This window comes from Modicisalibacter tunisiensis (assembly GCF_020148005.1).
GTDB classification, from domain to species: domain Bacteria; phylum Pseudomonadota; class Gammaproteobacteria; order Pseudomonadales; family Halomonadaceae; genus Modicisalibacter; species Modicisalibacter tunisiensis.
The window spans coordinates 322,526-437,868 of sequence record NZ_JAGXFD010000001.1; the positions used below are offsets into that span (position 1 = coordinate 322,526).

The window sequence follows — 115,343 nt, forward strand, 5'->3', positions numbered from 1 at the left end:
GCAATCCGCGTAGCGGTAGTAAGGCTTCCAGTGATCATGCACCAGCACCCCCTGGACATAGGGCAGGATGCCGATGGCATCCATGGCCTCCTGACCTCGCTTGGCGTGAGGCGCCAAGTAGGTCAGGGCGTCATTCGAGGCGCTGTGCAGCCAGTAGCGCTTGCCGCCGACCTGCATCCCGGTCTCGTCGGCATGCACGGTCGCGGCTTGCCTCAGCGCCGGGATCGCCCACTCGGCAAACGCCTCGGCGCGCTGATAGGCCTCTTGATTGAAGGCGAACAGCGTGCCGGTGCTCAGCGATAGATCGCACTGTGAGGCCAGCAGCGCCTGGATGCGGGCATAGGGCAGCAACTGATACTGCGAGAGATAGACGACATGCGCCTTGAGACGTGGGCCATACTGGATCGGGCGGGTCACGCCGTCGGGAAACGGCGCCACATGGCGCCGCCCGAGATCGTCCTCCAGCACCTCGGCGCGATACTCGGTGACGACGGCCTGGATCACGATGTCTTGCACCTGGCGCGTTTCGATGCCGACCGAGCGATAGGTGCGCCCTTTGGGCAAGGTGCGGCGATCGACGCGCAACGACACGATCTCGTCGGGATCGGTGACCGGCGCCAGCGTCTTGCCTTCGTGACCCGGTTGCCCGCCAGGGCGACGCTCGCCCTTGGCCCGGGAACGGCGTTGGCGGTTGGGGTCTTGTGACGGCGGCTTGCTGCTGTTGCGGCTGCTGGTGGCCAGTCGGTCGGCCATCAGCTTGACCAGCAGCATCAGCACGTCGATGGCAGCACGCAAGGAAGGCGAGACCGTGTGGTCTTCCTTGAGCTGCTGCCGGACCCGTTCCAGGGCCTCGTCGACGTTGATATCGCTGATGGTCATGTCACCGCATAGACGTGCCGAAGGATCAGGCACACTATGCCAAAAAAATCAGGTGGTTGGCGACATGCCATCCGCAGCCACCTGAATAGTTACGTTTTTCGTTTGTTGGTGAGGAAATTGGTAAGCTGCTTGAATTCATTCGGAATATTCAATCAGTTAATCTCGGTAGTTCGTCTCGGATAAATATTAAAGACGAAGAGCTGAATAGAATAGTCCTATCGAATAGCCAAGCAAAAAGTATTCTTCATGAGAATCAAGAGCTTTTTGCCGAAGTTCTTCGCTCCGAGGTTACAACTGAAGACATCGTCGCTGTTGGGTATCGAAAGAAACAGCTTGATGTGTATGAAAAGCTACTAAATGATTCTGAATACTTCAACGACCTTAAAGAGAGGAAGAGAACTACTAATGAGGGGCTTTGGCAGAAGTATTTCGAAAAGAACCCATGGGTCTTCGGATATGGTCTTGGCTACATATTTCTATCTAGCCTAGATGACAAGAAGTTAGAACAGATTGTTCAGGGACATAGTGTTAGCACGCATGGTAAGCGTGTTGATGCTCTCATGAAGACCAAAGGTATTGTATCTAATCTCTGCTTTGTCGAAATTAAAACTCACGCGACTGAGCTACTTGACTCCAAACCTTATAGGTCAGGATGCTGGGCACCATCAAAGGAGTTGGCCGGTGCAATATCTCAAGTGCAGGGAACAGTAGCGTCAGCCGTTGAAAACCTTTCAAGTAAGATCAGTTTAGACGATAAGTTCGGCAATCCTACCGGAGAGGAAATATATAATTACCAACCCAAATCCTATCTTGTGATCGGTAGTATGGCTGAATTCTCAACAGAGAATGGCGTCAACAAAGATAAGCTTAGGTCGTTCGAGCTGCTAAGAAAAAATATATCAAATCCAGAAATAATAACCTTTGATGAACTATATGAACGTGCAAGATTTATCGTGCTTCATAATCAAAGCTAACAAAGCGCTGTTGTCGGACAAGTTTATCGCTGCGCTCCAAATTTGCCGCAAAGCGCGGCGTTATATCTAATTTTGGCTGAACGTCCGCTTTTGGCCGTTAGCCGATCTACAGGCGGATAAACCCAAGGTGTCGTAACTCGTCACTGGTTTTGACAACGTACCAGCTTGTTGAGCTCTTTGCCGCGACGAAGGGTGCCAAGGGGCAGGGGAGTCGCGGGTATCCCTGTGCGGAGCCCTACTGTTATGTGAAGCGGGCGCCTCAAGGGCGCCCGCATTCGTCGTGACCTCTGCTTCAGAAACGATCGACGCGGAACGGGGCCATATCCACCGCGGGCGCTTCGCCATCCATCATCTGGGCGAGCAGTTCGCCGGTGGCCGGGCCCAAGGTAAAGCCCTGATGGCCGTGGCCGAAGGCGAGCCATAGCCCTGCCTTGTCGGGGGCCGGGCCGATCACCGGTTTCATGTCGGGCAGGCAGGGGCGGGCGCCTTTCCAGGGCTGGCTGTCGCGACGCTTGCCCAGCGGGAACAGCTTGCGTGCCACCTTCTCGGCGGCGGCCAGCTGCTTGTACTGGGGCGGCGAGTTCAGGTCGGCCAGCTCGGCGCCGGTGGTCAGGCGAATCCCGGCACGCATCGGTTCGAGCAGAAATCCCTTCTCGGCGTCCATCACCCAGTGGTTGAGCTTGGCCTCGTTTTCGGCGGAGTAGTGCATGTGATAGCCGCGTTTCACGAACAGCGGCACTTTCATGCCCAGCCTCGCCAGCAGTTCGCCGGTCCAGGGGCCCATGGCCACCACGACTTCCTCCGCCTCCAGATCCCCCTCGCTGGTCTTGACCTGCCAGCCGCCCTCCACCTGGAGCACGTCCTCGACGCTGGCCTGCTTCACCTGGCCGCCCTGTTCGGCAAAACTGCGGGCGTAGGCCTGCACCAGGCCGCCGGGGTCCGAGACCATCCAGGGCTGTGTCCAGTGGATCGCCCCGATCAGCCCCTTGCCCAGATGCGGCTCCTTGGCGTAGAGCGCCTCGGCATCCAGCACCTCGTACTCGACCCCGAAGCGCTCGTGATTCTCCTGGGCGACTTGCTGGCGTTCCTCGAACTCCTTGCGGGTGCGGTAAAGCTCCAGCCAGCCGCCCTTGCGCACCAGTGCCTCGGCGCCGGCGGCTTCGATCATCGGGGCGTGGGCCTCCTGGCAGCGCATGATCAGCGAGGCCCACTCGCGCACGATGCGCGCGTAGCGCTCACCGCTCGAGTTCAGCCAGTAGTCCAGCAGCGGGCCTGCCGCGCTCATCATGCCGGTGGGGCGATAGCGGATGTCCACCTGGCGGTTGGGCAGCACCCGCAGCAGGGTGCCGATATCCTTGGGGAAGGCGTAGGGGCGCACGGCCTCGCGCTGGATGATGCCGGCATTGCCGAAGGAGGTCTCGAGCCCCGGCTCGCGGCGGTCCACCAGCGTGACGTCATGGCCGCGACGCACCAGGTGCCAGGCCACGGATACGCCGACCATGCCGGCACCCAGAACGATGATATTGCGAGCCATGAAAGTCTCCCTGCCGATAGTTGTAGATAGCTTCGCCGCGGGGCGGAGCCTGTCAAACCAGCGAGTTTATCAACACTTTCCAAAAAATCGGCTAGGTGCTGATAATTAAGATGTTAATCCTGTTTTATGGGGATAGTGCCGAGTATTTTTCCAGGATAATGGCGATGGAAAGGCGTTGTTTCCGTAACGGGTTCCTGGGCCTGCACGCGGCGGCATTACCGGGTCTGTGACGCCCTCCAGATGGCCTTGTGGCACCGGAAGTTGCCCCAAGGGGTAAACGTGCACACCGGCCGTGGCAGCCAGTACGGCTCGATCCTCTGCCTGCCGCGGCTAACCCGTCACGCTCTCACGTGCGGCATGCGTGGCAAGGGCAACTGCTACGACAACGCCGGTGCCGAGAGCTTCTTTCCTGGATTCATAGTCTCAAGGTAGCCCTGAGGCCTGCGAAGCTCGAATGATCGCTCGGAGCAGTGTCCACGATTGCTGGGCAAGATCAAATCGTTCGAGCGACCGTGCTATGGTCTGCTGGTGGTGAACACATTTTGACCAGGCCCACATGAGCGAACAACGACAGATCCTGATTTTTGAAGATGCCGAGAAGGCGGTCGAGGTGCGTCTGGACGAAGGGCGCGAGACGGTATGGCTGACTCAGCGGCAGATGGCCGAGCCTTTTTAGCAGGATGTTCGAACGATGAATTTTCGAAAAACTGACGTCGAGTCTTTTTGGGTTACGTAGGCGGCGAACACCCCATCGCCTCCATCATTAAGCGTATCGGGGCGTCCGCTCCAATTGGACCACTTCAGCATATCATCCAGCCATCCCCGTGGAGACATCTCGATGCTTCCCGGTTCTGGATGGGAGTGCCTTCAAGAGAGCGTATTCAGCCTCTCGAGAACGTCTCCTGTGCTGGCCACTTCAGCGATACAAAAGGATAAGCTGGTCAAGGTTGCTTTTTGAACTTCTTCGGCGCTCATGGCTCCTGCCCCAAGGTCCGGATGGTCCATTGTTCCTGTGGCATCGGATACAAAGATTACCTTGTAATCTCTGAACTGGGCATCGCGAGCCGTCGACTCGCAGCACATGTTTGTCACGGTCCCCGTAATGATAAGGGTATCAATGCCCCTGTTTCTCAATTGAATCTCGAGGTCCGTGTTGTAGAAGGCGCTATAGCGGTGCTTCTTGATGACGAGCTCACCATCCTGGGGTTCCAGGTCAGGATATATTTCAATTCCCGGTGTGTTGTCTACCAGTGCCTCCTGGTCATTGATGGGCGGCCAGAAGCTGGACATCAGCCCCATGTCTCCACGGCCTCTCCCGTGTACGTGAGTTGTGTAAATTACCGCTGCACCGCTTTCCCGGCATTTGTCGATTAACTTTCTGATGTTGGGTACGGCATCGGTGGCCATGGGCACACACATTGGAGCCTCTGGATGAACGAAGTCGTTCTCCATGTCGATAACAAGCAGGGCGGTTCTTTCAGGAGATTTTAATTGGAATTCCATGGTTTTCTCCATGTTGTGAAATTTTTCATTGGATGAAAGGTATGGCGCGTCAGGGGGCCAGCCCCGGCAGCCACAGCACCAGCGCCGGAAAGACCATGCACAGAATCAGCCCGGCGAGCTGCAGCAGTACGAAGGGAATGATCGAGCGGTAGATGGTGCCGATGCCGATCTGCCCCTCGGTGATGCCCTTGAGGTAGAACAGCGCATAGCCGAACGGCGGCGTCAGGAAGCTGGTCTGCAGGTTGATCGCCACCAGGATGGCGAACCACACCAGCAGGCCCTGGCCGGAGAGGCCATAGCCGAAGTCCAGCGACTCGATCACCGGCGCGACCAGCGGCAGCACCACGAAGCTGATCTCGATCCACTCGAGGAAGAAGCCGAGCACGAAGATCAGGCCCATGATCAGCAGCATCAGGCCATAGGGGCCGAGGCCGGTGCCGGTGATCAGGTCCTCGATCATGTAGGCGCCGCCCAGGCGCTTGAAGATCACCGAGAAGCAGGTCGCGCCGATCACCACGAACAGGATCATCGCCGAGGTCCGCGAGGTCTCGCGCACCGCCTCGCGCAGGGTCGCCCAGTCCAGGCTGCGCATGACCAGCGCCAGCAGCAGGCTGCCGCCCGCGCCGATCGCCGCCGCCTCGGTGGGCGTGGCGATGCCGGCCATGATCGAGCCGAGCACGGCGACGATCAGCGCCACCGGCCCCAGCAGGTCGCGCAACAGTGCCAAGGGCAGCGGCGTGGTGTCGGCGTCCGCGGAGTCCCGGTCGACCAGCGGCGCCCAGTCGGGCTTGAGCCGCGCGGTGATCAGCAGGTAGGCGATGTACAGCCCGCCCAGCAGCAGCCCGGGCAGCAGCGCGGCCTTGAACAGCGCCCCCACCGAGACCTGCAGGATCGAGCCCATCAGCACCAGCATGATCGACGGCGGGATCAGGATGCCCAGGGTGCCCGAGGCGGCGATCACCCCGCAGGCCATCTCGGCGCGGTAGCCCTGCTTGAGCATCACCGGCAGCGCCAGCAGGCCCAGCATCACCACCGAGGCACCGATGATCCCGGTGCTGGCGGCCATGACGATGCCCAGCATCGCCACCGAGACCGCCAGCCCGCCGTGGGTGCGCCCGAACAGCCGCTGCAGGGTCAGCAGCAGGCGCCGCGCGACCCCGGAACGCTCGAGCATCAGCCCCATGAACACGAACAGCGGAATGGCGATCATCAGCCAGTTCTCGACCACCCCGCCGAAGATCCGCGAGCTGACCGTGCCCAGGAAGGGCAGCGGCACCCCGCCGATGAACGAGAAGACGATGCCCAGCCCGCCGAGCAGGAAGGCGACGGGATAGCCGGTGAAGATCCCCGCCAGCAGGGTGACGATCATCGCCAGTGCCAGCGCGTATTCGCTCAAAAATTCAGCCATGCGGCGCCTCCTCGTCGTGGTGATCGGCGGCCAGATGGACCGGATCGAACAGCCCGGCGAGGTTGTGCAGCACCTGCCCCAGGGCCCCGAGGGCCAGGAACACCAGGCTGATGGGCAGGATCGCCTTGATCAGGTAGCGGTCGGTGAGCCCGCCGTAGTTGGAATGCTCGCCGGAGAGATACGCCATCGTCACGAAGTGCTTGGACAGCCAGGCCACCAGCAGGCAGAACGGAATCAGGAAGATCACGTGGCCGAGGATGTCGATGATCGCCCGGCCGCGCGGCGACAGCCGGTGGTAGACGAGGTCGACGCGCACATGGGTGTCGTGGTGCAGGGCGTAGGTGCCGCCGAACAGGGTGAGAATCCCGAACAGGTGCCACTGCAGCTCGGTGATGCTGTTGATGGTCAGGGCCTTGCCGAACAGCGGCACATCGGTCTGCCATGCGGCGATCTCGTTGATGCCCAGGGCGTTGAGGGTCACGGTGGTGAGCACGGCCAGCATCACCAGCAGCACCAGCCAGCTGGTGACGCGGCCCACCCACAGCCCCAGCCCGACCAGCGGTCGGGCCAGGGCCTCGCATGCCGTGCCGCCTCGACTGCGCCAGGGCGCAAGAGGGGCGTATGCCATGGTTATTGTCCTTGCTCCTTCGTGACGTCGCCCAATGCCTGCAGGTCATGCCATTGCTGCATCTTCTCGGCATGCTTCATCAAGGAGTTGTAGGCTTCGGCGAATGCTGGACTGCTGGCCATTTCCTCGTCGCGTACGTCGACCCACGCGCCATGCAGAGCTTGCAAGACGTCATCGGGGAAACGGCGGATCTCGACACCATTTTTCTTGAGCTCACGGATGGTATCGACCTGAGCCGGGATGACCTCATCGGCCTCCTTCTGGATGTTGGCCTGACATGCAGTGGTAATCTGTGCGCGCCTGGCATCGCTGTAACCATCCCACACGCTCTGGTTGATCAGCAGAGCCAGCCATCCAGCACCTTGCTGCCAGCCGGGGAAGTAATAGTATTTGGCGATCTCATCGAGTCCCATGGCATGGTCGACCTGCGGGATCGAGAATTCGGCAGCGTCGACACGCCCACGCTCCAGAGACAGATAGACTTCATTGCCGGGAATCAACTGGGTGGAAGCACCGAATTGGTTCAGAACCTTGGCACCCAGTCCGGAAATGCGCATCGATAACCCCTTCAAGTCATCGGTACTGTTAATTTCCTTGTTGAACCAGCCGCCGGGCTCCTGGGGCAGGTAGGAGCAGGCAAGAAATTTGACATTATAAGGATCGAGAGCCTTTTGAAGCAGCTTGCTACCCTCGCCAGCCGTTGTCCATGAGAACACGGCGTCGGCAGATGGGCTGAAGGGAAGCGCACCATAGAGGTTGGCGATCGGCAAGGTGCCAGAAAGGTAAGCGATACTGGTCCAGCCCGCCGGGATGGCTCCAGATGATACGGAACTGAAAATTTCGAAAGGGGGTACAAGGTCGCCGGGGTCATGTACTGTAAACTGGAAATCACCACCTGAAATGTCATCAAGGCGTTTTGATATGTTTTCGGCGCTTTGGCCAAAAATGTTCTGAGTTGAATAGGCGCTGGCGACATCCAGTTTTTCGCTGGCATGGGCCATGCTGAATGTCGCAATCAGCGTGGTGAATGCACAGGTTTTAATGGCGCGGGAGTTCGAGAAATTCTGGGTTTTGTTTGAAATCATTATCTGTCCCTTCAGTAAATTTTGTTGTCCGATAGACAAGATATTGCAAGAAACACCCTTGTCGAAAAATACCTTTAAGGTATTGTTTGGTTCCTTAAGGGTATTGATTTATTCAAAATATGAATATGGTTATTTGTTATCTGCTGGGTGCGGCATCAAATAGATTGGGTCCGGTAATCTCCAGCCCTGTGACGTAAGCGGATGTTAATTATCATTAGTTAATTGAACATAAGTATAATATCATAAAGTATGAGTCTTGAACGTCCCGGATATTTCAGGAGTGAAACGGCATGCGGGCTATGGAGGCTCGTCCTGGCAGTCAGCTGTTTCGTTCAGTGGCGCCCGGGCTGGCCTGATTGCCCAGGAACGTCATTTTGGTGCAGGGCATGCTTTACAAGAGGTGGAGCGATAGTCGGTAGTTACGTAGGCATTGTTTTGGGTATGGATTGAAACCTTTTGGGTATTGGTTGTTAGGTGGCTCTCTCGCGAAAATCAGCAGTTACCTCTTTGCTGCCGGGTGAATTTCATGTCGCAAGCTAGTGCCGTATCCGAAAAGCCGCCGTATACGGAGGCTGTCGATTTCAAACCTTTGTCACTGATTGCTGGCCTGATTGCCGGTCTGGTTGTTTTTTTCCTGCTGCCGGAATCTCTGGCAGCCAATGCACGTATCGTGGCGGGAATCGCCATGCTCATGGCTACCTGGTGGATTACCGAAGCAATTCCCATTCCGGCCACTTCGCTACTGCCCCTGGTGCTCTTTCCTTTCTTTGGCATCGCATCGGTAGGTGCCACGGCTTCACCCTATGCCCACAGTATCGTCTTTCTCGTTCTGGGCGGTGTCATGCTTGGCCTGGCAGCTCAGCGCTGGGATCTGCATCGTCGCTTTGCGTTGCTGACCATACTGGCGGTGGGTACCAGGCCGGCGCAGATCGTCTTCGGGCTGATGTTTGCCAGCTGGTTCATCACCATGTGGGTCAGCAACACCGCCACCGCGGTGATCATGGTTCCAATCGGCGGCTCAATCATTGCCTTGGTGAAGTCGCTGGATAATGGTGATGACACCCCGAAGTTCTCCGCCGCAGTGTTGCTCGGGATCGCCTACGCTATCACCATCGGCTCCATGGCCACCTTGATTGGTCAGCCACCGATGGCTCTCATGAATGCCTACATGGAGGATGCCCATGGCCTGTCCATCGGTTTCGGCCACTGGATGCTCATGGGGGTACCGTTCTCCACTGCCATGCTGATTCTGGCGTGGTTCGTGCTGAACAAGATTGTCTTTCGTGCGGAGGTTGATGATATTCCTGGGGGACGCGTCATGATAGAGCGGGAGCTGCAGGGCATGGGGCGGCTCTCAGTAGAAGAAAAACGGGTTCTGATGGTCTTTGCCAGTGCGGTGTTCTTCTGGGTATTCGTGCCACTGCTTGCCAAGATTGATGCTGTACACGCAGTCTTTCCCTGGCTCTCTCGGATCAATGACACCAGCATCGCTATCCTGGCGGCCATTCTGATGTTCGTGATCCCCGCCTCGAAGGGGCAGGGGACCTTGCTGGAATGGTCATCTACCCGCAATGTGCCATGGGGTGTGCTGATTCTTTTTGGCGGAGGGTTGACCCTTTCGGCTCAGTTTACCGCTACCGGGTTGAGCGCATGGATCGGTGAAAGCGTCTCGAGTCTGGCTGGACTTCCGCCAATTCTGGTGCTGGCGGTAACCGCTCTGGTGATTATTCTGCTCACCGAGCTGACCAGCAATACCGCCACGGCCGCGGCATTCTTTCCTATCATGGGTGCCATTGCAGAAGGCTTGGGCATCGATCCTTTCCTGATGACCATCGTGGTGACCTTCGCTGTCAGCTGCGCCTTCATGCTTCCGGTGGCGACGCCTTCCAACGCGGTTGCCTTCGCGACTGGAGACCTGCCTATACGCAATATGATTCGCGCAGGTATCTGGCTCAACGTCATTGGGCTACTGGTGATCATGATGGCTCTCTACACTATCGTGCCGCTGGTATTTGATGTGTCATTCTGAGCCTGTGCATATATTGAATTCACCGAAAGACCGGTGTCCCCGCCTCATTCACGAGGGCTCTGATCGGGCGGTCTGAAGCTGCTGGCCAGAGGCAGCTCTCATCATGATCGGTATCTCCGGCGTCAGAGCCCACTGATTTATGCCTGAAGGCTGTTTCTCTTCCCGCTTTATATAACAGCATAGAATCAATCGCCGCCGTCAAAGCAGCCGTGACCGCCGGCCGCTGCTGCGGTCGCTCGATTCCAGGTGCTGAAGTGGTCTCGCTGGGGCGTCAGCTCAGCACGGTCAGTCTCGGCAGCCCCTTCAGCAAGGTAGGCCACCATTTGTCGGCAGCGTCACCAAGGTGAACGGTGATGCGCCTGGCGTGCAGCGATAGTGTGGCGGCGACCTTGAGCACCTGCTCGCGCATCCGGCTCAGGCTCCACCCTTGGTGTGTCCGACTCTCCAGTAAGCGCCGCAGCCCATGCAGGACCTGGTAGGCGTAGAGATTCAGCAGCAGGCTCACCTCGTTGCGGGCCATCACGTCCTGGACGGTGGAAGCGCCCCGATCCGTCGATGAGAGGTGTACGTCGAGCGCGGACTTCACCTCGCCCATGTGGGCCTCGGCACTGCCGCGCTTGCGGTAGAGCGCCAGGACCTTCTCAGGCGGCCAGGCGAACTTGCCGAGGTTGGTGACCAGGAAGAAAGCATGCAGCAGCAGATCATCGGGGCGTTCCTGCACCACCAGCACCACGCGCCGTGGCGCCGGCCAGGAACCGGCTTGGTACTCCAGGTCGTGGCACCACTCCCGAGGCTGTTCGGGTGGCCGGCCTCGCGGCCGCTTCAGGTACGGCGCCGCCAGCTTCTGAAGCCCCGAGTGACTGCGCAGTCGGCCCAGATACTCGATGCCGCGATCTTCCAGGGCTTCCAGCGTGTCGTTGTCGGTGAAGCCCGCATCGATGCGCACCCGAACTCTGGCCCCGAGGCTCTCGTTGAGCCGGCGTACCAGGTGTGGAATCCAGGTATCGGCATTCTCGGCCGGGCCGGCGTTGCCCTCGCGCAACAGGCCGCCCACCATGTCGCCGGTCTCGGCCAACGAGGCGACCAGCGGCGAGTAGATCCGTGCACCGTAAAGACCATGAAACGCCGAGCCACCCTGATAGCCATGAACCTCGATCGGCAGGCCATCGATATCCAGGGTCAACTGTTCGGGCCGTTCACCATTCTTCAGTGAGGTCAGACGCCAGACCACCAGTCGCAGCAGGCCTTCGTGCACGGCATCAATGTTGTCGTTACGCCCGAGGCAGGTCAGCAGCCGTGACAATGTGGCTTGAGACGGCCGCTCCTGCGCCAAAGGCGTCATGCCGCGAGCATCGCTGCAGGCCAACTGCCAGAGCGGGTCACGGCGCAGTGTGTCGGTATCGCTGAGGTCGATCCATCCCATCGCGCGCTGCAGCACCAAGGTGCGCAGCTGGCTGGCCAGCGAATGGCGGATACGCAGCGGGTGGCGCCGATCGACCAGATTGTCTTCCAGCGCCTCGATCACGCCGCTGTTGTCGAGGGCTTCACGCAGCAACAGAGCGCCGCTGTCGCTGGTGGTGCGCTGGCCATCGAGCTCGACACGGACAGAGCCGTTGCACGAGGGCGACCAGGTCGTTAGGGTTTCACCCATGGCGAGTGGTCCTCTTGAATCGTGTTCTGCCAGGAACATCCTGATTCTACAAGAGAAAACCACTCGCCATCTTCGTTTTCAGGTCGGTCTCATGAATGAGCCGGGTTAAAGGCGATCGCTCTGGCACCTTCTGGCCGTTCTGGAAGCTCATGATGCGCCTGGAAGAAGAGGAACGTGCGCCTCATTTAATCGTTCTTGAAAACGTCTGCGGAGCGCTCAGCTCTCATGGCGGGAAGGATTTTGCCGCAATCTGCTCAGCTCTCTCTCGCGGCGGTTATCGCGTCGGCGCTCTGGTCATGAATGCAGTCCACTTCGTCCCCCAATCGCGTCCACGTCTATTTATCATCGGTGCGAGAAAGGCATCTGTTCCGTTGCCCTCTGAACTGCGCGCTGACGGGCCGGGAGACACATGGCATTCATCGGCATTAGTCGAAGCATTTGGCAAGCTGTCCCAAAGCTCGCAAAAGTCCTGGACATGGTGGAACCTTCCTTCACCTAATACACGCACATCGATCTTCGCTGACCTGGTTGAAGATAAGCCTTTAAGGGTCAAATGGCATACAGCCGCAGACACCAAGCGCCTGCTTGGCATGATGAGCCCCGTCAACTTAGCCAAAGTCGAAGCAGCCAAAAACGCCGGGCGGCGAATGGTCGGCACTATATACAGGCGCACCCGGTCCGACGGGCCGAACGGTGAAAAAATGCAACGCGCCGAAATTCGATTCGACGATGTAGCCGGATGTCTTCGCACGCCTAGCGGTGGTTCTAGCCGCCAAACTATTATGGTGGTGGATGGGAAACGCGTTCGCTCACGCCTACTATCTCCGCGTGAAGCCGCCCGCTTAATGGGGCTACCGGATACTTACCAACTGCCAAAGAACTACAATGAGGCATACCACCTCGCAGGTGACGGGGTAGCGGTCCCTGTAGTGCGTTTCCTTGCAGAGCACCTCCTGGAACCATTGCTTGCAGCCGTACGCGATGAAAAGAAAAAGGCGGCAGCATAATGGCTAGTGATTTACAAGAAGCGTTAATAGCATTTAACAAAGAACGCAAGTTCACCCGTAAAGGCCCACTCTGCGTTGCCCTTGTCGTTACCCAGCACGCCCGAAAAATGGGGCTGCCACTCGATCCCGACAAACTGCTGACTGAAAAGGGAGGCCAAGTACTTGGCCTAGGCAAAGGAGCAGTGCAAGCAGTTCTCAAACGGCATGATATTACCCGAGTGCTCGCAGCGGAAGGTGGTCGCACCAGTCGAGGAAGTATCGACAATATGCGCGAGTACGTCGCCTTCCTTAATGCACAGGCCGAAATGAAACAGGTTGATCTCGATGTAATCCTGGATTCATAGAATAACCGCAGCACTTTGGACCGCACGGTGGAGGGAGGAGGGCCAGCGCCGGTACCCTCCCTGCTTTACCGACCAAAGTGAAGCAGAGCATGGGATACCGACAGCTGACCCAGACCCAACGATACCAGATCCACGCCCGCTATGACTTGGGCATCAGCCAGCGCCAGATCGGCAGGGAACTGAGCATCCACAGCAGCACAATCAGCCGTGAGCTGCGCCGCAACGCCACTGCCAGCGGCTACGACCCCGAACAGGCCCAGGCCCGTAGTGATCACCGGCGGCGCACCGCCTGGAAGTGGACGAAGCGCTTGCCCAGCATGATCACCGCCGTTGCCGACCGGCTGCGTGAGGAGTGGAGCCCGGAGCAGATCAGCGGCTTCATGGCGCCCTTGGTCGGCATAGGCGTGAGTCACCAATGGATCTACTCCTTGATCTGGGATGACAAGGCCCGTGGTGGTGATCTCTGGCAATACCTCCGTCAGCCCAAGCGTCGCAGCAAGCACCGTGCCCAGGCCAAGAGCGCAGGGCTCGGCAAGATCCCCAACCGCGTGGGAATCGAACACCGTCCAACGGCGGTCAATGACCGGCGCTTCATCGGCCACTGGGAGGGCGACACCGTGATCCAGGGCCACAAACAATCGGGCTTAGTCACGCTGGTTGAGCGCCGCAGCGGCTATCTGCTGGCGGCGCGGCTGCCGAAAATTTCAGCGAAGCTGACGAAAGCCGCCATGATCCGCCTGCTGAAGCCTCGCCGGGGCGCTGTCCAGACCATCACGCTGGACAATGGCTCGGAATTCGCCGACCACGAAGCCGTGGCCAAGGCAGTGACAGCAGCGACGTACTTCTGTGATGCCTACTGCTCCGGTCAGCGGGGGACCAATGAGAACACGAATGGCCTGATACGGCAGTACTTCCCCAAGGGAACGGACTTCCGTCAGGTCACCGATGCCGAGCTGCGCAGGGTGGTCAGAAAACTGAATGACCGTCCACGAAAACGGCTCGGCTATCTGACACCGGCACAGGTGTTCCTGGGAGAATACTCAGGAGCCCTGGATACCGCAGGTGCTGCGCTTATTGATTGAATTCAGGATCGAAGCATTTTGGATTCAGCGTGTTCATGAGTTCTTTTCGGCCAAGCCATTTAAGATACGCCTTGATGCTTCGCGTAGCTTGCGTACTTTGGTTCGCGACATGATCGTTCAGGCTGAGGAACGCCAGCGCAATGCCCCAGGGATGCAGTACGCCGGAGCGGTGCTACAACACCTGGTGGGAGCCAAGCTTGATTGCGCTCTGGGAATAGGCAACTTTGAGCATAATAGCTTTTCCACTTCGGACGCACAGTCAGGGCGCGCCGGTGATTTCTTTATCGGAGATGTCGCATTGCACGTTACAACAGCTCCGGGTGAAGCCGTTATTGGTCGGTGCCGCGACAATATCGATGACGGTCACCGACCGATTATTGTCACTACATCACGAGGCGTTTCAGCCGCAGAAGTCTTGGCTGAGAATGCTGGGTTAGGTGATCGTATAGACGTGTTTGAGGTTGAACAGTTCGTAGCTCTCAACTTGTACGAGTTGGGCAGGTTCGCAGCCGAAGGGCGACGCACAGCGGTCGGGGACGTTGTAACTCGATATAATGAAATTGTCGAAAACTTCGAAACAGACCCGAGCTTGAAAATCGAATTTAAGCAATAAGGTCCAAATAGCATGAAGGAGACGCCGGAGCAACGCAGCCGCACAATGCGAGCTGTTCGCTCTCGCGACACAAAGCCAGAATTGACTGTGCGGCGCTTCCTTCATGCAGCAGGACTGCGTTACCTCCTGCATGACCGGCGCCTGCCTGGCTCGCCTGATTTGGTATTCCCGAAATACCGCACTGTGGTTTTCGTGCATGGCTGCTTTTGGCATCAGCACCCCAACTGCGCCGCTGCGTCTCGTCCTCAGACCAACACGGAGTATTGGTCACGGAAGCTAACTCGCAACGTCGAGCGTGACGAGCGCAATCGCGCCGAGCTGGAAGCGTCGGGATGGACTGTTCTTGTAATATGGGAATGCGAGATACGCAAACGGGATGCACTTGACCGACTGGCCAAGGCCATTCGGTCAAGTCGTGAGCGATAGGAAATCAGAGGATCAAATCTTCCTCGTTACTCGTTCTGTCTTAACGTTCATCATATCCTGTCGCCTGCCGGATAGTTGTAGGGTCCCGGATGATCGAATCGCCTATAGAAGTTATCCTCTGTTAGCCGCCAGGCTTCGTGAAAAAGGTAAAAGCTATCACATGCAATATTCATGTTGATTGATAAAACCCCACAACAATCACTAGGAAAAAAATGGCTGACAAAATACTTAAACTACGAGAAGTAATTACAGAAAACTTGCGAATCCAAAGGCACAGCGATTCTGTGACTTATGTAGACACCGACTCCCTAATTTTTGATCTACGGGCCAAGCAAAATCATGCAATATTTGCACGCAGGGGTTGTGGAAAAACTCTCCTGATGTTCAAGTCTGCTGAACAAGCTTCTGATGAAATACGTACAATATACCTGAATTGTGAGGATTTCAAAAGACACAGCTTCCCAGATGTCTTGCTAGAGATTTTAGAGTCTGTTTTCTTCGAGCTACAGCAAAACTGCACAGGTTGGTTTGGAAAGAAAAAACGACTTCGGCAGATACTTCAGGAAGTAATTTCTGATATAGACGATATCAAGGAGAGACCAGACGAAACAAACAAAACCATCAAAGTAGAGGAGAACAGAGAAAATGGCTCCACTATTTCAAGCTCAATGACCGCTAAGCACTCCGGGCTAAATCTAGGCATCAGAGCGGATAAATCGTCAGCCGCTTCAATTCGTGTAGAGCAGGCATTTCAAGAACATCAATCAAAACTTAAAGAGCTCGACAAAAACCTCCCTGGTTATAAGCGGAAAATAAGAGAGTTTTTTGAAATATCGAGCAAAGTGAAATTTGTTTTCATCCAAATCGATGACCTTTATCATCTAGATCGTGTACACCAAGCATTTGTTATAGATTATGTACATCGATTATGCAAAGATTTACCACTTTTCTTCAAAGTGGCTACTTTAAGACATGCAAGCACATTGTATGTAGATAGAGACGGACAGCCTTTTGGAGCTCAAGAGCGCCACGATTTTCAGCCTGTAAGTATTGACTACGACTTTGGTAACTTTGAAAAAACACGTCGCCGAAACCTTGCTATTCTTGAGGGATTTGGAAAGATAGCAAAAATGTCAACAAAGGAAATTTCAGAACTATTCAAAGGGCAAGGATTTTCAAGGCTTGTGATGGCTGGCGGCGGTGTTCCACGAGATGTTATGTCTCTCTTTTTAGAGATCCTGCCGTCTGTCAGTCAAGGAGACGGTAAAATCGGAAAAGATGACGTAAGAATAAGCAGCCGTTCCAACTTTGAAAGAAGGATAGAAGAATTAAAGCAAGATTCGCAAGATCAGGAACAAGAGGGTCTTTTAAAAGGAATCTATCTAATACGTGAATTTTGCCTTGAGCGAAAAACAAATATTTTTAACATTAGCGAAGAACTTCTCAAGAGAAATGATCAAATACGCGGACTAATCTATAGACTTCTTGATTATAGAATTATCCACAATTGCGGGTCAGCTTTAACTCATAAATCTCAAGCAGGGACTTTTCAAGCCTTCGCAATCGACATCGGTTGCTATGCTCATCTACGAAAACTTGAGGGTCGTTTCAATGAGATTGACGTCTCCACCTCTCAGGCAAAAGAACGCATGCGTTCCGCTCCCATACTTACTTTAGAATGGTTAACTGAAAACCAAGAGGCTGTACCAAATGAAAATTTAGAAGATCACCTTCTAGCCGATAATTAACTTTATATTTAGCGCCATAGTGAGAGGTGACTTCTAGGGCTTATACGAAAAGTCGGAGAACGAAGGCAAGGAAAATATCGTCGAAAAAGCGGAGCTTATGGGGTGTAAATGAGCACTTTGAGCCGACTTTTAATGCCGTATTACCAAGCGCAGGTAGTTTTCGTACAAAGCCTAACTCAGTCTGTCATAGAGGCTCTATGGTTTAACCGGTACCCACACAAATAGCTGCTTCTAATGACATTCTGCCACACAAGCCCCGCTACTGCGGGGCTTTGAAAATCGCTTCACTCCCACTCGATCGTCGCGGGCGGCTTGCTGCTCACATCGTAGGTCACGCGCGATACGCCGCTGATCTCGTTGATGATCCGGTTGGAGACCTTCTCCAGCAGCTCGTACGGCAGGTGGGCCCAGCGGGCGGTCATGAAGTCGATGGTTTCCACGGCGCGTAGGGCGATGACCCATTCGTAGCGGCGGCCGTCGCCAACCACACCAACGGACTTCACCGGCAGGAACACGGCGAAGGCCTGGCTGGTCTTGTGGTACCAGTCGGCGTTGTGCAGTTCCTCGATGAAGATGGCGTCGGCCTCGCGGAGGATGTCGGCGTATTCCTTCTTCACCTCGCCGAGGATGCGCACGCCCAGGCCCGGCCCCGGGAAGGGGTGGCGGTAGACCATGTCGTAGGGCAGGCCGAGTTCCAGGCCGAGCTTGCGCACTTCGTCCTTGAACAGCTCGCGCAGCGGCTCGACCAGCTTGAGCTTCATGGTCTCGGGCAGGCCGCCAACGTTGTGGTGCGACTTGATGACGTGGGCCTTGCCGGTCTTGCTGGCGGCGGATTCGATCACGTCCGGGTAGATGGTGCCCTGGGCGAGGAAGTCCACACCGTCGATTTTCGCCGCCTCGCGGTCGAACACGTCGATGAAGGTGTTGCCGATGATCTTGCGCTTGGCCTCGGGGTCGTGGACGTCCTTGAGTTTGCCGAGGAATTCGTCCTCGGCATCGACGCGAATCACCCGCACGCCCATGTGGCGGGCGAAGGTTTCCATCACGTGGTCGCCCTCGTCCCTGCGCAGCAGGCCGTTGTCGACGAACACGCAGGTCAGCTGGTCGCCGATCGCCTTGTGCAGCAGCGCCGCGACCACCGAGGAGTCCACGCCGCCAGAGAGGCCCAGCAGCACGTGGCGGTCGCCGACCTGCTCGCGCACGCGCTCGGACAGGTCCTCGATGATCTGCGCCGGGGTCCAAAGCCGCTCGGCCTGGCAGATCTCCAGCACGAAGCGCTCGAGGATGCGCTGGCCCTGCAGGGTGTGGGTCACCTCGGGGTGGAACTGCACGCCGTAGAAGCGCTTCTCGGGCCAGGTCATGGCGGCGATCGGGCAGCTCGGCGTGGAGGCGGTGACGTTGAACGCCTCGGGCGCCCGGGCAACCTTGTCGCCGTGGCTCATCCACACGTCGAGCAGCGCGCTGCCGTCGTGGTCGACGTGATCCTTGATGCCGCCGAGCAGGTCGTCATCGCCCGCCACCTTGATCTGCGCGTAGCCGAACTCGCGCTTGTTGGAGCCTTCGGTGGCGCCGCCCAGCTGTTCGGCCATGGTCTGCATGCCGTAGCAGATGCCCAGCACCGGCAGGCCCAGCTCGAACACGCACTCGGGCGCGCGCGGCGAGCCCAGCTCGGAGACCGACTCCGGCCCGCCGGAGAGGATGATGCCGTTGGGGTTGTACTCGCGGATCTCGTCTTCGGTGATGTCGAAGGCGCGAACCTCGGAGTAGACGCCGATCTCGCGCACGCGACGGGCGATCAGCTGGGTGTACTGGGAGCCGAAGTCGAGGATCAGGATCTTGTGGGCGTGAATGTCGGTCATCGGGTGCTCTCTAAAATAAGCAACGGCGCCTGGTCAGCGCCGCTGGACAACGGTGTCTTGCGAACGGGACGCCCCATTCGAGAATCTTTCGAGCGATGCTCAGGCGAGGCGAATCGCGGCGAGACAGCGGAGTTTACATGCCGGTAAATGAGCATGTTGAGCCGCGGTTCAACAAAGCCTGAGCGAGCGCAGATGATTCTTAGCCAGCCCGGTAGTTGGGGGCTTCTTTCGTGATCTGCACGTCATGCACGTGAGACTCGGCGAAGCCGGCGCCGGTGATCTGCACGAACTGCGGCTTGGTGCGCATCTCCTCGACGTCGTGGCAGCCGGTATAGCCCATCGAGGCACGCAGCCCGCCCATCAGCTGGTGGACGATGGCGCTCATCATGCCCTTGTAGGGCACGCGGCCTTCGATGCCTTCCGGTACCAGCTTCTCGGCGCCTTCGGACTTGTCCTGGAAGTAGCGGTCGGCACTGCCCTGGCTCTGGGACATGGCGCCCATCGAGCCCATGCCGCGGTAGGCCTTGTAGGTGCGGCCCTGGTAGAGCTCGACCTCGCCCGGGGCTTCCTCGGTGCCGGCCAGCAGGCCGCCGATCATCACCGTGCTGGCACCGGCGGCGATCGCCTTGGCCAGGTCGCCGGAGAAGCGGATGCCGCCATCGGCGATCAGCGGGATGTTGAAGGGCTTGAGCGCCTCGGCGACGTTGGAGACGGCGGTGATCTGCGGCACACCGACGCCGGCGACGATGCGCGTGGTGCAGATCGAGCCGGGGCCGATGCCGACCTTGACGGCGTCCGCGCCGGCCTCGGCGAGATCCCGGGCGGCTTCGGCAGTGGCGATGTTGCCGCCGATGACCTGCACCTCGGGGTAATGCTCCTTCACCCAGCGCACCCGCTCGATCACGCCGCGGGAGTGGCCGTGGGCGGTATCCACCACGATGGCGTCGACGCCGGCCTCGACCAGCGCCGTGACGCGCTCGGGAGTCTCCGGGCCGGTCCCCACGGCGGCGCCGACCAGCAGGCGGCCGTCGGCGTCCTTGGCGGCGTTGGGATAGGTGCGCGCCTTCTCGATGTCGCGCACGGTGACCAGGCCGCGCAGGCGGAAGGCGTCATCGACGATCAGGATCTTCTCGATGCGGTTTTCCTGCAGCTTGACCTTGATGGCATCGAGCGGGGTGCCCTCGGGCACGGTGACCAGCTTGTCGCGCGACGTCATGATCGCCGCCACGTCATCGCTGTGGTCGGGTTGGAAACGCATGTCGCGGCCGGTGACGATGCCCACCAGGGTCTCCCCTTCCACCACCGGGAAGCCGGAGTAGCCGTACTCGTCGGCCATCGCCAGCAGGTCCTTGAGCTTGGCTTCGGGGCTGACGGTGACCGGGTCCTTGACGATGACGCTCTCGTGCTTCTTGACCTTGCGCACCTCGGCGGCCTGCGCGGTGATGGTCATGTTCTTGTGGATGATGCCGATGCCGCCTTCCTGGGCCATGGCGATGGCCAGGCGGCCTTCGGTGACGGTGTCCATGGCGGAAGAGACGAGCGGGATGTTGAGCGTGAGGTTGCGGGTCAGGCGGGATTTGAGGCTGACGTCCTTGGGCAGGACATCCGAGTAGCCGGGTACGAGTAATACGTCGTCGAACGTAAGAGCTTCTTGCGCCATACGTAGCATATCGGAATCACCCAATGAGCAGATTGTGGGGAGGGGAGAGAAGTTAATCGACCATTATAACGCTGCCCCATTCTCCTCTCAATGTAGCCTTGACTTGGCACAGTGCTGTCGCCAGGGGCCGATCCGGGGACAAGTCTGCAAGGGGGCGCTGTGATGCGGCGAAGGTGACATGACGGACACTGCATTCTCCCGCGGCACGCTGCCCTCCCCCGGAATGCTAGACTGCCCTTCCCGTTTCATCGTCAGCGAGGCCGCCATGCCGGAGACCGCCCCCGAGACCCTGTCGGTCAGCGAACTCAACCGCCGCGCGCGGATGCTGCTGGAGCGCGGCTTCGGCGAATGCTGGGTGGAGGGCGAGGTCTCGAGCCTGGCGCGGCCGGCCTCGGGGCATGTTTACTTCACTCTGAAGGATGACCGCGCCCAGGTGAAGTGCGCGCTGTTCCGCAACCGCGCCCGCTTCACCCCAGCGCTGAACAACGGCGACCGCGTGCGCCTGCGCGGCAAGGTCTCGCTGTTCGAGCCGCGCGGCGACTACCAGCTCATCGTCGAGGCGGCGCAACCCGCCGGCCAGGGGGATCTGCTCGCCGCCTTCGAACGCCTCAAGCACCGGCTCGCCGCCGAGGGCGTGTTCGCCAACCAGCGCCCGCTGCCCTGCCCGCCGCGGCATCTGGTGGCGATCACCTCGCCCACCGGCGCGGCGATCCGCGACGTGCTGGCGGTGATGGCGGCACGCTGGCCACTGGCACGGATCAGCGTGCTGCCGGTGCCGGTGCAGGGCAAGGCGGCGGCGCCGGCGATCATCCGCGCCCTGGCCCTGGCCAATGCCGACCCGCGCTTCGATGCCATCCTGGTGACCCGCGGCGGCGGCAGCCTGGAAGACCTGTGGGCGTTCAACGACGAGCATCTGGCCCGGGCGATCTTTCACTCGCGCCTGCCGGTGATGGCCGCGGTGGGCCACGAGGTCGATGTCACCCTCGCGGACTTCGCCGCCGACATGCGCGCCCCCACCCCGTCGGCGGCGGCCGAGCAGCTGGTACCGGACCAGCACGATCTGCGCCGGCGGCTGGCCACCCTGGCCCGGCGCCTGACTCACGCCCAGCAGCGCCGCCTGGAGGCCGAGGCCCAGCGTCTCGATCATCTTCGCGCGCGACTGCGCCATCCCGGCGAACGACTGGCGGGCCAGCGTCAGCGCCTCGAGGCGCTCGACACCCGCCTGCAGCGTGCCCTGACCCGGCGCCTCGCCGAGGAGCGCCGGCGGCTGGCAATGCTGCACCGCCGGCTGGGCGCGGCCGACCCATCGCGCGATGTGGCCCAGGCACGGCAGCGGCTCGCCACGCTGGAGACGCGTCTGCATGCCGTGATGCCGCGGCAGCTGGAACGCCGCCGCGAGCAGCTGGCCGCACGGGTGCGCGAACTCCAGGCGGTCAGCCCGCTGGCGGTGCTGGGGCGCGGCTACGCGATTCTCGAGAACGCCGAGGGCGAGGTGGTCCGGCGCGCGCAGGACACCCGCCCCGGCGAGCGGCTCCGGGCTCGGCTCGGCGAGGGGCGGCTGAGTGTGGAGGTCAAGCGGCGCTATCGCTGAAGCGCCGAGACTCAGGCGCGGCTGGTGGACTCGGCGCCGGGCTTGAAGCTGCTGGGCTCCAGCGAGTGGCGGCCGAGCAGCTTGTAGAAGTCGGTGCGATTGCGTCCGGCGATGCGCGCCGCCTGGGTGACGTTGCCCTCGGTGATCTTGAGCACCTTGACCAGATAGCTGCGCTCGAAGCCGGCGCGCGCCTCGTTGAACGAGGGCAGCGCGTTCTCCTCGGCGGCCAGCGCCTGGGCGACCAGCGCCTCGGGGATGATCGGCGCGCTGGTCAGCGCCACGCACTGCTCGACGACGTTGACCAGCTGGCGCACGTTGCCCGGCCAGGCCGAGGACGCCAGCAGGTTGAGCGCCTCGGAGGAGAAGCCCTTGACGAACGGCTTGTGGCGCGCGGCGGCCTGGGTGACCAGGTGCTTGGCCAGCAGCGGCACGTCCTCGGCACGCTCCTTGAGCGGCGGCAGGCGCAGGTTGACGACGTTGAGGCGGTAGTAGAGGTCCTCGCGGAAGTCGCCGTCGGCCATCGCCCGGTCCAGATCGCGGTGGGTCGCCGAGATGATGCGCACGTCGATGGGCACCGAGGTGGTGGAGCCCAGCGGGCGGATCTGGCGCTCCTGCAGCGCGCGCAGCAGCTTGACCTGCAGCGGCAGCGGCATGTCGCCGATCTCGTCGAGAAACAGTGTGCCGCCGTCGGCCGACTGGAACAGCCCCTGGTGCTGGCTGACCGCGCCGGTGAAGGCGCCCTTGGCATGGCCGAACAGCTCGCTTTCCAGCAGCTGCTCGGGCAGCGCGCCACAGTTGATGGCGACGAAGGGCTTGTCGGCCCGGCTGCTGGCCTTGTGAATGGCGTTGGCCAGCAGCTCCTTGCCCGAGCCGCTGGGCCCGGTGACCAGCACGCTGACGTCGGAGCCGGCGACCATCCGCGCCTGCTCGAGCACCGTTTCCATCTGCGGGCTGCGGGTGATGATCGCCGAGCGCCAGGCATCGTCGCCCTCGGCCGCCGGGCCGGGGGTCTGGCTCAGAGCATCGTCGATCGCCTTGAACAGCTCGTCACGGTCCACCGGCTTGGTCAGGAAGCTGAATACGCCCTGACGGGTGGCGCTCACCGCGTCGGGAATCGAGCCGTGAGCGGTGAGGATGATCACCGGCAGCCCCGGCATGCGCTTCTGCAACTGCTGAAAGAGCGCCATGCCGTCCATCTCGTCCATGCGCAGGTCCGACAGCACCAGGTCGGGCCGAGCATGCTCAAGGCACTCCAGCGCCTGGCGGCCGCTTTCCGCGGTGGTGACCCGGTACCCCCGGCTTTCCAGGCGCATTCCCAGCAGCCTCAACAGGCTGGCGTCATCGTCGACCAGCAGAACATGAGCCGCATGCTTCACGTCGTCACTCCTCGGCATTCGCGGCGCCAGCCCGCCCCGCTATCGTCGCTTTTCGTGGTCGGGACGCGGTTCACTGCTGGCGCGAATTGATACTTTCCTCGATCTCGGTCAGGGCATCGAGCTTCTTGGCCAGCGAGTCCCGTTCCCTGGCCAGGGCCTGACGCTGATGCTCGCTGTCGTCGATCTCCTCGACCAGCGAGCGACGCGCCTCGAGCCCGTTGAGCCACTGGCGCAGCAGTGGCTGCAGGCGACTCGGCGCCATGGCCAGGTCGGCCTTGTAGAGCTCGGAGGCCGCCTTCCAGTCGCCCCGGCCGCTCCAGGAGAACACCACGGCACGCGCCAGTCGGTCCCGGGTCGTGTCGCCGTCGACCTTCTCGAGGGTCTGGCGGCGCCACTCGGGCCCGCCGCGCTGGGCGGCCAGGCCGAAGGCGACCCAGGCGTCCAGCAGGCAGGCCTGCTCCTCGAGCGTGGGGATGTCGGACAGGCACTGCGCGTCATCGCTGGCGAAGGCCGTGGTGCGCTGCGGCAGCCACTGACAGCCCGACGCAACGAGCGTGAAGGCCAGCAGGCCGGCCACGAGAACGGGATGCTTCATGTAGTCAGTTCCTTGCAGATTCGGCCGCAGCCGGCAGGGGCGGCGGCAACTCTTCTTTATCGTTATCGGCGAGCGCCTCGGCGCTCCAGGGCAGGGTCAGGCGAAAACACACGGCCAGCGGGTCAGTGTCGGCAAGTATCAGCTGGCCGTTCTGCGCCCGGGCGCAGTCCTGAGCCACCGACAGACCGATGCCGGACCCCTTGAGCGCGCCCTTGCGCCGCGCCCGCCCCTGATAGAAGGCATCGAACAGCCGCGCCCGATCGTCATCGGCGATCGGCTCGCCGCTGTTGGCCACCTCGAGAATCAGCGATCGCCCCTGGCGAAAGGCGCGCAGTTCCAACTCACCGCCGTTCTCGCCATAGGCAATGGCGTTGGAGACCAGATTATCAAGAATGCGCAGGGTCCGCTCGCGATCGGCGGACCAGTCCAGCGGTTCCTGGAAGGCACTGACCCGCATGCCCTTCTTCTCCAGCGCCAGCTGGTGCTTGGCGAGCACTTCCTTGATCACCGTGGCGACGTCGAAGCGCTCGTTGCTCGCCCCCTGATTGTGCTGCAGGAGGTTGTAGTCGAGCAGCTGCTCGATCAGGGTTTGCAGCTCCTCGCCGCTGGCGTCGATCAGCTCGACGATTTCCCGCTGGCGTGGCGTCAGCTCGCCGGCGATGTCGTCGCAGAGCAGCCCGGTGCCTTCGCGCACGCTGGCCAGCGGCGTCTTGAGCTCGTGGGACATGTGGCGCAGGAACTGCTGCTTCTGCGCTTCCAGTTCGTTGAGCCGCTGGGACAGCCAGTCGAGGCGGTCTCCCAGGCGCACCAGCTCGGCCGGCCCCTGAATCAGCTGGGCCGAGGGCGGCTCGAGGCCACTGCCCAGGCTGAGGATACGCCGTTCCAGCTGGCGGATGGGGCGAATGATCAGCCAGGTGAACAGCAGCATCAGCGCCAGACTGGCCGAAACCAGCGCCGCGGTCTGCAGCCACATACGCTGCTGAACCTCGTCGGCCTGGTCGCTGATGGCGTCGATGCGCGCGTCGATCTGGAGGTTGGTGGCCTCGCGAACCGCGTCGGTGCGATCGGCGAAGCTGGCGAACTCGTCGAGGCTGTCGCGGACCTCCTGCGGCGACTTGCCGGGCAGCTCGGACAGCGTCTGAATCTGCGCCTGCAGGGCGGTGATGTCGGGATTGTCGGGCAGCAGCCGTCGCTGCGCCTCGAGCAGACGGGCGTACTCCTCGGCCTTGTCGGCGAAGATCTCCATCAGGCCGGGCTGCTCGACCACGGCATACTGACGGGCGCTGCGCTCCATCTCCACGGCCAGATTGGACAGGGTGCGGGCGCGACGCGTCTGGTCGACCGCTTCGCGGGCGCTGACATTGGCCAGCTGCGACAGCTCCGACATCCCCTCGCCCGCCTGAAACATCAGTACGGCAATCGGCAGCATCACGACCACGAAGGCCAGCAATACCAGCTGTAGCAGGGATCTGGGACGCCAGCGGCGAGAGACCTGAGAGGTCATGGAAACCGTTCTATGCAGAAAGAGGGCAAAAGTCATTCATTCTCTCCGCACAGCATAACAGACTTGCGCTTCGATAAGCTGGTCCGGGCCTTCGACCTGCAAAAAAAGAGGGCCGGCAGAGCCGGCCCAAGGTACGCAGGGAACTGAAGGGTCAAGTGAGTCCTCACCAAGGGCCGCCTGGCCGGACCTTCGCGAACACTCCGATCGGACTCCCGAAGAGTCCCGAAACCGTGAAACCGCTCTTGCGTCTGCCAGGGACAGTGGTTTCACAGGGGCGGCGAACCGCCCGGTTTCGTCCGGTGGCGCGTCGCCGGAGCGGCGCGCCGTAATTGGGTCCCCCGTGACGGGGGAGCGGCTTCCTTGCCGTGGGGCGTCCTTGCCCTCTAGGTACCTATCCTTGCCAAATCGGCGGTACCGTCTCATCGCAACCTAAGTCACACATCGCGTGGAGCAGACGCTGCTGAGCTGACGGAGATAAGCTCTCGTTGGGCTCAGCCGGGAAGCGAATCGAGCCGTTTGAACCGCTTCCCGTTGCTCACCCTATAGATAGCGAAGGGCGTGCCACTTTTTCAACAAATTCAATAAAATCAAAAACTTAAATTCTGAAAAAAGCTGGCACGGCATGATTCACCCCAAAAACCGGCCTGTTGGCCCGCCACTGACATCGAAAAATGTTGCCACTTGGCGACAAGATTTCGAGCCCTTTAAAATATCTCAATTAATTCAATGATTTACAGTGTCGTCTTCTGGCAACATCCCAGGAAAGGCAGTCACTCTCAGGCGACACCGGGGCCGTGACCCCGGTCATGAGCCCCGGAGGCCGGGGCCGGCGAGAGCCGTCAATCAAGGGGCTTGAGCAGGATCTTGGACTTGCGCGCATGGTTGTAGGCCTCGCGGCGCAGCGGCGGCAGCGCGTCGATGTCGGCCAGGCGGAAGCCATGCTCGAAGAACCAGTGGGCGGTATGGGTGGTCAGGGCGAACAGCGCCCGGATGCCCCGCCGACGGGCACGCCGCTCGATCTCGGCGAGCAGCAGCGCGCCCCGTGCGCCGCCCCGGTAATCGCCGTGCACGGCGACGCAGGCCAGCTCGGCCATGGCCGCGTCGACGAACGGGTGCAGCGCCGCGCAGCCGATGATCATGCCGTCACGCTCGATCACCAGGTAGTCGTCGATCTCATGCTCCAGGCGTTCGCGGGAGCGCGCCACCAGCATGCCGCGTTCCTCCAGCGGGCGCAGCAGCTCGAGCAGCCCGGCGACGTCGCCGAGCTCGGCGGGGCGCAGCTGCTCATAGCGGTGCTGGGTGATCATGGTGCCCACCCCGTCGCGGGTGAACAGCTCGCCGATCAGGGCATCATGGTCATGCCAGGAGACCAGGTGCGTGCGGGCCACGCCGTGGCGGGCGGCCTCGCAGGCCGCGGCGAGGTGGCGGGCCATCTCGCTGCCCGGCGCCGCGGCACGCCGCAGCGAGGTGGCCTCGTCGGGCGTCAGCTGCCGCAGCAGGGCACCGCTTGCGTCGTGCAGGCCCTCGGCCTCGCCGAGCAGGATCAGCTTGTCGGCCTTCAGCGCCACGGCCGCCTGCTGGGCCACCTCCGCGGCGTCGAGATCGAAGACCTCGCCGGTGCTGGAAAACCCCAGCGGCGGCAGGATGACCAGCGAGCCGCGCTCGAGCAGCGCCTCGACGGCGGCGGAACGTACCCGACGCACCTCGCCGCTGTGGTCGAAGTCGATGCCCTCGCGCACGCCCAGCGGCTTGGCCATCACCAGATTGCCGGACACCGCGGTCAGCTCGACGCCGTGCATCGGCGTGTTGGGCAGCCCCAGCGACAGCCGCGCCTCGAGCCACAACCGCTGCTCGGCGGCCACGCGCTCGACACAGCGCATGATCGGGGCATCGGCGACCCAGCGCCCGTCGTGGCGCACCGGTTCGATCCCCGCCTCGGCCAGCGCCGCGCCGACCTGCGGGCGGATGCCGTAGACCACCACCAGCCGCACCCCCAGGGTATGCAGCAGCGCCAGATCCTGGATCAGTTGCTCACCGCGCCCGTTGGCTACCGCCTCACCCTCGATGAGGATGACGAAGGTTCGGCCGCGATGTGCGTTGATGTAGGGCGAGGAATTGCGGAACCAGTCGACGAAGGGAAAGCGCGTCTGCACGGCCAGGGGAGCTCCGACGGAAGATGAGTGGCAGGAAGAGTGGGCCGCCGGTAGTGGCACGGGCCCGGTCCCTGACTATATCAGAGCCCATGAAAAGGCGGGACTCCCCGGAGGGAGCCCCACAGGGCAATTGTCGTTGCCATGACGAGGTGCGCCGGGGACAGGTCGAAGAGGGGGTCCTACGCCATGGCCGGAAAATGTTCCTTTCCATTCCGGCATTTCCGCCATCCATGGCGGTCAGATGGCGTAGGTAGCGCCCAGGGAAGGGTCCACAGCGCCCCCTCGCAGACCTGGCGACGGATCAGCCCCGTGTGCTGCGCCTATCTGCGATCGTTCTGAGGGAGCTGTCTGCATTGCCAACTCGCTGAAAGCCGTCAGACGCCGAACATGCCCTTGAGCATGAAGAAGAACAGGATCGCCAGCAGCGCGCCGGCCGGCAGCGTGATCAGCCACGACAGCACGATGGTGCTCAGCACGCGCAGGTTGAGCGCCGCCATGCCGCGGGCCAGTCCCACGCCGAGTACCGCGCCGACCAGGGTATGGGTCGTGGAGATCGGCAGGCCGGTCCCCGAGGCCAGCACCACCGTGGTGGCGGCGGCCAGGGTGGCGGCGAAGCCGCGACTGGGCGTGAGCTCGGTGATGCCGGTGCCCACGGTGGCGATCACCTTGTGGCCGTAGGTCACCAGGCCGACGACGATGCCGCCACCGCCCAGCACCAGCACCCACCAGGGCAGGGCCGCGGCCCCGCCGATATCGCCATTGGAGCCGACCACGCTGATCACCGCGGCCAGCGGGCCGACGGCGTTGGCGACGTCGTTGGAACCGTGGGCGAAGGCCATGGCACAGGCGGTGAACATCATCAGCACGCCGAACACCCGCTCGACGCTGGAGTAGCCGAAGCTGTCGCCGGCACGCTTCTTCTCGCGGTTGACGCGATTCTCCAGCAGGATGCCCAGCACCATGATCACCACCCCGATGGCCGCGGCGATCAGCAGACTCTGGCCGAAGCTCAGGTCGAGCCCCACGTGGGAGAGCCCCTTGACCAGGGTGACCATGGAAATCACGAAGCCCACCAGGAAGATGTAGGCCGGCACGTAACGCTTGGCGGCGGCGAAAGGATCGCGATTCTCGAAGATCAGTACCTGCACCGAGCGGAACAGCACATAGGCGATGGACCCGGCCAGCAGCGGCGACACCACCCAGCTGGCGGCGATCTGCCCCACCTTGCCCCAGCCGACCGAGTCGACGCCGAGGCCGGCGACGGCGAAACCGACGATCGCCCCGACGATGGAATGGGTGGTGGACACCGGCCAGCCCCGGGCCGAGGCGATCAGCAGCCACAACCCGGCAGCCAGCAGCGAGGCCAGCATGCCGTAGACCAGCAACTCGGGGCTTCCGGTCAGCAGGGAGGGGTCGATGATCCCCTTGCGGATGGTTTCGGTGACCTGGCCGCCGGCCAGCCAGGCGCCCAGGAACTCGAAGACCACCGCGATGATGATCGCCTGTCGGATGGTGATGGCCTTGGAACCGACCGAGGTCCCCATGGCGTTGGCCACGTCGTTGGCACCGACGCCCCAGGCCATGAAGAAACCGAAGACACAGGCGAGAATGATGAATACGTCGCCGTATTGCGCAATGATGGACATAGGCAGGACTGTTCTTGAGTGACGTGTCAAAGCCCGGGGCGAACGCCCGGGCTCAGCGTGCGGTGAGAATCTGCAGACGACTGCCGACGCGTTCGGCGCGATCGGCCAGATCGCCGATCCAGTCGATGATCTTGTAGAGGAACATCACATCCACCGGCGGCAGCTGACTTTCGAGATCGAACAGCTGGCGGCGAATGGTGATTTCCTGATCGTCGGCCTGATGCTCGAGCTCGTGCAGCTCGCGGATCAGGTTCTGCATCAGATCCGACACATTGCGACCGAAACCGGACTCGAGCAGATCCTCGAGTTCCTCCAGCGCCTTGCGCGCCTGATTCACGGTGGCCACCGCCGTGACCAGATACTCGCGCATCGGCACGGCCAGCGACTCGGGTACCTGCATGCGGCGCCCCAGCATGATGCCGGTGATGTCGCGGGCCTTGTTGGCGATCTTGTCCTGTACGCTGATCAGCTCCAGCAGATCGGAGCGCGAGACGGGCAGAAAGAGCGTGTTCGGCAGGTTGAGGCGCAGCTGGGTCTTGAGTACATCGGCCTCGTGCTCGAGGTCGGTGACTGCCTCGCGACACCGGGCCGCCGTCTCCCAGTCGCCGGCCTGAGCGGCGTCGAAGAACGGCAGCAACTGATCGGCACACTCGCTGGTCTTGACGATGTGCGCCAGCAGCGGTTGAAAAGGCGATCGCCCGAACAACGCGGAAAACGGGTTGGATGTCACCATGAAGGCATCATTCGTCGATTGGGTAATGGCGCGCCCAGTATAGTGACTCGCCAACCCAGCGTCATGAAAAATTCATCTTTGACGAATCATGGAGATAGCACGATGCCGCAGGAAATCGAACTCAAGCTGGCCCTCGGTGCCGGTGCCGCCGAGGCACTGCCCGCGCACCCGCGGCTGGCCGGGATCGCCCCCGTCCGCGAGCACCTGGCCAACACCTACTACGACACCCCGGCAGGCGATCTGGAACGCGCCCGAGTGGCCCTGCGCATCCGGCGCACGCCCGACCGCTGGCTGCAGACCCTGAAGACCGCCGGCCAGGGCTCCGGCGGGCTGTCCACCCGCGGCGAGTGGGAGTGGGAGATTCCCGGCCCGGCCCTGGATCTCGAGGGGCTCGCGGCGCTGGAGCCGATGCAGGCGCTGGGCGAGCCGGTACTCGCTTCCCTCTCCCCCGGCTTCACGACCGACTTCGAGCGCCTGAGCTGGTGGCTGGAAGGCCCCGAGGCCACCATCGAGGTCGCGCTGGACAACGGCGAGGTCCGTGCCGGCGAGCGCCGCGCGCCCATCGAGGAGCTCGAGCTCGAGCTCGAGCTCAAGGGCGGCGATCCGGCGGCCGGCGCTCCGGCGGCGCTTTGGCGCCTCGCCGAGGACATCGCCGATACCCTGGCACTGCGCCCGGCCAACACCAGCAAGGCCGCCCGTGGCGCCGCCCTGCGCGACGGCCGCTGGCCGCTCGAGGACGCTCCCCTGCCCAGCGAGGCGGCGGCACGCTTCGACCGGGCCATCACCGCCCTCGATGCCCTGGCCGACAGCGGCGACGCGCGCTTTCTCGGGATGGCCCGCGCGGCACTGCAGAGCCTGGCCGACGATACCACCCTGCCCGCCGACCCACGCGACTCGGCCCGCGAGCTGGCCTCGGCACTCGATGCCACGCCCTGGCTGACCCCCGCCTTCGGCCGCCGCAGCCTGGCGCTGCTCGCCGCCCTGCACCGCCGCTGATTCGAGGAGACCCGCGTGCCTTCACTTCGCCCGGCCGGTGTCGGCCTGCGTACCCGGCTGTTCCAGATCATCTTCGAGTCCGACACGCGGCTCGCCAAGGGCTTCGACCTGCTGCTGATCGGCCTGATCCTGGTCAGCGTGGCGGTGGTGATGCTCGACAGCGTGGCCGTGCTGCGCGCGCGTTACGGCGAGGGGTTCCGCCTGCTCGAGTGGGGCTTCACCCTGGCCTTCACCGCGGAGCTGGGGCTGCGCCTGTACTGTCTCGAGCGCCCGCTGCGCTATCTCAGGAGCTTCTACGGGGTCATCGACCTGCTGTCGATCCTGCCCACCTGGCTGAGCCTGCTGATCCCCGGCGCGCAGTCGCTGCTGGTGGTGCGCATCCTGCGCGTCCTGCGTCTGCTGCGGGTGCTGCGGCTGATGGAGTTTATCGGCGAGGGCACGCTGCTGGTCCAGGCGCTTAGGCGCAGCAGCCGCAAGATCCTGCTGTTCTTCTCCACGGTGCTGATGCTGGTGACCATCTTCGGCTCGCTGATCTACCTGATCGAGCCCGCCGAGGCCGGCTTCACCAGCATTCCCAAGGCGTTGTACTGGGCGATCGTCACCCTGACCACGGTGGGCTACGGCGACATCACGCCGATCACGCCGATCGGCCAGTTCATCTCGGCGATGGTGATGGTGATGGGCTACGCGATCCTCGCCGTGCCCACCGGGGTGTTCTCGGCGGAGATGATCCGCTCGATCCGCGAACAGCATTACTCCGACGAGGCCTGCCCGGGCTGCGGCCACGAGGGGCACGAACGCGATGCACGCTACTGCCGGCGCTGCGGCACCTGGCTCGACGAGGAAACCGAGGACCCGCGCCACCACGAACGGGGCCGAGACCACTGAACGTCATTCAGGCCCCGGCATCTTCACCGCCGGGGCCGCCGTTGCGGCGGGCGGGGCTTATTCGGTGAAGGGCGTGGTGTCGCCGCGGCCTTCGCGGACGATGGTCGGCGGCAGCTCGCGCAGGTCGACCACCGTGGTCGGCTCCAGCGAACAGGCGCCGCCGTCGATGACCAGATCGAGATGGGCGCCGAAGCGTTCGCGGATCGCCTCGGGGTCGGTCATCGGCAGTGCCTCGTCGACCGGGATCAGGGTCACGCTCATCAGCGGCTCGCCCAGCGCCTCGAGCAGGGCGTGGGTGATGCGGTGGTCGGGCACGCGCACGCCGATCGAGCGCCGCTTGGGGTGCAGCAGCAGGCGCGGCACCTCGCTGGTGGCGTTGAGGATGAAGGTGTAGGGCCCGGGCGTGTGGCTCTTCAGCAGACGAAAGACGGCATTGTCGACCTTGGCGTAGGTGCCGATCTCGGAAAGGTCCGAGCACACCAGGGTGAAGTTGTGCTTGTCGTCCAGCGAACGCAGCCACTTGATCGTCTCGATCGCCTTCTTGTCCCCCAGATGACAGCCCAGGGCATAGCCGGAATCCGTCGGGTAGGCGACGACCCCGCCGTCGCGGATGATCTTCAGCGCCTGGTCGATCAGGCGTTTCTGCGGGTTTTCCGGATGGATCTGGAAGAATTGAGTCATGGCCCCTCCTTGCGGTGGTAGTCGGCGCCCCTCGGCACGGGGGCGCAGCGGCCGACGACGCTCATGCGTCAGTTCGGCGATGCCCGGCCGACTCGCCCGGCGAACGCCGCCAGCGATGGATGATGCCACAGCGGCGTGACCGGCGTACGCGGGGCGTCGCTCACCGTGCCCGGCGCGAGAGGACCGCCGGGGAAGTGGAAGTCGCTGCCCCGGGACGCCAGCAGGCCACGCTCGGCGAGCTGGCGGGCCAGGTCGCGGGTCTCGTCGGGATTCTGGAAGCCGCTGAGCAACTCCGCCCCCTCGCCGCCGGCCGCGGCGAAGTCGTCGAGCAGCAGGCCGCGCTTGCGTCGGGTCAGCTTGTAGCGTAGCGGATGTGCCAGCACCGCGACGCCGCGCGAGGCGCGTATCCAGCCCAGCGCCTCGCCGAGGTACGGCCAGTGCATCTTGACGTCGCCGCGCTTGCCGGCCCCCAGATAGCGCTTGAAGGCGGCGGCGATGTCCGGCACCACGCCGGCCTCGACCAGCGCCCGGGCGAAGTCCGGGCGTCCCAGCGGGCGTTCCTCCGTCACCCCGGCCCGAGCCCGCGCCAGGGCATCATCGAGCCCCACCGCCTCGAGCCGCCGGGCGATCTCGAGGTTGCGCGCCTCGCGGGCCTCGGCCTGGGCGGCCAGCCCCTCGCGCATGGGCGCCAGCGCCCCCTCGGGCAGGTAGCCCAGCACGTGCACGGTGAGCCCCCGCCACTGCACGGACAGCTCGGCGCCGGGCAGCAGCGTCAGCCCCAGGCGCTCGGCCGCGGCCGCGGCCGCGGCCACGCCGGCCACGCTGTCGTGGTCGGTCAGGGCCACATGGGTCAGCCCGCGCGACTGACACAGCGCCATCAACGCCGCCGGCGAGAGCGCGCCGTCGGAGGCGGTGGAATGCATGTGCAGGTCGACGCCGGGGGCGGCGAGAGTATCGGGAAGCGAGATCATCGGCATGACGCCGTCGGGCGTCTTTGTCAGAATGGAGTCTCATGTTGCGGCCCCGCACCCCGCGGGTCAACGCCGCGCCCGTCAGGACCCTGCCATGAAACTGCTCTTCGAATTCCTGCCCATCGCGCTGTTCTTCGCGGTCTACCAGTTCAGCGGCGACATCGTGCTGGCCACGCTGGTGCTGATCCCGGCGAGTCTCGCCCAGGTGGGCTTCCAGTGGTGGCGCACCCGCCGGCTCGAGACCATGCAGCTGGTCACCCTGGGGCTGATCGTGGTGCTCGGCGGCGCCACGGTGGTGTTCAAGAACGCCGCCTTCATCCAGTGGAAGCCGACCGTGGTCAACGCCCTGTTCGCGGTGGCCTTCCTGGTGTCACCGTATTTCGGCGGCCAGCCGCTGGTCCAGCGCATGATGGGGCGCGCCATCGCCCTGCCCGCGGCGATCTGGCAGCGCCTCAACCTGGCCTGGGTGGTATTCTTCATCGCCATGGCGGTACTCAACGTCGTGGTCTTCAAGACCTTCGACGAGGCCACCTGGGTCGACTTCAAGCTGTTCGGCATGCTCGGCCTGACCCTGGCGTTCATTCTCGCCCAGGGGGTGTACCTGAGCCGCCATGCCGAGGCCGCGCCCGGCGGTCAGGACCGCTGAGGCGCCCGTCATTCCCAAGGAGACAAGCCAATCATGCTCTACGCCATCCTCAGTGAAGACGTCAAGGACAGCCTGGAAAAGCGCAAGGCCGCCCGCCCCGACCACCTCGCGCGCCTCGAGAAGCTGCGCGACGAAGGCCGCCTGGTGCTGGCCGGCCCGCACCCGGCGGTCGACGCCGAGGACCCGGCCGACGCCGGCTTCACCGGCAGCCTGGTGGTCGCCGAGTTCGACAGCCTCGCCGACGCCCAGGCCTGGGCCGATGCCGATCCATACATGATCGCCGGCGTCTACACCCGGGTCACCGTCAAGCCGTTCAAGAAGGTCCTGCCCTGACCGAGCGACCCCGGCCGGCCGCCCCGGCCGGCCGCCCCGGCCGGCCGTGCCTGACCGGCCGTGCCTGACCGAGATCAGGCTTTGGCGATATCGCCCTTCCCGCCACTGGGCGCCCACCCGCTCCCGCCACTATGCTGACAGTCCCGCCCGCCACCCGCCGGAGACCGTCATGGCCGAAGCCCGTCCCGATGACACGCCCCCCGAAACGCTCGACCTCGGCGACAGCCACGCCGAGCCGCCCCGCCACCCGGTCGCCCCCTTCTCGCCTCTGGCCCTGCCGCCGCTGCCCGGGTACTACACGGCGCGGGCGCTGGACCGGGCCTTCAAGGCCAATCTGGCGCGGGTGACGCTGGGCATCAGCCCCGCGGGGCTGGCCAGCAGTTACGTCGAGTGGCTCAGCCATCTCGTGCTGTCGCCGGGCAAGCAGCTCGAGCTGCAGGAAAAGGCGATGCGCAAGTGGCTGCGCCTGGCGGTCCACACCGGCCAGCTGGCCTCGAAGGGCCCCACCGCGCCCTGCATCGAGCCGCTGTCCCAGGACCACCGCTTCGATGACCCGGCCTGGGGGCAGTGGCCCTACACGCTGATCTATCAGGGCTTCCTGCTCAACCAGCAGTTCTGGCACAACGCCACCACCGACATCGACGGCCTCTCGCCCCACACCGAGCGGGTGGTGTCGTTCATCGCCCGGCAGATGCTCGACCGCTGGTCGCCCTCCAACCTGCCGTGGATCAACCCCGAAATCACCCGTACCACCCTCGAGCAGGGCGGCATGAACCTGGTGCGTGGCTGGCAGAATGCCGTCGAGGATGCCGAGCGCCGCTTCAGCACCCGGCCCCCGGTGGGTGCCGAGGACTTCCGCGTCGGCGAGAACCTGGCGATCACCCCCGGCAAGGTGGTCTATCGCAACCACCTGATCGAGCTGATCCAGTACACCCCGACCACGAAAACCGTGAAGGCCGAACCCGTGCTGTTCGTGCCCGCCTGGATCATGAAGTACTACATCCTCGACCTGTCGTCGGACAACTCGCTGGTGCGCTACCTGGTCGACCAGGGACACACGGTGTTCATGATCTCCTGGCGCAATCCGACCTCGGCGGATCGCGACCTGAGCATGGAGGACTACCGGCGCCTGGGGCCGATGGCCGCGCTGGACGTGATCGGCGCCATCGTGCCCGAGCGGCGTGTGCATGCGGTGGGCTACTGCCTGGGCGGCACCCTGATGTCGATCGCCGCGGCGGCGATGGCCCGCGACGGCGACGAGCGGCTGGCCTCGCTGACCACCCTGGCCACCCAGGTCGACTTCACCGAGGCCGGCGAGCTGATGCTGTTCATCAGCGACAGCGAGGTCGCCTACCTCGAGAACATGATGTGGGACCAGGGCTACCTGGCCGGCGACCAGATGGCCGGCGCCTTCCAGCTGCTGCGCTCCAACGACCTGATCTGGTCGCGGGTGGTGCACGACTACCTGCTCGGCGAGCGCCAGCCGATGAGCGACCTGATGGCCTGGAACGCCGACCTCACCCGCATGCCCTACCGCATGCATTCGGAGTACCTGCGCCGGCTGTTCCTGGGCAACGAACTGGCCGCCGGGCGCTACACGGTGGGCGGCCGGCCGGTGGCGATCAGCGACATCCGTGTGCCGATCTTCGCCGTGGGCACCCGCAAGGACCACGTCGCCCCCTGGCACTCGGTGTACAAGATCCATCTGCTGGGCGATGCCAGCGAGGTCACCTTCCTGCTCACCAGCGGCGGGCACAACGCCGGCATCATCAGCGAACCGGGCCACCCGCATCGCACCTTCCAGTGCCGCACCCATCTCGACGACACGCCCTACATCGACCCCGACACCTGGCAGCAGATCGTGCCTCGCCAGACGGGCTCCTGGTGGCCGGCCTGGCAGGCCTGGCTGGTGGAACGCTCCTCGGGGGAAGTGGCGCCGCCGGCGATGGGCGCCGAGGCGTTCCCGCCGCTGATGGACGCGCCGGGGTGCTACGTGCTCCAGCCCTGAGCGATTGTTCCACAACCGGCTTTCATTCACAGACACTGTGGAAAACCCTGTTGAAACCCCGCGGACGGGTGTCGACAGCCCATGACGTTCGCCGCCTGGCTTCGATCGGGTAAAATTTGACCAATCGATTGCCACGTCACCGGAGTTTCCGCTTGTCTTCATCCCCGGATGCCACGTCCCTGCCGCCGCTGGCGGCACTGGACGCCCCCGCCCTGGAGTGGCGCCACGCCGCCGGCGAGGCGGCCGCGCCGCACTCGCTGGCCTTCGACGACGTCTACTTCTCGCGTCAGGACGGCCGCGCCGAGACCGAGCACGTCTTCATCCGCGCCAACCGGCTGCCCGAGCGCCTGGCCGCCTGGCAGGAACGCCGCCCCTTCGTGATCGGCGAGACCGGCTTCGGCACCGGCCTCAACATGCTCTGCGCCTGGGCCTGCTTCCGCGAGCACGCCGCCCCCGGCGCCCGGCTGCATCTCGTCTCCACCGAATGTTTCCCGCTCGCCCGCGACGACCTGGCCCGCGCCCTGGCTGCCTGGCCCGATCTCGCGCCGCTGGCCGCCCGGCTGATCGCCCAGTGGCCCGAGCCGTTGCCCGGCGTGCACCGGCTGTGGCTGGACGCGCGCGTCGTGCTCGACCTGCACTTCGGCGACAGTGCCGCGGCGCTTGCCCAGCTCGACGGGCGGGTGGACGCCTGGTTTCTGGATGGCTTCGCGCCCAGCAAGAACCCCGAAATGTGGCACCCGGCGCTGTTCACCGCCATGGCCGCGGCCAGCCGCCCGGGGGCGAGCGTAGCCACCTTCACCTGCGCGGGGGTGGTCAAGCGCGGCCTCGAGGCCGCGGGCTTCGCCTGGCGCAAGGTGCCCGGGTTCGGCCGCAAGCGCGAGATGCTCGTCGCCGAGCTGGCCGACCCGCCGGTGGATGACGCCCGTCGGGCCACACCCTGGTTCCAGCCTCCCGGCCCCCGGAAGGCCGAGCACGTGGCGGTGATCGGCGCGGGGTTGGCGGGCGCCGGTGTCGCCCACGCCCTGGCCCGGCGCGGCGTGGCGGTGACATTGATCGACCGCGAGGGGCCGGCCGCCGGCGCCTCCGGCAATCGCCAGGGCGCGCTCTACGTCAAGCTCGCCGCCGAGACCAATCGGCAGAGCCGCTTCTATCTCGCCGGGCTGCTGCACACCCGGCGCTGGCTCGCCGCCCTCGATCCCGACCGCACCCTGTGGCAGGACTGCGGCGTGCTGCAGCGCGCCACCGGCGAGCGCGAGACACGGCGTCAGCGGCGCTTTCTCGACAATCATCCGCTGCCCGTGGCGGTGGTCACGGGGCTCGATGCCGAAGCCGCCAGCCGGGCCATCGGCTGGCCGCTGGAGACGGGCGGGCTGGACTATCCACAGGCGGGCTGGGTGGACCCGGCGGCGCTGTGCCGGCGGCTGGCCGACACGCCGGGCATCGCCTTCCGTCACGGCGAGGTGGCGACGCTGAACGCCGCGGATGACGGCTGGTCGCTGGGGTTCGCCGACGGCACCACTCTCGCGGCCGATCAGGTGGTGATCGCCACCGCCGCCGAGGGCACACGCCTGGCCCAGACCGCCGACCTGCCGTTGCAGGCGATTCGCGGCCAGGTCACCCACCTGACGCTGCCCGCGTCGGCACCGCGACCGCGCCAGGTGGTGTGTGCCGGCGGCTACCTGCCGCCGCCCGTGGGCGACGCCCTGACCTTCGGTGCCACCTTTCACCCCAACGTGGCCGACACGGCCGTGCGCGAGGCCGACCACGCCGCCAACCTGGCCGAACTGGAGCGCACCCTGCCGGGCTATGTCGCGGCGCTGCGCGAGGCCGGGATCGATCTCGACCCGGCGCGGCTGGAAGGCCGCGCGGCGGTGCGCGCCGCCAGCCCCGACAAGACGCCCTATGCCGGGCCGGTGCCCGATGCCGCGGCCTGGCGCCGCGACTATGCCGCATTGAGCAAGGATGCCCGGCGCCGGGTGCCGGAGACGCCCGGGCGGCATCATCCGGGGCTGTGGATCAGCGCCGCCCACGGCTCGCGGGGGCTGGCCAGCACGCCGCTGTGCGCCGAGCTGATCGCCTCGCGGATCTGCGACGAGCCGCTGCCGCTGCCCCGGGTACTGGCCGATCACCTGCATCCCGGGCGGCGGCTGATCGCCGAGCTGATTCGTGGCGCGGCCCGCTGAGACGGGCCGCCGGGGCAGGCGTGATGCCTACTGCATGAACCAGCCGTGGCTGACCACGATCGACTGGCCGGTCAGTGCGCTGGAGGGGAAGGTCGCCAGGTAGAGCGCCGTCTCGGCGACGTCCTCGACGGTGGTGAACTGCTTGTCGACGGTGTCCTTGAGGAACACCTTCTCGACCACCTCGTCCTCGCTCATGCCGTGCTCGCGGGCCTGGTCGGGAATCTGCTTCTCCACCAGCGGGGTCTTCACGTAGCCCGGGCAGATGGTGTTGGCGCGGATGCCGTACTCGGCGCCCTCCTTGGCCATGGTCCGGCACAGGCCCAGCAGGCCATGCTTGGCGGTGACGTAGGGCGACTTCATCGCCGAGGCTTCATGGGAGTGCACCGAGCCCATGTAGATCAGGCAGCCGCCGCCATCCTGGGTCATCATCTGGCGGAAGGCCGCACGGGTCGACAGGAAGCTGCCGTCGAGCTGGATATTGGTGACCTTCTTCCAGTTGTCGTAGGACAGCTTGTGGATCGGCTCGACGTGCTGCGAGCCGGCGTTGGCGATCATCACGTCGAGCCGCCCGTAGGCGTCGATGGCCTCCTTGAAGGCGGCCTCGACCTGCTGCTCGTCGGTGACATCGGCGCCCACTCCCAGCGCCGTGCCGCCCTGTTCGGTCAGCTCGCGGGCCGTGGCCCGGGCCGCCTCGCGGTCGAGATCGAGGATCACCACCCGGGCGCCCTGCTCGGCGAACAGCGTGGCGATCTGCTTGCCGATGCCGCTGGCGGCGCCGGTGATCAAGGCGACCTGATTCTGGAGTCGATTCTGCGCGGGATGCGATGACATGCTGGCTTTTCTCCTCGGTTGATCCATCGGGACGCGGCCGGCCGCGTCACTCGAACGGCACATCGGTCAGGTCCTCGAGGTGGCCGTCCAGATTGCTGCGATAGCTGCAGACGTTGGCGCCGATCTCGTCGCTGACCGGATCGCGCCGACAGGGGCAGATCGCCAGCGCGCCCTTCATGTCATGATACCCGGCGCGCCAGCGCTCCATGATAGTCGAATAGGAGAAGTCGATATCCTTCTGCGCGGTCTCCGCCTCGCGGGCCGGCGCCAATAGCCGCACGATGTTGACCGGTGACTGGCGGGCGAGCTCCAGCAGCGCGGCGACGTCATCGTCATCGCGGACGGCGTCGGGCAGATGCTTGCCCAGCTTGCGCAACGCCTCCCGCAGGCGGTTGATCTCCTTGAGAAAGTGCAGGTTGTGGCCGGCCCGGGTGGCGTACTGGATGTCCTTCTCGCGATGCATGGCATCGCTGATGGTCTCGGGCACCGGGCCGCGCGGACTCCACAGGTCGATCACGTAGCAGTTGATCGGCATGTCACTGCCCGGCCGTTCACTCTCGAGCACGTAGTCGATCGGCGTGTTGGAACACAGGCCGCCGTCCCAGTAGGCCTCGCCGTCGATCCAGACCGGCGGGAAGGCCGGCGGCAACGCGCCGCTGGCCATCACGTGGCGTGCCGAGAGCGGCTCGTCGTGGCTGTCGAAGTAGCGCATCGCGCCGCGGCTGATGTTGACCGCACCGACGCTCAGCCGCTTGCCGTCCTGAAGGTTGCGGGTACCGAGCCGCTCGAAGTCGACCAGCGCCTCCAGGGTCCGCTCGAGCGGGGTGACGTCGTAGAAGCTCGGCGGCGTGCCCCACCAGTTGTGGGTCAGGGGAATCTCCCACGCGGGGCGCGGGCGAAAGAACCCCGGGACGCCGGTGGTCAGCGCCAGGAACTTGGCCAGCTCGGTCTCGTAGTGCTCGAGCGCCACGCCGCGGCTCGACGACGGCTGGGCGACACGGGTCCAGAAGGCCTCCAGCCGGGCGAGCACGTCGCGACGGCGGTTGCCGGCGATCAGTGCGCCGTTGATGGCACCGATCGAGGTGCCCACCACCCAGTCGGGCTCGATGTCGGCTTCGCTGAGCGCCTGATAGACACCCGCCTGATAGGCCCCCAGGGCACCACCGCCCTGGAGGACCAGGATGTTCATGGGTCGTGCCATTTCACCCCCTGCGGCCCTTGGCGAGAGACTCTCGGATCGCGAGTCACTTCCGAATCGACCCCGCGACTCGCGATGCGTTCCGTCATGGCGACGGTCTCTCCCTTCACTCTAGGGAGTCGCGTATTGCGCCGCAACATGCCAGCCCGGCAAAGGCGCCGTCCTTCCCGCGTGATTGGCGTCAAGACCGCGGGGGCGCGGCTGGGGTAGAGTCGCCCCATGCACACGCCCACTGCCCGTCGTTCCCGTCCGCTTTCCCGCCCCTGGCCGCATGCGAGCCGGAGCGTGTGGCGTCTCGTCCGGGTCGGCCTCAGCCTGCTTCTCCTTGCCGGCTGCGGCGAGGCGACACCGGGTCTGCCCGGCACCCTGGAATGGGATCGCATCACCCGGGTGGCGGAAGTCTCGGAGCCCGTGCAGCGCTGGCTGGTCGCCGAGGGCGAGCGGGTGACCGCCGGCCAGCCCCTGCTGACGCTGGACCCGCGGCGTCTGGACGCCCGCCTGGCGCAGGCCGAGGGCGAACTCGACGGGGCGCGTGCCGCCCTGGCGGAAGCCCGGCAGGGGCCACGACAAGAGACGATCGCCGCCGCCCGGGCGGATCTTGCCCGCGCCAGAGCCGCGCAGACGCTGGCCGACGCGGACTACCGGCGCAGCCTGCGGTTGTTCCAGCGCCAGGTGCTGGCCTCGGCCGAGCTGGATCAGGCGCTGGCGCTGCGCGACCAGCGCCGGGCCGAGGCCGACGCCCTCGCCGCCCGCCTCGAGGAGCTGCTCCGCGGCGAGCGACCGGAACGCATCGCCGCCGCCACCGCCGCGGTGGCCGCCGCCCGGGCCCATGTCGACGACCTGCGGGTCGATCGCGAGCGCCTGGTGGTCACCGCGCCCCGCGACGGCCGGGTCGACGACCTGCCCTTCCGCCCCGGTGACCAGCCGCCGGCGGGCGCCACCCTGGTCAGCCTGCTGGTGGGCGACGCCCCCTACGCGCGCTTCTACGTGCCCGTCGGGCGACGCGCCACGCTCGCCGTGGGCGACCCGGTCACGGTGCACGTCACGGGCCTCGACACGCCCTTCGCCGCCCGCGTGGAGAGCCTCGCCCGCGAGCCGGTCTTCACGCCCTACTACGCCCTGGCCGGCGACGATGCCAGCCGCCTGGTCTACCTTGCCCGGGCCCGCCTGACCGACGCGGCAGACGAGCGGCTGGCGGCGGGCCTGCCGGTACGCGTGGAGCTCGGCCGTGAGCCCTGAGACGGTGATCCGCACCCGCAACCTGAGCAAGCGCTTCGGCGCGACCCTGGCCGTCGACGACCTGACGCTGGAGGTGACGCGTGGCGAGGTCTACGGCTTCCTGGGGCCCAACGGCTCCGGCAAGTCGACCACGTTGCGCATGCTCTGCGGCCTGCTGACCCCCAGCGCCGGCGAGATCACGGTGCTGGGTCACGCTCTGCCCGGCGCCGCGGAGCGGCTCAAGCGAGAGCTGGGCTACATGACCCAGCGCTTTTCGCTGTATCGCGACCTGACGGTGCTCGAGAACCTGCGCTTTCTGGCGGCGCTGCACGACCTGCCGACGGCGGGCCTCGGGCGGCGCCTCGACGCCCTGATGGCACGCTACACGCTGGGCGAACTGCGCCATCGCCTGGCCGGCACCCTGAGCGGCGGCCAACAGCAGCGCCTGGCACTGGCCGCCACGGTCATGCACGCCCCGGCGCTGCTGCTGCTCGACGAACCCACCAGCGCCGTCGACCCGCAGTCGCGGCGCGACTTCTGGGAGGCGCTGTTCGAGCTGGCCGACGCCGGCACCACGCTGCTGGTCTCGACCCACTACATGGACGAGGCGGAACGCTGCACGCGGCTGGCGATTCTCGATCACGGCCGTCTGGTCGCCGACGGCAGCCCCCGGGCGCTGATGGAGGCCCTGCCGGAAAGCCCGCTGCGCGTGATCACCGACCGGCCACGCCAGGCCCAGCAACGGCTGCTGGCACTGCCCGAGGTGATCGCGGTGGCCCAGATCGGCACCGCCCTGCGCGTGCTGGTGGTGCCCGGCACCACCCCCGAGACCCTGACCCGGCCGCTTAAGCAGGCCGGGCTGAGCGCCACTGCCCGGGCCGACACGCCGAGCCTCGAGGACGTGTTCGTGGCCGCCACCCGCCGCACACCGGCCGCCGAGGCGTCGCCGTGAGCCTGCGCCGCCTGCTGGCCGTGATCGTCAAGGAACTGCGCCAGCTGCGGCGCGACCGGCTGACCTTCGCGATGATCGTGGGGATTCCGGTGATGCAGCTGATCCTGTTCGGCTACGCCATCAATCTCGATGTGCGCGGACTGGATGCGGCGGTCGTCGATCAGGCCGGCACGGCCCACTCCCGCGAGATCATCGACGCGATCGGCGCCAGCCAGGTACTCGACCTGCGCTACCGGGTCGCCACGCCCCAGGCCGCCGAGGCGCTGCTGCGCGCCGGGCGCGTCAGCACCGCCCTGGTGGTGCCCGCCGATCTGGAGGCGCGCCTGGCCCGCGACGACCGCCCGGCGCTGCAGCTGGTGGTCGACGGGGCCGATCAGGTGGTGCAGGCCACCGCCCGTCAGCTGGCCCGTTTCCCGGTGGCCGGCGACGCCGGCTGGACCCGGCGGATCAATCCCGTGGAAGTGGTCAACTACTACAACCCGGAGCGGCGGGCGCCGATCAACACCGTGCCCGGCCTGATCGGCGTCATCCTGACCATGACGCTGGTGATGTTCACCGCCATCGCCCTGGTCCGCGAGCGCGAGAACGGCAACCTGGAACTGCTGATCGCCACGCCCCTGTCGCGCTGGGAACTGACCCTGGGCAAGGTCGTGCCCTTCATCGCCATCGGCCTCGTGCAGGTCACCCTGGTGCTGCTGCTCGGCGGCGTGCTGTTCGCGGTGCCGATCCGCGGCTCGCTGGGCGATCTCTACCTGGCGGCGCTGGTGTTCATCGTCGCCAACCTGGCGCTGGGCATCTTCCTGTCGACGCTGGCGCGCAGCCAGTTCCAGGCCATGCAGCTGGCGGTGTTCACCTTCCTGCCGCAGATACTGCTCTCGGGCTTCATGTTCCCCTTCGCCGGCATGCCCCGGGCGGCTCGCTGGGTAGCCGAACTGCTGCCGCTGACCCACTTCCTGCGGCTGATTCGCGGCATCATGCTGCGCGGCGCCGGCCTCGCCGAACTGTGGCCGTCGCTGGCGGCGCTCGGCGTGTTCACCCTGCTGATGCTGGGGCTGACCGTGTCACGGCTGCGCAAGCGGCTGGATTGAACGGCAGCCGGCAAGGAGCGAGAGTCAGGCTGCCGGTGGAAGCGACGTCAGTCGCGATATAGCCCGCAGCCCGAGTCTAGGGTTCGTACGAAAAGTCGGCGAGCGAAGGCAAGACAAGGCAAAAATCGGCGAAAAAGCGGAGTTTACGGGGTGTAAATGAGTATTTTGAGCCGATTTTTAACGCCGTATTGTCGAGCGCAGGCAGTTTTCGTACAAAGCCTATCCCTCCTCGTCGTCGGCCAGGTCGCGGCCGAAGCGACGCCACTGGGCCAGCGTCATCACCTCGGTGGTCTCGGTGCGCAGGTCGTGGGCGATGACCAGCTCGCCGCGCTCCAGCTGGCGCCGGAGCTCGACCACCCAGCCGCGCATGCCCTCGCCGGTGTCGGTGGTGTCGTAGCCCTGCCGGGTGACGAACGCCTCGAGCAGGGCGTCCAGCGTCTCGCCCGGCAGCAGGCGATGGGGCACTTCGACGAAACGTCCGCTCATGGTTCCTCCCCGTTTTCCCAGGCGGCGAGACGCGTCAGGAAGGTCGCCTCATCGAGCACCTCGACGCCCAGTTCCTCGGCCTTCCTGAGCTTGCTGCCGGCGGCCTCGCCGGCCACCAGCGCCGCGGTCTTCTTCGACACGCTGCCGGCGACCCTGGCACCCAGCGCCTGCAGGCGCGCCTTGCCCTCGTCACGCGTCATGCTCTCCAGGGTGCCGGTGAGCACCCAGGTCTGCCCGGCCAGCGGCGTGGGCCGGGCCTCGACCTCGGCCTCCTCCCAATGCACGCCGGCGTCGATCAGCGCCTGGATCGTCTCGCGGTTGTGAGGCTGGCGGAAGAAGGTATGCACATGGGCAGCGACGATGGGGCCGACGTCCTCCACCGCCTCGAGCGCCTCGCGATCCGCCGCCATCAGCGCCTCGAGGGTGCCGAAGTGGCGGGCCAGGCCGGCGGCGGTGGCCTCGCCCACCTCGCGGATGCCCAGCGCGAAGATGAAGCGCGGCAGCGTCGTCGCCTTCGCCTTCTCCAGGGCGGCGACCAGGTTCTCCGAGGATTTCCGGCCCATGCGCGGCAGTTCCGCCAGCGCTTCGGCCTCGAGGGCGAACAGGCCCGCCGGGGTCTCGACCCAGTCGCGCTCGACCAGCTGATCGATCAGCTTCTCGCCCAGCCCCTCGATATCCAGCGCCCGGCGCGAGGCGAAGTGCTTGAGCGCCTCCTTGCGCTGGGCGGCGCAGTAGAGACCGCCCGAGCAGCGCGCCACCGCCTCGCCGTCGAACCGCTCGATCTGCGAGTCGCAGACCGGGCAGCGTTCGGGGAAGACGATCTCGCGGGCATCGGCGGGGCGCTCGCTCTCGATTACCCGCACCACCTGCGGGATCACGTCCCCGGCGCGACGGATGGCCACGGTGTCGCCGATCATCACCCCCAGGCGGGCGATCTCGTCGGCATTGTGCAACGTGGCGTTGGACACCGTGACCCCGGCCACGCTGACCGGCTCGAGGCGTGCCACCGGCGTGATGGCGCCGGTGCGACCGACCTGGAACTCGACATCGTTGAGCCGCGTGGTCTGCTCCTGGGCGGGGAACTTGAAGGCGATCGCCCAGCGCGGCGCCCGGGCGACGAAACCCAGCTCGCGCTGCAGGCGCAGGTCGTCGACCTTGATCACCGCGCCGTCGATATCGTAGCCGAGCCCGTCGCGCGTCTCGCCGAGCCGTCGGCAGTAGTCGATGACGCCCTCGGCGCCACGGACCACCTTGAGCTGATCGTTGACCCGGAAGCCCCAATCACGCAGCTGCGCCATCTGTTCGCTGTGGGCGGGAATATCGATATCGGCGAGGCTTTCCGCCTGCTGCACGAGCTGGTAGGCGGTGAACTCCAGCGGCCGGGTGGCGGTGACCCGGGGATCGAGCTGGCGCAGGCTGCCGGCGGCGGCGTTGCGCGGATTGGCGAACACCTTGTCGCCCGATTCCCGCGCCCGGTCGTTCATCGCCTCGAAGGCGGCGTGACGCATGGTGACTTCCCCACGCACCTCCAGCCGCTCGGGCCAGCCCTGGCCGCGCAGCTTCAGCGGGATCGACTTGAGCGTGCGCAGGTTGGAGGTGATGCCCTCGCCGGTGCGGCCGTCACCCCGGGTGACGCCGGTGGTCAGCTCGCCGTGTTCGTAGACCAGCGACACCGCCGCGCCGTCGAGCTTGGGCTCGCAGCAGAACGCCAGCACCTCGGGATCGGTCTCCAGGCGATCGGCAGCCCGCTTGACGAAGGCCGCCAGCTCCTCCTCGTCGAAGGCGTTGTCCAGCGACAGCATGGGCACCGCGTGGCGTACCTCGGGGAAGCCCTCGGCGGGCCTGGCCCCGACCCGCTGGGTGGGCGAATCGGGCGTCACCAGCTCGGGGTGGTCGGCCTCGATCGCCTGCAGGCGGCGCAGCCGGCGATCGTAGTCGGCATCGGTCAGCTCCGGCGCGTCGAGCACGTAGTAACGGTAGTTGGCATCGTCGAGTTCAGCGCGCAGACGGTTCACTTCGTCGCGCAGTGACGGGTCGGGCTGGGTCATGCGTGGTGATTCCCGGTCGATGGCGAAAGAACAGGGCCAAGGGGCCGCTGGCACGCCATTCTAGCAATCCGGCAACGAAAAACCCCGTGATCGCTCACGGGGTCGGGTTGCGGTGGCGCACGGCGTCAGGTGGCCTGGGAGCGGTGCAACCGGTGGCGGCGCTCGAACTCCTGCACCTGCTGGCGGGCGAACTCCACGGTCTGGGCGGTCATCACGCTGTGGTTCTCGTCCTTGAGCTCGCCGCCGAGGTTGCGCACCACCACCATCGCCGTCTCGACCATCGCCTCGAAGGCGGCGGCGGAATCCCGGGCCCCGGGCAGCGGCATCAGGAAGGTGATGCCGGGCGTGGCGTAGTCGTCCATCGTCTCGAGCTCGAAGGTACCGGGCTTGACCACATCGACCATGGCGAACTGCAGCGCGCTGTCGGCCTCTTCCGTCTCGTTGCGCAGGAAGATGCCCATATCGCTGTAACGCAGCCCACAGGCCAGCATCAGCCGCAGCAGGTCGGTACCCGCGAAGCCCTCCTCGTCGCGGGCCATCACGCTGATGACGATGACATCCTCGGCACGGCCCAGGGCCTCCCGGGCCCGCTGGGCGCTCACCGGGTGACGGCGCGCCTTCTCGACCACCGGGTGCGGCGTGACCACGTCATCGCGCAACGGGGCATCCTCGGCGGCTTCGCTGGCGGCCACCGGCGTCTCGGGCTCGGACGGCGCGACCTCGGGCTCGGGCGCCGACTCGCGTTCGGGCATCACCTCGGGCATCTCGAAGGCCGGCTCCGCAGCCGCGGCGTCGGCGGGCTCATGAACCTCCTCGTCCCGCTCGCGGCGCTGGAACACACGCTTCATGGAGCGTGTCAGACCGCCGGCCACGTCGCGGCCGGCCCGGGCCGAGGCCTCCTCGCCTGCCGGCTCGGCAGCCCGCTTCGGCGCGTCCTCGCGATGCGGGGCGTCATCCCGTTCGGCATGCAGCGGCATGGTCACCGAGGGCGCGTCGCCCGCCTCCGCGTCGGCCGCCTCGTCGCGCCGGGCACGCGGACTCTGGGCCGGCCGTTCGGCGCCGGGCTTGCGAGCGTCGGCGGTCTCGCGCTTCATGCGCGCGAACACCCGCGACGGCCCGGGGTGCTCCTGACGTTCGAGATCGGGCTTGGGCTCGACGGTCGTCTTCGATGCCGGACTGACGACCCTTGCCCCTCCATTGGGCAGCTCCCAGTTGACTTCGGCCCGGCGTGCAGCCTCTTCGGGATCCACGCTCTCCCGCTCGTCGTCCTCGACTTCGTCGAGCCGGGGCACCTTGCGCTGGCGCTGTAGGCGGCGCACGCCATCGACGACGATGATCGCCACCAGAACCAGCCCCAGGATGATCAACCACTCTCTTAGTTCCATGGGTCGTCTTGCCTGTTTGATAAGGCGCAATGCCTAGGTATTCACCTCGTCACTAGCATAGCGCGATTGACAAAAAAAAGGCCACTTGCACGGGAAAGTCAAGCTTTCCCCGGAGCCCTCTCAATCGCCCTTCTTTTCCCTGCCGGCGAAACACGATTGTCGAACGCCGGGCGCCGGACCATCGGATTCACGCCTCGGCCAACTCGGCGGCTTCCTCGACACCGACGGCCACCAGGCGCGACACCCCCGGCTCCTGCATGGTGACCCCCATCAGCCGATCGGCGGCCTCCATGGCGATCTTGTTGTGCGTTATATAGATGAACTGCACGCTCTCGGCCATGTCCCTGACCAGTTTGGCGTAGCGGCCGACATTGGCATCATCCAGTGGCGCATCGACCTCGTCGAGCATGCAGAACGGCGCCGGGTTCAGCTGGAAGATCGCGAACACCAGCGAGAGAGCCGTCAGCGCCTTTTCCCCACCGGAAAGCAGATGAATGGTGCTGTTTTTCTTGCCCGGCGGACGCGCCATGATCGCCACGCCCGTCTCCAGCAAATCCTCGCCGGTCAGCGTCAGCCACGCCGTTCCGCCGCCGAAAACCCGTGGAAAAAGCTCGCCGAAACCGGCGTTGACCCGCTCGAAAGTTTCCTTGAAACGGGTGCGGGTCTCCTGGTCGATCTTGCGAATCGCCCGCTCCAGGGTGTCCAGTGCTTCGCTGAGCTCGGCATGCTGGGCTTCGAGATAGTCGCGCCGCTCGGCCTGCTGGTCATACTCCTCGATGGCGGCGAGGTTGATGGCGCCCAGCCGGCGAATCCGCTCGCCCACCGTCTCGAGCCGGCTCTGCCAGGCCGATTCGGTGGCGTCGGGATCGAGCTCGGCCTCGAGATCGGCCGCCCGGTGCCCCAGCTCGCCGAGCGCCTCGTCCTGGGCGTCGGCCTTGAGCTTGAGCGCCTGCACCTGCATGCGCCCCTCTTCCAGCCGCTGGCGGATGCCCTCCAGGTTGCGCTCGTGCTGCTGGCGCGCCAGCTCGGTCTCGCGCAGCGTCTCGCCAAGCCGGGCCGCCTCGTCGCGACAGGCGTTGAGCGCGCGCTCCTCGCGGGTGCGGCGGTCGAGGAGTTCCTCGAGCTGCTCGCGCTCCTCGTCCCGCGGCTCGCGCAGCGTCTCGCGGCTGGCCTCCAGCTCGGCGCACTTGTCCTCGAGCCGGGTGCGGGTCTCGTCGCCCCGCCCGCGCTGCTCGAGCAACCCGGCGCGTTCGGTGCGCAGCCGCTGATCCTCGAGCGCCAGCTGCTGTGAGCGCTCCTGCAGGGGACGCAGCCGGGCGCGGCGCCCGGCCAGCGCCTCCTGGGCCTCGCGACGGCGCCGGTCGAGCGCCTCGCGCCGCTCGCTGCCGGCCTCGAGGGTTTCCATGGCCGCCTGCCAGCGCTCCCGGGCGCTCTCCAGCTCGAGCGCCTGCGTCTCGCGCTGCTCCTGAAGACCCGCGATCTCCTCGGCGAGTTCCCCATGCCGCCCCTCGATGTGGGACAGCTTGGTTCCCAGATTCGCCTCGGCCAGTGCCGCCTGCTGACGCTGCTCGGTCAGCTCGCGCTCGCCGACGCGCACCTGTTCCAGGGCCCGCTCGAGCTCGGCATCCCGGGCCTGCAGCGCCTCGACCCGCTGCGCGCAGGTCTCGAGCCGTGCGGCGGCCGCCTCGAGCTCTTCGCCCGCCGCCTCGCGCCGCTGCCGCTGGGCGATCACCCCGGTCTCGCCGTCCTCGAGGCCGAGACGCCGCGCCCAGCCGTCGCCCAGCCACAGGCCGTCGGCGGTGATCACGCTCTCGTCGGGGGCCAGCTCGGGCAGGCGGGCCCAGGCGGTCTCGAGGTCGTCGGCACAGTACACCCGCGCCAGCAGCGCACCGGCGGCCCCGGCACCTCCGGTCTTCTCGGCCAGGGTGCCCGACGGCGCGCTCCCGGCGTCGGCGGCCACCAGGCTGAGCTCGCCACTCTCCAGCCCCCGGGCCAGGGCCTGACGGGGCAGTTCGGGCAGCAAGCGCGCGTGCAGCCAGGCCCCCAGCACCCAGGCGACCAGCCGTTCCCAGCCCGGCGCCACCTGCAGGCGTTCGGCCAGGCGCGGTGCCTGATCGAGCCCTTCATTGGCCAGCCAGTCGTTCAGCGCCGCGTCCTGATCGTCGAGGCTCGCGGCGAGCAGGGCGTCCAGCGAGGCGATCTCGCCCTGCAGGCGACTGCGGCTCTCGCGCTGGGTCTCGCGCTCGGTCTCGGCCGCGCGCAGTGCCTCGCGGCCGGCATCACGCTCGGCCTGCAGGGCATCGCGTCGGGTTTCCAGCGTCTCGAGCTCGAGGTCGATGTCGGCGAGTTGCTCGGCGAGTTCCTCGCGGCGTTCGCGCAGTGCGGCGTCGTCGGGCAGCTCGGCCAGCTGCTGGCGCCGCCGCTCGATCTCCCGGCCCCGGGCCTCGAGCGACTGCTCGTGATGGCGCACGCTGTCCTGGGCGCGTTCGGCCTCGTGGGCGGCCTGGCTGTCGCGCTCCTGAAAATCCTGCCATTCCGCCTGGGCGGCCTCGTTGGCGGCCTCGGCCTCCTCCAGCGCGGCCTCCAGTTCGGCCAGCGACTCGGCCACGGTTTCCTGCTCGGGCCCCAGCGTCTCCAGGCGTTCGTCGAGCTGGGTCAGCCGCTCGCCGTCGGACTCCCCGAGGCGGTCCAGCTCGGCCAGCTCGCGCCGCGCCGAGTCGATCTCGCGGGCCAGCTGCTGCTCCTGGTGACGGGCATGTTCGAGGCGCTGCTCGAGGCGCGCGATGGCCGCGCCGGTCTCGTAGAAGCGCGCCTGATGGCCCTCGAGTTGCTCGGCCAGACGATCGTGCTCGAGACGCGCCTCCTCCAGGCGGGTCTCGCACTCGCGCTGGCCGAGGATCTCGCGCTCGACCTGGGTCTCGAGCTCGCGCACGCGGGATTCCTGCTCGGTCTGCTGGGCGCGCAGGGCGCGACCGCGCAGCAGTGCCAGCTCGCCCTTGAGGCGATGCTCCTCCTGCTTGAGGGTCTGGTAGCGGCGCGCCGCCTCGGCCTGGCGCTTCAAGCGCTCGAGCTGCTTGTCGAGCTCCTCGCGGATGTCGTCGAGGCGCTCGAGGTTCTCCTGGGTGCGGCGCATGCGATTCTCGGTCTCGCGGCGGCGCTCCTTGTACTTGGAGATGCCGGCGGCCTCCTCGAGCGTCGAGCGCAGCTCCTCGGGACGCGCCTCGATCAGCCGCGAGATCATGCCCTGGCCGATGATCGCGTAGGAGCGCGGCCCCAGCCCGGTGCCCAGGAACAGGTCGGCGATGTCGCGGCGACGGCACTTCTGGCCGTTGAAGAAGTAGGTGGACTGGCTGTCGCGGTTGACCTGGCGCTTGACGGCGATCTCGGCGTACTGGGCGTAGGGCCCGCCCATGCTGCCGTCGCGGTTGTCGAAGAGCAGTTCGATGGAGGCCTGGCCGACCGGCTTGCGCCCGGTGGAGCCGTTGAAGATGACGTCGGTCATCGACTCGCCGCGCAGGGTCTTGGCCGAGGACTCGCCCATCACCCAGCGCACCGCATCGATGACGTTGGACTTGCCGCAGCCGTTGGGGCCGACGATCGCCGTCATGTTGCCGTCGAAGGGCACGGTCACGGGGTCGACGAACGACTTGAAGCCGGCCAGCTTGATCGATTTGAGACGCATGCGCTGCGGGAGGCCCTCGTTGCCAACGGTCGAAGTGGCCAGAGTCTACCCAACCGACCGGCACGGCCCAAGCGCTGATCGTGCGCGAGCGCTCACTCGACGACGTGGTCGATGCGCAGGGCCTGCACGGGCGTGTCATCCGCCAGCGTCACCGGCCCCAGCCGGCCGACCAGGTCGCCGGGCCGAGGGGCGGCCTGCCCCTGCCGCGAGACCCGCCCCACCAGGCGTACCCGGTCGACCGCGGAGAGACGCGCGCGGGGCGTCATGGCGTCCGCATCGTCGAGGGTGACGGTACGCGGCAGGTCCGCCACCCGCAGCCGTTCGACGGCCAGCGGCGGCAGCTTGCCGTCGACATCGCGCGCGACCACGAACACGCTGGCGTCGGGCGCGACACGCTCGCGTAGATTGTCGGCCAGGCTGACACGGACCCGCAGGCTCGCGGTGCTGCCGCTGCCCTCGCCTGCCCGGCCCGACTCCCCCTGACGCTGCCGGGCGATGGCGATGCCGCGCTGGAGCGCCGCCACCGCGGCCTCGTCGTCATAGCCGGCGCTGGCCCGTCGCCAGTAGTCGATGGCCTGGTCGTAGTGCTGCCGGTCGAAGGCCGCCACGCCGAGCAGGCCCAGCACGATCGGCTGGCGCGGGTCCCGGGACAGGGTCTCGTCGATCAGCGACTGGACCTCGTCGGTCAGGGTGCGCCCGGCGGCGAAGAACTCGAGCTGTGCCAGCCGGGCCAGCAGCTCGGGACGCCGCGACGTCAGCGCGATGGCCCGGCGCAGGCTGGCGATCGCCTTGTCGAGCCGCCCGGCATCGCGATAGAGCGGCGCCAGCGTCAGCCACACCTTGGGGTTGCCGGGCTGGCGCTCGGCCTGGGTCTCCAGGCGCGCGACGAGCTCGGCGGGCGTGGCGCCGGGCGCATGGCGCACCGACTGGATGGCCGTGTACAGCGCCAGGTCGCCCACCGCGCCCTCCTCGCGATAGAGTCCCAAGCTGCCCGCCACCAGCCCCGCGGCCAGGACGAACACCAGCCACCGTCCGCTGCGTGGCGAACGCCGAGGCGAACGCCAGCGCGGCGATGCGCTCTCGCCGGTGTCGTCGAGCAGGCCGCGCTCGAGCGCCAGACGCTCCTCGGCGTAGCGCTCGGCATCCAGTTCGTCGCGCTGTCGGGCCGCATCGAGCCGCGCCAGGCGCCGGCGATAGGCCGCCACGTTCTCGGCCGTGTGGGCGGGGTCGTCGACAGGCGCCCGCTCGAAGCGGGCCCGCCACAGCGGCCGGCACACCAGCCACACCGCCGGCAGCAGCATCAGGCTCAGCAGCAGCCACAGCACGATCATGAGCGGTCCTCGCGGTCGAGCAGCGCATCCAGCCGCCGGCGCTCCGCGGCATCGAGCGCTCGGGGCGCCGTCCGGCGCCGCACCCGCCAGGCCAGGATTACGCCGCCCAGCCCCACCAGCAGGAAGGGCCCGCCCCACAGCAGCCAGGTCCGCGGCGACAGGCGCGGGCGGTAGAGCACATATTCACCGAAGCGCTGCACGAGAAAATCCTGGATCTCGCGATCGCTGCGCCCGGCCTCGAGCATCGCGGCGACGCGTTCGCGCATGTCCGCGGCGATCGGCGAGGCGGAGGCGGCGATGGTCTCGTTCTGGCACTTGGGGCAGCGCAGCTGGTGGGTCAGCGTCGTGTAGCGCCGGGCGAGCTGCGGATCGTCGAAGTCGCGCACCTCGATGGTCGCCGCCGCGGCCACGCCCAGCAACGCCGTCAGCAGCCCCGCCAGCAACACCGTCCGGATCAGTCGTCGCGCCATCGTTGCACCCGGGGCAGGATTTCCTGCTCGACATTCTCGGGCCGGATAGCACCCGTGTGGTGATAGCGAATGATGCCGTCGCGGTCGACCAGGAAGCTCTCCGGCGCGCCATAGACGCCGAGATCGAAGCCCAGGGTCCCGTCCGGGTCGAACAGGTTGACGGCAAAGGGATCGCCCAGCGTGTCCAGGAACTCCGTGGCCGCTTCCCGGGTGTCCTTGTAGTCGACCCCCACCAGCCTCACGCCCTGCTCGGCGAGCGCCATCAGCTGCGGCATCTCCTCGCGGCAGGTCGGGCACCAGGCGCCCCAGACGTTGACCAGGGTCACCTTGCCCGCCAGCAGCGAGGCATCATGGCGAACGTCCGGGTCGGCGACGGTCGCCAGCGAGAAGGCCGGAAATTCACGACCGATCAGCGCCGACTCGCGGCCGACAGGATCGTGGTTCAGCCCACGGTAGAGAAAGACCGCCAGCCCCGCGAACAGCACCAGCGGAACCAGCAGCAGCAGACGTCGCGTCATGATGTCACCACCTCGTCGTTGCACCGTTGCGCCCCGCGGCCGCGACGATAGCGGCGATCGGCCACCGCCAGCACGCCCCCGGCGGCCATCAGCGCCGCGCCCAGCCACAGCCAGCGCACGAACGGCTTGTACTGAATACGTAGAGCCCAGGCCCCATCCCCCAGGTCCTCGCCCATCGCCACGTACAGATCCCGCAGCAGGCCCGGGCGCAGGGCGACGTCGGTCATCGGCATGCGCCGCGCCAGGTAGAGACGCTTCTCGGGATGCAGGGTGAACCGCCTCTCGCCGTCGCGACTGACGTCGAGGGTCGCGACATCGGCGACGAAGTTGGGCCCGCGCCGCTTGTCCAGCGAGCGCAGGGCGAACGTGTAACCGGCGAGCTGGACCCGGTCGCCGACCGCCATTCGCACGTTGCGTTCCACGTTGTAGTTCGAGACCACCGTCACCCCGACGATGGTCACCGCCAGCCCCAGGTGGCCGAGCTGCATGCCCCAGTAGGCCGGTGCCAGCCGCCGCAGTCCGGCACCCGGCGAGCGGGCGTGGCGCAGCTTGTCGAACAGGTCGCGGGCCAGCGACAGCACCAGCCACAGGGCCAGCAGCAGCCCCAGCGACACCCCGGGATTCCAGCGGCCGTGATAGACGAGCGGCGCCAGCGCGGCGAGCACCACCGCACCCAGCGCCGCCCCGGCCAGCCGCCGCCACAGCTCGCGAGCCGGCATGCGCTTCCAGCGCGCCACCGGCCCCAGCCCCATGAACAGGCACAGCAGTGCCGTCAGCGGCACGAACAGGGCGTTGAAGTACGGCGGACCGACGCTGACCTTGCCCAGCCCCAGGGCGTCGAGAATCAGCGGGTAGAGCGTGCCCAGCAGCACCGTGACGGTCATCACCACCAGCAGGATGTTGTTGACCAGCAGCAGCGCATCGCGGGACAGCCAGCCGAAGGTGACGGCCTGGGAGACCCGCGGCGCACGCAGGGCGAACAGGGTCAGCGCGCCGCCCACGGTCAGCCCCAGCAGGATCAGGATGAAGGCGCCGCGTGTCGGGTCGTTGGCGAAGGCGTGCACCGAGGTCAGCACCCCGGAGCGCACCAGGAAGGTGCCCAGCAGCGACAGCGAGAAGGTGAAGATCGCCAGCAGCACCGTCCAGCTCTTGAAGCTGCCGCGCTTCTCGGTCACCGCCAGCGAATGCAGCAGCGCGGTACCCGCCAGCCAGGGCAGCAGCGAGGCGTTCTCCACCGGGTCCCAGAACCACCAGCCGCCCCAGCCCAGCTCGTAGTAGGCCCACCAGCTGCCCAGCGCGATGCCCACGGTGAGAAACGCCCAGGCGACGTTGGTCCAGGGGCGCGCCCAGCGGGTCCAGGCAGCATCGATGCGGCCCTCGAGCAGTGCGGCAATGGCGAAGGCGAAGACCACCGAGAAGCCCACGTAGCCCATGTAGAGCATCGGCGGGTGGATGATCAGGCCGACATCCTGGAGCAGCGGGTTGAGGTCGGCGCCCTCGCCGGGGACGTTGGGCAACAGCCGCGTGAAGGGATTGGAGGTGAGCAGCACGAACAGCAAAAAGCCGCTGCCGACCAGCCCCATCACGCCCAGAACGCGCGCCATCAGGGCCGCGGGCAGGCGCCGGGACAGTCCCGCCACGGCGCATCCCCAGCCGGCCAGCATCAGGCACCACAGCAGCATCGAGCCCTCGTGGCTACCCCATACCGCGGTGGCCTTGTAGTACCAGGGCAACTGCGAGTTGGCGTTGTTGGCGACATAGGCGACGCTGAAGTCGTCGAACAGGAAGCTCGCCATGAGGCTGGCGAATGCCACCAGCAGGAAGGCGAACTGGCCGAGCGCCATCGGCCGGGCGTAGGCCATCCACAGCGGACGCCGGGTCGCCGCCCCGGCCAGCGGCACCACGGCCTGGATCAGCGCCATCATCAGTGCCAGGATCAGGGCGAAATGGCCGACTTCCGGGATGAACGGGAGAAGCATGCGACGGCTCCGGGCTACTCGGTGCGCCGATAGTCGGCGGGTGACTTGCCGGCCGCCGCGAGCGCGTCGGCGACTTCCGGCGGCATGTAGTTCTCGTCGTGCTTGGCCAGCACCTGATCGGCCTGCAGGACGCCGTCGTCGGCCAGCCTGCCGACCACCACCACGCCCTGCCCCTCGCGGAACAGGTCGGGCAGGATGCCCTGATAGGCGACCTCGAGCGAGGCCTGGAAGTCGGTCACCGTGAAGGTCACGGCCAGGCTGTCGGCATCGCGCGCCACGCTGCCCGTCTCGACCATGCCCCCGGCGCGGATCTGGCGGCCGACCGGCGCCTCGCCAGCGGCGACCTGCGACGGGCTGAAGAAGAGATTGATGTTGCTGCGCAGGGCGTAGCCCAGCAGGCCGGCGGCCACGGCCGCCAGCACCACCAGCGCCAGCAGCACGCCCAGGCGGCGCCTACGCGCGGGCGTCATGGGAACCTCGTGGGACGGCCTTCCGTGGGGCGGCCTCCCGTGGGGCGGCGTCCGCCGCCGCGCGCCGCTGCCGACGGCGCAGCTCCCGCAGCCGGCGACGATGCTCGGCCACGGCCTGCAGGCCGCCGCCGACCAGCACCGCCAGGGTCACGCCCCAGGCGGGCCAGACGTAGGGGGCATAACCGCCCATGTTCAGGAATGCGTTCAGCGACTCGAAGGCCATGGTTGTCTCGCGGTGCGACCGCGCGGGTCAGGGGTGACGGCTACCGAATACCACAAGTGTATACATTTATCGGCTTTAAAGTGTATACAACCATTGTCGCCATTTTTGTCAAGCCCAGGCCGACTCGGGGCTATTGCCGATAGATGAACCATGACTCGGGCTGGGCCGACGGCGTCCTCGTCAAAGCCAACGGCGATGCCCTGCCGGCCGACCGCGGCTGGCAGCGACCGCCCCGATCAGCTCCCCAGCTCGAGCACCCAGCGCTTGCGTCCCTCGCGGCGCAGGATCTCGCTGCGCGTGCGGGTCAGCGTCAGCGCGACGAAGTAGGCGTAGAAGCCGAGCACCATCACCGCCAGCGGCAGCCACATCTCGGCGGGCATCGCCGGGCGCTGGGTCAGGGTGAAGGTGGCCGGCTGGTGCAGGGTGTTCCACCAGTCCACCGAGTACTTGATGATGGGGATGTTGATCACGCCGACCAGGGTCAGCAGCGATGCCGCCCGGGCGCCGCCGTCACGGCTGGCGAAGGCGCCGCGCAGCGCGATGACCCCCAGGTAGAGAAACAGCTGGATCAGCATCGAGGTCAGCCGCGCATCCCACACCCACCAGGTGCCCCAGGTGGGCACGCCCCACACCGAGCCGGAGAACAGCGCCACGCCGGTCATCGCCGCGCCGAACGGCGCGATCACCGTGGCCACCATGTCGGCGAGCTTGATGCGCCAGACCAGGAAGATCGCCCCGGCCACGGCCATCAGCACGAAGCATGACTGGGCGAGGATCGCCGCCGGCACGTGCACGTAGAGGATGCGAAAGCTGTCGCCCTGCTGGTAGTCGGCGGGCGCGAAGAGCAGCGCCCAGACACTGCCCGTGCCCAGCAGCAGGGCCGCCAGCGCCCACAGCCACGGCTGCCAGCGTCCGGCGATGGTGTAGAAGGTTCTGGGCGAGCCCAGACGATGAACGACGTCCCACATGAGCGTGTTACCTCACCCGTGAATACTGATTCGCAGGGCGCCGGCGATCGCCCACGGCGCCAGCATCAGCGCCAGGGCCAGCTGGGCGCCCAGCATGGCCAGTGCCGGTGCGACGTCCCCGCCCATCGCCGCGGCCTGGACGGCGCCGGACCCGAAGATCAGCACCGGAATAGTCAGCGGCAGCACCAGCAGCGACAGTAGCACGCTGCCTCGCGCCAGGCCCACGGTCAGCGCCGCCCCGATCGCCCCGATCAGGCCGAGCGTGGCACTGCCCAGCGCCAGCGAGGCCGCCAGCACGCCGTAACTGCCCGACGGCAGCGACAGCAGCAGCCCCAGCAGCGGCGCCATCAGCGCCAGGGGCAGCCCCGTCAGCAGCCAGTGCACCGCCACCTTGGCCAGCACCAGCGCCGCCAGCGGCTGGGGCGCGAGCAGCAGCTGCTCGAGGCTGCCGTCCTCGTGGTCGCTGCGGAACAGGGCGTCCAGGGAGAGCTGGGTGGCCAGCAGCGCCGCCACCCACAGCAGCCCGGGGGCGATGGCGGCGAGCTGCTCGGGCACCGGCGAGATGCCCAGCGGAAACAGCGTGATGACCAGGGCGAAGAAGGCCGGCGGATTGACCAGGTCACCGCGGCGCCGCAGCGCCACGGTCAGGTCCCGGCGCAGTGTCGCCAGCAGGGCCGGCCCCAGGCCGGCGACGGAGGTTCGGGGTTGCATCAGTCGCCCGCCTTGCTCAGGTCCACTCGGGTCAGCGCCCCGCGTGCGTGCAGTTCATGATGGGTGGTCAGCAGCACCGCGCCGCCGGCCGCCGCATGGTTCCAGAGGGCGTCCTCGAGCGCCGCCACGCCCTGACGATCGATGGCCGTGAACGGTTCGTCGAGAATCCACAGCAGGCGCGGCGAGAGCGTCAGCCGCGCCAGGGCGATGCGCCGCTGCTGCCCGGCGGAGAGCTGGGCCGCCGGCACCTCCTCGAAGCCGGCCAGCCCCAGGACCTCGAGCGCGGCCAGGCGCGCCCGGTGACTGCCGGATTCGCCGTGCAGGGCCTGATACCAGGCGAGGTTCTCGAGCGCATTCAACGCCGGCTTGATGCCCGGGGCATGGCCCAGATAGAGCAGGTTGGCGAGAAAGGCCGGACGGGCCCGGCGCAGCGACACGCCGTTCCAGTGCAGCTCGCCGGCCTGCAGCGGCAGCTGGCCGGCGAGCAGCTTGAGCAGCGAGGTCTTGCCGCTGCCGTTGGGTCCCTCGATTCGGACCACATCCCCGGGGCCGACGCCGAGATCGAGATCGCGAAACAGCCAGCGATCGTCGCGTTCGCAGGCCAGCCCCCGGGCCTCGAGACGAAATGTCACGGCGTCCTCCCGCACGAATTCGCCGGGCACTTTACCCCGAAAGCGCCGTTGGCAGCCAGCCGTGAAGCGGCGTTTGCCGCCCCTGCCGCGCTTGCTATGATGCTCTGGCCCCCGGGCATCCGCGCCAGTACCGGCGCTGGCCCGGCCCCACGTCGCAGCCGATGGAGACGGTCATGCAGTCCGCCCAGCCGCACTACCTGCAACGCCTGCCCAACCTGCCCCTCAACGACGGCGCCTGGGAGGCGGTCGACGCCACCGACCTGGTCGAGGTGCCGCTGCTCGGCCAGGTCGCCGCCGGGCTGCCGATCGAGGCCTGCCCCGATCGCGACAGCGTGTCGATTCCCGCCCGCATGGTGCGCCGCAACACCTACGCCCTGCGGGTGCGCGGCAACTCGATGATCGACTGCAACATCCACGACGGCGACATCATCATCATCGAGCGCCAGGAGAGCGCCGAGAACGGCGAGACCGCCGTGGTGCTGATCAACGATCAGGAGGTCACCCTCAAGAAGCTCTACATCGAGAAACGCGGGGTGCGCCTGCAGCCGGCCAACGCCGCCATGCCGCCGATCTACCTGAAGAACGACGACATCCAGGTCCTGGGGCTGGTGATGGGCGTGATGCGCCGCTCGGAGGTCGCCGCCTGATGGCGTATCCGATTCCCGACCTCGCACCCGATGCGGTGCATCGCCACGAGATCGAGATCGAGCGCAGCCGCTTCATCGCCTGGCTGTGCCATGCCCCGGACAGCGCGGCCTTCGAGCGGCTGCTGAACGCGGCCCGCGCGCACTACCCGGACGCCAGCCACCACTGCAGCGCCTTCATCGCCGGTCCGCCCGGCGAGCAGACGGCGATCGGCTTTTCCGACGACGGCGAGCCCGGCGGCACCGCGGGCCGCCCGATGTTCCAGGTGCTCGACGGCAGCGGCATCGGCCAGATCGGCTGCGTGGTCACCCGCTATTTCGGCGGTACCAAGCTCGGCACCGGCGGGTTGGTGCGGGCCTATTCCCGGGCGGTGCAGCAGGCGCTGGCGGACCTGCCGCTGGCGAGCTTCACGGCGCGCCGCCCGTTGCGCCTGCGCGTCGATTTCGCCGGCGAGGCCGAGGCCCGCGGCTGGTTCGACGAACGGGCCGTGCCCGTCGAGCAGGCGGACTACGCCGCCGATGGCGTGGTGCTCACCGTCGGCTGGCCCAGCGAGTCGCCCGTGGAGCTGGCCGAACTCGAATCCCGCCTCAAGGGGCGCCTGAGCCTGCTCGACGTCCCCTGAAAAGCCCGTTCGCCCCTCCCGCCAAGCGCGCGCCGCCTGCTAGACTAGCGCGCCCCGATGTTGCGGCAGGAGGCACTCGCCGGTGCAGGCTTTACGTTATCCGGGCCGGATCGGCCTGGCCCCCATGGAAGGCGTGATCGACGCCGTCACCCGCGACCTGCTCACCCGCGAGGAGGGGCTGGACTGGACGGTCACCGAATTCGTGCGCGTTGTCGACGCGCGCCTGCCGCCGCGGGTCTTCTACAAGCACTGCCCCGAACTGCGTCAGTCCTGCGTCGTCACCCCCGCCGGCGTCCCCGTTCACTTGCAGCTGCTGGGCTCCGACCCGCAGGCCCTGGCCGCCAATGCCCGCCAGGCGCTCGCGCTCGGCGCTACCAGTCTCGATCTGAACTTCGGCTGCCCGGCCAAGACCGTCAATCGCCATGACGGCGGGGCCAGCCTGCTACGCGATCCGCGCCGGGTCGAACAGGCCGTCGCCGCGGTGGCCGGCGCCGTGGAAGACACCATCCCGGTGACCGCCAAGATCCGCCTGGGCTTTGCCGACAAGCAGCTGGGCGTGGCCTGCGCGCGGGCGGCGGAAGCCGGTGGCGCCCATCATCTGGTCGTGCATGCACGCACCCGCAACGAGGGTTACCGGCCGCCCGCCCACTGGGAATGGATCGCCCGCATCCGGGCGCAGCTGACGATTCCGGTGATCGCCAACGGCGACATCTGGTGCCTGGCCGACTACTGGAAGGCTCGCAGCCTGTCCGGCTGCGAGGACGTGATGCTGGGCCGGGCCGTGCTGGCCGACCCGCTGCTGCCATACCGCATCCGCCACTGGCAGCGCACCGGCGAGTGCCTGCCCGACACGGTCTGGCAGATCCGCGCCGACGTGCTGTGCCGCTACGCCGACTACCAGCGCCGCAACCTGCCGGAAAAGGTGGTGGTGTCGCTGCTCAAGCAGTGGCTCAACATCATGCGCGGCCGCGATGCCGAGGCGGCCCGACGCTTTGCGACCCTGCGCCGCGAGACGCGGCTGGAGGCGTTTCTCGCCGGCTTGCAGGCTCCCTGCCGCGAATCGCCCCAGGCGCACCACGAAGCCGCCACGCTGGCCGTCTGAACCCCGCCCGGGCCCGGCCGGTGGCAAAAAAAGAGGCGCGCCGCAGAATGCGACGCGCCTCGAGACGACCGCTACAGGGTACCGGCTCGCGACGCCGGCAGACCATCAGCTGCCAAGGAAAAACGCGGTTACCAACGAAATCCGCCCTCCCGGGAGGGAGGGCGGATGCAATTCTGGCGCGCCCGGGAGGATTCGAACCTCCGACCACCTGATTCGTAGTCAGGTACTCTATCCAGCTGAGCTACGGGCGCTTTACAGATTGTCGACATCAAGTCAGCGATGTCGATGACGCAACTTCTGTGACGGCGTCATGGCGTCTTTGGTGAACGTTCCGCATCACGGATGCGTTCGACCGGAGAAGATGGCGCGCCCGGGAGGATTCGAACCTCCGACCACCTGATTCGTAGTCAGGTACTCTATCCAGCTGAGCTACGGGCGCTCACTACCGTCTTCACATGTTGAATGGCGGAGAGAGAGGGATTCGAACCCTCGATAGGGCTATAAACCCTATACTCCCTTAGCAGGGGAGCGCCTTCAGCCACTCGGCCATCTCTCCCTCATCAACACGGCGCGTAGATTACCGATTTTACTGGGCCTTGTCCACCCTTGTGGCAATTTTTCTGTCGGCGGTCCGGCGGTGGGGCCATGCGACAGGCTCCCTGCTGCTCCGAGAGATCGAAATTGCGGGGTAACGCCGATCATGCTGACTGACTCGCGATCCCCCGCCTCGATCAGGTTTCGACCTCTCCGCTGTCGCTTTCCGTCCGCTCGCGCTGAATACGCTGATAGATTTCCTCGCGATGCACGGAAACGTTCTTCGGTGCGTTGACGCCGATTCGGACCTGGTTCCCCTTGACCCCCAGCACGGTGACGGTAATTTCGTCACCGATCATGAGTGTCTCGCCGACTCGGCGGGTCAGGATGAGCATGGCTGATCTCCTTTCAGACTTCTTCCAACGGGGTGCGCAACAGCTATGGTCCATAGAAGAAGCGCGGCGCTGATTATGCGCCAAACGCTCCTTGCGGGCCAACAACGCGGCCAATGAGACCTCATCGTCACGTTGAATGAAAGCCCTGCTATGGACCGTGTGTATCCTTACACCCCTACAGCGTAGAACCACTTGCGGGTCCTATGCATGGCTCACTCGCTTTCCACGCGATCCTTGTCGAGTCCGAAGGCTTCATGCAGGGCACGAACCGCCAGCTCCATGTGCTTCTCGTCGATCACCACCGAGATCTTGATTTCCGAGGTGGACACCATGCGAATGTTGACGTTCTCCTCGGCCAGCACGCGGAACATCTTGGAGGCGACACCGGCGTGGGAGCGCATGCCGACCCCGACCAGGGAGACCTTGGCGATGTTGTCGTCGGCGCGCAGCTCCCCTTCGCCCAGCGCCGGAATCACCTCATTCTGGAGAATCCGCTGGGTCTGCTTGAAGTCACTCTTGGCGACGGTGAAGGTAAAGTCGGTGTAATTGCCGGTCGGCGCCACGTTCTGGACGATCATGTCCACTTCGATATTGGCATCGGCGATCGGGCCGAGAATCTTCGAGGCCACCCCCGGGATATCCGGCGTGTTGAGCAGGGTGAGCTTGGCTTCATTGGCCGTGAAGGCGATACCGGAGATCAGCGGTTCTTCCATGGAATCCTCTTCTTCATCTGAATCAGCGACGATCAGGGTGCCGGGGCCATCCTCGAAGCTGGACAGCACACGCAGCGGCACATTGTACTTGCCGGCGAACTCGACGGCGCGAATCTGCAGGACCTTGGAGCCCAGGCTGGCCAGCTCGAGCATCTCCTCGACGGTGATGCGCTCGAGGCGCCGGGCCCGGGAGCACACCCGCGGGTCGGTAGTGTAGACGCCGTCGACATCGGTGTAGATCTGGCACTCATCGGCCTGGAGCGCCGCGGCCAGCGCCACCCCGGTGGTGTCGGAGCCGCCGCGACCCAGCGTGGTGATGTTGCCCTCCTCGTCGACGCCCTGGAAGCCGGCGACCACGACCACCTTGCCGTCGTTCAGGTCCTCGCGCATCTCGTCGGTCTCGATGCGCTGGATTCGCGCCTTGGTGTGGGCGCTGTCGGTGAGGATGCCCACCTGCGAACCGGTGTACGAGGTCGCCGGCACGCCCAGCTTGTGCAGGGCCAGGGCCATCAACGAGATGGTGACCTGCTCGCCGGTGGAAACCAGCATGTCCATCTCGCGCGGCGTGGGCTCGTCGTTGATCTCGTTGGCCAGCCCGACCAGCCGGTTGGTCTCGCCGCTCATCGCCGAGACGACCACCACCACCTGATGGCCTTCGTCACGGAACCGCTTGACTTTCTCGGCCACGGCCTTGATGCGCTCGACCGAGCCCACCGAGGTACCGCCGAATTTCTGTACGTATAGCGCCATGAGTTGCCTATCCGTGTTGGAACATGAATGGAAAACCCTTCGCCGGCCGGAGCGCACGGCCCCGACCATGAGAAAGGGCCGGTGACATCCTGCCACGCGGCCCTTGCGAAACACTCAGCCCAGTTGCTGGGCGACCCAGTCGGGCACGCCGGCCAGGGCCGACGGCAACGCCTCGGGGCGACTGCCCCCGGCCTGGGCCATGTCGGCGCGTCCGCCGCCCTTGCCGCCGACCTGGCCGGCGACATGGTTGACCAGCGCCCCGGCCTTGACCCGCCCGGTCAGGTCATCGGTGACCCCGGCGATCAGGCTGACCTTGCCGGCATCCGCGTCGGCCACGCCGAGCACCAGGATGCCGGAGCCCAGCTTGTTCTTGAGCTGGTCCATGAGGGTGCGCAGCTCCTTGCCGGAGACCCCCTCGAGCTGCCTGGCAAGTACCTTGACGCCCGCCACCTCCTGGACCTCGGCAAGCACGTCGTTGCTCGCCGCGCTGGCCAGCTTGGCCTTGAGCCGCTCGAGCTCCTTCTCCATCGCCCGGTTGCGCTCGAGCAGGGCGTCGACCCGCGACTCGACCTGCTCGGGCTTGGCCCGCAGACGCTCGCCGATCCGCGCCAGGCGGGCTTCCTGCTCCCGGAAGTAGGCCAGCGCGCCCTCCCCGGTGACCGCCTCGATGCGCCGCACGCCGGCGGCGATGCCGGTCTCGGCGAGGATATGGAAGGCGCCGATGTCGCCGCTGCGGGCCACGTGGGTGCCGCCGCACAGCTCGACGGAGAAGCCGTCGCTGCCGATGGTCAGCACCCGCACGTCCTCGCCGTACTTGGCCTCGAACAGCGCTGCGGCACCGCGCGCCCTGGCCTCGTCGAGCGACATGTGCTCAATGCCCGTCGCGGCATTGGCGAGGATCTCGCGATTGACGATGGCCTCCACCTCGGTGAGCTGCTCGGCGCTCAGCGCCTCGAAATGGCTGAAGTCGAAGCGCAACCGCTCGGCGGTCACCAGCGAGCCCTTCTGCTGGACATGCTCGCCCAGCACCCGCTTGAGTGCCTCGTGGAGTAGGTGGGTGGCCGAGTGGTTGCGCATGGTCGCCGCTCGCAGCGAGGCGTCCACCCGCGGCGCGACATGACCGCCGACCTCGAGCACGCCCTCGACCATCACCCCATGGTGCAGGTGATGCCCGGCCTGCTTCTGGGTGTCGGTCACCTGGAAGCGCGCGCCGTCGGCCTCGAGATAGCCGGTGTCGCCGGCCTGCCCGCCCGACTCGCCGTAGAAGGGCGTGCGATCGAGCACCACCACGCCCGTCTGCCCGGCCTCCAGCGCCGCCAGCGCATTGCCCTCGCCATCGACCAGGGCGGTGATGCGGGCCTCGTCCTCGAGCCGGTCGTAGCCGGTGAAGGCGGTCTCGCCCTCCACCTCGATCGCCGCGCCGTAGTCGGCGCCGAACTGGCTGGCCGCCCGGGCCCGTTCGCGCTGGGCCTCGAGCTCGCGCTCGAAGCCGGCCTCGTCGAGGGTCACGCCGCGCTCGCGGCAGATGTCGGCGGTCAGGTCGAAGGGAAAGCCGTAGGTGTCGTAGAGCTTGAAGATGGTCTCGCCGGCCAGCACCTCGCCGTCGAGCTCCGCCAGCGCCGCCTCGAGCAGGCCCATGCCGTGATCGAGGGTGCGCGCGAACTGCTCCTCCTCCTTGAGCAGGACCTTCTCGATCTGCTCGCGGGCCTTGCTCAGCTCCGGGTAGGCCTCGCCCATCTCGGCGTCGAGCGCCGCCACCAGCCGGTGGAAGAACGGCTCGCGGGCACCCAGCTTGTGGCCGTGGCGCACCGCGCGACGGATGATCCGGCGCAGCACGTAGCCGCGCCCCTCGTTGGAGGGCAGCACGCCATCGACGATCAGGAAGGCACAGGAGCGGATATGGTCGGCGATCACCCGCAGCGAGGGCGTGGTGATGTCATGGTGGCCGATGACGTCCGCCGCCGCCTTGAGCAGGTTGGCGAACAGGTCGATCTGGTAGTTGGAGTGCACGCCCTGCATCACCGCGGCGATGCGCTCCAGGCCCATGCCGGTGTCGATCGACGGCTTGGGCAGCGGCGTCAGGGTACCCGCGGCATCGCGATCGTACTGCATGAACACCAGGTTCCAGATCTCGATGTAGCGATCGCCGTCCTCTTCCGGGCTGCCGGGAGGGCCGCCCCACACCTCGGGACCGTGATCGAAGAAGATCTCCGAGCTCGGGCCGCAGGGGCCGGTGTCGCCCATCTGCCAGAAGTTGTCCTCGTCGAGCTTCGAGAAGCGCTCGGGATCGACGCCGATCTCGTCCTTCCAGATGCGCTCGGCCTCGTCGTCGCTGACATGGACGGTGACCCACAGCTTGTCGGCCGGCAGGCCCAGACGCTCGGTGAGGAAGGTCCAGGCAAAGCGGATCGCCTCGCGCTTGAAGTAGTCGCCGAAGCTGAAGTTGCCCAGCATCTCGAAGAAGGTATGGTGGCGCGCGGTGTAGCCGACGTTGTCCAGGTCGTTGTGCTTGCCGCCGGCGCGCACGCAGCGCTGGGCCGAGGTCGCGCGGACGTAGGGGCGCGGATCGCGGCCAAGGAAGACATCCTTGAACGGCACCATGCCGGCATTGGTGAACAGCAGGGTCGGGTCGTTCTCCGGCACCAGCGAGCTCGACGGCACGATGGTGTGGCCCTGCTCCTCGAAGAAGGCCAGAAAGGCCTGTCTGATATCTGCGCTTTTCATAGCAAATCCGTGGCAATGTGCGTTAGGGCGCTGCGGCCATGGCAGTCACTCGACGCCTCGACACCGAACGTGCGCGAAGCGAGCCGGAAGATGACGGGAACAGGCCGCCCTGAGCCGTCGCAAGGCGCTCTAGTATAACGCGTTCAGCGGGGGACTAAAGACGCGGCCGTCAATGGCGGCGCAAGAGAGCACCGGTGCCGTCGCCGGGTCGGTGGGGAAAAGAGAGGAGACGGGAAAGGGGCAGGCAACCTCGGGAACCGGGTCTGCCCGCCATCGGGGGGATCAGGTCTCGCGCCAGGCATGAGCCAGGGCGTGATGGACCTGACCGGCATCGAAGCCGCGCCCGGCCAGGAAGCGCTGGCGTCGCGCCCGCTCGCGGGGCCCGTCGCCGGGCCCGTCGAAGCGCTTGGCCAGCACCTCGCAGGCCAGCGCCTGCCAGTCGCAGCCGGCCTCGTCCAGGGCCGCGCCGATCAGTTCGCCATCCACGCCGCGCCGGCCGAGTTCGGCGCGGATCTTGACCGGCCCCTGGCCGCGCTGGATGCGGCTGCGCACGAAGTGCTCGACGAAGCGCGCGTCCGACTGCAGCCCCTCCTCGGCCAGCCGGGCGAGGGCCGCCTCGACCGCCGCCGGCTCATGGCCCCTGGCGGTCAGGCGGGTGCGCAGCTCGGCGGCGGCGTACTCGCGACGCGCCAGCAGGCGGATGGCGTCGTCGCGCGGCGTGGCAAGCGAATCCGGGGTCATGACGGCCGCCTAGATGAGTTCGTCACGATCCTCGAGCGGTGTCTCGACCGCTTCGGCCTCGCCTTCCTTGGCCTTGGGTTCCGGCGTGTTGAGCAGCTGGGCGCGGATCTGGCTCTCGATCTCCTCCATCACCGCCGGGTTGTCCTCGAGGTACTGGGCGGCATTGGCCTTGCCCTGGCCGATCTTGCTGCCCTGGTAGCTGTACCAGGCGCCCGCCTTGTCGATCAGCTTGCACTGCACGCCCAGATCGACCACCTCGCCGGCATGGTAGATGCCCTTGCCGTAGAGGATCTGGAACTCGGCCTGGCGGAACGGCGGCGAGACCTTGTTCTTGACCACCTTGACGCGGGTCTCGTTGCCGGTCACCTCGTCGCCCTGCTTGACCGAGCCGGTACGGCGGATGTCCAGACGCACACTGGAGTAGAACTTCAGCGCGTTGCCGCCGGTGGTGGTCTCGGGGCTGCCGAACATCACGCCGATCTTCATGCGGATCTGGTTGATGAACACCACCATGCAGTTGGCGTTCTTGATGTTGCCGGTGATCTTGCGCAGCGCCTGGGACATCAGGCGGGCCTGCAGGCCGACGTGGGAGTCGCCCATCTCGCCCTCGATCTCGGCCCGCGGCGTCAGGGCCGCCACCGAGTCGACGATGATCACGTCGACCCCGCCGGAGCGCACCAGCATGTCGCAGATCTCGAGGGCCTGCTCGCCGGTGTCCGGCTGCGAGACCAGCAGGTCGTCGATGTTGACGCCGAGCTTCTCGGCATAGCTCGGGTCGAGAGCGTGCTCGGCGTCGATGAAGGCGCAGGTCTTGCCCTGCTTCTGCGCCTCGGCGATCACCGACAGGGTCAGGGTGGTCTTGCCCGAGGACTCCGGCCCGTAGATTTCCACCACGCGACCGTAGGGCAGCCCGCCGATACCCAGCGCGATGTCCAGCCCCAGCGAGCCGGTGGAAACGGCCGGCATGGCCACCCGGGGCGCGTCGCCCATGCGCATCACGGCACCCTTGCCGAACTGGCGCTCGATCTGGGACAGCGCCGCGTTGAGCGCCTTGGTGCGATTGTCGTCCTGTGCCATGAAAGGCCTCCTGAAAACGCGTGAAAGCAGCACCGGCGACACGGGCGGAAGGGCCGCGAACCGACGCCTGCCGGACACTGTATGATTGACCAGTATTATGACGAAAAAAACCGCCTCCGCCTATCCCTCCAGCGTCCACTTCGCACCGCTTTCGGCAGCGGTCAGCGCCTCGATCAGCCCGGCCAGCGCCCGGTGCACGGCCTGCTCGCGAACGGCCCGGCGGTCGCCCGCGAAGTGGCGGCATTCACTGCGACAGGCCCGGGCGTCACCCCAGGCGAACCACACCGTGCCGACCGGCTTGTCGGTGCTGCCGCCGCCGGGGCCGGCGACGCCGCTGATCGCCACCGCCAGGTCGGCACCGCTCTCATGGCAGGCCCCGGCGACCATCGCCTCGACGGTCTCGCGGCTGACCGCGCCCCGCTCGGCGAGGGTCGCTTCCGGCACGCCCAGCAGTCGCTGCTTGGCGGCGTTGGAATAGGTGACATAGCCGGTCTCGAAGTACCCCGAGCTGCCGGCGATATCGGTGATGGCGCTGGCCACCCCGCCGCCGGTACAGGACTCGGCGGTGGTGATCATCACGCCCCGCTCCAGGCAGAACCGCTGCAGGCGCTCGGCGAGCGCCCGGGTCGTCTGTTGCGACAGCATCCGTCCGTGATTCACCGTATCACGTCTCCCTGTGCATGAGCCGTCAGCTTAGCAGAAGCCGCCACGCCCGTGCCCCGCCCTGGCGGCCTGTGGACCCGCTCGTCGACTGCGCTAGAATGGCCGGCCACGATCGCCGTCTTCGACGGATGTGCCCACGCCACAGGGAAGCCTCCAACGCCATGCCAGACGCGGTTGCCAGCAAGTCGACCACCCACACGCCGATGATGGCCCAGTACCTGAAGATCAAGCGCGAGCACCCCGACGTGCTGCTCTTCTACCGCATGGGCGATTTCTACGAGCTGTTCTACGACGACGCCAGGCGCGCCGCGCAGCTGCTCGACATCACGCTCACCGCCCGCGGTCAGTCGGCGGGCGCGCCGATCCCCATGGCCGGCGTGCCCTATCACAGCGCCGAGGGGTATCTGGCGCGGCTGGTCAAGGCCGGCGAGTCGGTGGCCATCTGCGAGCAGATGGGCGACCCGGCGACCAGCAAGGGCCCGGTGGAGCGCCAGGTGGTGCGCATCGTCACGCCCGGCACCCTGCACGACGAGGCGCTGCTCGACGCCCGGCGCGACAACCTGCTGCTGGCCCTGCACCCGCAGGGCGAGCGCTGGGGGCTGGCCTGGCTGGAGCTTTCCAGCGGGCGTTTCAGCGTGCTGGAGGTCGACGGCGAGGCCGACCTGCTCGCCGAGATCCACCGCCTGGCCCCCGCCGAGCTGCTGGTGGCCGAAGGCCTCGAGCTGCCGCCGGCCCTCGCCGAGCGCCCGGGGCTGACGCGCCAGAGCGCCTGGCTGTTCGATCACGACTCGGCGACTCGCCTGCTGTGCGACCAGTTCGGCGTCGCCGACCTGCGCGGCTTCGGCTGCGCTCACCTGGAATGCGCGATCACCGCCGCCGGGGTGCTGGTCGACTACGCCCGCGACACCCAGCGCTCGCGCCTGCCCCACGTCACCGCGCTGGGCGTGGAGAGTCGCGACGAGTCGGTGGTCATCGACGCCGCCAGTCGCCGCAACCTGGAGATCGACACCAACCTCGGCGGCGGCAGCGAGAACACCCTGGCCAGCGTGCTCGACACCACCGCCACGGCGATGGGCTCGCGGCTGCTCAAGCGCTGGCTCAATCGTCCGCTGCGCGACCGCGACCAGGTCATCGCGCGTCAGGGCGCCGTGCAGCGCCTGCTCGACAGCGAGCGCCATCTCGACCTGCGCGAGACGCTCAAGCACATCGGCGACGTCGAGCGCATCCTCGCCCGCGTGGCGCTGCGCAGCGCTCGCCCGCGGGACCTGGCCCGCCTGCGCGATGCGCTCAACGCCCTGCCCGAGCTGCAGGCGAGCCTGACCACGCTCGAGGAGGGCTCCGCCCTGGACGGGCTCAAGCGCCACATCCGCCCCTATCCCGAGCTGGCCGAGACCCTGACGCGTGCCCTGGTCGAGAGCCCGCCGGTGGTGATCCGCGACGGTGGCGTGATCGCCGAGGGCTTCGACGCCGAACTCGACGAGCATCGCGGCCTGGCCGAGCACGCCGGCGACTACCTGGTGCGGCTGGAGACCCGCGAGCGCGAACGCACCGGGCTGGCCGGCCTCAAGGTCGGCTACAACCGGGTGCACGGCTACTACATCGAGATTCCCCGCGCCCAGGCCCGCGAGGCGCCGGCCGACTACATTCGCCGCCAGACGCTGAAGAATGCCGAGCGCTTCATCATCCCCGAGCTCAAGGAGTTCGAGGACAAGGCCCTGTCGGCCAAGTCCCGCGCCCTGGCCCGCGAGAAGCTGCTCTACGAGGGGCTGCTCGACACCCTGGGCGCCGAGCTGGACGCCCTGCAGGCCAGCGGCCGCGCCCTGGCCGCGCTCGACGTGCTGGCGGCATTCGCCGAGCGCGCCCTGGCGCTCGATCTGGCGTGTCCGCGGCTCGCCGAGACGCCCGGCCTGACCATCCGCGGCGGGCGCCACCCGGTGGTCGAGCACGTCAGCGATGCGCCCTTCGTGCCCAACGACCTGCAGCTCGATCGCGAGCGCCACATGCTGGTGATCACCGGCCCCAACATGGGCGGCAAGTCGACCTACATGCGCCAGGCGGCGCTGATCGCCCTGCTCGCCCACTGCGGCAGCTTCGTGCCGGCGGACAGCGCCGAGATCGGCCCGCTGGACCGCATCTTCACCCGCATCGGTTCCAGCGACGACCTGGCCGGCGGGCGCTCGACCTTCATGGTCGAGATGACCGAGACCGCCAGCATCCTGCACAACGCCAGCGCCGAGAGCCTGGTATTGATGGACGAGATCGGCCGCGGCACCAGCACCTTCGACGGCCTGTCGCTGGCCTGGGCCAGCGCCGAGCACCTGGCGGGCGTGCGCGCCCTGACCCTGTTCGCCACCCATTACTTCGAGATGACCGCCCTGGCCGAGCAGCTCGACGGCGTGGCCAACGTGCACCTGACCGCCGCCGAGCACGGTGACGGCATCGTCTTCATGCACCGCGTCGAGGAGGGACCGGCCAGCCAGAGCTACGGCCTCCAGGTGGCCCAGCTCGCCGGGGTGCCTGCCGCCGTGGTGGCCCGGGCCCGCGAGAAGCTCACCGGGCTGGAGCAGCAGGAGATCGACCAGGGCCAGCATCGTCCCGGTGTCGAGGCGTCGCCGGCGGACGCTCCACCCCAGCAGCCCGACCTCTTCGCCAGCCCCCGCCACCCGCTGGTCGACGAGCTCGGCGAACTGGCACTGGACGAGCTCACGCCGCGCCGGGCGCTCGAGCTGCTCTACCGCTGGCGAGACCGGCTCTAGGCGCGGGCGAGAATGGCTGCAGGAAGCCGCACGCGCGGGCATGATCTCATGCGCAATCGTTCGATCGCCCCGCTTGCCGCTCCCGCCGGGCCGCGACTAGAATGAGCCAACTTAGAATAGGGCCTTATAATAGCCCCATCATTTATAACCAGCCGTGACCGACTGTGCCGGACATGTCGGTCGACTCCGCCCCGCCATGATCCGAGGGAGACACCATGACATTCGTCGTCACCGAAAACTGCATCAAGTGCAAATACACCGACTGCGTCGAGGTCTGTCCGGTCGACTGCTTCTACGAAGGGCCGAACTTCCTGGTGATTCACCCCGACGAATGCATCGACTGTGCCCTGTGCGAGCCGGAGTGCCCGGCCGAGGCCATCTACTCCGAGGATGAACTGCCCGACGACCAGCAGGAGTTCATCGCGCTCAACGCCGAGCTCGCCGAGGAATGGCCCAATATCACCGAGAAGAAGGACCCGCCGGCCGACGCGGCCGAGTGGGACGGCAAGTCCGGCAAGAAGCCGCTGCTCGAACGCTGAATCGCGTCTCCGAGTCCGGCTCGCAAGGGGCCGGACCGGCAACGAAAAAAGGCGGCCGATGGCCGCCTTGTCCAGAAGCAATCCCTTTCGGACAGCTCCCTCTGCCCGCCTCCCTCGATCCGCTCCCTGTCCCGTATGGCGTCCTGCCAGTCGCGACGGACCGTCTTTCATCCCGTGGCATTTCGCCGTATCCCGCGGCGTCCTGCCGTAGCGAACCAGGTTCGCTTTCCCGTATCCCGCGTCCATTTTTGCCGCACTGCAGGATCGCCACAAGCGGGTGGTCGGACCACCACCGGTGGAATGACTCGCCATCCTCAAGGAATAAGCCTTTAAAACAGTAACTTATACCGAAAAAAGACGGCGCGTACGGCGCGTTGCCCGCCGTAGCGGACAGGCCATGTAGGAAATCTCTTACAAGAGCCGTCGGCAATGGCTGACAGGGGAGGGAGAGAGGGCGCGCCGCCGGCAGGCCGGCGACGCGCTGAGGCCTGATGGGGCCGTTCAGCCCTGCCCCTTGATGGCCTTGAGGCCGGGGTAGCGGGCCTTCTCGCCGAGCTGCTGCTCGATCACCAGCAGGCGGTTGTACTTGGCGACCCGATCCGAGCGGCACAGCGAGCCGGTCTTGATCTGGCCGGCGGAGGTGGCCACCGCCAGATCGGCGATGGTGGTGTCCTCGGTCTCGCCGCTGCGATGCGAGATCACCGCGGTGAAGCCGGCGTCCTGGGCCATGCGGATGGCGTCCAGGGTCTCGGACAGCGAGCCGATCTGGTTGAACTTGATCAGGATCGAGTTGCCGATCGACTCGTCGATGCCGCGCTTGAGGATGCGGGTGTTGGTGACGAACAGGTCGTCGCCGACCAGCTGCACCTTGTCGCCCAGCTTCTCGGTCAGCGCCTTCCAGCCGTCCCAGTCGGACTCGTCCATGCCGTCCTCGATGGAGACGATCGGGTAGTCGTCGCACAGCCCGGCCAGGTAGTCGGCGAAGCCGGCGGCATCGTAGGACTTGCCCTCGCCCGCCAGGTTGTACTGACCGTCCTGGTAGAACTCGGAGGAGGCGCAGTCGAGCGCCAGGGTGATGTCACGACCCAGGACATAGCCGGCCTGCTCGACGGCTTCCTTGATCACCGCCAGGGCCTCGGCGTTGGAGGCCAGGTTGGGCGCGAAGCCGCCCTCGTCGCCCACCGCGGTGGACAGGCCGCGCCCTGCGAGCACCTTCTTCAGGGCATGGAAGACCTCCGCGCCCATGCGCAGCGCCTCGCGGAAGTTCGGCGCGCCCACCGGCTGGATCATGAACTCCTGGATGTCGACGTTGTTGTCGGCATGCTCGCCGCCGTTGAGGATGTTCATCATCGGCACCGGCATCAGGTACTGCCCAGGCTGGCCGTAGAGCTCGGCGATGTGCGCGTACAGCGGCACGCCCTTGTCCACCGCCGCGGCGCGGGCCGCGGCCAGTGACACGGCGAGGATGGCATTGGCACCGAGGTTCGCCTTGTTGTCGGTGCCGTCGAGTTCGAGCATGGCGTTGTCCAGCGCCCGCTGGTCGCTCGCGTCCATGCCGACCAGCGCCTCGCGGATGCGGCCGTTGACCGCCTCGACCGCCTTGAGCACGCCCTTGCCCAGGTAGCGGGCCTTGTCACCGTCGCGCAGCTCCAGGGCCTCGCGGGAGCCGGTGGAGGCGCCGCTCGGGGCACAGGCCACGCCGTGGGCGCCGTCGTCGAGGGTCACCTCGGCCTGCACCGTGGGGTTGCCCCGCGAGTCGAGGACCTCGAGGGCCTGGATATCGACAATCTTGCTCATCGTGAATCGTCCTTTGTCAGCGTTGAGAGTAGCGGTTTCACGGCTCCGCGATGGTGACCTGTCGCGCGGCAGGCGGCTCAGGTGATCGACAGCGGCGCGAACCCCTTGACCAGCTCGTCGAGCGCCTTGAGCTGAGCGAGGAAGGGCTCGAGCCGGTCGAGCGGCAATGCACAGGGGCCGTCGCACCTGGCGTTGTCGGGGTCGGGATGCGCCTCGAGGAACAATCCGGCCAGCCCCACGGCGACCCCGGCGCGGGCCAGCTCGGCGACCTGGGCGCGACGTCCGTCGGCACTGTCGGCACGGCCGCCGGGGCGCTGCAGCGAGTGGGTGACGTCGAAGAACACCGGATGGCCGGTCTGCTTCATGTCACCGAAGCCCAGCATGTCGACCACCAGATTGTTGTAGCCGAAGCTCGAGCCGCGCTCGCAGAGAATCACCCGCTCGTTGCCGGCCTCGCGACACTTGGCGATGATGTGGCGCATCTCGTGCGGGGCCAGGAACTGCGGCTTCTTGATGTTGATCACCGCGCCGGTGCGCGCCATTGCCACCACCAGATCGGTCTGACGGGCCAGGAAGGCCGGCAGCTGGATGACGTCGGCGACCTCGGCCGCCGGCGCGGCCTGCCAGGGCTCGTGGACGTCGGTGATCACCGGCACGCCGTAGCGCGCCTTGATCTCGGCCAGCCACGCCAGGCCGGTTTCCAGCCCCGGGCCGCGGAAGGAATGGATCGAGCTGCGGTTGGCCTTGTCAAAGCTGGCCTTGAAGACATAGGGCATGCCCAGCCGGCGGGTCACGTCGACATAGGTCTCGGCGACCTCGAGGGCCAGCTCGCGGGATTCCAGCACGTTCATGCCGCCGAACAGCATCAGCGGCAATGAATTGCCGGCCCTGAGGCCGGCAAATTCGAGGGTCTTCGGCGTGATGTCGGACATCAGCGCTTCAATCCTGGGTCGGAGACTGGGCACGCTGGCGCCGGGTCTTGTGCTCCAGCGCGGCGTTGACGAAGCCGGTGAACAGCGGATGGCCGTCGCGCGGCGTGGAGGTGAACTCGGGGTGGAACTGACAGGCCACGAACCACGGATGATCGGGCAGCTCGACCATCTCCACCAGGGAATTGTCGACGCTCTTGCCGGACACCACCAGGCCGGCCTGCTCGAGCTGCTCGATGAACTGGTTGTTGACCTCGAAGCGATGGCGATGGCGCTCGGTGATCGCGTCCATGCCGTAGGCCTCGCGGGCCTTCGAGCCGGCCCGGAGATGGCAGACCTGACCGCCCAGGCGCATGGTGCCGCCGAGATCGGAGGCCTCGTCGCGCAGTTCGATCTTGCCCTCGGCGTTGACCCACTCGGTGATCAGGCCGACCACCGGGTGGCGGGTGTCATGGGTGAACTCGGTGGAGTTGGCGTCCTCCCAGCCGGCCACGTGGCGGGCGAACTCGATCACCGCCACCTGCATCCCCAGGCAGATGCCCAGATACGGAACACCGTGCTCGCGCGCGTAACGGGCGGTGGCGATCTTGCCCTCGACCCCGCGCTCGCCGAAGCCCCCGGGCACCAGGATCGCGTCCTTGCCGGCCAGGCGTTCGGTGCCGTGGCGCTCGATGTCCTCGGAATCGATGTAGTCGATGTTGACCTTGATCCGGGTCTGGATGCCGGCGTGGATCAGCGCCTCGTTGAGCGACTTGTAGGCGTCGAGCAGCTCCATGTACTTGCCGACCATGGCGATGTTGATCGACTTGAGCGGATTGAGCTTGGCATCGAGCACATGCACCCACTCGGCGAGATCGGCGGGCTGGGCCTCGAGGCGCAGCTTGTCACAGACGATCTCGTCGAGGCCGTGCTCGTGGAGCATCAGCGGGATGCGATAGATGGTGTCGGCATCCTGCAGCGGGACGACGGCGCGCTCCTCGACGTTGGTGAACAGCGCGATCTTGCGCCGCTCGCTCTCCTCGAGCTCGACCTCGCTGCGACAGATCAGGATGTCCGGCTGAATGCCGATCGAGCGCAGCTCCTTGACGCTGTGCTGGGTCGGCTTGGTCTTGGTCTCGCCGGCGGTCTTGATGTAGGGCACCAGCGTCAGGTGCATGAACAGCGCGCGGTTGGCACCGACTTCGCTGCGGATCTGGCGGATCGACTCGAGGAACGGCAGCGACTCGATGTCGCCCACCGTGCCGCCGATCTCCACCAGCGCCACGTCGAAGTCCTTGCCGCCCTCGTAGACCCGGCGCTTGATCTCGTCGGTGATGTGCGGGATCACCTGCACCGTGCCGCCCAGGTAGTCGCCGCGGCGCTCCTTGCGCAGCACGTGCTCGTAGACCCGGCCGGTGGTGAAGTTGTTGCCCTGGGTCATCTTGGTGCGGATGAAGCGCTCGTAGTGGCCCAGGTCGAGATCGGTCTCCGCGCCATCCTCGGTGACGAACACCTCGCCATGCTGGAACGGGCTCATGGTGCCCGGATCGACGTTAATGTACGGATCCAGCTTGAGCATGGTGACCTTGAGGCCACGCGCCTCGAGAATCGCCGCCAGCGAGGCCGACGCGATGCCCTTGCCGAGTGAGGACACAACGCCGCCGGTCACGAAGATATATCGTGTCATGGAGAACCTGTTGAAACGTGATCAGTATGGCCTGGAGGGACGAGGCCCGGATGGGACGCCAGAATAGCAGATTCGCCCGGCGCGCTCAATTTGCCCAGGCGGCCCGCCGAGCCCGTCCCGGCATCTCACTTCGGGGCAGGCCACCAGCGCGCCATCTCGCCGCCCAGCGGGTCACGGGCGGGTTGCGAGACCTCGGCGATGCGCGCCACCGCGGCGTCGTGCCGGGCCGGGTCGGCACCGATCAGGTCGAGCGTCGGCTGGTCCTCGGGATAGGCGGCCAGCAGCAGGAAGTCCTCGCTGGCGTCGCGCTGGCAGTGCCCGGTGCCGGCGGGCAGCACCAGCACGTCGCCGCGACGCACCTCGACGTCACGTCCCGCCTCGCCGCCCAGGCGCAGCAGTCCCCAGCCGGAGAGCACGCCGAACGCCTCGTGCGCGGTGGAATGGTAATGGTGATAGTCGAACACCTCGCCCCGCCAGCTGGCGGGCCAGCCGCTGGCGGCGAAGCGCGCACCGAAGAGGGCCGCCAGCCGCTCGCGATCGCCGCCCTCCGAGCGAGGGATGCGGTGGGCGCGAAACACCAGCGTGGCCAGGTGGCTGTTGGGAATCGCGCCGTCATCCGCGAACTGAAGGCAGTCGGGAATCTCCAGTCCCAGGGCTTCCAGTGTGTCGTCCATGTCGCCGGCCTCCTGTGATCGTCGCCCCGGTCAGTGTATGCCGGGGCGACGACCACCCCCAAGCCGGCGATTCCGGGCCCATGACGACGCCGCCCCCGTCGGGACGGGGGCGGCGTGGAGGGCGGGCGGCGCGCGCCGGCGTTACACGCCGAGGTAGTCGAGGATGCCCTCGGCGGCCTGACGCCCCTCGTGGATGGCGGTGACCACCAGGTCGGAGCCACGCACCATGTCGCCACCGGCGAAGACCTTCTCGTTGCTGGTCTGGAAGGCGAAGCGGCCGCGCTCGGGCGCGGTCACCCGGCCGCGCTCGTCGATCTCGATGCCCTGCTCGGCGAACCAGGGGATGTCGCTGGGCTGGAAGCCGAAGGCGATGATCACCGCGTCGCAGGCCAGCACCTCCTCGGAGCCGGGCACCACCTCGGGGCGCTGGCGGCCGTTCTCGTCGGGCTCGCCGAGGCGGGTGCGCACCAGCTTGACGCCCTCGACCCGCTCCTCGCCGACCACCGCCACCGGCTGGCGGTTGAACAGGAAGTCCACGCCCTCCTCGCGGGCGTTGGCCACCTCGCGCTTGGAACCGGGCATGTTCTCCTCGTCGCGACGGTAGGCGCAGGTCACGCCGGTGGCGCCCTGGCGGATCGCCGTGCGGTTGCAGTCCATGGCGGTGTCGCCGCCGCCCAGCACCACCACGCGGCGGCCCTCCATCGACACGTAGTCGGCGGGGTCCGTCTCGAAGCCCAGGCAGTGGTTGACGTTGGCCACCAGGTAGTCGAGCGCCTTGTAGACACCCGGCAGGTCCTCGCCGGGGAAGCCGCCCTGCATGTACTTGTAGGTGCCCATGCCCATGAACACCGCATCGTACTGCGCGAGCAGGTCGTCGATGGCGACGTCCCTGCCGATCTCGGTGTTCAGGCGGAACTCGACGCCCATCTCCTCGAACACCGCGCGGCGGCGCTCCATGACGTGCTTCTCGAGCTTGAACTCGGGAATGCCGAAGGTCAGCAGGCCGCCGATCTCCGGGTAGCGGTCGTAGACCACCGGCTTGACGCCGTTGCGCACCAGGATGTCGGCGCAGCCCAGCCCCGCCGGGCCGGCGCCGATCACCGCCACGCGCTTGTCGGTCCAGGCCACCTTGGACATGTCCGGGCGCCAGCCCATGGCGAAGGCGGTGTCGGTGATGTACTTCTCCACCGAGCCGATGGTCACCGCGCCGAAGCCGTCGTTGAGGGTGCAGTCGCCCTCGCACAGGCGATCCTGCGGGCACACCCGGCCACACACCTCGGGCAGGGTGTTGGTCCGGTGCGAGAGCTCGGCGGCCTCGAGGATGTTGCCCTCGTTGACCAGCTTCAGCCAGTTGGGAATGTAGTTGTGGACCGGGCACTTCCACTCGCAGTACGGGTTGCCGCAGTGCAGGCAGCGATGCGCCTGGCTGGCCGCCTCGCTGGGCTTGAACGGCTCGTAGATCTCGGCGAATTCCCGGGCCCGCTTGCGCGCATCCTTCTTCTGCGGATCCTGACGGCCGACATCGATGAACTGGAAGTCGTTGTTCAGACGGTTTGCCATGGTCGTCTCTCCTCTCCTATTCGATGGAGCAGCTCACGCTACTCGGGCCGCCGGCGGGATTCGGCGAGCAGGCCGTTGAGGCTTGCCGCCTTGGGCTTGACCAGCCAGAAATGGCGGATGAACTCGGAGAAGTCGTCGAGAATCTCGCGACCGCGGGCGGAGCCGGTCTCGGCGACATACTCCTCGATCACCTCGCGCAGGTGGCGCCGGTAGGCCTCCATGGCTTCGGTATTGATGCGGTGAATCTCCACCAGCTCATGGTTGTACTTGTCGACGAAGGTGCGGTCCTGGTCGAGCACGTAGGCGAAGCCGCCGGTCATGCCCGCACCGAAGTTGACCCCGGTCTCGCCGAGCACGGCGACCAGGCCGCCGGTCATGTACTCGCAGCAGTGATCGCCGGCCCCCTCGACCACGGCATGCACGCCGGAGTTGCGCACCGCGAGGCGCTCGCCCGCGGTGCCCGCGGCGAACAGCTTGCCGCCGGTGGCGCCGTACAGGCAGGTGTTGCCGACGATCGCCGTCTCGTGGGACTTGAAGCGGCTGGCGCGGGGCGGAACGATCACCACCTTGCCGCCGTTCATGCCCTTGCCGACATAGTCGTTGGCATCCCCCTCCAGATAGAGGTGCAGGCCACGGGCGTTCCACACCCCGAAGCTCTGTCCCGCCACGCCGGTGAAGCGGGCGACGACCGGCGCCTCCTCGAGGCCGGCCTCGCCGTAGCGCTTGGCGATCTCGCCCGAGGCGCGGGCGCCCACGCTGCGGTCGCAGTTGGTGATGGTGAACTCGAACTCGCCGCCGGAGCGCGACTCGATCGCCGGCATCAGGGTCTCCAGCACCTCCTGGTTCTTGGCGCCCGGATCGTGCGGCACGTTGCGGCTGACCTGACAGAACTGCGGCGCCTCGGCGGGCACGAAGTCGTTGGTCAGCAGTGGCGTCAGGTCGAGCTTGCGCTGCGCGGCGGTCTCGCCCTCGAGGATCTCGAGCAGGTCGGTACGGCCGATCAGGTCGGTGAGCTTGCGCACGCCCAGCATGGCCATCAGCTCGCGCACTTCCTCGGCGATGAAGCGGAAGTAGTGCTTGACCATGTCGACGGTGCCGCGGAAGTGCTCGTCGCGCAGGTACTGGTGCTGGGTGGCGACACCGGTGGCGCAGTTGTTGAGGTGGCAGATGCGCAGGTACTTGCAGCCCAGCGCGACCATCGGCGCGGTGCCGAAGCCGAAGCTCTCGGCGCCGAGGATCGCCGCCTTGATGACGTCGAGGCCGGTCTTCAGGCCGCCGTCGGTCTGCAGGCGGATCTTGTCGCGCAGGCCGTTGATGCGCAGCGCCTGATGCACCTCGGGCAGGCCCAGCTCCCAGGGCGAGCCGGCATGCTTGATCGAGGTCAGCGGACTGGCCGCGGTGCCGCCGTCATAGCCGGAGACGGTGATCAGGTCGGCGTAGGCCTTGGCCACGCCGGTGGCGATGGTGCCGATGCCCGGCTCGGAGACCAGCTTCACCGACACCTGGGCGTCCGGGTTGACCTGCTTGAGATCGAAGATCAGCTGCGCCAGGTCCTCGATCGAGTAGATGTCGTGGTGCGGCGGCGGCGAGATCAGCGTCACGCCGGGCACCGAGTAGCGCAGCCGGGCGATCAGCTCGTTGACCTTGCCGCCGGGCAGCTGGCCGCCCTCGCCGGGCTTGGCGCCCTGGGCGACCTTGATCTGCAGCACCTCGGCGTTGACCAGATAGGCCGGCGTGACGCCAAAGCGCCCGGAGGCGATCTGCTTGATCTTGGAGGAGCGGATGGTGCCGTAGCGCGCCGGATCCTCGCCGCCCTCGCCGGAGTTGGAGCGCCCGCCGGTCTCGTTCATCGCCTGGGCCAGCGCCTCGTGGGCCTCCGGACTCAGCGCGCCGAGACTCATGCCGGCGCTGTCGAAGCGCGGCAGCAGGTCCTCGACCGGCTCGATGTCGTCGAGCGGCAGCGGCTCGGGGGCCGGCTTGAGGGTCAGGAGGTCGCGGATGGTCGCCACCGGGCGCTCGTTGACCAGCGCCGCGAACGTCTTCCACTTGGCGTAGTCGCCCTGCTGAACCGCCTCCTGCAGCGCCTTGACGATGTCCGGGTTGTAGGCGTGGTACTCGTGGTTGTGGACGTACTTGACCAGCCCGCCCTGATGGATGCCCTTGCGCGGAATCCAGGCGTCGCGGGCCAGCATCTCCTGCTGGAGCTGCAGCTCGGCGAAGCCGGTACCCTCGATGCGCGACATCATGCCCGGGAAGCACAGGTCCATGATCTCGGAGGACAGCCCCACCGCCTCGAACAGCTGCGAGCCGCGATACGAGGCCAGCGTCGAGATCCCCATCTTGGAGAGGATCTTGTAGAGCCCCTTCTGCAGCCCCTTGCGGTAGTTCTCGCGGGTGTCCGCCGGGTTGCCGGTGAGCTCGCCGCTGCGGTGCATGTCGGCCATCACCTGGTAGGCCAGGTAGGGGTAGATCGCCGTGGCGCCGACCCCGAAGAGCACCGCCATCTGGTGGGCGTCGCGGGCGTAGCCGGTCTCGACGACCAGGTTGACCCGCGGGCGCAGCGCCAGACGACCGAGATGATGGTGTACCGCCCCGGTGGCCAGCGCCGCGTGGATCGGCAGCCTGCCCTTCTCCAGCTCGGCGTCGGAGAGCACCAGCAGCACGACACCCTCGCGCGCCGCCTGCTCGGCCTGTTCGCACAGCGCCAGCAGCGCCTGCTTGAGGGTCGCCCGCTCGGGGTCGTAGGACAGCGCCAGCGTCTGGCTGCGGAAGGCCGGGTCCTCCTGGGTCACCAGCGCGGTGAACTTGCGCGGCGAGAGGACCGGCGTGGTCAGGATGATGCGGTTGGCGTGCTCGGGCGTCGCCTCGAAGACGTTGAGCTCGGCGCCGATGCAGGTCTCCAGCGACATCACGATCGCCTCGCGCAGCGGGTCGATCGGCGGGTTGGTGACCTGGGCGAACTTCTGCCGGAAGTGGTCGGTGAGCAACCGGCTCTGGCGCGACAGCACCGCCATCGGCGTGTCGTCGCCCATCGACCCGACCGCCTCCTGGCCACTCTCGGCGAGCGGGCGCAGCAGCTGGTCACGCTCCTCGAAGGTGACCTGGAACATCTTCTGGTGGACGTTCAGGACGTCGCGGTCGAAGGGCTGGAAGCGCGCCAGCTCGGTGAGTGCGGACTCCAGGTAGTGGGCGTGCTCCTTGAGCCAGCGCTTGTAGGGGTAGGCGGACTTGAGGCGGCTGTCGACGTCGGGGGTGTGCAGCACCTCGCCGGTCTCGGTGTCGATGCCGAGCACCTGGCCGGGGCCCACGCGGCCCTTGGCCACCACGCTCTCCGGGGCATAGTCGTGCACGCCGACCTCGGAGGACAGGGTGATGTAGCCGTTGTCGGTGATCACCCAGCGCGCCGGGCGCAGGCCGTTGCGGTCGAGCATGCACACGGCGTGGCGGCCGTCGGTCATCACCAGGCCCGCCGGGCCGTCCCAGGGCTCCATGTGCATGGAGTTGTATTCGTAGAAGGCGCGCAGCTCGCCGTCCATGGTCTCGACGTTCTGCCAGGCCGGCGGCACCATCATGCGGATGGCGTTGTAGAGGTCCATGCCGCCGGTGAGCAGCACCTCGAGCATGTTGTCCATGCTCGAGGAGTCGGAGCCCACGGTGTTGACGATCTCGTCGAGCTCGGTGATGTCGGGCAGCTGCTCGCTGACGAAGTTTTCCTTGCGCGAGTTGGCCCAGCCGCGGTTGGCCTCGATGGTGTTGATCTCGCCGTTGTGGGCGAGGAAGCGGAACGGCTGGGCCAGCGGCCAGCGCGGCGCGGTGTTGGTGGAGAAGCGCTGGTGGAAGACGCAGATCGAGGTCTCCAGGCGCTCGTCGCCGAGGTCGTGATAGAAGGTCGGCAGGTCCACGGGCATCATCAGGCCCTTGTAGGACACCACCTTCGACGACAGCGAGCAGACGTAGAAGTCCTCCTCGTCGCGCAGGGCTTCCTCGGCCAGGCGGCGGGCCATGAACAGGTCGACGTTGAAGGCCTGGTCGAGGCGGTCGTCGCTGGGCTCGACGAAGAGCTGGCGGATGCGCGGCAGGCACTCCCGCGCCATCGGGCCGCAGACCTCGGGGTCGACCGGCACGTCGCGCCAGCCGCGCACCCGGACATGGCGCTTGTCGAGCTCGGCTTCCAGGGTCTCGCGGGCCCGCGTCTCGCGGTCGTCGTCGTCGGGCAGGAAGACACAGCCCACGGCGAAGCGCGCGCCGAGCTCGACCCCCAGCGAATCCCGCGCCAGGGCGCGCATGAAGTCGACCGGCATCTTGAACAGCAGGCCGCAGCCGTCGCCGGTCTTGCCATCGGCGGCGATGCCGCCGCGGTGGGTCATGCAGGTCAGCGACTCGATGGCGGTTTTCAGCAGGTCGTGGCTGGCCTGGCCCTCCATGTGCGCAATCAGGCCGAAGCCACAGTTGTCGCGGAATTCGCCAGGCTGGTGGAGACCTCTCATCATGGGCGTGCCTCGCAGTAATCCAGAACTTGTGTCCATCCAGAAAGCATGATATTTTTGAAAGTTATTTTCTTATTTTATGGCCCCTCGAAAGGACCGCTTTCTGACGTGAAAAGGCCGTCCAGAATAGCCACTCTTGCCTGCCGGCGCAATTCTCGCACCGACATTCCGACCCCATAAACCGCCCAAAAAACGCGAGCTTAGCGCAAAGCGACGCAAAAACCCCAGCCTTGTCAAAGGCTTAGAAACGAATCCCAAACCCCCTGAAGCGCCTCGTCAATGGCCGGCATGTCGACAATCTTCTCCATGCCAATCCTGCATGAGTCATGCGAATGCTGACAGAACCCCCCGACCGACAGGCACAAAAAAACCCGCTCCAGGAGCGGGCTTGCGGTGCCGCCGGGCCGGTGCGAGTCAGGCACGCGGATAGGCGTCGATGAAGGCGGCCAGTTCGGCCGGCGGGGTCGCATCGTGCAGACAGGCATCGCCCAATGCCTGCAGCAGCACCAGGCGAATGCGATCGTCGAGATTCTTCTTGTCGAGGCGCATGCGGACGATGAACGCCTCGGCATCCATGGCCGCCGGCGCCGCCACGGGCAGCCCGGCCGCGTCGAGCACGGCCTCGACACGCGCCACGTCGTCCGCCTCGAGCCAGCCCAGCCGGTGAGACAGCGCGGCGGCCATGGCCATGCCGGCACCCACCGCCTCGCCGTGCAGCCAGACGCCGTAGCCCTGGTGCGCCTCGATGGCATGGCCGAAGGTGTGGCCCAGATTGAGCAGCGCGCGCACGCCCTGCTCGGTCTCGTCCTCGGCCACTACCTCGGCCTTGATCGCACAGCTGCGGCGGATCGCCTCGCCGAGGGCCGTGTCGTCCAGCCCGCGCAGCGCCGGCATTTGCGCCTCGAGCCAGCCGAGGAAGTCGCGATCGCGGATCAGCCCGTACTTGATCACCTCGGCCAGCCCCGCCGAGAGCTCGCGCCCGGGCAGCGTACGCAGCGTTGCAGTGTCGATCAGCACCGCCCGCGGCTGCCAGAAGGCACCGATCATGTTCTTGCCGCGCGGGTGATTGACACCGGTCTTGCCGCCCACCGAGGAGTCGACCTGGGAGAGCAGCGTGGTCGGCACCTGGATGAACGCCACGCCGCGCTGGTAGCAGGCGGCGGCGAAGCCGGTCATGTCGCCGATGACCCCGCCACCCAGCGCGACCAGCGTGCAGCGCCGATTGAAGCCGGCGGCCAGCAGGGCATCCCAGATGCGCTCCACGCTGGCCAGGGTCTTGGTCGCCTCGCCATCGGGCAGCACCACCTCGCGGACCTCGAGGTCGGCGTCGAGCCCGCGCTTGAGCGTCTCGAGATACAGCGGCGCGACCGTCTCGTTGGTGACGATCATCACCTGCCGGCCGGCCAGATGCGGGCACAACCGCCCCGGCTCACCGAGCAGGCCGGCGCCGATGTGGATCGGGTAGCGCCGCTCGCCGAGCTCGACGTTCAGGGTCCGCACGCGGGAGTCGCCGTCTTGGCTCATGGAGTCACACCTTGGTCTGCAGCGGGTCGACGAGGCGCTCGACGCGCTTGAGGATTTCATTGACCACCGAACGCGGCCCGCGCCGGTCGGTGCGGATGACCAGATCGGCGGTGGCGCGATACAGCGGATCGCGGCGCTCGAACAGCTCGGCGAGCACCGCCCGCGGGTCCTTGTTGCGCAGCAGTGGCCGGTTGCGGTCCTTGGCGGTGCGCTTGAGCTGCTGATCGACGCTGGTCTGCAGATAGATCACGGTGCCGCGCTCGCGCAGCGCCCGGCGGTTGGCCTCGTTCATGACCGCGCCGCCACCGGTGGCCAGCACAATGCCGTCGAGCCCGGTGAGCTCGTCGATCATCTGCACCTCGCGTTCGCGAAAGCCGGCCTCGCCCTCGATATCGAAGATCCAGGGGATATCCGCGCCACAGCGAGCCTGTATTTCATGGTCGCTGTCGTAGAAATCGCGCTGCAACTCGGACGCCAGAAGGCGGCCGATGGTGCTTTTGCCGGCCCCCATGGGGCCGACCAGAAAGAGATTGGGAAAACCCTGCATCAGCGAATCGCCAGATTGTCCTCGATGATCTTCGGGGTGATGAAGATCAGCAATTCTACCTTTTCATTGCTCTGTTCGGTATAGCGGAACAGCTTGCCGAGCACCGGCAGGTCACCGAGCAGGGGGGTCTTGTAGAGATTGTGCAGCTGTTCGGTGGTGAGAATGCCGCCCAGCACCACCGTTTCGCCGTTGTTGACCAGCACCTGGGTCTGGATCTGATTGGTGTCGATGGCCGGTGCGCCGTTGAACTGGGTGTTGGCCACATCGTCGTTGTTGATGGTCAGATCCATGATGATCCGATCATCGGGGGTGATCTGCGGCGTCACCTCCAGCGACAGCACCGCCTCCTTGAACTCGACGTTGGTCGCCCCGCTCGAGGTGGCTTCCTGATAGGGGATCTCCTGACCCTGCTTGATCATCGCCGGCTGCTGGTTGGCGGTGATCACCTTGGGCTGAGAGATGGTCTGGCTCTTGCCCTCGCTCTCCAGGGCCCGCAGCTCCAGGTCCAGCAGCACGTCGCCGGACAGGTAGCCGAAGTTGAACGACGAACCGGGATTGGCCGCGCTGCCCAGGTCCACGGCCAGGCCGCCATAGGCACGCCCCGTGCCGGTCGAGGCGGTGTTGACCACATTGTTGCCGGTGCCGGACGGCTGATTGTTGGAGGTCACGCCCCAGTTGACCCCCAGCTCCCGGGCCGCCTTGTCGCGGGCGATGACGATGCGCGCCTCGATCTGCACCTGGCGCACCGGGATATCCAGCTGATTGATGGTGTCGCGGATCTGCTCGATCTGCTCGGCGGTCTCCTGAACGATCAGGGTGTTGGTGCGCTCGTCGACGCTGATCCGTCCCCGCTCGGAGAGCAGGCCCAGGCCGTTGTCGCCGCGCAGCAGCGTGGCCAGCTGCGCGGCCTTGGCGTAGCGCACCGGAATGTAGGCGGTGGTCAGCGGCGCCAGCTCCTGCTGCTGCTGGCGCGCCTCGAGCTCCTGACGCTCCATGGCCGCCAGCTCGTCGGCCGGCGCCACCATCAGCACGTTGCCGACGCGCCGGCTGTCCAGGCCGTGGCTCTTGAGCACCAGATCCAGCGCCTGGTCCCAGGGCACGTCCTGCAGGTTGAGCGTGACACTGCCCTGCACGCTGTCGCTGGCCACCACGTTGAGCCCGGTGTACTCGCCGATGATCGACAGCACCTCACGCACCTTGATGTCCTGGAAGTTGAGCGTGATCTTCTTGCCGGTGTAGGGGAATTTCTGCTTCTGCTGCTCGCGCTGCGCCGCCTGGTTGACCGGCCGCGCCTCGATGGTCAGCTGCCGGCCGCTCTGGGTCGACAGCATGGCGTAGTCCCCGCGCGTCTCGATGCTCAGTCGGGTGCCGTCGCCGTCACTGGCCGGCACCACGCGCTGCATCGGCGTGCCGAAATCACCGACATCAAGCACCTGGTTCCACTCGGCGGGCAGATCGACACGGCCCAGCTTCGCGATGATACGGCCGTTCTGCTCGCTGACATCGGTCGCCACCCCGGCACGGTCGAAACTCACCACCAGGCGGCCGGCCCCATCCTCGCCGCGCCGGAAGTCGATATTGTCGATCGTCGGCGCCCCGGAGGCCGACGCATGCCGGTCCGCCCCGGACGCACCACTCCCGGCTCGCCGCGCCGCGTCCTTGCCCAGCGTCAGCACCAGCGTCCTGCCCTGTTCGTGGGTGGCGTAGGGCAGCGGCTGATCGAGATTGAAGACCAGCCGCGTGCGCTCGCCCGCCGACAGGGCGACGACATGATCGACCCCTGCCATGCCCAGATCGAAGCGCCGCCGATCGAGCCGGCTGACGGTGTCCATCAGATCGATGGCCAGACGCGGCGGCGAGCCGACCCGATAGCCGCGCACCTCGGGCACCTGGTCGTCGAAGTGCAGCCGCACGTCGAGCTGGCCGTCGCTGCGCTGCTCGAACGACAGGTCGGTGAGCGTCGACGCCGCCATGACCGGCAGGGCCAGCAGCACGAGAGCGGCGCTCAGCAGTCCGCGAATCAAAGCCTTCATGGGATCCTCTCGTCACCTCGCGACGCCGCCCCGCTCCGGGGCGACGCCGTGTCGTCGTGGTTCGTGTCGCCGCCGCCCAGCGACAGTGTCTGCCAGCGCTCGTCCCAGCCCTGCCCGCCGTCGGACACCAGCTCCACCAGTCGCACCCGGCCGGCGTCGATCGCCACGATGCGCCCGAAGTCCGTGCCCAGATGCGCGCCCACGCCCAGCGAATGCACCTCGCCGGCGGGGTCGCGCACCAGGGCGACGTGGCGGTCGCCGATCGACAGGGTGCCGACCAGGGTCAGGGCATCCAGGGGAAAGCGCTCCAGCGCCTCCTTGGGCCGCGACAGGTCCGGCGTCAGGTCGCCGCTACCGGAGGCGGCGCTGCGGGTATCCGGCCGTTCGGGACGGAACGGGCTGCGGGCATCCGCCTGCTCATAGGCCACCGGACGATACGCCGGGGTGTCGGGCAATGCCGGCAGCTTGCCACTGGGGCGGTCGCGCAGCGTGGCCAGCTTGGCGTCCAGGGCGTCGAGTCGGGCATCGCCGCAGCCGGCCAGCACGACCAGCAGCACACCCGGCAACAGGAGGCGCCACATCGTCATGAGCCGCCCTCCGCCGTGCTGGTCGTATCGCCGGCCGACGTCTGCGCCCGGTGGTTGTAGGTCTTGGCCAGCATCGAGAGCTTGAGAGTGCCCTGGTCGTCCACCGGGGTCAGGGTGAAGTCGTGCAGCGTGACGATGCGCGGCAGGGCGGCGACACCGGACAGGAAGACGGCGATGCGATGGTAGTCGCCCTCCACCTGGATGGAAAACGGCTGTTCGATGTAGTAGGCCTTCTCGACCGGCGCCTGCAGACGGATGACGTCGATGGTCAGGTGATGCTGCCGGGCCGTGTCGCTGATGTCGTCGAGCAGCGACGGCACCTCGGCGCCGGTGGGCAGCATCTTCAGCAGCGTGTCCATGCGTGTTTCCAGGGTCTGCATCTGGCGGCGCATGGCGGGCAGGTTGGCCGCCTGATAGGCCTTGGTCTCGTACTGCTCGAGCAGGGCATGCTCCTGCTGCCGGGCCTGCTCGAGGCGGTCCAGCCGCGGCGCGGCCACGAAATGATAGCCCAGCCAGAACAGCACCAGCCCCACCAGCAGGCAGGTCAACACCTGCAGCGATACCGGCCAGTTGCCCGCCTCGCGCAGGTCCAGCTCGCGCCAGTCCACCTCGCGCAGCCGCCGCCATTCCGCCGCCAGCCTCATGGGGATGCCTCCTGCTTGCCCGCGCCCCGGGACGCCGGACGCTTGTCCACGAGACGCTCGGCCACGCTCAGGCTGAACGCCCGCCAGCCGTCCTCGTCGGCCTGCACCTCCGCGAGCGTGGGCACGCCGAAGACCGGGCTCGCCTCGAGGGCACGCATCTGCGCGGACACCTGCCGGTTGGCACGCGCCTTGCCATTCAGGCGCAGCCTGTCGCCCTCGCGCTCGAGCCGGGTGTAGTAGATCCCGTCCTGCAGGGTGCCGGCGAGCTGATTGAAGACCCGTACCGTCTGCGGGCGGCTGAACTGCAGCTGGCGGATCAGGTCGATCTGGGTCAGCATCCGCTCGCGCGTCTTGCGGAAGTCGCTCAACGTCGAGATGTCCTGATCGAGCCGGTGCGCCTGCGTCTGGATGTAGTCGTTGCGCCGCTGCTGGCTGTCGAGGCGCTGCTGGTAGAGGGTGGCCACGCCCCAGGCACCGGCAACGGCGAGCAGCATGATCAGCCCGAGGATCGCCAGAAAGCGCCGGTTGCGCCGTTCGCGACGCGCCTCGCGCCACGCCAGCAGGTTGATCTCGATGCTCATGTCCCGCCCCTCATCGCCAGCCCGCAGGCGGTGAGCATCGCCGGCGCATCGCTGGCCAGGGCGTGAATGTCGACGCGCGAATGGATCGCCATCCGCGCGAAGGGATTGGCCACCTCGATGGTCAGGCCGCTGTCCTCGGCCAGGCGCTCGCGCAGGCCGGGAATCACGCTCGAGCCGCCGGCCAGGATCAGCCGGCTCACGGCCGGATGCCGGCCCGCGGTGTAATAGAGCTGCAGCGAACGGCCGACCTGCTGGATCAGCGTCTCGATGAAGGGGGCGAGCACCTCGTCGTGATAATCCTCGGGCAGGCCGCCGCGTTTCTTGGCCAGCCCCGCCTCCTCGAAGCTCAGCCCGTAGCGGCCGCGAATCGCCTCGGTCAGCTGGCGACCGCCGAACACCGTGTCCCGGCTGAAGATGATGCGATCGCCACGCAGCACGTGGAAGGCATTCATGTTGGCGCCGATGTCCACCAGGGCCACGGCCGGCTCCTCCTCCATCGCCGGCAGCTGGTGGCGCAGCTCGCCGAAGGCCCGCTCCATGGCGAAGGTCTCGACATCCACCGCCGCCGGCTCCAGCCCCGCCTGCATCACCGCCTCGGTCAGCTGGCCGACATCCTGCTGACGGCAGGCCACCAGCAGCACGTCCTGCTGGTCGCCGAAGCGCGCGTTCAGCCCCAGTCGCTGGAAATCGAAGGCCACCTCATTGAACGGAAACGGGATGTGCTTGTCCGATTCCAGCTGAATGCGCGCCTCGATCTCGTCGTCGCTCAGCGAGGCCGGCAGGGTCAGCGTCTTGGTGATGGCCGCACTGGCGGGTACCGCCACCGCGGCCCGGCGCGAGAGGGGCTGGGCATGATCGACGGCGCGCCTGAGTGCGGCGACGACATCCTCCATGCGGCGGATGCGGCGCTCGACCACCGCACCTTCGGCGAGCGGGCGCACGGCGTAGCTGTCGACGCGAAAGTGCTGACGGCCCGGCCGCAGCTCGAGCAGCTTCACCGTGGCCGACGTGATGTCGATACCGATCAACCCTTTGCCGGACTGGCTCAACCCGAACAATGATGGTCCTCTGCGCGATGCGGTGATTATGGTTGTCATGCTGCAGTATCAGGCGTCTCGCCCGAGGCCACGAGACTACCTGATATACAGGCCATTTACACACGGCTCGCGGGGTCGCCCTTCAACGCTGGCCGGTCGTTCACCGGATTCCTATAATGCGCTGCTCAAGGGATTGAACGCGCGCATCGCGGCCGACCGCCACCCGTACACCATGGATATCGCCCTTTCATGAAGCTTCTCAAACGCCTGCTGACCTCGACCCTGTGGTTCTTCGTGTCACTCGGCGCCGCCAGTCTCCTCGCCGTGATCGGCGCGGCGCTCTACTTCGCGCCCGGCCTGCCCGACGTGCACCAGCTGCAGGGCTACGAGCTTCAGACGCCGCTGCGCGTCGTCACCCGGGACCACCAGCTGATCGGCGAATTCGGCGAGCAGCGCCGTCGCCCGGTCGACTACAGCGCCATCCCCCAGGACATGGTCGAGGCCTTCCTGGCCGCCGAGGATGCCAGCTTCTTCGAGCACCCCGGTGTCGATCCCAAGGGACTCGTCCGCGCCGCCCTGGAGCTGGTCACCCACGGCGGCACCATCCAGTCCGGCGGCAGCACCATCACCATGCAGGTGGCGCGCAACTACCTGCTGACGCTCGACCGCACCTTCACCCGCAAGATCCGCGAGATCCTGCTGTCGCTGCAGATGGAACAGATCCTCTCGAAGGACCAGATCTTCGAGCTCTACGTCAACAAGATCTACCTGGGCAACGGTGCCTACGGCATCGGCGCCGCCGCCAAGACCTACTACGACAAGCCGCTCGACGCGCTCACCCTGGCCGAGAAGGCGATGATCGCCGGGCTGCCCAAGGCGCCCTCCGCGCTCAACCCGCTGACCAACCCCGAACGCTCGCTGATCCGCCGCAACTGGATCCTCTATCGCATGCGCGAGCTGGGCTACATCGACCAGTCCGCCTACCAGCAGGCCGTGAAGGAGCCGATCAGCGCGCGCCAGCATGACACCCAGGTGGATGTCCAGGCGCCCTATGTCGCCGAGATGGCGCGCCAGTTCGCGGTCAATCACTTCGGCAAGGAGGACGCCTACTCCGGCGGCTACACGGTCACCACCACCCTCGACGGTCCGCTGCAGCAGGACGCCCGCCAGGCGCTGATCGAGGGGCTGATCGCGTATGACCGCCGCCACGGCTGGCGGGGGGCCGAGCAGACCGACATCCCGCCCAGCCTGGTCGAGGCCCAGGACCAGACCCAGAAGAGCGGGCTCGAGGAGGAGCTCGCGGCTTCCCCCGAGGTCAGGAAGACCGCCCGCCAGGCGGCCCAGAGCAGCCAGGCCAGGGTCGAGGGCGTGGACGGCGACGTCAGCAACTGGCTGAAGGTGCTCGAGCGCACGCCCGCCTACGGCCCGCTGAAGCCGGCCATCGTGGTGGCCAGCGAGGACCATGAGATGCGCGTGCTGACCCGCGACGGCACGGTCAGGACCCTCGGCTGGGACGGCCTGAAGTGGGCGCGCGAGTACCACAGTCCCAAGTGGCGCGGCGACGTGCCCGCCAACGCCGGCGAAATCGCCAGGCGCGGCGCCCTGGTGCGCATCATGCAGACCGACGACGGCGACTGGCGGCTGGCCCAGCAGCCCGGCGCCGAGGCGGCGATCGTGGTGCTCGATCCGCAGACCGGGGCCATCCGCGCCCTGCAGGGCGGCTTCAGCTTCAACGCCAGCAAGTTCAACCGCGCGACCCAGGCCCAGCGCCAGGTGGGCTCCAACTTCAAGCCCTTCGTCTACCTGGCCGCCCTTCAGGAGGGCGGCATGACCGCCGCCACCATCATCAACGACGCCCCGGTGGTCATGCAGCAGTTCAGCGGCGACGACTGGCGGCCCGAGAACGCCGAGGGCGAGTTCCTCGGCCCGACCCGGCTGCGCGTCGGCCTGTACCAGTCGCGCAACCTGGTGACCATCCGCATCCTGCAGTCGCTGGGCCTGGAGAAGGCCCTGACCTTCCTCGAGAACTTCGGTTTCGACAAGGCGCGCCTGCCCCAGGGGCTGTCGCTGGCGCTGGGCAGCGCCTCGCTGACCCCGCTGGAGGTGGCCAACGCCTACGCGATTCTCGCCAACGGCGGCTTCCAGGTCTCGCCCTGGTACATCCAGCGCGTCGACAAGACCGACGCCGACCAGCCGCTCCTCGAGACCACCCCGCAGGTCGCCTGTCGCGACTGCGCCGACGGCGCCAGCCAGACGCAGATCGACGGCAGGAGCTACCCGGTGGCGCCGCGGGTGGTCGATCCCGATGCCCTGTACATCCTGCGCGACATCATGCGCGACGTGATCGAGAAGGGCACCGGCCGCGGCGCCCTGGACCTGAACCGCAGCGACATCGTCGGCAAGACCGGCACCACCAACGACCAGCGCGATGCCTGGTTCTCGGGCTTCAACATGCAGGTGGTGGCGACCGTGTGGGTCGGCAAGGACGACAACTCGAGCACCGGCGAATACGGCTCCCAGGCCGCCCTGCCGATCTGGAAGGCGTTCATGCGCCCGGCGCTCAAGGGCACCCCGGAAACCGTGCCGGAGCGCCCCGACGACATCGTCACCGCGCGCATCGACCCGCAGACTGGCCAGCGCCTGCATGACGACCAGCCCGGCGGCATCGAGGAAATCTTCCGCAAGGACAACCTGCCCGACTTTGCACCGCGTCGCATCGACCAGCAGCTGGAAGACAGCAGCGGCGCCCAGGGTACCGGTACCTACGAAGCCATCTTCTGACACGCGGGTCGCGGGCCCGCCCGGGCCCTGCCCCTCTCCACCGCGACGGCGTGCCACACGCCGCCGCGGCACAGTCGCAACTACAGGAGCCCCGACATGTCGTGGCGAACCCGCTTGTGGCGCACAGCGCTCCCGGGCGTGGGGCTGGCACTACTGGTGGCGATACCGCCGGCACTGGCCAAGGAATCGCTGTTCTACGCACCGCCCCGGCCCGGCGACGATACGCCCGATTTCAGCGGTCAGGCCGAGCTGGGCTACACCAACCTCTCCGGCAACACCGACAGCGAGACGCTGATCGCCAAGGGGCGGCTGACCTGGATCACCGGCACCCTGACCCACACCCTGCGCGGCGAGACCCGCCAGGTGAAGGAGAACGGCAATGCCAGCGCCGAACAGTATCTGGCGGCCGGTCGTGAACGCTACGATCTCGACGGGCCGCACTACCTCTTCGGCTTCACCCGCTGGGAAAAGGACCGCTTCAGCGGCTACGACTACCAGTTCACCACCATCATCGGCTACGGCCGGCAGCTGCTCGCGGGCCCGACCCACAAGCTGTCGCTCGAGGCCGGTCCCGGCTACCGCCATGACGAACTGGCAAACGGCACCGACAAGGACCTGGCCGTGGGCTACGGGGCCCTGGACTACCAGTGGCAGTTCAGCGAAGGCTCGAACTTCCAGCAGGAGTTCTCCGTCGAGGGCACCGACGCCAACGTCACCACCCGGGTGTTCTCGGCGATCACCGCCCAGCTCAATGCCCACCTGGCGCTGCGCCTTTCCCACGAGATCAAGAACAACTCCAACCCGCCCGAGGCCAGCGCCTCCGACACCGACCTGACCACCGCGGCCTCGCTGCTCTACCGCTGGTAGAAACGCCGACAGCCGGCACGGGGCCGGCTGTCGGAGGAGGCTGGCGGGCGGCGCATGAAGGCCGCGACGGATCAGCCGTAGACGTCGGCCACGCTCTCCAGCGGGTAGTGCGCCGGGTAGGAGCGCCGTGCCACGCCGGTGTCCACCGCCGCCTGGGCGACCGCCGAGGAGACCCGGTCGAGCAGCCGCGCATCCAGCGGCGTGGGGATGATGTAGCCGCGTCCGAACGACAGCGACTCCACCTCGTAGGCGTCGAGCACCGCCTGCGGCACCGGCTCGCGCGCCAGGTCCTTGATGGCGGTCACCGCGGCGATCTTCATCGCCTCGTTGATGCAGGTCGCGCGTACATCCAGCGCCCCGCGGAAGATGAACGGGAAGCCCAGCACGTTGTTGACCTGGTTGGGATAGTCGGAACGCCCGGTGGCCATGATCACGTCGTCGCGGGTCTCGTGGGCGACGTCCGGATGAATCTCCGGATCGGGGTTGGAGCAGGCGAAGACCACCGGATTGGCGGCCATCCGGCGCAGCTGCTCGGGCGAGAGCAGGTTGGGGCCCGACAGGCCGACGAACACGTCGGCGCCGTCGATCGCCTCGTCCAGGGTGCGCTTGTCGGTCTCGGTGGCGAACATCGCCTTGTACTGGTTGAGATCGTCGCGGCCGCTGTGGATCACGCCCTTGCGATCGAGCATGAAGATGTTCTCGGCCTTCGCCCCGCAGGAGACCAGCAGCTTCATGCAGGCGATGGCCGCCGAGCCGGCGCCCAGACAGACGATCCGCGCCTCCTCCAGCGACTTGCCGGCGATGTCCAGCGCATTGAGCATGCCCGCCGCGGTGACGATGGCGGTGCCGTGCTGGTCGTCGTGGAACACCGGGATGTTGCACTGCTCGATCAGCGCGCGCTCGATCTCGAAGCATTCCGGCGCCTTGATGTCCTCGAGGTTGATGCCGCCCCAGGTGTCGGCGATGCGCGTCACGGTGTCGATGAACGCCTGCGGGCTCTCGGCGTCGACCTCGATGTCCACCGAGTTGATGCCGGCGAAGCGCTTGAACAGCACCCCCTTGCCCTCCATGACCGGCTTGCTGGCCAGCGGCCCCAGATTGCCCAGGCCGAGAATCGCGCTGCCGTCGGAGATGACCGCCACCAGGTTGCCCTTGCCGGTGTAGCGGTAGGCGTTCTCGGGGTCCCTGGCGATTTCGCGGCACGGCTCCGCCACGCCCGGGCTGTAGGCCATGGCGAGGTGCTTGGCGGAGTCGGTCGGCTTGGTGATCTCGACGGACAGCTTTCCGGGGATCGGTTGGGCGTGATAGTCAAGCGCCGCTTGCTTCTTGGCGTCGGTCATGCTCGGTATCCGGTCGGTCATGGGATGCGCCGGCCAGAATATAGAAAAAAGTCTAATCGAACAACTCGACGCAACTTGCTGTTATGAAAGGCATTTAAGCGATAGTTTGAAATAGTTTCCAGTTATTCGAAAAGCGTTATGCCTGACTCGCCAGGCATAACGTGAAGCTTATTCAAGGCCGGCGAGCCTATATCGTCGCATCGGGCGACTGCCGATTGCCCTGCTCGTGGCGGGCGATGGCCGCATCCCCCTGCTGCGCCAGGGCCTCGAGCCGATCGATCTGCGTATCGAGCCGCGGCAGCGCCTCGCGCCGGTAGCGGGCGACATCGTCGAGCGCCGCCATCACGTCGCTGAAGGCCTCCGTCAGCGCCTGCTGGTCGAGCATCGCCGACGAGGCGCGGGTCTGGATCTCCACGCCCTGGCTGCGCAGCGCCCGGGCGGTGCCGGCTATCATCGACGAGGTGGCGCTGTTGAGCGCCTCGACGCGGTCCAGCACCAGGCGCTGGTTGGCCAGCGCCAGCGCCACGGTGACCGCCACGTTGAGGGCGGCGACGGTGACATTGATGGCCCGGTCGACGCCGCGCATCAGCTCGCGGTTGTTGCGGATCACCACCTCCAGCGCCAGCACCCCCTGCTGGCTCACCGCGCGCTGCTGCTGCAGGTCGACCAGCCGCTGGCGCAGCGGAAACAGCAGCTCCTCCTCGATGAAGGCCCGCTGCGGGTCGGCCTCGTCCAGCGCCAGGCTTCGCCGCTCGAGGCGTTCGTCGATCAGCCGCCCCAGCGCGACCTGTTGGTCGAGCTGCCCGAGGGTCTCGCGCAGCGCCGTCTGGTCGTCGGAGAGGGTCAGGTTGTCGCGCCGCAGCATGTCGCGCCCGCCCTCCAGGTCGTGGATGATGGCGTCGAGCGCCTGCTGGGCGTTCTCGAACTTCTGGAAGTAGCGGGTCAGCCGGCTGCCCACCCCCGGCAGCCGCGCCATCAGCTTGTCCCAGCGCCCGCCGCCGAGCGAGTGATGCTGCGGGTCCAGCGCCGTCATGCGCTCGCGCAGCTCAAGCAGCGAGGCGGCCACCGGGCCGCCCTCGTCGCCCTGATGGGCGAGCCGGCGCAGCGGCGTCTTGAGCATCTCGCTCTGGTGCGCCGCCTGGCGCTGCAGCTCGAGCCCCAGGGCGTCGATCGCCTCGCGCTGGCCCGCCGCGCCGCCCTCCGGGGTCATCAAGGCCTCGACGAAGGCCTCGGCCTCGGCGGCGAGCCGCTCGTCGGCCGCCGACGACTCGTCGGGCGCGAAGCGGCTTTCCAGCGTCTCGATCGCGGGCAGGGCCAGCGGACGGTCATCGGGCTGACGCGCATCGGTCATGGCGAAACTCCTTGGCGAGGGAACAGGGGCCGGAGGCGCGGCGTCATTGTGCGCCGCGCCCGTAACGCGCCGCCCCGGCGGCGAAGCGGCGCAGCTCGTTCAGTGCCCGGTCGGCGGCCACCGAGGCCTGCGGGCGCTGCGTCTCCACGCGCGCCAGCGCCACGGCGGCATCGTCGAGCGCGGTCAGCGCCGACTCGTTGCGGGCGGCCAGCTCGCGCAGGTGGCGCTCGGTCTGCTCGAGCAGCTCCAGGCGGCGCTTGAGCGCCAGCCGCTCGGCCACCGACAGGTGCACGCTCTCCTCGCTCAGGCGCCGGCGCACGAACTCGCCGTCGACCTCGGACACGCCCCGCGCCTGGGAGGCCATGGCGGTGAGGTTGTCCACCGCACCGAGCGACACCTCGCGGATCAGCGAACGGGCGCGCTGGAAGGTCAGCTCCTCGACGGCGAAGCGCTCGCCCAGCACATCCAGCACGTGCCGGTAGCGGCTGTAGAGCCGGTCGGCCTGGACGGCGAAGTCGTCGCGGCCGGCGGTCTGCAGCTGGCGCTTGGCGTCGGCCAGGGCCAGCACCAGGTCGTCGGCGTCCTGAGGCGGGTGGTCGGGGTCGAGGGTCAGCACGCCCTTCTCGTGGGCCTGGCGGGCCTGCTCGGCGCGCCGATTCGCCGCCTCGGCCGCCTCCCGCGCGGCGCGGCGGCGCTCCCGGCGACGCGCCAGCCAGCCACGCCAGCGGCGCTCCAGCGGCAGCTCGACGGCGATCGCCCCCAGCCCGGCCAGCCAGCCGAGCAGCGACGGGCCGAAGCCGCCCCACAGCGAGGTCAGCCAGATCAGGAAAGCGATGAACGGCACCAGCAGCCAGTAGCGCAGGATCACCTGCAGGCGATTGGGATGGGGCTCCGCCAGCGCCAGGCGCGGCTCGACCATGCCGATCAGAAACCAGGGCAGACAGGTTACGAACAGCCCGTAGGCCAGACCTTGAAGAAATGCCAGCATACGCCGCGGGCCCGCCGAAAAGGGGAAGGAATCCTGATTGTAGAGGAAGCGTCAGGTCGCAATAAAGCCGCCCGGCGTCGCCCGTGAGCCTACCGCAATCGGCTGACTCGCCGGGCGGTGGTCTTTCGGCAGGCTGTTCATCCGGCGCCTGGCCGCGGGAGCGACTTCGGTCGCGATGCCCCCGCCACCGGGGATGTTGTCGGCCGTGGCGTTGCCCTCTCCACCCTGTTCCCGGTATCGACTCACCCGCCACCGGGATCGAGCCGCCACCAGGCCGGCAGCAGCCGCTCCACCTCGCGGCGGCAAAAGCGGTCATCGATCAGGTGCACCACGCCGCGATCCGCCGGGGTGCGGATCACCCGGCCGGCCGCCTGGACCACCTTCTGCACGCCGGGATACAGGTAGGCGTAGTCGTAGCCGCGGCCGAACAGCGCGGCCAGCCGCTCGCGCAGCTGCTCGGTGACCGGGTTGACCTGCGGCAGACCCAGGGTGACGACGAAGGCCCCGATCAACCGCTCGCCGGGCAGGTCCACGCCCTCGGCGAAGGCCCCGCCGAGCACGGCGAAGCCGATGCCCCGCCCGTCCGCGACGAAGCGGTCGAGAAACGCCTGGCGCGCCGCCTCGTCCATGCGCCGCTGCTGGCACCAGACCGGCACCTCAGGATGGTGCTCGCGGAAGCGCCCGGCCACCTGCTCGAGATAGGCATGGCTGCTGAAGAACGCCAGGTAGTTGCCCGGCCGGGCGCGGTACTGCTCGGCCATCAGCGTGGCGATGGGCGTCAGCGACGCCGGGCGGTCGGCATAGCGGGTCGAGATGTGCGCGCTGCGCCGCACCGTCAGCTGGGCCGCCGAGAAGGGCGACAGCACGGCCTGCCAGGGCGTGTCGGCGGGCAGGCCGAGCAGGTCCCGATAATAGGCGCCCGGTCCGAGCGTCGCCGAGAACAGCACCGCGGCGTGAGCGGCGGCGAAGCGCTCGGCGAGAAACGCCGCCGGCAGCACATTGCGACAGCACAGCCGCGACAGTCGCGTGCCGCGCCGTCCCGGGCGCTCGTGACAGTCGAACAACGAATGCGCCCCGAAGCGCTCGGTCAGGCGCACCAGCTGCAGGGCGTCGAGCATGAAGGCCAGCAGCGCCGGGTCGGCCATCGGCGTGCCGGCCGCCGCTGCCTCGGCCAGATGATCGGCGATCGCCTGCACGAGGCGCTGCAGGGCGCCCAGCCATTGCGTCGGCGGACCGTCGAGCACCCGGTAGGCCGCGTCCGCCTCGTCATCCGCGTGCAGCGCCCGCCACTGCCGATCGAGCGCCTCCAGCGGGCGGCGCAGCGCGCCCGGCACGTGCCGCTTCAGGGCCAGCAGCTCGGCCCGGTCGAGCTCGGCGGTGTACATGCCGCGCCCGCGCTCGACCAGGTTGTGGGCCTCGTCGACCAGCACCGCGACGCGCCATTCCTGCTCGCGGGCCAGGGCGTGCAGCATGGCATGGGCATCGAAGTAGTAGTTGTAGTCGCCGACCACCACGTCGCACCAGCGCGCCAGCTCCTGGGCCAGGTAGTAGGGGCAGACGTCATGCGCCAGGGCGATCTCGCGCACGCGCTCGCGATCGAGCCGTGCATGGCGTACCGCCGCCTCGCGCGCCGCGGGCAGCCGATCGTAGAAGCCGCGGGCCAGCGGGCAGGCCTCGCCGTGGCAGGCCTTGTCGGGATGCTCGCAGGCCTTGTCGCGGGCCACCAGCTCGAGCACGCGCAGCGGCATGGCCGACACCTCCGCTCCGTCCCCCGCGAGGGTGGCCAGGGCGTCCAGCGCCAGCCGCCGTCCCGGCGTCTTGGCGGTCAGGAAGAACACCCGGTCGAGCCGGCGGCGCGGCAGCGCCTTGAGCGCGGGAAACAGCGTGCCCAGCGTCTTGCCGATGCCGGTCGGTGCCTCCAGCAGCAGAGCCCGCCCGGTGGCCGCCGCCTTGTAGGTGGCCTCCGCCAGCTCGCGCTGGCCGGGACGAAAGGCGGCGTGGGGAAAACCCAGCGCCTCGAGGGCCGCATCGCGCGCGACGCGATGTGCCGCCTCCTGCCGTGCCCAGGCCAGGAAGCGCGCGCAGTGCTCGACGAGGAAGGCCTCCAGTTCGGCGGCCTCGAACGTGGCCTCGAGCGCCGTCTCGCGCTGGGTGGCGATGTCGAGATAGACCAGCGCCAGCGTCAGCTCGGCATGGCCGCGCTCGCGGCACAGCAGCGCCCCGTAGAGCTTGACCTGCGCCCAGTGGAGCGCGCGCTGGTTGTCGGGCATCAGCGCCAGGTCGCCGCGGTGGGTCTTGATCTCCTCGAGGCGCCGGCGCGCGGGGTCGAAGCCGTCGGCCCGGCCGCGCACGACCAGCTCGCCGTGACGGCCCTCCAGCGGCAGTTCGCGCTGGTAGTCGGCGCCGCGCCGCCCGGTCACCAGGGCGTGCCCGGCCATGCCTTCCTGGGCCGAGGGCGCCGGGGTGAAGCGCCGGTCCAGATCGCCGCGGCGCGCGGTGAAGGCGCACAGGGTACGCACCGCGACGGTCAGGGTCATGACGCCATGTCCCGCCAGCGCACATGGCACACCGCCGCCGGCAGATCGTGACGGGCGAAGAACTCGAGCCAGTGGCGCTGATTGTCCTGCAGGCGGTCGCCCGGCCCCTTCACCTCGAGCATCCGGTAGCGCCGCTCGTCGGGCCAGAACTGGATCAGGTCCGGCAGGCCGGCGCGATGGGCCACCGGGTCCTGGAGCAGCCGCTCGAAGCACAGCCGCAGGTGCGCAGCCGGCAGGCAGGCCAGCGCCCGCTCGAGCAGCGTGCCGTCGAGCAGCGCCCAGTCGACGAAGGGCGACTGCAGCCCGGCCTTGTCGCGATGGTGCCGCCGAATGGCGTCCCGATAGGTGCCGTCGTCGAGCCGGGCCAGGCAGGCCTCGAACAGCGCCGCCCGCCGCGCCCGGAAGTCACCCTGGGCGAGGTCGGCTGGCCCCCGCTGGAAGGGGTGAAAGAAGGCCCCGGGCAGCGGCGCGAAGATCGCCTCCCAGCACAGCAGCCCGAAAAGGCCGGGGATCAGGCCGTTCTCGACGTAGTGCACCGGTGCCTCCGGGGCGGCGAGATGCTCGCGCACCGTCCATTCGACCCGCCCGGGCCCCGGCGCCAGTTCCAGCGTGTGGGTCGCGACTGCCGGGGCCGCCGCCGCGGGCAGCGGCGCCCGCCCCAGCCGCCGGTGCAGGCGCGTCTGGATGCGCCGGGCCTGGCGGCGCTCGATGTCGCCGCGGGGGTCGGCGGCAATTGCCTCGGCCAGCGCCAGCGCCCGTTCATGCCACGCGCTGCGCTCGAGCACCCGCAGCCGCCGGCAGCGTGCCTCGGGATGCGTGGACTCGGCATACAGTGCCTCGGCCTCGGCCAGCTCGCCGCCGCGCTCGGCATCGCGCCCCAGCCGATAGAGCAGCTTGGCCCGGCGCGCCTCGAGCCAGGGCCGGGCCTGTCTCGGCGGCACCTCGGCGCGCAGCGTCGCCACCGCCTCGCCGGCCTCGAGCCGCTCGCGACAGCGCTGCAGCTGCAGGTAGGTGTCGACGTCGGCCCGGCCGGCGAAGGCCCGTGCTTCCGGCGGGAAGGCCACCGTCTCGTACCGCGCCCGGCCCAGCTCGGCGAGCACGAAGGTCGACCAGTCCTGGCGCAGGTTGCCGAAGAACATCAGGCGCAGCCGCTCGCACAGGGCATCGAGCTCCAGTGTGTAGATCGCCCCGGCATCCAGTCCCCAGTCACGCGGCGGGCGCGGCTCGGCGAAGCCCTCGCTCAGCGCCGCAAGCCACTGTGCCTTGCGCGCGCGGCGCAACCCGGCCGCGGCCAGCGGTTCGGCGAACAGCCGCGCCAGTTCCGCGCGGGGCAGCAGCGCGAACAGCTCCTCCAGCGAGAGGGCCGCCTCGGCGCTCACCCAGCCCCGGGCCAGCAGCGGCGCGACGGCCGTCGCCGCCGGGCCGATCTCGGCGTAGTCGAGGGTGACGGCGCGGAAGTGCCGTCCCTTGCGCATCACCATGCGCACCAGCAGCGCCTGGGCGGGCACCGGCAAGCGCGGGAAACGGCTCAGGAAGTCGCGCTCGGCGGCGTCGAACAGGTCGGCGTAGCGCTGTTCGAGCCAGTCCAGCACGAAGCGGAAGTTGTGCAGGTAGTAAAGCGGGTCGTCGAGGGTCGGACGGACCATGGCGCCCCCGGAAACTGGATGGGCATCCATGGTACGTCGCCCACGGGCCGGCGGCAATCGTCGGCCCGGGAAGTACACCGCAGTCGGCTTTGTCGCTCAGGGCTGAGCCGTCGACAGGTCTACGAGGGGGCGCTGTAAACCCTTCCCTGGGCGCTACCGACGCCATCTGACCGCCATGGATGGCGGAAATGCCGGAATGGAAAGGAGCACTTTCCGGCCATGGCGTCGGACCCCCTCTGCGACCTGTCCCCGGAGCCCCTCGCCATCCCCAACTGCGATTGCCCTCCCGGGAAGTGTTCAGCGCAGCTCGGGATTCAGGGTATAGGTACCGGTGACGGTGGCCTGACCCAGGATATGGCCCTGCATCGCGCCCAGCGCCTCGTCGCCGGTGAATTCGCCCTTCATGTCCAGCGACTCGACGTCCAGTGCATAGACGGTGAAGTGATAGCGGTGAACGAGGGCATCGTTCCACGGCGGGCAGGGACCGTCGTAGCCGCCGTAGGTGCCGCCCATGTCCGGGTCGCCGGCGAGGAAATCGGTGAAGGTGTTGATGCCTTCCAGCCCGAGCGCGCTCCGGCCGGGCTGCTTGCCCTTGGGGGTCACGCCGTCGGCGGCGGCGCCCTCCTCGATGGCGTGCGTCGTCGCCGGCACATTGACCAGCACCCAGTGGTAGAAGTCCACCCGCGGCAGGTCGGCCGCGAGGGTCTTGCCCTGCTGGTTGGCGTCCGAGGCGTCGCCGGGCACGTCGGGATCGCAGACGATCACCGCGAAGCTCTTCGTGCCCTGAGGAATCTCGGTCCAGTGCAGGGCCGGGTTGCGGTTGGGACCGAGCGTCATCGGCTCGCCGTCGCCCGGCACGCCGAAGGCGAATGTCTCGGGAATCGGCTGCTGATCCTCGATGCCCTGAACGGTCAGCTTCATCACCACCTCCGTGGTTGCAGGAAGAGTTGCAGGAATAAACGCATATCAGCCTAGCCCAGACGACCGGGGCTCGACCAGACGACCGGCGGTGGAACACTGCTAGGCTGAAGGCCTGTCCTTCCGATGCGGCGATACGCGACACCATGAACCACCCTGTCTCCCCCCTCACTCCCGCCGAGCTGGGCTTTCGGATGCCCGCCGAGTTCACCCCGCACGACGCCTGCTGGATGCTCTGGCCGCAGCGTCCCGACAACTGGCGCTACGGCGCCAAGCCGGCCCAGGCCGCGTTCGTCGAGGTGGCCGCGGCGATCGCCGAGAGCGAGACGGTGTTCGTCGGCGTCAACGACGACCAGTACGAGAACGCCCGCAACCGCCTGCCGAGCCACATCCGGGTGATCGAACTCTCCAGCAACGATGCCTGGATGCGCGACGTGGGACCGACCTTCCTCACCCATCCCGACGGCCGTCTGGCGATGGTCGACTGGGAGTTCAATGCCTGGGGCGGGCTACACGGCGGGCTCTACTTTCCCTGGGACAAGGACCGCCGCATTCGCCGCAAGATCGCCGATATGCTCGGCATCGAGCGCTTCATCGCCCCGCTGGTGGTCGAGGGCGGCGCGATTCACGTCGACGGCGAGGGCACCCTGATCACCACCGAGGAGTGCCTGCTCAACCCCAATCGCAACCCCGATCTCGATCGCAGCGAGATCGAGCGGCTGCTACGTGCCTATCTGGGGGTCGAGACGATCATCTGGCTGCCGCGCGGCTGCTATCAGGACGAGACCGACGGCCATGTCGACAACCTGTGCTGCTTCGTCGCCCCCGGCGAGGTGGCGCTGACCTGGTGCGACGACGAGCGCGACCCGCAGCACGCCATCTCCCGCGAGGCGCTGGCGATTCTCGAGGCCGCCAGCGACGCCCGCGGGCGGCGGCTCACCGTGCACCGGCTGCCGATGCCCGGCCCGCTGACCATCGCCGAAGCCGAGGCCGGCGGCGTCGACCGCCTGTCGAGCTCACGGCCGCGCCAGAGCGGCGACCGCCTGGCCGGCTCCTACGTCAACTTCTACATCGGCAACTCGGTGGTGGTGATGCCCAGGCTCGACCCGGCCCACGACGACGCGGCCCGGGCGATCCTCGAACGGCTGTTCCCGGGCCGCCGGGTGATCGGCATCGACGCCCGCGAGATCCTGCTCGGCGGCGGCAACATCCACTGCATCACCCAGCAGCAGCCGGCCGCACGCCCCTGCCGGCCATGAGACTCTCGTCGGTCTGCCCGCCGACCACCGGCTGTGCGAGACTGGATGGCCCGGCTGGCCCTGCGACCGGGCCGCACAGGCAGTCCCACCGACACTACGCGACGAGCCAAGGACCTTCCCATGCACCAGATTCCGCACTACCTCGACGGCAAGATCGTCACCGGACGCAGCGAACGCGTCGCCCCGGTCTACAACCCCGCCACCGGCGAGCAGCACGCTCAGGTTTGCCTGGCGTCCGCCGACGAGGCCCGCGAGGCCGTGCGTATCGCCGACGAGGCGTTTGCCGAGTGGTCGAAGGTCTCGCCGCTCAAGCGCGCCCGCGTGCTGTTCCGGTTCAAGGCCCTGGTCGAGCAGCATGCCGACGAGATCGCCACCCTGATCTCGCAGGAACACGGCAAGGTGTTCTCCGACGCCCGGGGCGAGCTGACCCGCGGCCTCGAGGTCGTCGAGTTCGCCTGCGGCATCCCCCACCTGCAGAAGGGCGAGCACTCGATGAACGTCGGCAGCGGCGTCGACAGCTTCTCGCTGATGCAGCCGCTGGGCGTGTGCGCCGGCATCTCGCCGTTCAACTTCCCGGCGATGGTGCCGATGTGGATGTTCCCCATCGCGCTCGCCTGCGGCAACACCTTCGTCATGAAGCCGTCCGAGAAGGATCCGTCGACGCCGCTGCGCCTGGCCGAGCTGCTCACCGAGGCGGGGCTGCCCGACGGCGTGTTCAACGTGATCAACGGCGACAAGGAGGCGGTCGACGTGCTGCTCACCGACGAACGCGTCCAGGCGGTGAGCTTCGTCGGCTCCACGCCGATCGCCGAGTCCATCTACGCCACCGGCTCGGCCCACGGCAAGCGGGTCCAGGCGCTGGGCGGCGCCAAGAACCACATGGTGATCATGCCCGACGCCGATCTCGATCAGGCGGTGGATGCGCTGATGGGCGCCGCCTACGGCAGTGCCGGCGAGCGCTGCATGGCGATCTCGGTGGCCGTGCCGGTGGGCGAGCAGACCGCCGAACGCCTGCGCGGGAAACTCGTCGAGAAGCTCGCCACCCTCCGCGTCGGCCCGGGGCTGGTCGACGGCCCGGACAACGACATGGGGCCGCTGGTCACCCGCGAGCATCTGGAGAAGGTCCGCGGCTATATCCAGACCGGCGTGGACGAAGGCGCCGAACTGGTCATCGACGGCCGCGAGACTGTGGTCGACAACGCCGGCAACGGCTTCTTCATCGGCGGCACCCTGTTCGATCACGTCAAGCCGGGCATGCGCATCCACCGCGAGGAGATCTTCGGCCCGGTACTGGCGATCGCCCGGGCGGCGAGCTTCGACGAGGCGGTGGCGATGATCAACGCCCACGAGTACGGCAACGGTACGGCGATCTTCACCCGCGACGGCGACGCCGCACGCCAGTACTGCGAGCGGATCCAGGTGGGCATGGTCGGCGTCAACGTGCCGATCCCGGTCCCCATGGCCTTCCACAGCTTCGGCGGCTGGAAGCGCTCGCTGTTCGGCCCGCTGCACATGCACGGCCCCGACGGCGTGCGCTTCTACACCCGCATGAAGACCATCACCCAGCGCTGGCCCAGCGGCATCCGTGAGGAGACCAACCACTTCACCATGCCGACCCACTGAGCGGGCGACGCCGGCGTCTGGCCTGGGTGCCGAGGCGCCGGCACAACATCGGGGCTGATTCCGCCCGATCGTGAACCATACTGGCAGGGGCACTCATCCCCGGGAGCCCGCCATGTCTCGCTTCATCCTGCTCGCCTTCGTCGCCGGCTTTCTCGCCGTGCTCTGCTTCCATCAGCCCGCGGTGGGCCTGCTGCACGCCTACGGTGTGATCCCCTTCGCGCCCTACGGCACGTCGCCGGTGGCGCCACTGGGCGTGCCGCAGTGGTTTTCGGCCAGTTTCTGGGGCAGCGTCTGGGGCGTGGTCATGCTCGGCCTGTTCGCCCGCTGGAAGATCGAGCACGGCCTGTGGTGGAAGAGCGGGCTGTTCGGCGCCATCGTGCTGACCCTGGTCGCCCTGCTGGTGGTGTTCCCGCTCAAGGGTCGCGGCCTGGTCCCGGCGGTCCTGCCGATCGGCGCTATCGTCAATGGCGCCTGGGGGCTGGGCATGTGGATCTTCATCCGAAGCATCATCGCCCGTCAGGGGGCGCCGCGACCCTGAGCGCCTTACAGCAGCGCCATGCCCAGGGCGACGGCGCCGACGATCAACGCCGTGACGACGCTGATCGTCACCAGGATATCGAGCCACCGATCGCCGTTGCCGAGCCGGCGGCCGAGCGCCGGGCGGCGCGGTTGACGCCGCCGGGTGGCGCCGCGACGGGCATGACGGGGAGTGCGTCCGGCCTGGGGCATGGGAAGGCTTCGTTGCTCGGGGTCATCGCCTCACCATAAGCATCCGCCGACCGCTTCACCAGTGCCGAATGCGGCGAGGCCGTGCCCGGCACCGGGCCGGGCACGGCAGGCTCAGAAGCCCTCGCGGGGATTGATGCGGCGATTGACCACCTCCGGCGCGCGCCGGTAGCGATCGGCCTCGGCGAGCTCGTCTGCCTCGAAGACGTCCGCCCCCACCGGCGTCTCGCCGTGACGACGATAGAGGGCGGTGAGCATCGCCTTGCGGTCGCCGCGCAGCTCCTTGAGCAGCACGAACACCATGCCGTAGAGGATGAAGGTGAACGGCAGCGCCGAGAGCACCGAGGCCGACTGCAGCCCCTTCAGGCCGCCGGCGATCAGCAGCGTCAGGCAGATCGCGGCGATCAGCAGCCCCCAGCTGATGCGCTTGTAGAGCGGCGGGTTGATCGAGCCGCCGTCGGTCATCTGGGCGACGATATAGGTCGCCGAGTCGGCGGAGGTCACCAGGAAGATGAAGATCAGCAGCAGCGCGACGATCGACAGCACCGGGGTGAACGGCATCAGGTCGAACATCTGGAACAGCGCCGAGGTGATGTTGTGGTCGGTGGCGGCGGCCAGGCCGACGTCGCCGGTGAGTTCCATGTTGAGCGCCGCGCCGCCGAACACGCCGATCCACAGGCAGGCCAGCAGCGGCGGCATGACCAGCACGCCGAACACGTACTCCTTGATGGTGCGCCCCCGTGAGATGCGCGCCACGAAGGTGCCCACGAACGGCGACCAGGCGATCACCCAGGCCCAGTAGAAGACCGTCCAGTTGCGGGCCCAGCCACTTTCCTCGAAGGGCGAGGTGCGCAGGCTCATGCCGATGAAATGCTGCAGGTAGTCGCCGATGCCCAGGGTGATGGTCCTGAGGATCGCCAGCGTCGGCCCGGTGACCAGCACGTAGAGCATCAGTGCGAAGCACAGCACCAGGTTGATGTTGGAGAGCCGCTTGATGCCCTTGTCGAGCCCGCCCCAGGCCGAGGCCATGTAGCAGACGAACATCGCGCCCATGATGCTGAACTTCCAGAAGGCGCTCTCCTCGACACCGAACACCGACTTCAGGCCGCCGTTGATCTGCAGCACGGCCAGGCCGATCGAGGTGGCCACCCCCATGATCGTCGCCACCACCGCGAAGACATCCAGCGCCGGCCCCAGCTTGCGCAGCCCGGGACGCTTGGCGGTCACCGACGACAGCACCGAGGAGACCAGCCCGGCCTGCCCCTTGCGGAACTGGAAGTAGGCGATGATCAAGCCGACGATGGAAAACGCCGCCCACTGGTGAATGCCCCAGTCGAAGAAGCTGTACTGGATGGCGTAGCGCGCCGCCTGGGCGGTTTCCGGGTCGCGATCGCCGAAGGGCGGATGCAGGAAGTGCGTCATCGGCTCGGCCATGCCGTAGAACACCAGCCCCACCCCGAAGCCGGCGGCCAGCAGCATGGCCACCCAGGAGAAGAAGCTGTACGAGGGCTTGGAGTCCTGCGGTCCCAGGCGAATCTTGCCGTACTTGCTCAGCGCCAGCGCGATCAGGAAGATCACGAAGCCGAACACCGAGAACAGATAGAACCAGCCGAAATAGCGGCCGATGGCATCGAGCGCCGTGTTGGCGGCGGTGCCGAACCGGTCGGGGAAGGCCGCCCCCGTGCCGACCAGCGCCATGATGATAAGGGCAGACGCGAGAAACACGCGCTGCCGACCCAGATTGGCCATGATGTCTCCTCGTCCTGAGAATACGCAGTCAATCGCCGTGGCGATCACATGCTGACTGCCGTGGCCTGCGCCTCCATCGCGCACCACGGGCAGGCGGGCCCCGACACTACCGCCGGCATCCCGACCTGTCACCACCAAGGTCGTTCAGATCGCCGGGGCGCGCCACCCTGCGACCGTATCGTTCTGTTCACCGCTATTAAGAGACCGTTAAGGCCCGGCCATCAGGCTATTCCCAAGCTTCCTGTCCGAGGGTGATGCCATGCACGACTCCCAGCGCCCGGCCGTACCGCTGCCAGGCCCATCGACGCGGGTCTGGCGCGAGGCCAGCGAGGCGGAGCGCCCCACGCTGCAGGCCTTCATCGCCGACGGTTATGCCCGGGAGCACGGGGCCCGGCTGCACCACTTCCAGCCGCGCCTGTTCGGGCTGTGGCAGGACGGCGTGCTGCAGGCCGCCCTGGGCGTGAGTCGCGCCGGCGATCATCCCCTGTTTCTCGAGCACTATCTGGACGTCCCCGTCGAACGGCGGCTGGCCGAGGTGCTGGCCGCCCCCGTCGACCGCTCGCGGCTGATCGAGGTCGGCAACCTGGCCGCCCGGCGCCGCGGGCTGCTGCGCCCGCTGATCATCCGGCTGATCGAGACGCTGGTCGCCGAAGGCATGCAGTGGCTGGTGTTCACCGCCACCCGCCAGGTCCGCAACGCCTTCCAGCGGCTGAGCCTGGAGGCCTGGCCGCTGGCCGAGGCCCACCCGGGCCGGCTCGGCGACGCCGGTCACGACTGGGGGCGCTACTACACCCACGCGCCACTGGTGATGGGCGGCGACATGGCCCGCGCCTGGCGGCACCTGCAGGCGCATCGCGCCGACGCCACCGCGCCCCTGGCCGCCCGACCCTCGCCACCCCGGCACGCGCCGCCTGCGCGCGGGCACGACGACACCGCGCTGCCGGACTGTGTCCATGTCTGAGCGCTTTCACCGCCACCTGACGCGCCTGGCGCGCACCCGCCCGACGGCCGTCGCGCTCGAGGACGCCCGTCGGCGGCTGAGCTACGCCGCGCTGATCGCCGAGATCGACACCCGCGTCGCGCGCCTGCAGGCCGTCGATGCCGGGCGTGTCGGCCTGGCCCTGGACAACGGCATCGACTGGGCGCTGTGGGATCTGGCGCTGCTGGTCGCCGGCCGGGTCAACGTGCCCCTGCCGGGCTTCTTCTCGCCCGCCCAGCTCGCCCACGTCACCCGACAGGCCGGGCTCGACGCCCTGATCGGCCCGCCCGAACTCGGCGAGGCGCTGGGCTTCACCCCCGGCCCGGACCCGGCGCTGGCCCGGCGCCGGGTCGACACGCCCCCCGCGCTGCCCGCCGACACCGCCAAGATCACCTTCACCTCGGGCACCAGCGGCACGCCCAGGGGCGTGTGCCTGGACGCCGAGGCCCCGCTGCGGGTCGCCGAGAGCCTGGCCGAGATCGCCGCCGAGTGCCGCGTGCAGCGCCATCTGGGCATGCTGCCGCTGGCCACCCTGCTGGAGAACGTCGGCGGGCTCTACGCCCCGCTGTGGATGGGGGCGACCAGTGTGCTGCCGGGGCTGGCCGCGCTCGGCTGGCAGGGCGCCAGCGGTTTCGACGTGACGGCCGCACGACGCCAGCTCGAACACCATCGGCCACACAGCCTGATCCTGGTGCCGCAGCTGCTCGAGGCGCTGCTCGCCGACCCTGGCGGCCCGGCGCGCTTCCCCGGACGCTTTCTCGCCGTGGGCGGCGCCCGGGTCTCGCCGCACCTGCTGGAACGCGCTCGCGGCATCGGCTGGCCGGCCTTCGAGGGCTACGGGCTCTCCGAATGCGCCTCGGTGGTCAGCGTCAACCGCCCCGGCGACGACAAGCCCGGCAGCGTGGGCCGCCCCCTGCCCCATGTCCGCGTCAGCCTCGCCGCGGATGGCGAGATCCGGGTCGCCGGCAACCTGATGCTCGGTTACCTCGGCGACGAGTCGCCGATGCCGACGGCCTGGCCCACCGGCGACCTGGGCCGCCGGGAGGACGGCCGGCTGATTCTCGAGGGACGACGCAAGCAGCTGTTCATCACCGCCTACGGCCGCAACGTCGACCCGGCCTGGGTCGAGGCCGAGCTCACCGCCGAGCCGGCGATCGCCCAGGCCTGGGTGCACGGCGAGGCGCTGCCCGCCAATCGCGCCCTGCTGGTGCCGGCCCACGCCGCCATCGACGAGGCCCGGCTCGCGACCGCCGTGGCCGCCGCCAATGCCCGGCTGCCGGACTACGCCCGCGTCACCCACTGGCGGCGCGGTGCCCCCTTCACCCCGGCCGAGGGACTCTGCACCGCCAACGGCCGGCTGCGACGCGAGGCGCTGGCCGCGCGATACCGCGACTGGCTCGACGCCCCGCTCGCTCCCCGGGCCACGCCGCCAGCGACCGAACCGCCGATTCAACCGGAGAACACGCCATGAGCGCCTACCAGCAACTCGAGCAGGCGACCCGCGCCGAACGCGACTGGCTGCTCGCCACGCCGGTCATCCGGCGCGCCCTCGAGGGGCGCATCGACCGCGTCACCTACCTGGCCTTCCTCGGCCAGGCCTATCACCACGTCCGCCACACGGTGCCGCTGATGATGGCCTGCGGCGCCCGGCTGCCCGCCCGCCAGGAGTGGCTGCGCGACGCCCTGGTCGAGTACATCGCCGAGGAGCACGGCCACCAGCACTGGATCCTCGACGACATCCTCGCCGCCGGCGGCGATCCGCAGCAGGTCGCGGCCGGCCGCCCCGCCCCGGCCACCGAGCTGATGGTCCGCCACGTGCGCGACGTGATCGCCCACGACAATCCGGTGGGCTTCTTCGGCATGGTCTTCGTGCTCGAGGGCACCAGCACCGCGCTGGCCACCCGCGCCGCCGGAGCGATCCGCGAGGGGCTCGGCCTGCCGCCGGAGGCCTTCCGCTACCTGGATTCCCACGGCGAACTCGACGTCGGCCACCTGGCCTTCTTCCAGGGGCTGATCGACCGCCTGGACACCGCCGACCTGACCGCCGTGATCGACACCGCGCGCATGGTCTATCGCCTCTACGGCGCCATGTTCCGCGGGCTCGACGCCCACGACACCACGGAGGCCCTGGCCCATGCACTGGTCTGATCGTCGCGTCCTGATCACCGGCGCCAGCGGCGGCATCGGCGGCGCACTGGTGGAGGCCCTCGCCGAACGCGGCGCCCGCCTGCTGCTGGTCGGCCGCGACGAAACGGCCCTGCGCCGGCTCGCCGAGCGGGTTCCGGTACCCTGCGACTGGCTCGCCGCCGACCTGTGCGATGCCGCGGATCGCCGGCGCATCGTCGCCGCCGCCGACCAGGCCGACATCGACACCCTGATCAACGCCGCCGGTCTCAATCACTTCGGCCTGTTCGCCCACCAGCCGCCGGAAAGCGTCGAGACGCTGATCGAGCTCAACGTCACCGCCACGCTGCTGCTCACCCAGGCCCTGCTGCCGCTGCTGCATGCCGCCGACGAGGCCTGGATCGTCAACCTCGGCTCGACCTTCGGCGCCATCGGCTATCCGGGCTATGCCAGCTACTGCGCCAGCAAGGCCGCGCTGCGCGGCTTCTCCCAGGCCCTGCGCCGCGAGCTGGCCGATACCGCGATTAATGTCCACTACGTCGCCCCGCGGGCCACGCGCACGACGATGAACGACCCCGCCGTGGACGCCATGAACGCCGAGCTGGGCAACGCCGTGGACGCCCCGGAAAGCGTCGCCCGCGCCGTGCTCGAGAGCGTCGAGCACGGCGCCACGGACCGTCATCTGGGCTGGCCCGAGCGGCTGTTCGTGCGGGTCAACGCCCTGCTGCCCGGCGTGGTCGACCGCGCCCTGCGGCGTCAGCTGGCCACCATCCAACGCTTCGCCAGCCGCGCCTGAGCGCGGCAAGAATCCCGGAGACCGACCATGTCAGCTACCTCCCGCTTCTTCCATCATGTGCGCCGCCTTGCGGCGATCGCCGGCCTGGCCCTGACCCTCTCGCCCGGCGCCTGGGCGATGAGCGACGCCGTCGCCGGCGGCGTGCACGAACTGCAGAGCCGCTGGGCGCGGATCCAGTACCGCACGCCGGAGAACAAGCGCGTCGACGGCTTCGACCAGCTCTACCAACGCGCCGAGACGCTGATCGACCAGCACCCCGAAGCCGCCGAGCTGTACATCTGGGCCGGGATCATCCGCAGCAGCGAGGCCGGCGCCAAGGGCGGGCTGGGGGCGCTGTCGCTGGTCAAGGAGGCCAGGAAGGATCTGGAGAAGGCGCTGTCGCTGGACGGCTCGGCGCTCGACGGCTCGGCCTACACCAGCCTCGGCGTCCTGTACTACCAGGTGCCCGGCTGGCCGATCGGCTTCGGCGACGACGACAAGGCCCGGGCGATGCTGCAGAAGGGGCTGTCGCTCGACCCCGGCGGCATCGACCCGCTCTACTTCTGGGGCGACTACCAGCATGATCAGGGCCACGACGCCGAGGCCCGCCGGGCCCTGAAGAAGGCCCTGAAGGCCGCGCCGCGCCCGGGCCGCGAGATCGCCGACCAGGGGCGTCGCGCGCAGATCCACGCCCTGCTCGACAAGCTGGACTGACGTTGCCCGGTAGTGAGGCGGGGCTATCGCGGTCAAGGATGACGAGGGCGCCGTCGGCAGGGTGTAGAGGGGGTTTTTGGCCATGGATGGCCAAAGTAGCGCCCAGGGAAGGGTCTATAGCGCCCCTCGTAGACCTGCCGACGGATCAGCCCGAGTCATGCTGCAGCTATCCACGATAGCGTTGGGGCGAGGCCGGGACTTGTGTTGCCGGCCCCACGCCCCCAGAGTGGAGAAATATTGAGCCGACTAAGGAATCGCTGAATAAATTGGCGAGCGGCGTGAAGCACGAGGCGTACGGCGCACAGGAACCGGAGCCTATGGGGTATAGGCGAGGATTCCGTCCGGGCTGGCGTACCAGCACCGCACAACGACGTGATTTGCCCGCGCAGCCATTTATGCAGTGTTTTCCTGACGACTCACCCGATCGCTCCACCGAGGTTCCGCATGTCCCGACTCGCTTCCGCCCCGCTGTCCGTGCTCGACCTGGCGCCGATCCGCCAGAACGCGAGCATCGCCGACACCTTCGCCGCCAGCGTCGACCTGGCCCGCCAGGTCGAGGCGCTGGGCTTCACCCGCTACTGGCTGGCCGAGCACCACAACATGGATGGGATCGCCAGTGCCGCGACCAGCGTGCTGATCGGCCATATCGCCGGCGCCACCTCGCGGATTCGCGTCGGCGCCGGCGGCATCATGCTGCCCAACCATCCGCCGCTGGTGATCGCCGAGCAGTTCGGCACCCTGGAGACCCTCTACCCCGGGCGCATCGACCTGGGCCTGGGCCGCGCCCCGGGCTCCGACGGGGCGACCATGGCGGCGTTGCGCCGCGACCCCTACGCCGGCGTCAACGACTTCCCCGACCGCCTCGAGGAGCTGCGCGGCTATCTCGACGACCCGGCCCCGAACCAGCGCATCCGGGCGGTCCCCGGCCAGGGCACCCATGTGCCCCTCTGGCTGCTCGGCTCGAGCGGCTTCAGCGCCCAGCTGGCCGCCCGGCTGGGCCTGCCCTTCGCCTTCGCCTCGCACTTCGCCCCCGGCTACCTGCTCGAGGCACTGCACCTGTATCGCAGCCAGTTCCAGCCCTCGGCGGTGCTCGACGCGCCCTACGCCATGGTCGGCCTGCCGCTGATCGCCGCCGACAGCGACGCTCAGGCGGCCTATCTGGCGACCACCGCCCAGCAGAAGTTCCTCAACCTGATTCGCGGTCGCAGCCTGCGCTCGGCCCCGCCGGTGGAGAGCCTCGACTGGTCACCCCGCGAGCGCGCCGCGGTGATGCAGAACCTGGGCGCCGCCGTGGTGGGCGGCCCGGAGAGCGTCCGCCAGGGACTGGAGACGATCCTGGAACAGACCCGGGCCGACGAGCTGATGCTAGTCACCGATGTCTACGATCCCGAGGATCGGCGCCGCTCCTTCGAGATCGTCGGTGGCCTGCGCGGCGACGGGGCCTGAACGGCTAGTTAGCCACGGGCGCCGCCACGAAGTGGAAGGCGATGTCCACGCCGTCCTTGACCCGCAGCCCACCGCCGAGGGCGGTGAACGGCGTGATGCCGAAGTCGCTCTGCCGGATGTGCAGCCCGCCGATGGCGGCCAGCCGGCCCGGCTCGCGAACGATGGCGGTGGGCACCACATAGTCCCGGCTGACACCGTGCAGCGTGATGCGCAAGGTGATCCGTGGATACCACGGTGGCCCGGTCAGACCGAGGCTGCGCAGCGTGATGCTCGGATAGGCCTTCGCATCGAGCACCTCGGGGCCCAGCATGTTGTCCTTCGTGGCCTGCCGGTCCTCGGCGGAAAGCTGGCCCGCGAAGTCCTTGCCCTCCTGCCCCCGGGCCTGCGCGGGGTCCACTTGGAAGCCGTCGACGGACACGCGCAACGCGAACCCGGAGTCGGCGAGCTGCGGCTGCAGGTAGAGGCGGCCCTCGATCCGCGAGGTGACGATCACGTGATTGTGGCCAAGATCGGCCAGCGGCCCGCCACGGTAAACACGCAGCCGCAGCTCCGATGACTCGGGCAGGATTCGGTACTCCGTCGCCCCCTGGGTCGGCAGGGGCCTGGCGGTCGCCAGTGTCCGGGGCCCAGGTTCGCCGGGCGACGCCTCGCCGGGCGACGCTTCGCCGGGCGACGGGCCGCCGGCACAGCCCGCCAGGCCGAGGGCCAGTATCGCCCCCGCGATCAGCAGGCGCATGACTTGCAGGTTTGCGGGGAGGCGACGACGCTTGCACATGATGGGGTTCCTCCGCTTCCAGGTCTTCGATGACGGGGAGTGTTCCGATGCAGTGGCGAAACAGTCCCGACCGCTACGGTGCCATGGCCCAGGGCTTCCACTGGCTGATTGCCGTGCTGCTCGTCGTCCAGTATGGCATCGGCCTCTACGGCGTGCGGCTGGGGACAGGCTTCGAGCAGCTGGTCGTGCTGGCCCGTCACAAGTCCCTGGGCATCACCCTGTTCGGCCTGGCGCTGCTGCGCCTGGCGTGGCGCGGCTGGAATCCGCCACCGCCCCTGCCGGGCGACATGCGTTGTGCCGAGCGCGGTCTGGCCCACGCCAGCCATGGCCTGCTCTACCTGCTGCTGTTCACCCTGCCGGTCACCGGCTGGCTGTTCTCGTCGGCGTCGAGCATCTCGGTGAGCTGGTTCGGCTGGATCACACTGCCGGACCTGGTCGGCGTCTCCGAACCACTGGCCGACGCCTTGCTCCGTGTACACATCGGCCTGTCGCTG

96 protein-coding genes, 3 tRNA genes and 1 pseudogene (1 of these 100 cut by a window edge) are annotated in these 115,343 nt (G+C 67.3%); 37 read left to right on the forward strand and 63 right to left on the reverse strand.

Annotated features, from left to right (window positions below; all coding sequences use genetic code 11):
- Positions 1-879, reverse strand: an 879-nt coding sequence (locus KGQ91_RS01490) for an IS66 family transposase (protein ID WP_224420085.1), incomplete at its 3' end; no start/stop codon positions are given.
- A 338-nt stretch (positions 880-1,217) separates the two neighbouring features.
- Here KGQ91_RS01490 and KGQ91_RS01495 point away from each other — a divergent pair.
- Complete coding sequence (locus KGQ91_RS01495) at positions 1,218-1,853, forward strand: Shedu immune nuclease family protein (RefSeq protein WP_224420086.1); 636 nt, start codon at positions 1,218-1,220, stop codon at positions 1,851-1,853.
- A 292-nt stretch (positions 1,854-2,145) separates the two neighbouring features.
- Here the strand turns inward: KGQ91_RS01495 and KGQ91_RS01500 are convergent, their stop codons facing one another.
- Positions 2,146-3,387, reverse strand: a complete 1,242-nt coding sequence (locus KGQ91_RS01500; RefSeq protein WP_224420087.1) for an NAD(P)/FAD-dependent oxidoreductase — start codon at positions 3,385-3,387, stop codon at positions 2,146-2,148.
- A gap of 225 nt (positions 3,388-3,612) precedes the next feature.
- Here KGQ91_RS01500 and KGQ91_RS01505 point away from each other — a divergent pair.
- Positions 3,613-3,795, forward strand: a pseudogene (locus KGQ91_RS01505) (IS3 family transposase); the annotation flags it as partial.
- A gap of 459 nt (positions 3,796-4,254) precedes the next feature.
- Here KGQ91_RS01505 and KGQ91_RS01510 read toward each other — a convergent pair.
- From KGQ91_RS01510 to KGQ91_RS01525, 4 genes are read right to left on the reverse strand one after another with little or no spacing between them, the layout of a single operon-like run.
- The gene (locus KGQ91_RS01510; protein ID WP_224420088.1) at positions 4,255-4,890 is read right to left on the reverse strand and encodes an isochorismatase family protein; all 636 of its coding nucleotides are present in this window, start codon (positions 4,888-4,890) and stop codon (positions 4,255-4,257) included.
- Positions 4,891-4,939: 49 nt separating this feature from the next.
- Positions 4,940-6,298 (reverse strand): TRAP transporter large permease, encoded by a 1,359-nt coding sequence (locus KGQ91_RS01515; protein ID WP_224420089.1) that lies wholly within the window; start codon positions 6,296-6,298, stop codon positions 4,940-4,942.
- Positions 6,291-6,926, reverse strand: coding sequence for a TRAP transporter small permease subunit (locus KGQ91_RS01520; RefSeq protein WP_224420090.1), 636 nt, complete (start codon positions 6,924-6,926; stop codon positions 6,291-6,293). Before KGQ91_RS01520 ends, KGQ91_RS01515 begins: the two co-directional genes overlap by 8 nt.
- A gap of 2 nt (positions 6,927-6,928) precedes the next feature.
- Positions 6,929-8,011, reverse strand: a complete 1,083-nt coding sequence (locus tag KGQ91_RS01525; RefSeq protein ID WP_224420091.1) for a TRAP transporter substrate-binding protein — start codon at positions 8,009-8,011, stop codon at positions 6,929-6,931.
- 526 nt (positions 8,012-8,537) lie between these two features.
- Here KGQ91_RS01525 and KGQ91_RS01530 point away from each other — a divergent pair.
- Positions 8,538-10,040 carry a DASS family sodium-coupled anion symporter gene (locus tag KGQ91_RS01530; protein ID WP_224420092.1) on the forward strand — a complete coding sequence of 501 codons (1,503 nt, stop codon included), beginning with the start codon at positions 8,538-8,540 and terminating at the stop codon, positions 10,038-10,040.
- Positions 10,041-10,311: 271 nt separating this feature from the next.
- Here the strand turns inward: KGQ91_RS01530 and KGQ91_RS01535 are convergent, their stop codons facing one another.
- Entirely contained in the window at positions 10,312-11,730 is a 1,419-nt protein-coding gene (locus KGQ91_RS01535; RefSeq protein ID WP_224414883.1) for an IS1380 family transposase, read from the reverse strand.
- 56 nt (positions 11,731-11,786) lie between these two features.
- Here KGQ91_RS01535 and KGQ91_RS01540 point away from each other — a divergent pair, with 56 nt between their 5' ends.
- From KGQ91_RS01540 to KGQ91_RS01565, 6 genes are all read left to right on the forward strand, one after another.
- On the forward strand, positions 11,787-12,698 hold the full coding sequence (locus tag KGQ91_RS01540; protein ID WP_338140523.1) for a DNA cytosine methyltransferase: 912 nt from the start codon (positions 11,787-11,789) through the stop codon (positions 12,696-12,698).
- Positions 12,698-13,042, forward strand: a complete 345-nt coding sequence (locus KGQ91_RS01545) for a DUF4928 family protein (protein ID WP_224420094.1) — start codon at positions 12,698-12,700, stop codon at positions 13,040-13,042. Before KGQ91_RS01540 ends, KGQ91_RS01545 begins: the two co-directional genes overlap by 1 nt.
- A gap of 89 nt (positions 13,043-13,131) precedes the next feature.
- A complete protein-coding gene (locus tag KGQ91_RS01550) occupies positions 13,132-14,124 on the forward strand; it encodes an IS30 family transposase (protein ID WP_224414865.1) in 993 nt (330 codons plus the stop codon).
- Positions 14,105-14,737, forward strand: a complete 633-nt coding sequence (locus tag KGQ91_RS01555) for a DUF4928 family protein (RefSeq protein WP_224420095.1) — start codon at positions 14,105-14,107, stop codon at positions 14,735-14,737. The genes KGQ91_RS01550 and KGQ91_RS01555 overlap by 20 nt, the downstream gene beginning before the upstream one ends.
- Positions 14,738-14,749: 12 nt before the next feature.
- Positions 14,750-15,163 carry a very short patch repair endonuclease gene (locus tag KGQ91_RS01560; protein WP_224420096.1) on the forward strand — a complete coding sequence of 138 codons (414 nt, stop codon included), beginning with the start codon at positions 14,750-14,752 and terminating at the stop codon, positions 15,161-15,163.
- A gap of 212 nt (positions 15,164-15,375) precedes the next feature.
- Positions 15,376-16,911, forward strand: a complete 1,536-nt coding sequence (locus KGQ91_RS01565; protein WP_224420097.1) for a P-loop NTPase family protein — start codon at positions 15,376-15,378, stop codon at positions 16,909-16,911.
- Positions 16,912-17,195: 284 nt separating this feature from the next.
- Here the strand turns inward: KGQ91_RS01565 and guaA are convergent, their stop codons facing one another.
- Together guaA and guaB are read right to left on the reverse strand one after the other, a co-directional pair.
- Positions 17,196-18,770, reverse strand: coding sequence for a glutamine-hydrolyzing GMP synthase (gene guaA, locus KGQ91_RS01570; protein WP_224420098.1), 1,575 nt, complete (start codon positions 18,768-18,770; stop codon positions 17,196-17,198).
- Between the two features lie 199 nt (positions 18,771-18,969).
- On the reverse strand, positions 18,970-20,439 hold the full coding sequence (gene guaB, locus KGQ91_RS01575; RefSeq protein WP_163649783.1) for an IMP dehydrogenase: 1,470 nt from the start codon (positions 20,437-20,439) through the stop codon (positions 18,970-18,972).
- Positions 20,440-20,695: 256 nt separating this feature from the next.
- Here guaB and xseA point away from each other — a divergent pair, with 256 nt between their 5' ends.
- Complete coding sequence (gene xseA, locus KGQ91_RS01580) at positions 20,696-22,021, forward strand: exodeoxyribonuclease VII large subunit (protein WP_224420099.1); 1,326 nt, start codon at positions 20,696-20,698, stop codon at positions 22,019-22,021.
- 11 nt (positions 22,022-22,032) lie between these two features.
- On the opposite strand, the gene glrR is transcribed toward xseA, so the two are convergent.
- The 6 genes from glrR to KGQ91_RS01610 form a co-directional block, all read right to left on the reverse strand.
- A complete protein-coding gene (glrR, locus tag KGQ91_RS01585; protein WP_455429889.1) occupies positions 22,033-23,415 on the reverse strand; it encodes a two-component system response regulator GlrR in 1,383 nt (460 codons plus the stop codon).
- A 52-nt stretch (positions 23,416-23,467) separates the two neighbouring features.
- Positions 23,468-23,992: a hypothetical protein gene (locus KGQ91_RS01590; RefSeq protein WP_163649781.1), complete on the reverse strand. Its 525-nt coding sequence runs from the start codon at positions 23,990-23,992 to the stop codon at positions 23,468-23,470.
- A gap of 4 nt (positions 23,993-23,996) precedes the next feature.
- Positions 23,997-25,496 carry a sensor histidine kinase gene (locus KGQ91_RS01595; protein ID WP_224420100.1) on the reverse strand — a complete coding sequence of 500 codons (1,500 nt, stop codon included), beginning with the start codon at positions 25,494-25,496 and terminating at the stop codon, positions 23,997-23,999.
- 839 nt (positions 25,497-26,335) lie between these two features.
- Positions 26,336-27,649, reverse strand: coding sequence for an amino-acid N-acetyltransferase (argA, locus tag KGQ91_RS01600; RefSeq protein WP_224420101.1), 1,314 nt, complete (start codon positions 27,647-27,649; stop codon positions 26,336-26,338).
- Positions 27,650-28,023: 374 nt separating this feature from the next.
- Positions 28,024-29,295: an inorganic phosphate transporter gene (locus tag KGQ91_RS01605; RefSeq protein ID WP_224420102.1), complete on the reverse strand. Its 1,272-nt coding sequence runs from the start codon at positions 29,293-29,295 to the stop codon at positions 28,024-28,026.
- Positions 29,296-29,347: 52 nt separating this feature from the next.
- A complete protein-coding gene (locus tag KGQ91_RS01610) occupies positions 29,348-30,028 on the reverse strand; it encodes a TIGR00153 family protein (RefSeq protein ID WP_224420103.1) in 681 nt (226 codons plus the stop codon).
- A gap of 102 nt (positions 30,029-30,130) precedes the next feature.
- Between KGQ91_RS01610 and KGQ91_RS01615 the strand changes: the two genes are divergently transcribed.
- Positions 30,131-31,024 carry a CYTH domain-containing protein gene (locus KGQ91_RS01615; protein ID WP_224420104.1) on the forward strand — a complete coding sequence of 298 codons (894 nt, stop codon included), beginning with the start codon at positions 30,131-30,133 and terminating at the stop codon, positions 31,022-31,024.
- Positions 31,025-31,039: 15 nt separating this feature from the next.
- Positions 31,040-31,912 (forward strand): ion transporter, encoded by an 873-nt coding sequence (locus tag KGQ91_RS01620; RefSeq protein ID WP_224420105.1) that lies wholly within the window; start codon positions 31,040-31,042, stop codon positions 31,910-31,912.
- Between the two features lie 57 nt (positions 31,913-31,969).
- Here the strand turns inward: KGQ91_RS01620 and KGQ91_RS01625 are convergent, their stop codons facing one another.
- Positions 31,970-32,593, reverse strand: coding sequence for an L-threonylcarbamoyladenylate synthase (locus KGQ91_RS01625; RefSeq protein ID WP_224420106.1), 624 nt, complete (start codon positions 32,591-32,593; stop codon positions 31,970-31,972).
- A 68-nt stretch (positions 32,594-32,661) separates the two neighbouring features.
- Positions 32,662-33,570, reverse strand: a complete 909-nt coding sequence (locus KGQ91_RS01630; protein WP_377172267.1) for a PHP domain-containing protein — start codon at positions 33,568-33,570, stop codon at positions 32,662-32,664.
- 88 nt (positions 33,571-33,658) lie between these two features.
- Between KGQ91_RS01630 and KGQ91_RS01635 the strand changes: the two genes are divergently transcribed.
- The 4 genes from KGQ91_RS01635 to mnmC all read left to right on the forward strand — a co-directional run bounded on the left by KGQ91_RS01635 (position 33,659) and on the right by mnmC (position 38,734).
- A complete protein-coding gene (locus KGQ91_RS01635; RefSeq protein ID WP_224420108.1) occupies positions 33,659-34,210 on the forward strand; it encodes a septation protein A in 552 nt (183 codons plus the stop codon).
- 33 nt (positions 34,211-34,243) lie between these two features.
- The gene (locus KGQ91_RS01640; protein WP_163649771.1) at positions 34,244-34,543 is read left to right on the forward strand and encodes a YciI family protein; all 300 of its coding nucleotides are present in this window, start codon (positions 34,244-34,246) and stop codon (positions 34,541-34,543) included.
- 169 nt (positions 34,544-34,712) lie between these two features.
- Complete coding sequence (locus KGQ91_RS01645) at positions 34,713-36,551, forward strand: PHA/PHB synthase family protein (protein ID WP_224420109.1); 1,839 nt, start codon at positions 34,713-34,715, stop codon at positions 36,549-36,551.
- A gap of 152 nt (positions 36,552-36,703) precedes the next feature.
- Positions 36,704-38,734, forward strand: a complete 2,031-nt coding sequence (mnmC, locus tag KGQ91_RS01650; protein ID WP_224420110.1) for a bifunctional tRNA (5-methylaminomethyl-2-thiouridine)(34)-methyltransferase MnmC2/FAD-dependent 5-carboxymethylaminomethyl-2-thiouridine(34) oxidoreductase MnmC1 — start codon at positions 36,704-36,706, stop codon at positions 38,732-38,734.
- Between the two features lie 27 nt (positions 38,735-38,761).
- On the opposite strand, the gene KGQ91_RS01655 is transcribed toward mnmC, so the two are convergent.
- Both KGQ91_RS01655 and KGQ91_RS01660 read right to left on the reverse strand, forming a co-directional pair.
- Entirely contained in the window at positions 38,762-39,565 is an 804-nt protein-coding gene (locus KGQ91_RS01655) for a 3-hydroxybutyrate dehydrogenase (protein ID WP_224416534.1), read from the reverse strand.
- 46 nt (positions 39,566-39,611) lie between these two features.
- Positions 39,612-40,766, reverse strand: coding sequence for a patatin-like phospholipase family protein (locus KGQ91_RS01660; protein ID WP_224420111.1), 1,155 nt, complete (start codon positions 40,764-40,766; stop codon positions 39,612-39,614).
- A gap of 282 nt (positions 40,767-41,048) precedes the next feature.
- Between KGQ91_RS01660 and KGQ91_RS01665 the strand changes: the two genes are divergently transcribed.
- Genes KGQ91_RS01665 through KGQ91_RS01675 form a run of 3 tightly spaced genes read left to right on the forward strand, consistent with a single transcriptional unit; the run spans position 41,049 to position 44,021 of the window.
- Positions 41,049-42,002, forward strand: a complete 954-nt coding sequence (locus tag KGQ91_RS01665) for an HlyD family secretion protein (RefSeq protein WP_224420112.1) — start codon at positions 41,049-41,051, stop codon at positions 42,000-42,002.
- Positions 41,992-42,933: an ABC transporter ATP-binding protein gene (locus KGQ91_RS01670; RefSeq protein ID WP_224420113.1), complete on the forward strand. Its 942-nt coding sequence runs from the start codon at positions 41,992-41,994 to the stop codon at positions 42,931-42,933. The genes KGQ91_RS01665 and KGQ91_RS01670 overlap by 11 nt, the downstream gene beginning before the upstream one ends.
- Positions 42,930-44,021 (forward strand): ABC transporter permease, encoded by a 1,092-nt coding sequence (locus KGQ91_RS01675; RefSeq protein WP_224420114.1) that lies wholly within the window; start codon positions 42,930-42,932, stop codon positions 44,019-44,021. The genes KGQ91_RS01670 and KGQ91_RS01675 overlap by 4 nt, the downstream gene beginning before the upstream one ends.
- 219 nt (positions 44,022-44,240) lie before the next feature.
- Here the strand turns inward: KGQ91_RS01675 and KGQ91_RS01680 are convergent, their stop codons facing one another.
- From KGQ91_RS01680 to ccmA, 13 genes are all read right to left on the reverse strand, one after another.
- A complete protein-coding gene (locus KGQ91_RS01680) occupies positions 44,241-44,507 on the reverse strand; it encodes a YheU family protein (RefSeq protein ID WP_163649763.1) in 267 nt (88 codons plus the stop codon).
- The gene (gene ligA, locus KGQ91_RS01685; protein ID WP_224420115.1) at positions 44,504-46,555 is read right to left on the reverse strand and encodes an NAD-dependent DNA ligase LigA; all 2,052 of its coding nucleotides are present in this window, start codon (positions 46,553-46,555) and stop codon (positions 44,504-44,506) included. The genes KGQ91_RS01680 and ligA overlap by 4 nt, the downstream gene beginning before the upstream one ends.
- Positions 46,556-46,680: 125 nt before the next feature.
- Entirely contained in the window at positions 46,681-47,940 is a 1,260-nt protein-coding gene (locus KGQ91_RS01690) for a cell division protein ZipA (RefSeq protein ID WP_224420116.1), read from the reverse strand.
- 187 nt (positions 47,941-48,127) lie between these two features.
- Positions 48,128-51,622 carry a chromosome segregation protein SMC gene (gene smc, locus KGQ91_RS01695; protein WP_224420117.1) on the reverse strand — a complete coding sequence of 1,165 codons (3,495 nt, stop codon included), beginning with the start codon at positions 51,620-51,622 and terminating at the stop codon, positions 48,128-48,130.
- A 92-nt stretch (positions 51,623-51,714) separates the two neighbouring features.
- On the reverse strand, positions 51,715-52,953 hold the full coding sequence (ccmI, locus tag KGQ91_RS01700; RefSeq protein ID WP_224420118.1) for a c-type cytochrome biogenesis protein CcmI: 1,239 nt from the start codon (positions 52,951-52,953) through the stop codon (positions 51,715-51,717).
- Positions 52,950-53,423 carry a cytochrome c-type biogenesis protein gene (locus tag KGQ91_RS01705; RefSeq protein ID WP_224416524.1) on the reverse strand — a complete coding sequence of 158 codons (474 nt, stop codon included), beginning with the start codon at positions 53,421-53,423 and terminating at the stop codon, positions 52,950-52,952. Before KGQ91_RS01705 ends, ccmI begins: the two co-directional genes overlap by 4 nt.
- Complete coding sequence (locus KGQ91_RS01710; protein WP_163649757.1) at positions 53,408-53,941, reverse strand: DsbE family thiol:disulfide interchange protein; 534 nt, start codon at positions 53,939-53,941, stop codon at positions 53,408-53,410. The genes KGQ91_RS01705 and KGQ91_RS01710 overlap by 16 nt, the downstream gene beginning before the upstream one ends.
- Positions 53,938-55,920, reverse strand: coding sequence for a heme lyase CcmF/NrfE family subunit (locus KGQ91_RS01715; protein ID WP_224420119.1), 1,983 nt, complete (start codon positions 55,918-55,920; stop codon positions 53,938-53,940). Before KGQ91_RS01715 ends, KGQ91_RS01710 begins: the two co-directional genes overlap by 4 nt.
- A 14-nt stretch (positions 55,921-55,934) precedes the next feature.
- A complete protein-coding gene (gene ccmE, locus KGQ91_RS01720; protein WP_224416522.1) occupies positions 55,935-56,390 on the reverse strand; it encodes a cytochrome c maturation protein CcmE in 456 nt (151 codons plus the stop codon).
- Positions 56,374-56,580: a heme exporter protein CcmD gene (gene ccmD / locus KGQ91_RS01725; protein ID WP_263478930.1), complete on the reverse strand. Its 207-nt coding sequence runs from the start codon at positions 56,578-56,580 to the stop codon at positions 56,374-56,376. The genes ccmE and ccmD overlap by 17 nt, the downstream gene beginning before the upstream one ends.
- Positions 56,581-56,849: 269 nt before the next feature.
- Positions 56,850-57,581 (reverse strand): heme ABC transporter permease, encoded by a 732-nt coding sequence (locus KGQ91_RS01730; RefSeq protein WP_163649753.1) that lies wholly within the window; start codon positions 57,579-57,581, stop codon positions 56,850-56,852.
- A 12-nt stretch (positions 57,582-57,593) separates the two neighbouring features.
- On the reverse strand, positions 57,594-58,292 hold the full coding sequence (gene ccmB, locus KGQ91_RS01735) for a heme exporter protein CcmB (RefSeq protein ID WP_163649752.1): 699 nt from the start codon (positions 58,290-58,292) through the stop codon (positions 57,594-57,596).
- Entirely contained in the window at positions 58,292-58,924 is a 633-nt protein-coding gene (gene ccmA, locus KGQ91_RS01740) for a cytochrome c biogenesis heme-transporting ATPase CcmA (protein WP_224416518.1), read from the reverse strand. Before ccmA ends, ccmB begins: the two co-directional genes overlap by 1 nt.
- 173 nt (positions 58,925-59,097) lie before the next feature.
- Here ccmA and KGQ91_RS01745 point away from each other — a divergent pair, with 173 nt between their 5' ends.
- The 3 genes from KGQ91_RS01745 to KGQ91_RS01755 all read left to right on the forward strand — a co-directional run bounded on the left by KGQ91_RS01745 (position 59,098) and on the right by KGQ91_RS01755 (position 61,293).
- Positions 59,098-59,571 carry a LexA family protein gene (locus KGQ91_RS01745; RefSeq protein ID WP_163649750.1) on the forward strand — a complete coding sequence of 158 codons (474 nt, stop codon included), beginning with the start codon at positions 59,098-59,100 and terminating at the stop codon, positions 59,569-59,571.
- Complete coding sequence (locus KGQ91_RS01750; protein WP_224420121.1) at positions 59,571-60,191, forward strand: IMPACT family protein; 621 nt, start codon at positions 59,571-59,573, stop codon at positions 60,189-60,191. The genes KGQ91_RS01745 and KGQ91_RS01750 overlap by 1 nt, the downstream gene beginning before the upstream one ends.
- Positions 60,192-60,315: 124 nt before the next feature.
- Positions 60,316-61,293 (forward strand): tRNA dihydrouridine synthase, encoded by a 978-nt coding sequence (locus tag KGQ91_RS01755; RefSeq protein WP_224421365.1) that lies wholly within the window; start codon positions 60,316-60,318, stop codon positions 61,291-61,293.
- 174 nt (positions 61,294-61,467) lie between these two features.
- Here the strand turns inward: KGQ91_RS01755 and KGQ91_RS01760 are convergent.
- The 9 genes from KGQ91_RS01760 to KGQ91_RS01800 all read right to left on the reverse strand — a co-directional run bounded on the left by KGQ91_RS01760 (position 61,468) and on the right by KGQ91_RS01800 (position 68,872).
- A tRNA-Arg gene (locus KGQ91_RS01760) sits at positions 61,468-61,544 on the reverse strand.
- Between the two features lie 111 nt (positions 61,545-61,655).
- A tRNA-Arg gene (locus KGQ91_RS01765) sits at positions 61,656-61,732 on the reverse strand.
- A gap of 24 nt (positions 61,733-61,756) precedes the next feature.
- Positions 61,757-61,849, reverse strand: a tRNA-Ser gene (locus KGQ91_RS01770).
- Between the two features lie 175 nt (positions 61,850-62,024).
- Positions 62,025-62,222 (reverse strand): carbon storage regulator CsrA, encoded by a 198-nt coding sequence (gene csrA, locus KGQ91_RS01775; protein WP_224420122.1) that lies wholly within the window; start codon positions 62,220-62,222, stop codon positions 62,025-62,027.
- 212 nt (positions 62,223-62,434) lie between these two features.
- Positions 62,435-63,685, reverse strand: coding sequence for an aspartate kinase (locus tag KGQ91_RS01780; protein WP_224420123.1), 1,251 nt, complete (start codon positions 63,683-63,685; stop codon positions 62,435-62,437).
- A 114-nt stretch (positions 63,686-63,799) separates the two neighbouring features.
- The gene (gene alaS, locus KGQ91_RS01785) at positions 63,800-66,409 is read right to left on the reverse strand and encodes an alanine--tRNA ligase (protein ID WP_224420124.1); all 2,610 of its coding nucleotides are present in this window, start codon (positions 66,407-66,409) and stop codon (positions 63,800-63,802) included.
- Between the two features lie 282 nt (positions 66,410-66,691).
- Positions 66,692-67,150, reverse strand: coding sequence for a regulatory protein RecX (locus KGQ91_RS01790; protein ID WP_163649745.1), 459 nt, complete (start codon positions 67,148-67,150; stop codon positions 66,692-66,694).
- Positions 67,151-67,159: 9 nt separating this feature from the next.
- On the reverse strand, positions 67,160-68,227 hold the full coding sequence (recA, locus tag KGQ91_RS01795) for a recombinase RecA (RefSeq protein WP_224420125.1): 1,068 nt from the start codon (positions 68,225-68,227) through the stop codon (positions 67,160-67,162).
- 120 nt (positions 68,228-68,347) lie between these two features.
- A complete protein-coding gene (locus KGQ91_RS01800; protein ID WP_224420126.1) occupies positions 68,348-68,872 on the reverse strand; it encodes a CinA family protein in 525 nt (174 codons plus the stop codon).
- Between the two features lie 179 nt (positions 68,873-69,051).
- Here KGQ91_RS01800 and mutS point away from each other — a divergent pair, with 179 nt between their 5' ends.
- Positions 69,052-71,646: a DNA mismatch repair protein MutS gene (gene mutS, locus KGQ91_RS01805; protein WP_224420127.1), complete on the forward strand. Its 2,595-nt coding sequence runs from the start codon at positions 69,052-69,054 to the stop codon at positions 71,644-71,646.
- Positions 71,647-71,861: 215 nt separating this feature from the next.
- The gene (fdxA, locus tag KGQ91_RS01810; RefSeq protein WP_224416512.1) at positions 71,862-72,185 is read left to right on the forward strand and encodes a ferredoxin FdxA; all 324 of its coding nucleotides are present in this window, start codon (positions 71,862-71,864) and stop codon (positions 72,183-72,185) included.
- A 501-nt stretch (positions 72,186-72,686) separates the two neighbouring features.
- Here fdxA and eno read toward each other — a convergent pair.
- From eno to pilM, 13 genes are all read right to left on the reverse strand, one after another.
- A complete protein-coding gene (gene eno / locus KGQ91_RS01815; protein WP_224416511.1) occupies positions 72,687-73,982 on the reverse strand; it encodes a phosphopyruvate hydratase in 1,296 nt (431 codons plus the stop codon).
- 77 nt (positions 73,983-74,059) lie between these two features.
- Positions 74,060-74,914: a 3-deoxy-8-phosphooctulonate synthase gene (gene kdsA, locus KGQ91_RS01820; RefSeq protein WP_224420128.1), complete on the reverse strand. Its 855-nt coding sequence runs from the start codon at positions 74,912-74,914 to the stop codon at positions 74,060-74,062.
- 7 nt (positions 74,915-74,921) lie between these two features.
- Positions 74,922-76,577, reverse strand: coding sequence for a CTP synthase (locus tag KGQ91_RS01825; protein ID WP_224420129.1), 1,656 nt, complete (start codon positions 76,575-76,577; stop codon positions 74,922-74,924).
- A 125-nt stretch (positions 76,578-76,702) separates the two neighbouring features.
- The gene (locus KGQ91_RS01830) at positions 76,703-77,251 is read right to left on the reverse strand and encodes a cupin domain-containing protein (protein ID WP_224416508.1); all 549 of its coding nucleotides are present in this window, start codon (positions 77,249-77,251) and stop codon (positions 76,703-76,705) included.
- Between the two features lie 141 nt (positions 77,252-77,392).
- Complete coding sequence (locus KGQ91_RS01835; protein WP_163649737.1) at positions 77,393-78,811, reverse strand: FAD-dependent oxidoreductase; 1,419 nt, start codon at positions 78,809-78,811, stop codon at positions 77,393-77,395.
- 38 nt (positions 78,812-78,849) lie between these two features.
- Positions 78,850-83,301, reverse strand: a complete 4,452-nt coding sequence (gene gltB / locus KGQ91_RS01840) for a glutamate synthase large subunit (protein ID WP_224420130.1) — start codon at positions 83,299-83,301, stop codon at positions 78,850-78,852.
- A gap of 411 nt (positions 83,302-83,712) precedes the next feature.
- Positions 83,713-84,822, reverse strand: a complete 1,110-nt coding sequence (gene aroB / locus KGQ91_RS01845) for a 3-dehydroquinate synthase (RefSeq protein ID WP_163649735.1) — start codon at positions 84,820-84,822, stop codon at positions 83,713-83,715.
- A 4-nt stretch (positions 84,823-84,826) separates the two neighbouring features.
- Positions 84,827-85,369 carry a shikimate kinase AroK gene (aroK, locus tag KGQ91_RS01850; protein WP_163649734.1) on the reverse strand — a complete coding sequence of 181 codons (543 nt, stop codon included), beginning with the start codon at positions 85,367-85,369 and terminating at the stop codon, positions 84,827-84,829.
- Complete coding sequence (locus KGQ91_RS01855; RefSeq protein ID WP_224416505.1) at positions 85,369-87,402, reverse strand: type IV pilus secretin PilQ; 2,034 nt, start codon at positions 87,400-87,402, stop codon at positions 85,369-85,371. The genes aroK and KGQ91_RS01855 overlap by 1 nt, the downstream gene beginning before the upstream one ends.
- The gene (locus KGQ91_RS01860) at positions 87,399-87,989 is read right to left on the reverse strand and encodes a pilus assembly protein PilP (protein ID WP_224420131.1); all 591 of its coding nucleotides are present in this window, start codon (positions 87,987-87,989) and stop codon (positions 87,399-87,401) included. The genes KGQ91_RS01855 and KGQ91_RS01860 overlap by 4 nt, the downstream gene beginning before the upstream one ends.
- Positions 87,986-88,633 (reverse strand): type IV pilus inner membrane component PilO, encoded by a 648-nt coding sequence (locus tag KGQ91_RS01865; protein WP_224420132.1) that lies wholly within the window; start codon positions 88,631-88,633, stop codon positions 87,986-87,988. Before KGQ91_RS01865 ends, KGQ91_RS01860 begins: the two co-directional genes overlap by 4 nt.
- Positions 88,630-89,214: a PilN domain-containing protein gene (locus KGQ91_RS01870; protein WP_224420133.1), complete on the reverse strand. Its 585-nt coding sequence runs from the start codon at positions 89,212-89,214 to the stop codon at positions 88,630-88,632. Before KGQ91_RS01870 ends, KGQ91_RS01865 begins: the two co-directional genes overlap by 4 nt.
- On the reverse strand, positions 89,211-90,311 hold the full coding sequence (gene pilM / locus KGQ91_RS01875) for a type IV pilus assembly protein PilM (protein WP_224420134.1): 1,101 nt from the start codon (positions 90,309-90,311) through the stop codon (positions 89,211-89,213). Before pilM ends, KGQ91_RS01870 begins: the two co-directional genes overlap by 4 nt.
- On the opposite strand from pilM, the gene KGQ91_RS01880 reads away from it, so the two are divergent.
- The 3 genes from KGQ91_RS01880 to KGQ91_RS01890 all read left to right on the forward strand — a co-directional run bounded on the left by KGQ91_RS01880 (position 90,214) and on the right by KGQ91_RS01890 (position 93,899).
- Positions 90,214-90,504 carry a hypothetical protein gene (locus KGQ91_RS01880; protein ID WP_224421430.1) on the forward strand — a complete coding sequence of 97 codons (291 nt, stop codon included), beginning with the start codon at positions 90,214-90,216 and terminating at the stop codon, positions 90,502-90,504. The two genes, pilM and KGQ91_RS01880, sit on opposite strands and share 98 nt — an antisense overlap.
- Positions 90,501-93,032 carry a penicillin-binding protein 1A gene (locus KGQ91_RS01885; protein WP_224420135.1) on the forward strand — a complete coding sequence of 844 codons (2,532 nt, stop codon included), beginning with the start codon at positions 90,501-90,503 and terminating at the stop codon, positions 93,030-93,032. The genes KGQ91_RS01880 and KGQ91_RS01885 overlap by 4 nt, the downstream gene beginning before the upstream one ends.
- Positions 93,033-93,128: 96 nt before the next feature.
- Complete coding sequence (locus KGQ91_RS01890) at positions 93,129-93,899, forward strand: DUF481 domain-containing protein (RefSeq protein ID WP_224420136.1); 771 nt, start codon at positions 93,129-93,131, stop codon at positions 93,897-93,899.
- 71 nt (positions 93,900-93,970) lie between these two features.
- On the opposite strand, the gene KGQ91_RS01895 is transcribed toward KGQ91_RS01890, so the two are convergent.
- The 6 genes from KGQ91_RS01895 to KGQ91_RS01920 form a co-directional block, all read right to left on the reverse strand.
- Positions 93,971-95,239 carry a malic enzyme-like NAD(P)-binding protein gene (locus KGQ91_RS01895; RefSeq protein ID WP_224420137.1) on the reverse strand — a complete coding sequence of 423 codons (1,269 nt, stop codon included), beginning with the start codon at positions 95,237-95,239 and terminating at the stop codon, positions 93,971-93,973.
- A gap of 187 nt (positions 95,240-95,426) precedes the next feature.
- Complete coding sequence (locus tag KGQ91_RS01900; RefSeq protein WP_224420138.1) at positions 95,427-96,590, reverse strand: toxic anion resistance protein; 1,164 nt, start codon at positions 96,588-96,590, stop codon at positions 95,427-95,429.
- A gap of 43 nt (positions 96,591-96,633) precedes the next feature.
- Positions 96,634-97,578, reverse strand: a complete 945-nt coding sequence (locus KGQ91_RS01905; protein ID WP_224420139.1) for a cobyrinic acid a,c-diamide synthase — start codon at positions 97,576-97,578, stop codon at positions 96,634-96,636.
- Positions 97,579-97,820: 242 nt separating this feature from the next.
- A complete protein-coding gene (locus tag KGQ91_RS01910; protein ID WP_224420140.1) occupies positions 97,821-100,115 on the reverse strand; it encodes an ATP-dependent DNA helicase in 2,295 nt (764 codons plus the stop codon).
- Entirely contained in the window at positions 100,112-101,761 is a 1,650-nt protein-coding gene (locus KGQ91_RS01915; protein WP_224420141.1) for a VRR-NUC domain-containing protein, read from the reverse strand. The genes KGQ91_RS01910 and KGQ91_RS01915 overlap by 4 nt, the downstream gene beginning before the upstream one ends.
- Positions 101,762-102,058: 297 nt before the next feature.
- Positions 102,059-102,682 (reverse strand): YbhB/YbcL family Raf kinase inhibitor-like protein, encoded by a 624-nt coding sequence (locus tag KGQ91_RS01920; protein WP_224420142.1) that lies wholly within the window; start codon positions 102,680-102,682, stop codon positions 102,059-102,061.
- Positions 102,683-102,825: 143 nt separating this feature from the next.
- Between KGQ91_RS01920 and aguA the strand changes: the two genes are divergently transcribed.
- From aguA to KGQ91_RS01935, 3 genes are all read left to right on the forward strand, one after another.
- Complete coding sequence (aguA, locus tag KGQ91_RS01925; RefSeq protein ID WP_224420143.1) at positions 102,826-103,938, forward strand: agmatine deiminase; 1,113 nt, start codon at positions 102,826-102,828, stop codon at positions 103,936-103,938.
- A gap of 120 nt (positions 103,939-104,058) precedes the next feature.
- On the forward strand, positions 104,059-105,561 hold the full coding sequence (locus KGQ91_RS01930) for a CoA-acylating methylmalonate-semialdehyde dehydrogenase (RefSeq protein WP_224420144.1): 1,503 nt from the start codon (positions 104,059-104,061) through the stop codon (positions 105,559-105,561).
- Positions 105,562-105,673: 112 nt separating this feature from the next.
- Complete coding sequence (locus KGQ91_RS01935) at positions 105,674-106,099, forward strand: hypothetical protein (RefSeq protein WP_224420145.1); 426 nt, start codon at positions 105,674-105,676, stop codon at positions 106,097-106,099.
- Positions 106,100-106,104: 5 nt separating this feature from the next.
- Here the strand turns inward: KGQ91_RS01935 and KGQ91_RS01940 are convergent, their stop codons facing one another.
- The gene (locus KGQ91_RS01940) at positions 106,105-106,290 is read right to left on the reverse strand and encodes a hypothetical protein (RefSeq protein ID WP_163650418.1); all 186 of its coding nucleotides are present in this window, start codon (positions 106,288-106,290) and stop codon (positions 106,105-106,107) included.
- Positions 106,291-106,401: 111 nt separating this feature from the next.
- Complete coding sequence (locus tag KGQ91_RS01945; RefSeq protein ID WP_224420146.1) at positions 106,402-108,036, reverse strand: BCCT family transporter; 1,635 nt, start codon at positions 108,034-108,036, stop codon at positions 106,402-106,404.
- Between the two features lie 259 nt (positions 108,037-108,295).
- Between KGQ91_RS01945 and KGQ91_RS01950 the strand changes: the two genes are divergently transcribed.
- The 6 genes from KGQ91_RS01950 (at position 108,296) to KGQ91_RS01975 (ending at position 114,074) form a co-directional block, all read left to right on the forward strand.
- The gene (locus KGQ91_RS01950; RefSeq protein WP_224420147.1) at positions 108,296-108,997 is read left to right on the forward strand and encodes a thermostable hemolysin; all 702 of its coding nucleotides are present in this window, start codon (positions 108,296-108,298) and stop codon (positions 108,995-108,997) included.
- Positions 108,990-110,486, forward strand: a complete 1,497-nt coding sequence (locus tag KGQ91_RS01955) for an AMP-binding protein (protein ID WP_224420148.1) — start codon at positions 108,990-108,992, stop codon at positions 110,484-110,486. Before KGQ91_RS01950 ends, KGQ91_RS01955 begins: the two co-directional genes overlap by 8 nt.
- A complete protein-coding gene (locus KGQ91_RS01960; protein ID WP_224416488.1) occupies positions 110,483-111,163 on the forward strand; it encodes an iron-containing redox enzyme family protein in 681 nt (226 codons plus the stop codon). The genes KGQ91_RS01955 and KGQ91_RS01960 overlap by 4 nt, the downstream gene beginning before the upstream one ends.
- Positions 111,150-111,935, forward strand: a complete 786-nt coding sequence (locus tag KGQ91_RS01965; protein ID WP_224416487.1) for an SDR family oxidoreductase — start codon at positions 111,150-111,152, stop codon at positions 111,933-111,935. Before KGQ91_RS01960 ends, KGQ91_RS01965 begins: the two co-directional genes overlap by 14 nt.
- A 27-nt stretch (positions 111,936-111,962) precedes the next feature.
- Positions 111,963-112,628, forward strand: coding sequence for a tetratricopeptide repeat protein (locus tag KGQ91_RS01970; protein WP_224416486.1), 666 nt, complete (start codon positions 111,963-111,965; stop codon positions 112,626-112,628).
- Between the two features lie 444 nt (positions 112,629-113,072).
- Positions 113,073-114,074, forward strand: a complete 1,002-nt coding sequence (locus tag KGQ91_RS01975; protein WP_224416485.1) for an LLM class flavin-dependent oxidoreductase — start codon at positions 113,073-113,075, stop codon at positions 114,072-114,074.
- A gap of 4 nt (positions 114,075-114,078) precedes the next feature.
- On the opposite strand, the gene KGQ91_RS01980 is transcribed toward KGQ91_RS01975, so the two are convergent.
- On the reverse strand, positions 114,079-114,849 hold the full coding sequence (locus KGQ91_RS01980) for a YceI family protein (protein ID WP_224420149.1): 771 nt from the start codon (positions 114,847-114,849) through the stop codon (positions 114,079-114,081).
- 47 nt (positions 114,850-114,896) lie between these two features.
- On the opposite strand from KGQ91_RS01980, the gene KGQ91_RS01985 reads away from it, so the two are divergent.
- Positions 114,897-115,343, forward strand: partial view of a cytochrome b gene (locus KGQ91_RS01985; RefSeq protein WP_224416483.1) — the 5' portion only. The gene runs 123 nt beyond the window's last position; the window shows 447 of its 570 coding nt (coding positions 1-447); the start codon lies at positions 114,897-114,899; its stop codon lies beyond the right edge, outside the window.

Coding starts and splice junctions, on each gene's coding strand:
- aroK (WP_163649734.1), bottom strand. CDS start 85,369: ATGCAGGGTTTTCCCAATCTCTTTCTGGTCGGCCCCATGGGGGCCGGC.
- guaB (WP_163649783.1), bottom strand. CDS start 20,439: ATGCTACGTATGGCGCAAGAAGCTCTTACGTTCGACGACGTATTACTC.
- KGQ91_RS01750 (WP_224420121.1), top strand. CDS start 59,571: ATGGCGTATCCGATTCCCGACCTCGCACCCGATGCGGTGCATCGCCAC.
- KGQ91_RS01950 (WP_224420147.1), top strand. CDS start 108,296: ATGCACGACTCCCAGCGCCCGGCCGTACCGCTGCCAGGCCCATCGACG.
- KGQ91_RS01885 (WP_224420135.1), top strand. CDS start 90,501: ATGAAGCTTCTCAAACGCCTGCTGACCTCGACCCTGTGGTTCTTCGTG.
- KGQ91_RS01535 (WP_224414883.1), bottom strand. CDS start 11,730: ATGTTCCTGGCAGAACACGATTCAAGAGGACCACTCGCCATGGGTGAA.
- KGQ91_RS01640 (WP_163649771.1), top strand. CDS start 34,244: ATGCTCTACGCCATCCTCAGTGAAGACGTCAAGGACAGCCTGGAAAAG.
- KGQ91_RS01655 (WP_224416534.1), bottom strand. CDS start 39,565: ATGTCATCGCATCCCGCGCAGAATCGACTCCAGAATCAGGTCGCCTTG.
- KGQ91_RS01510 (WP_224420088.1), bottom strand. CDS start 4,890: ATGGAATTCCAATTAAAATCTCCTGAAAGAACCGCCCTGCTTGTTATC.
- KGQ91_RS01920 (WP_224420142.1), bottom strand. CDS start 102,682: ATGAAGCTGACCGTTCAGGGCATCGAGGATCAGCAGCCGATTCCCGAG.
- KGQ91_RS01525 (WP_224420091.1), bottom strand. CDS start 8,011: ATGATTTCAAACAAAACCCAGAATTTCTCGAACTCCCGCGCCATTAAA.
- KGQ91_RS01545 (WP_224420094.1), top strand. CDS start 12,698: ATGGCTAGTGATTTACAAGAAGCGTTAATAGCATTTAACAAAGAACGC.
- KGQ91_RS01565 (WP_224420097.1), top strand. CDS start 15,376: ATGGCTGACAAAATACTTAAACTACGAGAAGTAATTACAGAAAACTTG.
- KGQ91_RS01595 (WP_224420100.1), bottom strand. CDS start 25,496: ATGACCTCTCAGGTCTCTCGCCGCTGGCGTCCCAGATCCCTGCTACAG.
- fdxA (WP_224416512.1), top strand. CDS start 71,862: ATGACATTCGTCGTCACCGAAAACTGCATCAAGTGCAAATACACCGAC.
- aroB (WP_163649735.1), bottom strand. CDS start 84,822: ATGAGCCAAGACGGCGACTCCCGCGTGCGGACCCTGAACGTCGAGCTC.
- KGQ91_RS01560 (WP_224420096.1), top strand. CDS start 14,750: ATGAAGGAGACGCCGGAGCAACGCAGCCGCACAATGCGAGCTGTTCGC.
- gltB (WP_224420130.1), bottom strand. CDS start 83,301: ATGATGAGAGGTCTCCACCAGCCTGGCGAATTCCGCGACAACTGTGGC.
- guaA (WP_224420098.1), bottom strand. CDS start 18,770: ATGACCGACATTCACGCCCACAAGATCCTGATCCTCGACTTCGGCTCC.
- alaS (WP_224420124.1), bottom strand. CDS start 66,409: ATGAAAAGCGCAGATATCAGACAGGCCTTTCTGGCCTTCTTCGAGGAG.
- ligA (WP_224420115.1), bottom strand. CDS start 46,555: ATGACCCAGCCCGACCCGTCACTGCGCGACGAAGTGAACCGTCTGCGC.
- KGQ91_RS01730 (WP_163649753.1), bottom strand. CDS start 57,581: ATGTGGGACGTCGTTCATCGTCTGGGCTCGCCCAGAACCTTCTACACC.
- eno (WP_224416511.1), bottom strand. CDS start 73,982: ATGAGCAAGATTGTCGATATCCAGGCCCTCGAGGTCCTCGACTCGCGG.
- KGQ91_RS01905 (WP_224420139.1), bottom strand. CDS start 97,578: ATGCTGGCATTTCTTCAAGGTCTGGCCTACGGGCTGTTCGTAACCTGT.
- KGQ91_RS01645 (WP_224420109.1), top strand. CDS start 34,713: ATGGCCGAAGCCCGTCCCGATGACACGCCCCCCGAAACGCTCGACCTC.
- KGQ91_RS01550 (WP_224414865.1), top strand. CDS start 13,132: ATGGGATACCGACAGCTGACCCAGACCCAACGATACCAGATCCACGCC.
- KGQ91_RS01780 (WP_224420123.1), bottom strand. CDS start 63,685: ATGGCGCTATACGTACAGAAATTCGGCGGTACCTCGGTGGGCTCGGTC.
- KGQ91_RS01615 (WP_224420104.1), top strand. CDS start 30,131: ATGCCGCAGGAAATCGAACTCAAGCTGGCCCTCGGTGCCGGTGCCGCC.
- ccmB (WP_163649752.1), bottom strand. CDS start 58,292: ATGCAACCCCGAACCTCCGTCGCCGGCCTGGGGCCGGCCCTGCTGGCG.
- KGQ91_RS01605 (WP_224420102.1), bottom strand. CDS start 29,295: ATGTCCATCATTGCGCAATACGGCGACGTATTCATCATTCTCGCCTGT.
- KGQ91_RS01635 (WP_224420108.1), top strand. CDS start 33,659: ATGAAACTGCTCTTCGAATTCCTGCCCATCGCGCTGTTCTTCGCGGTC.
- ccmI (WP_224420118.1), bottom strand. CDS start 52,953: ATGATCGTGCTGTGGCTGCTGCTGAGCCTGATGCTGCTGCCGGCGGTG.
- KGQ91_RS01870 (WP_224420133.1), bottom strand. CDS start 89,214: ATGAGCATCGAGATCAACCTGCTGGCGTGGCGCGAGGCGCGTCGCGAA.
- KGQ91_RS01710 (WP_163649757.1), bottom strand. CDS start 53,941: ATGACGCGACGTCTGCTGCTGCTGGTTCCGCTGGTGCTGTTCGCGGGG.
- KGQ91_RS01940 (WP_163650418.1), bottom strand. CDS start 106,290: ATGCCCCAGGCCGGACGCACTCCCCGTCATGCCCGTCGCGGCGCCACC.
- KGQ91_RS01965 (WP_224416487.1), top strand. CDS start 111,150: ATGCACTGGTCTGATCGTCGCGTCCTGATCACCGGCGCCAGCGGCGGC.
- KGQ91_RS01855 (WP_224416505.1), bottom strand. CDS start 87,402: ATGAAGGCTTTGATTCGCGGACTGCTGAGCGCCGCTCTCGTGCTGCTG.
- KGQ91_RS01520 (WP_224420090.1), bottom strand. CDS start 6,926: ATGGCATACGCCCCTCTTGCGCCCTGGCGCAGTCGAGGCGGCACGGCA.
- KGQ91_RS01910 (WP_224420140.1), bottom strand. CDS start 100,115: ATGACCCTGACCGTCGCGGTGCGTACCCTGTGCGCCTTCACCGCGCGC.
- kdsA (WP_224420128.1), bottom strand. CDS start 74,914: ATGTCCGACATCACGCCGAAGACCCTCGAATTTGCCGGCCTCAGGGCC.
- KGQ91_RS01705 (WP_224416524.1), bottom strand. CDS start 53,423: ATGGCGCGACGACTGATCCGGACGGTGTTGCTGGCGGGGCTGCTGACG.
- KGQ91_RS01610 (WP_224420103.1), bottom strand. CDS start 30,028: ATGGTGACATCCAACCCGTTTTCCGCGTTGTTCGGGCGATCGCCTTTT.
- KGQ91_RS01890 (WP_224420136.1), top strand. CDS start 93,129: ATGTCGTGGCGAACCCGCTTGTGGCGCACAGCGCTCCCGGGCGTGGGG.
- KGQ91_RS01660 (WP_224420111.1), bottom strand. CDS start 40,766: ATGGCACGACCCATGAACATCCTGGTCCTCCAGGGCGGTGGTGCCCTG.
- KGQ91_RS01515 (WP_224420089.1), bottom strand. CDS start 6,298: ATGGCTGAATTTTTGAGCGAATACGCGCTGGCACTGGCGATGATCGTC.
- KGQ91_RS01830 (WP_224416508.1), bottom strand. CDS start 77,251: ATGGACGACACACTGGAAGCCCTGGGACTGGAGATTCCCGACTGCCTT.
- KGQ91_RS01835 (WP_163649737.1), bottom strand. CDS start 78,811: ATGGCAAACCGTCTGAACAACGACTTCCAGTTCATCGATGTCGGCCGT.
- KGQ91_RS01960 (WP_224416488.1), top strand. CDS start 110,483: ATGAGCGCCTACCAGCAACTCGAGCAGGCGACCCGCGCCGAACGCGAC.
- KGQ91_RS01715 (WP_224420119.1), bottom strand. CDS start 55,920: ATGCTTCTCCCGTTCATCCCGGAAGTCGGCCATTTCGCCCTGATCCTG.
- KGQ91_RS01790 (WP_163649745.1), bottom strand. CDS start 67,150: ATGACCCCGGATTCGCTTGCCACGCCGCGCGACGACGCCATCCGCCTG.
- KGQ91_RS01955 (WP_224420148.1), top strand. CDS start 108,990: ATGTCTGAGCGCTTTCACCGCCACCTGACGCGCCTGGCGCGCACCCGC.
- aguA (WP_224420143.1), top strand. CDS start 102,826: ATGAACCACCCTGTCTCCCCCCTCACTCCCGCCGAGCTGGGCTTTCGG.
- KGQ91_RS01930 (WP_224420144.1), top strand. CDS start 104,059: ATGCACCAGATTCCGCACTACCTCGACGGCAAGATCGTCACCGGACGC.
- csrA (WP_224420122.1), bottom strand. CDS start 62,222: ATGCTCATCCTGACCCGCCGAGTCGGCGAGACACTCATGATCGGTGAC.
- KGQ91_RS01745 (WP_163649750.1), top strand. CDS start 59,098: ATGCAGTCCGCCCAGCCGCACTACCTGCAACGCCTGCCCAACCTGCCC.
- KGQ91_RS01680 (WP_163649763.1), bottom strand. CDS start 44,507: ATGAGCGGACGTTTCGTCGAAGTGCCCCATCGCCTGCTGCCGGGCGAG.
- KGQ91_RS01975 (WP_224416485.1), top strand. CDS start 113,073: ATGTCCCGACTCGCTTCCGCCCCGCTGTCCGTGCTCGACCTGGCGCCG.
- KGQ91_RS01970 (WP_224416486.1), top strand. CDS start 111,963: ATGTCAGCTACCTCCCGCTTCTTCCATCATGTGCGCCGCCTTGCGGCG.
- mutS (WP_224420127.1), top strand. CDS start 69,052: ATGCCAGACGCGGTTGCCAGCAAGTCGACCACCCACACGCCGATGATG.
- KGQ91_RS01530 (WP_224420092.1), top strand. CDS start 8,538: ATGTCGCAAGCTAGTGCCGTATCCGAAAAGCCGCCGTATACGGAGGCT.
- KGQ91_RS01980 (WP_224420149.1), bottom strand. CDS start 114,849: ATGTGCAAGCGTCGTCGCCTCCCCGCAAACCTGCAAGTCATGCGCCTG.
- ccmE (WP_224416522.1), bottom strand. CDS start 56,390: ATGACGCCCGCGCGTAGGCGCCGCCTGGGCGTGCTGCTGGCGCTGGTG.
- KGQ91_RS01945 (WP_224420146.1), bottom strand. CDS start 108,036: ATGGCCAATCTGGGTCGGCAGCGCGTGTTTCTCGCGTCTGCCCTTATC.
- smc (WP_224420117.1), bottom strand. CDS start 51,622: ATGCGTCTCAAATCGATCAAGCTGGCCGGCTTCAAGTCGTTCGTCGAC.
- KGQ91_RS01500 (WP_224420087.1), bottom strand. CDS start 3,387: ATGGCTCGCAATATCATCGTTCTGGGTGCCGGCATGGTCGGCGTATCC.
- ccmD (WP_263478930.1), bottom strand. CDS start 56,580: ATGGGCGGTTATGCCCCCTACGTCTGGCCCGCCTGGGGCGTGACCCTG.
- KGQ91_RS01865 (WP_224420132.1), bottom strand. CDS start 88,633: ATGAGGCTGGCGGCGGAATGGCGGCGGCTGCGCGAGGTGGACTGGCGC.
- KGQ91_RS01625 (WP_224420106.1), bottom strand. CDS start 32,593: ATGACTCAATTCTTCCAGATCCATCCGGAAAACCCGCAGAAACGCCTG.
- KGQ91_RS01630 (WP_377172267.1), bottom strand. CDS start 33,570: ATGCCGATGATCTCGCTTCCCGATACTCTCGCCGCCCCCGGCGTCGAC.
- KGQ91_RS01900 (WP_224420138.1), bottom strand. CDS start 96,590: ATGACCGATGCGCGTCAGCCCGATGACCGTCCGCTGGCCCTGCCCGCG.
- KGQ91_RS01540 (WP_338140523.1), top strand. CDS start 11,787: ATGAGCCGGGTTAAAGGCGATCGCTCTGGCACCTTCTGGCCGTTCTGG.
- KGQ91_RS01590 (WP_163649781.1), bottom strand. CDS start 23,992: ATGAAGCATCCCGTTCTCGTGGCCGGCCTGCTGGCCTTCACGCTCGTT.
- KGQ91_RS01860 (WP_224420131.1), bottom strand. CDS start 87,989: ATGACGATGTGGCGCCTCCTGTTGCCGGGTGTGCTGCTGGTCGTGCTG.
- KGQ91_RS01895 (WP_224420137.1), bottom strand. CDS start 95,239: ATGACCGACGCCAAGAAGCAAGCGGCGCTTGACTATCACGCCCAACCG.
- pilM (WP_224420134.1), bottom strand. CDS start 90,311: ATGACAACCATAATCACCGCATCGCGCAGAGGACCATCATTGTTCGGG.
- KGQ91_RS01825 (WP_224420129.1), bottom strand. CDS start 76,577: ATGACACGATATATCTTCGTGACCGGCGGCGTTGTGTCCTCACTCGGC.
- KGQ91_RS01800 (WP_224420126.1), bottom strand. CDS start 68,872: ATGCTGTCGCAACAGACGACCCGGGCGCTCGCCGAGCGCCTGCAGCGG.
- xseA (WP_224420099.1), top strand. CDS start 20,696: ATGCCGGAGACCGCCCCCGAGACCCTGTCGGTCAGCGAACTCAACCGC.
- glrR (WP_455429889.1), bottom strand. CDS start 23,415: ATGCCGAGGAGTGACGACGTGAAGCATGCGGCTCATGTTCTGCTGGTC.
- KGQ91_RS01935 (WP_224420145.1), top strand. CDS start 105,674: ATGTCTCGCTTCATCCTGCTCGCCTTCGTCGCCGGCTTTCTCGCCGTG.
- KGQ91_RS01690 (WP_224420116.1), bottom strand. CDS start 47,940: ATGGAACTAAGAGAGTGGTTGATCATCCTGGGGCTGGTTCTGGTGGCG.
- KGQ91_RS01915 (WP_224420141.1), bottom strand. CDS start 101,761: ATGGTCCGTCCGACCCTCGACGACCCGCTTTACTACCTGCACAACTTC.
- recA (WP_224420125.1), bottom strand. CDS start 68,227: ATGGCACAGGACGACAATCGCACCAAGGCGCTCAACGCGGCGCTGTCC.
- KGQ91_RS01755 (WP_224421365.1), top strand. CDS start 60,316: ATGGAAGGCGTGATCGACGCCGTCACCCGCGACCTGCTCACCCGCGAG.